Consider the following 115343-nt stretch of genomic DNA (forward strand, 5'->3'; position numbering starts at 1 on the left):
AGTGCGCGAGAGCTTCATCGAAGCCTTCAAGAAGATCTGGTCCGGTGAAGCCGAATCCGACGCCTTCAACCGCCTGATCATCGGCTCCGGCCTTGATTGGCGTGAAGTGGCGATGCTGCGTGCCTACGCGCGTTACCTGAAGCAGATCCGCTTCGGCCTCTCCCAGGCCTACATCGCCAATGCCCTGGGCAGCCATCCGGATATCACCCGCGAGCTGGTGCAGCTGTTCAACCTGCGCTTCGACCCGCAGGGTCAGGGCGATGAGGATGACGTCAGCGCCTGCCGCGAGCGCATCAATGGTCTGCTCGATCAGGTCTCCAGCCTCAACGACGACCGTCTGCTGCGTCGCTACGTGGATCTGATGATGGCCACCCTGCGCACCAACTTCTTCCAGCCGGCGGAAGATGGTCAGGCCAAGGACTACATCAGCTTCAAGCTCGATACCCGTCAGATTCCGGACGTGCCCAAGCCGCGTCCGATGTTCGAGATCTTCGTCTACTCGCCGCGCGTCGAGGGCGTGCACCTGCGCGGTGGCAAGGTCGCGCGCGGTGGTCTGCGCTGGTCCGACCGTCACGAGGACTTCCGCACCGAAGTGCTGGGGCTGGTCAAGGCGCAGCAGGTCAAGAACGCGGTCATCGTGCCGGTGGGTGCCAAGGGCGGCTTCGTCTGCAAGCGCATGCCGGAAAGCAACGACCGTGACGTGATCCAGAAGGAAGGTATCGCCTGCTACCAGATCTTCATCCGCGCACTGCTCGACATCACCGACAACCTGTCCGGTGGTGACGTGGTACCGCCGAACGCCGTCGTGCGCTATGACGAAGACGACCCCTACATGGTGGTCGCGGCGGACAAGGGCACCGCGACCTTCTCCGACATCGCCAATGCCATCTCCAACGAGTACGGCTTCTGGCTGGGCGATGCCTTCGCCTCTGGTGGCGCCAACGGCTATGACCACAAGGGCATGGGCATCACCGCCAAGGGCGCCTGGGTCAGTGTGCAGCGTCACTTCCGCGAGATGGGCATCAACATCCAGGAAGACGAGTTCAGCGTGGTCGGTATCGGTGACATGGCCGGTGACGTCTTCGGCAACGGCATGCTGCTGTCCGAGAAGATCCGTCTGGTCGGTGCCTTCAACCACCGCAACATCTTCGTCGACCCGAACCCGGACACCGCGAAGAGCTTCGCCGAGCGCGAGCGTCTGTTCCGTCTGCCGCGTTCCAGCTGGGACGACTACGACAAGAGTCTGATCAGCGAAGGTGGCGGTCTGTTCTCGCGTGATGCCAAGACCATCACCATCACGCCGCAGATGAAGGAAGTCTTCGACATCCGCGAAGACCGCCTGGCGCCCAACGAGCTGATCAACGCGATGCTCAAGGCGCAGGTCGATCTGATCTGGAACGGCGGTATCGGCACCTACGTCAAGGCCTCCACCGAGACTCACGCCGATGTCGGTGACAAGGCCAACGACGGTCTGCGCATCAATGGCAACGAGCTGCGCTGCAAGGTGGTCGGAGAGGGCGGCAACCTGGGGCTGACCCAGCGTGGCCGCATGGAAGCCGCAGCCAAGCGTGGCGTGCGCGTCAACACCGATTTCATCGACAACGCCGGTGGCGTGAACTGCTCGGATCACGAGGTCAACATCAAGATCCTGCTGGACGACATCGTCGCCCGCGGTGACCTGACCGACAAGCAGCGCAACCAGCAGCTGGCCGAGATGACCGACGAGGTCGGCGAGCTGGTGATCAAGGACAACTATCGCCAGACCCAGGCACTGTCGCTCTCCGAGCTGCAGTCCAAGGAAGGCATGGGCGTCTTCCGTCGCTTCATCAATGAACTCGAAGCGGCCGGTACCCTGGATCGCGAGCTCGAGTTCCTGCCCTCCGATGAGGCGCTGATCGAGCGTTCCAATGCCGGTGAAGCCCTGACCCTGCCGGAACTGTCCGTGCTGGTGTCCTACGCCAAGAGCGATCTCAAGACCAGTCTGATCGCCTCTGACGTGCCGGATGACAGCTACGTGCAGCAGCATCTGGAGCGTGCCTTCCCGCGCGTGCTGATGGAGCGCTTCCCGGAGGAAATGTATCAGCACCGTCTGAAGCGTGAGATCGCCGCCACCCAGATCGCCAATGACCTGGTGGATCACATGGGCATCGCCTTCGTGCGTCGCCTGGAAGACACCACCGGTGCCGGCAAGGCCGAGATTGCGCGTGCCTACATCGTGGCGCGTGACAGCTTCAACCTGGAAGCGCTGTGGACCCAGATCGAGGCGCTGGATCACCAGGTGCCGGCCGACATGCAGTACCGCATGATGAGCGATCTGATGCGCCTGATGCGTCGCGCCACCCGCTGGTTCCTGCGCCAGCGCAGCAGCATGGGCGTCAAGGAGAGCATCTCGCACTTCGCGCCGCGTCTGGCTCAGCTGTCCGAGAGCATCGGCGAGCGCCTCAAGGGCGAAGCCCGCGAGCACTGGGAGGCTCGTCGCGACCACTACGTCGAGGCAGGCGTTCCGGAAGCGCTGGCCAGCACCATCGCGGCGACCTCAAGCCTGTATGCCGGTCTCGGCATCATCGAGGCCGCCAAGGTGACCGGCGAGAAGATCAACCGTGTGGCGGAAGCCTTCTACGGCATCGGCCATCGTCTCGAGCTGCCGTGGGTCGGCGACAAGATCAACGGCCTCGAGGTGCAGGACAGCTGGCAGGCCCAAGCGCGCGAGAGCTTCCGTGATGACCTGGATCGTCAGCAGCTGGCCCTGACCGTCAGCGTGCTCAAGCAGGACAATGCCCCGCGCGAGATCGATGAGCGTGTCGACAACTGGATGGCAAGCCATGAAGGACTGGTCAGCCGCTGGTGCTCACTGCTCGGCGAGATGAAGAGTGGTGCCCAGTTGAGCTTCCCGCTGTTCGCCGTCGCACTGCGTGAACTGGTCGATCTGGCCGAGTCCCGTCGCGAGGCGTGAAGAACTTCAGTACAACAAGGCAGAGACACCATGTCACAACGTGCGTTACCCCTTGCCTGCGCCATTGCGCTCGGCCTCTCCAGTCTCGCATCCCAGGCCGTGCTGGCAGATGGCAGCCCTGCACAGCAGCGTGCCGAAGCCGCTGCGGGCAAGCTGGATATCTCCAAGTTTCTCAAGCCGCGCAGCGATGCCCACAGCCAGAACTTCCAGTTCGGTGGTACCAGTGTCCATCAGTTCACCATCAAGGAAGCCGGACGTTATGAGATCGACGGCAACGCCAACTTCGATGTGAGTGATCCCTACACCCTGGATGCCAGCCTGGAAGACGAGCAGGGTGCGATCATCGCCACGGGCACGGGTGACAGGGCATCGGATGGCCTGAACATGAATGTCGAGCTGGAGCCCGGGGTCTACAAGCTGCGCGTACGCGCCGACAAGCTGGGTGCCGGCAAGTCGGGTGGCAATACCTATGAAGTGAACGTGGCGGGCCTCAGCGAGAGCGGTGAGAAGCTCTCCGCCGAGGAAAGCGGCATCGAGACCGGTGACGGTCTGGTGTTCCTGGACACCGATGGTGATGGCCGCCGCACTGCCTTCGTCGATGCAGACGATGAAGTGGCGACCATCAAGCCGGCCACCGTGGCCGCGGCTGAGCAGGCGGCGCGCGAGCAGAAGGCCGCCGAGACCGGCAACGCGGGTAGCTGGGGCCCCACGACGCGCGCTCCCGCCTCCCGCCTCCCGGCGACCGGCAGCGCTGCTGTCACCGAGAGTGAAGCGGAGCCGGACCGTCGTTTCGATGAGATCGTCACCGATGTGCGCATTCGCGAGAAGGGCGAGGTCATGACCTTCGATGTCTCAGATCGCGGCACCGTGACCATCGACAGCGAGACCTTCCCGGGCAGTGAAGGTACCTACAAGCTGCAGATGCGTTTGCTGGATGAGAACGGCAATACCGTTGCCAGCGACAAGGGCGAAGGTTTCGAGGGCGACTTCCACCTCGAGACCGTGCTGGAACCGGGGCGCTACACCGTGTGGGTCAGCGGTCAGAAGTTCGGCACTGCCATGGAAGGGGTCAACAACTACACCGTGCGGGTGCGTCAGCTGGACGTCAAATAAGTCCAGCGATCAGACCCTGACACGGAGTGTCTGTCGCGACGGGCTTCGGGTATACTTCGCGCCCAGTTCCGCTGTCGTCATGCCCCCTGTCGCTGCTGCCTGGAGATCACCATGTACTCGTTTGCTCGCTCGCTTCTGTTCAAGCTCGATCCGGAAACGGCTCATGGTGTGACGCTCAACGCCCTGGACATGGCCCATCGGCTTGGCATGGCGCGTGGATTGGGCGGTGAGGCACCACGTGACCCGGTGACGCTGATGGGCCTAGAATTCCCCAACCGTGTCGGGCTGGCTGCCGGTCTCGACAAGAATGCCGATCACCTCGATGCGCTCGCCGCCCTGGGATTCGGTTTCGTGGAGGTCGGCACGGTGACGCCGAAAGGGCAGGCTGGCAATCCGAAGCCGCGCCTGTTCCGCCTGCCGGAGCACCAGGCGATCATCAACCGCATGGGCTTCAACAATGCCGGGGTTGAGCATCTGGTCGCGAAGGTCAAGGCCAGTCAGGCGCGTGGTGCCTCCGGTGTCGTGTTGGGGATCAACATCGGCAAGAACCTGACCACGGCGGTGGATGATGCGCTGAACGACTATCTGGTCTGCCTCGCGGCCGTGCATGCTCACGCCGACTACATCACCGCCAACATCTCGTCGCCCAACACGCCGGGATTGCGCAATCTGCAGTTCGGGGACCACCTCAATCAGTTGCTGGCGGGGCTGCGCGAGCGCTGTGATCAACTCGATGCCGAGCGTGGCAAGAAGGTCCCGCTGGTGATCAAGATCGCCCCTGATATGGACAGTGAAGAGATTCTGTTCGTGGCGCGGGCGTTGGCGGACAACGGCATCGATGGCGTCATCGCCACCAACACCACCATCGAGCGTACGGCGGTAGCGGGTAGTCCGCATGCGCAGGAGGCGGGCGGACTTTCCGGCGCACCGGTGCGTGAATCCTCCACCCGTGTGATTCGTGGCCTGCGTGAAGCGCTGCCGAACATGCCGATCATCGGTGTGGGCGGTATCACCGATGGCGAGAGTGCACGTGAGAAGATTGCCGCGGGGGCGGATCTGGTTCAGCTGTATTCCGGGCTGATCTATCGCGGCCCGGCGCTGATCGGAGAGTGCGCGCGTGCATTGGAGAAGGCGGATAACGAAAGAGCCGCCTCCTGACATCAGAAGGCGGCCTCGGTACCGGCGTGAATGATGATGTGGCAGTGTCAGCGATGTGTCTCGTGAACTGACATTGCCGTGTTGGCTGCCATGTCCAGCCAGCGTGCACGATGCGAAGCGCTTTTGCCGTCAGGAACGGCGGTCGGGTATTGGCCCATCGAGCTCATCGGGTCCGTGGATGGTGATAGCAGGCCTGCAAGAAGCCTGCTGATGCAGTCAAGGTGAACGTTTGCCCGTGTCGTGCTCCGCGCTGAACCGTCGTTCATGCAGGCCGTCGCCTGCCGCGCATTCTCTGGAGCCATGTCGCGAGGGAATCGACACGAGCGCCAACATCTCGGCCTTTCAAGCGGAGAAGCGAGTCGGCCCCATTGCCTACTGCTTCACGCGCCTGACAGTGCCGTGCGTCTTCAAGATAGAAATAAGGCGTTACCTCCCTGGTGGCTTGTCATGTCGCTAAGCGACGTCCTTGGGATTTTCCGGGTGACATCAGCATCGACTGAGTCACCGTGAACACCTCGAGTCCTCTCTGTACGTGCCTTCCGGCGCCATTGATCAGGCGATCCGGTAGACTGATGCCGGAGAATCCGCTTGCGCAGCGCATCAGGCTGCGTGGGCGGGGTGAAAGGCGCCAGGCGCCATCTTGCTCAGGACAGCACCATGGGGTTCTTGTGGATGCCGGACACGCCGGTCATGCCAGACCATTGGTCGCCACGTCCTTCGCGCCAGCCACTCATCCAGAATTCACGTAGATTGACATCGATACTGGGACAATCATCACGGGAACGACCGGTAACGCCGGCCTTGTAGCCGTGAACATAGGCACGCTGAAAGCGATCACGTTTCTGTCTCTTCATGGATGACCTCTATGTGAGAACCCATCGGCATTGGCCACTGACCAGCCGTGTCGGGAAAGGCCGTGGATGTGAGATGATGGAGGGTCTTGCCAGTACATGCTCGAGCGTGATGGTGGATAGGTCACTGCCGGGCATGCTGCCTGAATGAGGGTTTCGCTCCGTGAACCTCCTTTTCGCTTGGCGTGTCACCTTTCCGAATTGTAGCTACACCTATAGTTTTTAGAACACTGCCTCTGGCTTGTCGACAGCCGTATAGGAATATCGCTAGTGCCAGAAGCCAACTCACAGGAATAAGTCCGGCCTTTGCCGGTGAGAGATTCATGACTGACACGACTTCTGCGACTTCGCCGCGCGCCCCCAGCAACCCGCTCTCCACCTGGTTTGCGACCTGTCCGCGTGGCCTCGAGACCTTGCTGGCTGACGAGCTGACGTCGCTGGGTGCCGAGGTGACCGGCACCACCGTGGCCGGCGTCCACTTCAATGGAAGTCAGGAGACGGCTTACCGCACCATTCTGTGGTCACGCCTGGCCAATCGCATCATTCGCCTGCTGACCCGCGTGGGCGGCGTCGACACCGGCGAGCAGCTGCGCAAGGCGAGCGCCGGCGTCGACTGGGCAATGGAATTGCCGGATCGTGCCTCCATCGCCGTCGATTTTCACGGAACATGGAAAGATATTCGACACACCTTCTTCGGCGCTCAGACCGTCAAGGATGGCATCGTCGAGGCGATGTTCGAGGAAGGTCGCCACAAGCCGACCGTCGATGGCAAGAATGCCGATCTGCGCATCTATGCGCATCTGCACAATGGCTTCATCACCCTGGGCATCGACCTGGTGGGTCGCAGCCTGCATCAGCGTGGCTACCGCCCCGACCTCGCCCATGCGCCACTCAAGGAGAATCTGGCCGCGGCACTGCTGATGCGTGCCGATTGGCCGGCACGTGCGGCGCGGGGTGAGAGCCTGGTCGACCCGATGTGCGGTTCCGGCACGCTGCTGATCGAGGCGGCCTTGATGGCGGCGGATATCGCCCCGCAGTCGCTGAATGAAGACTTCGCCTGCCGCCACTGGGGGCGTCATGACGAGCGTATCTGGAAAGGCCTGCGCGAGGAGATGGAGCAGCGTGCCATCGCCGGGCGCCGCAAGGTCACCGCGCGTCTGTTCGGGCGTGATCATAGCCCGCAGGCGATCTCTGCCGCGCGCTCCAATGCCATGCGTGCCGGCATTCCGGCGCTGATCGAGCTGGAAGGGGCCTCCGTCGCCGAGCTGACCTGTCCAGAGGGTGCCGCCACCGGCCTTGTGATGACCAACCCGCCCTACGGCGAGCGTCTGGGTGAGCTGCCGGCATTGGTGCCGCTCTATGCAAGCCTCGGTGAGCGCATGAAGCGTCACTTCGGCGGCTGGACGCTGGGCATGTTCACCGGCAACCCGGACCTCGGTCACCGTCTGGGCCTGCGTGCGCATCGTCAGTACGCCTTCCGCAACGGTCAGCTGGATTGCAAGCTGCTGATGATCGACGTGGCAGCGCGTGAGCGAGCGGTCGACGAGGACAGCGTGGCGGAAGATGCCCGCAGTCAGCCGGCACTCAGCGAGGGCGGCCAGATGTTCGCCAATCGCCTGAAGAAGAACCAGAAGTCGCTGTCCCGCTGGCTCAAGCAGAGCGGCACCACCTGTTATCGCCTCTATGATGCCGACATGCCGGAATACGCGCTGGCCATCGATATCTACGGGCGTCATGTGCACGTGCAGGAATACACGCCGCCCAAGTCCGTGGATGCCAGTCAGGCGCAGCGTCGTCTGATGGATGCCCTGGCGGCGATTCCGCAGGTACTGGGCTGCTCGCCCAACGATATCCATATCAAGCAGCGCACGCGTCAGGCGGGCAAGGCGCAGTACACCCGTCAGGATAGCTCCGGTCAGCGTATCGAGGTGCAGGAAGGCGACGCCAGACTGTGGGTGAACCTCAAGGACTACCTGGATACCGGCCTGTTCCTGGATCACCGTCCGGTGCGCAAGCTGCTGGGCAAGGAAGCGGACGGCAAGCGGGTGCTCAACCTGTTCTGCTATACTGCGACGGCCACCGTGCACGCGGTTTTGGGCGGTGCCAGCGAGAGTGTCAGCGTCGACATGTCCAATACCTACCTGGACTGGGGGCGCGAGAACTTCAAGCTCAATGGCATCAGCGAGAAGCGTCACCAGCTGGTGCGTGCCGACTGCCTGAAGTGGCTGGAGCGTTCCCGCGAGGAGTTCGACCTGATCTTCCTGGATCCGCCGACCTTCTCCAATTCCAAGAAGATGGAAGGCACCCTGGATATCCAGCGTGATCACGCGCGCCTGATCGACCTGGCGATGGCCAGCCTGGCTCCGGGCGGCACGCTGATCTTCTCCAACAACCATCGTCGCTTCGTGATGGATGACAGCGTCAGCCAGCATCATGTGGTGGAAGACCTGTCGCGCAAGCTGCTGGACCCGGACTTCAAGCGCCGTCCGGATATCCACCACGTCTTCCGCATCCGTCGCGCCAGCGACGTGAAGGGCTGAGCGATGGCCAGCGTCCCACTGTGGCTCTACACCACGGCGGGCTGTCATCTGTGTGCTCGGCTGGAAGCCACGCTGCAGGCGCTGGGGGCCGATGTCACGCTCACGCGGGTCGAGATCGCCTTCGACGCGCAACTGAGCGAGCGTTACGCGACACGCATTCCCGTGCTGGCAAGCGCATCGGGTGCAGAGTACTCGCTGGTAGATGGCGAAGAGGCCTTGCCGGGCTGGTTGCGCGCGCAGGGCGTCGGCAGGGCGTCGACGGGCGTCGATCGGACGCCCCCTGCCAGGCGTGACTCAGGCGTCGAGCCGCAGGGGCATGTCATGCGCCATGGGCGTCGCTTTCTGCGCTGATTCGCATCATGTCCGGGCCTGAACGAAAGACCGCCGCTACCTCAAGGTAGCGGCGGTCTTCTTGTCTGCGGGTCCCTGCGGCGGCCTAGCCTTCCAGCAGTGACATCTGGCGCATGGCATCTTCGGCCTCGGGGCTGTCAGCCGTGGCCTCCAGCACCTTGGTGAAGCCACGTGAGGCCTGGATGTGAGCGAGGTCACTGACCCAGGTCATGGCCTGCTCGTAGCTTTCGGCCAGATCGTGCTTCAGTCCGCCGAACTGGGTGCCGATCTGGCCCCAGGAGCGACTGACGATCCAGTCGCCGAACATGTCCTGATGTACATGGACCAGGACGTAATCATGATGGCTTTCCCAGCGGATGATCACGCGTGACTCCCGAGGTGAAACAGAGGTGGCATGTGGATAGCTCGCAAGGCGCTGCAGGCTTGTGGCGCATGCTGCGTACGCCTAAGATGGCACGGCGGCGAACGCTGAATCATACCATTGTAATCTTCGCATGCCTTGCGGCAAGAAGGCAACAGATGCACATCATCGTGGATGATAACGTCCTTCTGGCAGAAGAGTTCTTCTCTGAATTCGGGGAAGTGATCTGTCTGCCGACCAGCGAGATCACCAATGCCGTCCTCAAGGAAGCCGACATGCTGATCTGCCGCTCCACGCTGAGGGTGGATGAGGCATTGCTGAAGGGCACTCGGGTGCGCTTCGTCGGCTCGCCGATCATCGGCACGGATCATGTCGATCTCGACTGGCTCGAGTCGGCAGGGATTCACTTCACCAATGCGCCGGGCTGCAATGCCGATTCGGTGGTGGATTACGTGCTGTCCTCGCTGTGGCATCTGGCGGAGCAGGAAGGCTTCGATCTGCAGCTCAATCGTCGTTTCGGCGTGGTCGGTGCAGGTCAGGTCGGCTCGAGGCTGATCAAGCGTCTCGAGTCGCTGGGCGCCGAGGTGCTGGTCTGTGATCCTCCGCGCGCTTTCGTCGATATCGATCATCTCGTGGCCGAGTGTGATGTCATCTGCGTGCATACCCCGATGGTGACAGGCGGTGAGTACCCGACCCATCACCTGATCAATGCCGAGCGCATCCGTGCCATGAAGCCCGGCAGCGTATTGCTGAGCGCAGGACGCGGTGGTTGCGTGGATACTGCCGCGCTCAAGCAGCGTCTGCTGGAACAGGCTGATCTGCTGACCGTGCTGGATGTCTGGGAGAACGAGCCGGACATCGATGCGGAGCTGGCCTCGCTGGTGGATATCGCCACGCCGCATATCGCCGGACACAGTCTGGATGGCAAGATGCAGGGAACCGAGATCATCTATCAGCAGGCCTGCCGGCATTTCGGCCTGCCGGCACGGCGCAAGCTGGGCCAGTTGAAGCCGGACCCGTGGCTTCGCAAGCTGGTGCTGACGGGGTGGGCGCCTCCGGAAGAGGCCCTCGGTCTCTGCGTTCGGGCCTGTTACGACGTGCGCCGCGATGCCTTGGGTCTGCGTCGCTATCAGCGCCGCTTCGGCAACGCCGAGGGCTTCCTGCGTTATCGGCGTGAATATCCGTTGCGTCGCGAGTTCTCCACGCTGCGCGTCGAACTCAAGAAGAACGCCCGTGAGCTGCGTGAAGTGCTGGAAGGCTTCGGCTTCTCGCGTGTGAAGCTGGCCAGCAAATGATTACTCCCCGTTTCTCGTGCCTTCTGCCATGCCCGTCACGACGGCGCGTGTCGGCGTCCTCATTTCCTGAAGATGGTGTCCTGAATGCAACAATCTCCTGATAGACCAGCCGAGGGCGGTGGCTTTCGCCCCCCCTCCCTGCTGGATGCCCTGATCCCCATCGTGCTGGTCATCGCCATGCTGGTGCTGGCGGTCGTGCTGTTCGGCGCCGATGCTTCCTGGGGGCCGAATCAGGTGGCATTGCTGTCTGGCGCGATGATCGCGGGAGTCATCGGCCTCAAGAACGGTTATCGCTGGAGCGATATCGAAGAGGGGATCAACAAGGGGATCCAGATCTCGTTGGGCGCGATCCTGATCCTGCTGGCGGTAGGCGCGATGATCGGTACCTGGATTCTCGGTGGCACCGTGCCGGCGATGATCTACTACGGGCTGGATGTGATCGCGCCTCAGTATTTCTATGCCTCGGCATGTCTGCTGTGCGCGCTGGTGGCGCTGTCGGTGGGGAGCTCCTGGACGGTGGCCGGCACCATCGGCATAGGCCTGATCGGCATTGCCGATGGACTGGGACTTTCCGAGGCGATCACGGCAGGTGCGGTGATTTCCGGGGCCTACTTCGGTGACAAGCTCTCGCCACTGTCGGATACCACCAATCTGGCGCCGGCGGCGGCGGGGACCACGCTGTTCGCGCACATTCGTCACATGCTGTGGACGACGGTTCCCAGCATCCTGCTCGCGCTGGCAGGCTTTCTGTGGCTGGGCCACGACTCCGTCTCCAGCCTGCAGACGCCGGAGCAGGTCGCCAACCTGCGTGCCCAGCTGGGTGAGCAGTTCAACATCGGCCTGCACCTGCTGATTCCGCTGCTGGTGCTGCTGGTGATGGCCGTGCGTCAGATGCCCGCCTTCCCGGCGATCTTCATCGGTGCGGTGCTCGGGGGTGTCTTCGCGGTCATCTTCCAGCCACAGGCCGTGGCGGGACTGGCGAATGTCCCTGACATGTCCACCGCCATGGCGCTGCTCAAGGGCGTATGGATGTCGATGTTCGATGGCTATGTCTCCCACAGCGGCGATGAGGTGATCGACTCGCTGCTCTCCAAGGGCGGCATGAGCAGCATGCTCAACACCGTGTGGTTGATCCTCTCGGCGATGACCTTCGGCGGCGTGATCGAACGACTCGGCCTGCTGGAGCGTCTGGTGCAGAGCCTGCTGGGCGCGACGCGCAATGCCGGTTCGCTGGTCATCACCACGCTGGGCACCTGCCTGGCCTCCAATGTGGTGACCGGGGATCAATACATCTCGGTCATCCTGCCGGGGCGCATGTATCGCGCTGAATTCCGCCGCCGTCGCCTGGCGCCGGTCAATCTGTCGCGGGCACTGGAAGATTCCGGCACCATCACCTCGCCACTGATTCCCTGGAACAGCTGCGGCGCCTACATGGCGGCAACGCTGGGGGTCGCGACTCTCAGTTATCTGCCGTTTGCGCTGTTCAATCTGGTCAATCTGGTGCTGGCGGTGGCCTATGCCATGGTCGGTTTCAAGCTGGAGCGTCTGGCCGAAGGTGACGAGGCGGATGGCGGAGAGCCGACTCCGCTGGCCGAATCTCTGGTGCTGGATACCCCTCATGAGACGGCAGAGTCTCGCTGATTGTTCAGTCAGTGCACTGATGACGTGTGAGGCGTATCAGGAACTCGCGATAGCGCTCCAGTTCGGCGATGTCGATGTACTCATCCGCCTTGTGGGCCTGCGCGATGGAGCCTGGCCCGCAGACGACAGTCGAGAAACCGCGATCCTGGAACCAGCCCGCTTCCGAGCAGAAGCCGACACCGCAGCGTTCACGCTGACCCGTCAGCGCAAAGGCCAGCGTCTCTGCCTTGCCGTCGGGCTCCGGCGTGAGCGCCGGTACCGAGGCGTAGTCCTCCAGTGTCTGGATGGCGCACTCCGGTGAGTGCTCCTGCATCTCGAGGGCCAGTCGGGCGGTGAAGTCATCGACTCGCGCGCGTACCGCGTCAGGGGTATCACCGGGCAGGTTGCGCAGCTCCCAATGCAGGCGAGCATCCTTGGCAATGATGTTGGTCGCATTGCCGCCCTGGATGGTGCTGACGTGCAGCGTGGAGTACGGGGGCTCGAACAGTTCGCCCCGTGAGGCCTGGGTGCGCAGGTCGTTTGCCGTGCGTTCCAGCTCCGAGATGATGCGCGCGGCGTAGAACGTGGCCGAGACACCCAGGTCCGGTCGGCTCGAATGCGCCGGCACGCCGGTCACTTCCGTGCGCCAGGCATGCACCCCCTTGTGCGCCGAGACCACGCGTCCCTCCGTCGGTTCTCCGATGATGACGGCGGCGACGTCGGGCAGCGTGTCGCGCATGTGGTCGATCAGTGGCAGACAACCCAGACAGGTGCTTTCCTCATCGTAGGAGAAGGCAAGGTGGAGTGGCCGCTTGAGGGGAGCATCAAGAAAATCCGGCACCATCGCCAGGCACAGGCCGATGAAGCCTTTCATGTCCACCGAGCCACGACCGTAAAGACGACCCTCCTTCAGCGTGGCCTGATAAGGGTCATGGGACCAGTTCTGGCCGCTTACGGGCACGGTATCGGTATGGCCGGAGAGCACGACACCACCGGCCACCGCGGGCCCTATCGTGGCGAGCAGCGAGGCCTTGTCGCCTTCGGCATTCGAAAGCACGCTCGCCTGGATGCCATGTTCGGCCAGCAGATCGCGAACGAAGTGGATCAATGCCAGATTGGAGCGATCCGAGGTGGTATCGAAGGCGATCAGGCGAGTGATGATGTCGAGGGTGCGTTGCATGTCGAGCCTCATGAGGCATGGCGCCGTTCGGGCGAGGCTTACTTGTAGGCAGCGGCCTTGAGCGCGGCGATACGGTCATCCAGCGGCGGGTGGCTGGCGAACAGCTGCTCCATCAGCTTGCGGCTCTTGCCGGTGGTGATGGCGAAGGCGGTCATGGTGTCGGGCATCTGGTCCGGCAGCTCATGTTCCTGCTTGAGGCGTGCCAGCGCGTTGATCATCGAACCGCTGCCCGCGAGACTCGCGCCTGCGGCATCCGCACGGTATTCGCGCCAGCGCGAGAACCAGGCGACGATCATCGAGGCCACCAGGCCCAGCACCAGTTCAAGGACGAAGACCACGGCCATGTAGCCGAAGAAGCCCAGGCCGCCGCTGTTGTCATCTCGCTTCAGGAAGGCGTCGATGGCATGTGCGGCAATGCGCGCGAAGAACATCACGAAGGTGTTCACCACGCCCTGGATCAGCGTCAGCGTCACCATGTCGCCGTTGGCCACGTGACCGATCTCGTGCGCCAGTACCGCACGCACTTCCTCGGGACGCATGCGATTGAGCAGGCCGGCCGAGACGGCGACCAGCGCATCGTTGCGATTCCAGCCGGTGGCGAAGGCATTGGATTGCTGCGCCGGGAAGATGCCGACTTCCGGCATCTTGATGCCGGCGTCGCGAGACAGTTCCTCGACGGTCGTCAGCAGCCAGCGTTCGGTATCGTTCTGTGGCTGTTCGATGATCACGGTGCCCGTCGAGGACTTGGCCATCATCTTGGACAGGAACAGGGAAATCACCGAGCCGGCCATGCCGATGATGAAGCAGAAGATCAACAGGGCGGTGTAATTGATGCCGTTGGCTTCCATGTAGCCATCGAAGCCCAGCAGGCGCAGCGTGACACTGGCCAGCAGCACCACCGCCAGGTTGGTGATCAGAAAGAGGGCTATCCGCATCATGGGGTCAGGTCTCCAATGCCAATCTATCGGTAAGGCGCAATTATCTGCCCGCCATGCTGACAGTGAGATGAATCACTGTCAGCTCTTGCGGCGGCGCGCCAGGAAACGACCGAGACGCTCGATGGCCTCTTCCAGCTGGTCGGCGTAGGGCAGGGTGACGATGCGCAGGTGATCCGGATTCGGCCAGTTGAAGGCGGTGCCCTGCACCAGCAGCATCTTCTCTTCCAGCAACAGCTCCAGCACCATCTGCTGGTCGTCCTCGAAGGGATACATCTCCGGGTCGAGACGCGGGAACATGTAGAGCGCGCCCTTGGGCTTCACGCAGCTGACGCCGGGGATCTCGTTGAGCTTCTTCCAGGCCGCATCACGCTGGGCCAGCAGACGGCCACCCGGCAGCACCAGGTCATTGATGGACTGATAGCCGCCGAGTGCCGTCTGGATGGCGTGCTGGGCCGGGACATTGGCGCACAGGCGCATGCTGGCCAGCATGTCGAGACCGGAGATGAAGTCGGCCGCCGGGCGCTTGTCACCGGAGAGAATCATCCAGCCCGAGCGGAAGCCCGCGCAGCGATAGCTCTTGGACAGGCCATTCATGGTCACGACCAGCAGATCGTCGGCCAACGCACCGGTGGAGACGTGCTCGGTATCGTCATAGAGGATCTTGTCGTAGATCTCATCCGAGAACACCACCAGACCGTATTCCCGTGCGACCTGCAGGATGTCCTTCACGACGGCTGGCGGATAGACCGCGCCGGTCGGGTTGTTCGGGTTGATCAGCACGATGCCCTTGGTGTGGCTGGTCACCTTGGCGCGGATGTCCTCGATGGAGGGAGCCCAGTCCTGCGCCTCGTCACACAGATAGTGCACGGCACGACCGCCGGCCAGATTGGCGGCAGCGGTCCATAGGGGATAATCCGGTGCTGGTACCAGCAGCTCGTCACCATCGTCGAGCAGGGCCTGCATGGCCAGCACGATCAGCTCCGAGACACCGTTGCCGATGTAGATGTCCTCGATGCCGACACCCTGGATGTCCTTGCGCTGACACTCCTGCATGATCGCCTTGCGCGCCGAGTAAAGCCCCTTGGAGTCACAGTAGCCCTGCGCGGTCGGCAGATTGCGCATCACGTCCTGCAGGATCTCTTCCGGTGCCTCGAAGCCGAAGGGCGCCGGGTTGCCGATATTGAGCTTGAGAATGCGATGACCTTCGTCCTCGAGACGCTTGGCGTGTTCGAGAACCGGCCCGCGAATGTCGTAGCAGACGTTGTCCAGCTTGTGTGACTTGCGAATTTCGCGGGGCTTTCTTTGCTCGGTATCCATGGTGCTTTCCGTAGATCTCCGTCACGTAAGGTGTAGGGGCGAGTGTCCAGCATATCGCGCCGCCTGCCTGCCGCGCCACGGCCAAGGGCCAATAGCGTGGTTAAATTTGCGGTTTGAAATGTTCAGGCAGAAAAAAATCCCGCCAGAGGTTATCTGGCAGGATTTTCAACTGGCTTGCAGGCATGGTCCGCGAATGAGATCTGAATTCGACCGTCGTTATCTCACTGTTCTGGTAGCGTTATTCGCTCGCAGACTCAGGTGGTTCGCTCATCCGTGCGCCATCTTGCGTCTCGCCACTGGCTTCCGGCACCGGCTCGGCGGGAATGTCCGCCGGCGTTTCCAGCGTCAGGCGCCCGAGCTTGCCATCGCGCAATTCGTGCAGCAGCACCTCTGCACCGCGATGTAGATCGATGATGCCACCGGCGCGCAGGCCGCCACGCTTGCTGGCGATCTCTTCCAGAATCGCGACCCCGTTGAAGCCCGAGAGCGCCATCAGATCGACCTTGCGCGGGCCATCACTCTCGACTCGCTCGGCGTCAGGGTTGGCACTGTAGGCCGGCAGTGACTTGAGCTTGTAGCGAGCGATAAGCTCATCGGGATAGCGCCTGGCCAGCTCCGCCGCCACGACCACCGCCACATCGGTGTAGTCGATGGCGGTATCCCGAATCGCGCCGCTGCCGGCCAGACGGTAGGCGCTGGCCTGATCCTCGATCTTTGGCCACATCACCCCGGGGGTGTCGATCAGGGCGATGCCGCCATCGATGCGAATCTTCTGCTGACGCTTGGTGACGGCGGGCTCGTTGCCGGTCTTGGCGATCTTGCGACCCGCCAGACCATTGATCAGCGTCGACTTTCCGACGTTGGGGATGCCCATCACCATCACGCGTGCATCACGATCGACACGGATATGACCGGCCATCTCGCGACACAGCCGCGGAATCTGCTTGAGATCACGCGCCTCAAGCGTGGTGATCGCCAGTGCACGGGTGTTGGGCAGGGCATCGAAATACTCGACCCATTCGCGCGTGCGTGCCGGGTCCGCCAGGTCTGCACGTGACAGCAGCTTGAGGACTGGCTTGTGGCGGGTCAGCTCGGACAGCACCGGATTGGTGCTGGAGTAGGGGAGGCGGGCATCGAGGACTTCGATGACCACGTCGATCTCGGGCAGCGCGTCCTTTATCTGACGACGCGCCTTGTGCATGTGTCCCGGGTACCAGCCCAGCATGTTGCTTCTCTCCTGCCGTCAGGGGTATGACGGTTGTCCTGTCACCTCTGGAGAGGGGACGCGTATGGCGGCGCATTCTACCAGAGGCGGCTCGGCCATGGAGAAACGCTTCAGCTGCGCACCGGCTTGAAGCGCAGCGACACCGAGTTGATGCAATAGCGCTGTCCTGTCTCGGTGGGGCCGTCGGGAAAGACGTGTCCCAGATGGGATTCGCAACGACGACAGCGTACTTCGACACGTCGCATGCCATGGCTGGTGTCGAAATGCTCTTCGACGGCGGCATCCGCATAGGGCCGATCAAAGCTCGGCCAGCCACAGCCGGCGTCGAACTTGGTGTCGTTGTCGAACAGCTTCGCGTCGCAGGCGATGCAGTGATAGGTGCCCGGTATCGGGCTGACCTCGTGATCGCCACTGAAGGGGCGTTCGGTACCGGCTTCACGTGCGACGCGATACTGCTCAGGCGTCAGACGCTTGCGCCATTCCTCTTCACTGCGGATCAACTTGTCCTGGGTCGGCTTGTCTTGCTCGCTCATGGTCTCTTCTCTCTATGCTCCGAAACAATGGCTACCGGTCTTCACTCGACACCCGGTACATACCCCAAGAATGCGGGCGTCAGGGCGTGACCACAAGCACGTGGTGGATGCACTTGGCCAACGCCGGAAAAATCCTGTTGAAGCAGGGGGTTGACGAAGGGGAGGGGGCTTTGTAATATACGCGCCACCTCGACGAGGCAAGAACGTTACGTCCCATTCGTCTAGTGGTCCAGGACACCGCCCTTTCACGGCGGTAACAGGGGTTCGAACCCCCTATGGGACGCCATTCTTCGGTCTTGTCAGCGTAGCATTTTGATTTCTGCTTGCAGTTGCGGGAATAGCTCAGTGGTAGAGCACAACCTTGCCAAGGTTGGGGTCGCGAGTTCGAATCTCGTTTCCCGCTCCAAACGGAACAAGTGCAATGCGACAAGGTCGCGAGCTGGTTCGCCAGTCCGATCGAATCTCGTTTCCCGCTCCAGTGTGTCCCATTCGTCTAGTGGTCCAGGACACCGCCCTTTCACGGCGGTAACAGGGGTTCGAACCCCCTATGGGACGCCATCTTCGGTCTTGTGTGGTCGCATGATCTGCTTGTGTTAGGCGGGAATAGCTCAGTGGTAGAGCACAACCTTGCCAAGGTTGGGGTCGCGAGTTCGAATCTCGTTTCCCGCTCCACGCCAGTCCGATCGAATCTCGTTTCCCGCTCCAGTACGTCCCATTCGTCTAGTGGTCCAGGACACCGCCCTTTCACGGCGGTAACAGGGGTTCGAACCCCCTATGGGACGCCATGCAGAGCATGATGGTGTGGCAAGCCAGCAGTAAGACAGATGTCGTGAGCACAGCTTCATGACACCCGGTGCGGGAATAGCTCAGTGGTAGAGCACAACCTTGCCAAGGTTGGGGTCGCGAGTTCGAATCTCGTTTCCCGCTCCAAAGGAAAAGGCAATTCGAGAAGGTCGCAAGCTGGTTCGCCAGTCCGATCGAATCTCGTTTCCCGCTCCAGTACGTCCCATTCGTCTAGTGGTCCAGGACACCGCCCTTTCACGGCGGTAACAGGGGTTCGAACCCCCTATGGGACGCCACTCTTCTGTCTTGACTGGTCGCAGTTTTTGGTTTCGACAGTGCGGGAATAGCTCAGTGGTAGAGCACAACCTTGCCAAGGTTGGGGTCGCGAGTTCGAATCTCGTTTCCCGCTCCAGTCGAAAACGCTATGCGACAAGGTTGCGAGCTGGTTCGCGAGTCCGATCGAATCTCGTTTCCCGCTCCAGTCGAAATGAAATAGCAGTGCCCCATCGCCTGACAGACACGATCATCGTGCCACGTCACCGGCGATTTTTTTGTGCCTGAAATTCCTCCTCAGGCCGTTCTGCACCGGTCCTTGGTGTTGTCCTCCTTTCCTGCAGCGTGCCTGATGTGGCAGCGCTGAATGCGTTACCATGCGCATCCAATGTCTTGTGTCTGATTTTCATGTTCGAGCTGCTGCTCAGCGGTGTCGCTACTGTTGCGCAATTGTTCTCAGATGCGTCTTTTCTGCTGTGCTGGCTGACAGCGCCAATTTGATTACAGGTGTCCGATGTCACGACTCGCCTTGTCCATTCGTGGCCTGACCAAGGTCTACGGTAACGGTTTCGAGGCGCTCAAGGGGATTGATCTCGATGTCCCTGAGGGCGATTTCTTTGCACTGCTGGGGCCCAACGGGGCCGGCAAGTCCACGACCCTGGGGGTGGTGAGTTCGCTGGTGCAGAAAACCGCCGGCAAGGTCGAGATCTCGGGCATCGATATCGACAAGGATTTCTCGAAGGCCAAATACCATCTCGGTGTGGTCCCTCAGGAGTTCAACTTCAATCAGTTCGAGAAGGTGCAGGATATCGTGATGACCCAGGCAGGGTATTACGGTATGCCCATGAAGGAAGCGCGCCCGCGTGCCGAGCGCCTGCTCAAGGATCTCGGGCTGTGGGACAAGCGCGATACCCCGTCACGCATGCTGTCCGGTGGCATGAAGCGCCGTCTGATGATTGCCCGCGCGCTGATTCACAAGCCGCGTCTGCTGATTCTCGATGAGCCGACTGCCGGGGTGGATATCGAGCTGCGTCGCTCGATGTGGGAGTTCATGCGGCGCATCAACCGTGAGGAGGGCACTACCATCATCCTCACCACGCATTATCTGGAAGAGGCCGAGAGCCTGTGCCGCAATATCGCCATCATCAATCACGGCGAGATCGTGCATAACACCAGCATGCGCGAGCTGCTCAAGGAGCTGGACGCCGAAACCTTCCTGCTCGATCTACGTGAGCCGCTTGCCAGCGCGCCGGTCATCGAGGGATTCGAGGTCTCTCTGAGCGATCCCCAGCAGCTGTCGCTGTCCGTACGCAAGGGCCAGTCGATCAACACCGCCTTCGCGGCGCTGGATCGCGCCGGGATCACCGTGGTGTCGATGCGCAATCGCGCCAATCGTCTCGAGGAGCTGTTCGTCGACCTGGTCGAGCGCTCCAATGCCGAAAGCGGTATCGCCTCCAATGTCGCCAAGGAGATCACGCAGTGAACCCCCGTCAGCTATGGGTGGCTCTGGTCACCATCGTCGTCAAGGAAGTTCGTCGTTTCACGCGTATCTGGCCGCAGACGCTGCTGCCGCCGTCCATCACCATGACGCTGTACTTCGTCATCTTCGGCAATCTCATCGGCTCGCGCATCGGTACCATGGATGGCATCAGCTACATGGATTACATCGTGCCGGGGCTGATCATGATGTCGGTGATCACCAACTCCTATTCCAACGTGGCCTCGTCGTTCTTCTCCAACAAGTTCCAGCGCAGCATCGAGGAGCTGATGGTCTCGCCGCTGCCGTCCTGGATCATCCTGCTCGGCTATATCATCGGTGGCGCCGTGCGCGGGCTCGGTGTCGGCATCATCGTCACCGCCGTGGCCTTCCTGTTCACGGATCTCGATATCCATCACCCGATCCTGACCATCATGGTCGTGGTGCTGACGGCGCTGCTGTTCTCCATCGGTGGCTTCGTCAATGCGCTGTTCGCACGCAAGTTCGACGATATCTCGATCATTCCGACCTTCGTGCTGACCCCGCTGACCTATCTCGGTGGCGTCTTCTATTCCATCCACATGCTGCCGGACTTCTGGCAGACGGTGTCACTGGCCAACCCGATTCTCTACATGGTCAACACCTTCCGCTACGGCATTCTGGGGGTCTCGGACATCAGTGTCGGTCCGGCGATGGCGGCCATCGTGGCCTTCATCATCGGCCTGTTCGCCTTCGCGCTGTGGCTGCTGGAGCGTGGCAAGGGCATCCGCAGCTGAAGATGTCGCCCAGAGGATGATGGTAAGATGCGCGCTATCGCGCCAGTGCACGAAACGCCGGCTTCTGCCGGCGTTCTGCTGTCTGCGCCCCTGATATCGATACGTTATTGGCCTATTTCACAGGAGTGCTGTCATGGCTCACCCCACTGCCGTCAACGTGCCCGACGAGGCTCGCCCCGAGACTCTCAAGGATGCCCCGCTCGGGCGAGAGTCCGCTTACCCCGAGCACTACGATGCTAGCCTGCTGTTCCCCATCGCGCGGGCGGCCAATCGTGGTCCCATCGGTATCGATGATGCGGCGTTGCCGTTCGTCGGTGAGGATGAATGGCACGCCTTTGAGGTCTCCTGGCTGGATGAATCCGGCAAGCCGTGGGTGCGTGTGGCCCGTTTCCGCCTGCCGGCGGCTTCCCCGAATCTGATCGAGTCCAAATCCTGGAAGCTCTATCTCAACAGCCTCAATCAGAGCCGCTTCGCCGATCAGGCGGCCGTGCAGACGACGTTGGAGCGGGATCTTGCCGCCGCGGCGGGTGCGCCGGTCGAGGTGCGTCTGCTGGGACTGGATGATGACGAGCTGGACGTCGGGCGCCTGCCGGGAGAATGCCTCGATGACTTGCCGATCACCGTCGAGCACTACACGCCATCGCCGGAGCTGCTCAGCGCCGATGACGCCGATATCGTCAGCGAAGACCTGCACAGCCATCTGCTCAAGTCCAACTGCCCGGTCACCGGTCAGCCGGACTGGGGCAGCGTCTGGATCCGCTATCGCGGCCCACGTATCGATCGCGAGCGCCTGCTGGCCTATCTGATCAGCTATCGCCAGCACCAGGATTTCCATGAGCACTGCGTCGAGCATCTGTTCGTCGACCTGATGGCGCGCGTGAAGCCTGAGTCCCTGCTGGTGATGGCGCGCTATGTGCGGCGTGGCGGCCTGGATATCAGCCCGTGGCGTGCCACGCCAGATCTCGAGGCCGAGGCCCGTGCCAGCCTGCCGCTGCGTCTCTCGCGTCAGTAGTCCTCTCTATGGTCATGTCGTCTGATCGGCTTGCCAATCAGGCAGATAGCATCGAGTGATGAGACGGCGTGCTGGCGAGATGCTAGTGTGAGAATCATTCTTATCTTAAGTCTGTGACAGGAGAGACGATGGACGCGCTGACGTTACTGCATGAACGCAATTCCATGGGCAAGCTGATGGCGCCAGCCCCGAGCGATGCGCAGATGGAGGCCATCTACCAGGCCGCCCTGCGCGCGCCGGACCACGCCGAGCTGACGCCCTGGCGCTTCATCGAATTCACGGGCAGCGGGCTGGAGCGCCTCGGCGAGCTGTTTGCCGAGGCGGAGCGCAACACGTCGCCGGCAGGTGACGAGGCAGCCCAGGCCGCGGCCAGCAAGAAGCCGCTTCGTGCGCCGATGGTCGTCGCGGTGATCGCCAAGGTCACGCCGGACCACCCCAAGGTGCCGCGTGTCGAGCAGGTGGTGAGTGCCGGTTGTGCCGCTCACGCCATGCTGTTTGCCGCTCAGGCACAGGGACTCGGTGGCATGTGGCGCACGGGCGGCTACGCGTTCGACCCAACCGTCCACGCCGGACTGGGCATGAGTGAGCAGGATGAGCTGGTCGGCTTCCTCTACCTCGGCACCCCGGGCGGACGTCTCAAGCCCTTGCCGAGCCGCGAGAGTGCCGACTTCGTCGAACGCTGGCAGTGAGGCGCTGAATGAACGAGCAGTTGCGCTCGAGTGGTGAAGCCTGGCCACCGCTGCCTTTGCCGCGTGACGGGCAGGGGCGGTCGGGCACTTTCGCGGCGCCGGTCAGTGAAGACCTGTCACGGTTCCGAGATTGGCTGAGTCAGGCGATTCCGCTGGCTGCCCACATGGGGCTTGTCGAGATGCAGTGGTCAGAGCCCGAGCGCTCGACGGGGCAGCTGAGCTGGCATCTGCATCTGCCGCCCAATCTCAACGACAAGGGCACGGCCTTCGGCGGGGCCATGAGTCTCGAGGCCACCTTGTGTGGCTGGAGCTGGGTGACGCTGTGGCTGCGTGCTCGCGGTATCCAGCGCGATCTCGTGGTGTCGCGTGCCAGTCAGCAGTTTCTGGCCCCGGTCAGTGGCGATTACCACATCCGCTGTGCGCCGGATGACATGGCCGCGCTGATCGACGTCGGCGAGCGTCTGGCGGCAGGGCGGCGAGCGCGATTGTCGCTGACTCAGCAGTTGTGGTGTCAGGTTGATGGGCAGTCTTCCCCGAGGCTGTGTTTCGAGGCCCGTGGCGATTACGTGGTGCTCGGGCCGTGATGCCGAGCACGGTCTCGGCCCGACCTCGGCCCGAGTGCGGTGGGTGAGGGCGCTGACGCTATCTATCTGAAAGATTTTGGAAAAAAGGCTTGCGTCCCTCAAGGGTTATCGATAATATACGCCGCGTTCTCAAGGGAAACACGACGCAGTCGGGTGACCAATGAGAGCACTGATCTGGAGGGGTGTCCGAGTGGTCGAAGGAGCACGCCTGGAAAGTGTGTAAGTCGAAAGGCTTCGAGGGTTCGAATCCCTCCTCCTCCACCAGATTCAGAAAAGCCCGCATCTCACGATGCGGGCTTTTCGCGTTTCTGAGGGGGGGCCTGATTCCTCCCTCATCGCGCGCGCCAGCATATCCACGACAGGCTTGCCGACATAACTGGCGAAGCTGCGCTCACCGGTACGGATCATCACTTCGGCAGGCATGCCGGAAAGCAATCGCATGCTCTCGGTCATGTTGCTCTGGCCGGTCCGGGTGACGCGAATCCGCGCCTTGTAATAGCGGGCACGCGTCGCTTCATCCTCGAAGCTGTTGGCGCTCACGTGCGTGACCTCCCCATCGATGATGTTGGATAAGCGCTGATTGAATGCGCTGAAGCGAATCTCTGCGGGCTGGCCGAGGTAGAGGTGGTCAATATCATGGTCCGGGACCCTGGCCTCGACGATGAAGCCGTCGCCGGCGGGCACGATATCGAGCAGGGGGTCGCCACTGCGAATCACCGCGCCCAGTGTATGGACCTTCAGGCCGACCACGGTGCCGGCCACCGGTGCGATGACCTTGGTACGCCTGAGGTTGTCATTGAGCGCGACCAGTCGTTCTTCCGCATCGGTGACCTCTGCCTGAACCTGGCGCAGAGACTCGCCGATCTGTTGCTGGAATTCCTGCAGGCGAATCTGTTTCTGCAGCTCGTTTTCGCTGATCTGGGAACGCAGCCGTGCGACCTCGGCAAATTGGCCGGCATTGTCGCTCTGGTATTCGAGACTCTCACGCTCCATCTCACGCAATCGCTGGTTATTGATCAGACCATTTCGGAACAGCTTGCGATGGTTGGCAACGTCACCATTGAGAGAGTTGATGCGTCGTCTTGTGATGGCCTGGGTATTCTCGAGACCTGCAATCTGCTCGTTCATCTGCACGACCTGCTCATCCAGGGCTGCCATGGCACCGTTCAGCGATTGACGACGTACGTCAAAGAGCCGCTGCTGTACTTCAAGGACCTCCCGCACACGAGGATTGGTCGACTGCCTCAAGGCTTCCGGGAAGGTCAGGGTCTCGGCGTTGCTGTACTCGGCAAGCAGGCGTATCTCACTGGCTCTGGCAATCAGGTATTCAGCCTCGACGATCTTCTGCTGAGAGCGTGCCTGGGTGTCATCGAAGACGATGAGCACGTCGCCGGCCTCGACATGATCGCCATCCTCCACGCGAATCGACTCCACGATGCCTCCCTCGAGGTGCTGGATGGTCTTCGTGAAGCTCTCTACCGATACCGAGCCCGGTGCCACCACGGAAATTGCCAGGTTCGCCATGACTGACCAGCTGCCGAATCCGCCGACCGCGATGAGCAGTACGGCCAGGCCGAGGCGTCGATAATTGTGGTCGCGTAGCGGAAGCTCACTGTCAAAGCCGCCATTCATGGAGTGGGAGGTGGTCATCTCGGGCTCTCCTCACCGCCTTCATGGCGGCCTCTGGCACTGGGTTTCAGCTCGGTGACACGCTGTGCGTTCCTGGACGGAGTCGAGTGCCCTTTCCCTGCCACGGCCCGTGCAACGGGTCGTCCTCGCGTCGGCGGGGACAGTGAAGCCACCTGGCCATCCTTGAGGACGAGGATGCGGTCGACCTGCTGCAGAAGACGTTGACGATGGGTGATGATGATGGCGGTGGTGCCTGCCTGGCGCAGTTGCATCAGACACTTGGCCAACGCCTGCTCGCCACTTTCATCCAGGTTGGCGTCCGGTTCGTCGAGCACTACCAGCACCGGTTTTCCATAGAGTGCCCGCGCCAGGCCGATACGCTGTCGCTGACCCGCGGAGAGGGCGGCTCCCCCGTGGGACAGCCAGGTGTCATAGCCTTGCGGCAGGCGAAGGATCATGTCGTGGACACCGGCGCTCTGGGCGGCTTGCACCACGAGTGACGCATCGACCTCCTGAAAGCGCGCGATATTCTCGGCGATGGAGCCATCGAACAGCTCGATATCCTGCGGCAGGTAGCCAAGATGAGGCCCGAGCGCGGTCCGCTTCCACTGACTGACGTCCACGCCATCGAGGCGTACGCACCCCAGCTGCACTGGCCATAGGCCGAGTATCACCCGTGCCAGGGTGGATTTGCCGGCGGCGCTGGGGCCTACCACGGCGATGTGCTCACCCCTGGCAAGTGTCAGAGTGATGTCCTTGAGGGTCGGTAGACGCTCGCCTGGCGGCGCGGCGTTGACTGCCTCCAGTGTCAGTCGGCCCTTGGGGGCCGGCAGAGGCATCGAGGGCGCCTCGGCCGGCACGGCCTCGAGCAGCTCCTCGAGGCGGGCTCGTGAGGTGCGTGCACCGCTGAAGCCTTTCCAGCCGGTGATTATCTGATCGATCGGCGCCAGCGCCCGCCCCATCAGGATCGAGCCGGCAATCATCATGCCGGGCGTCAGGTCGCCGGTCAGCACCAGATAGGCGCCAAGACCGAGGATCAATGACTGGAACATCAAGCGCAGTACCTTGGAGGTGTTGGTCAAGAGACCTGCGCGGTCGCTTGCCTTGGACTGCAGCACCAGATACTCACGGTGGCGCGCCTCCCATCGATTCTGTATGCCCGGCAGCATGCCCATGGCGTGGAGCACTTCGGCGTTGCGCAGATTGCTGTTGGCAAGGTCCTGGGACAGGACATGTTGGCCGTTGGCATCGCTCAGCAGCTTCCTGGTGGTCTTCTCGTTGATCAGCGCAATGACGGTCAGAACAAGGCCCGCGCCCAGGGCGAACAGACCAAACCATGGGTGAAACAGTGCCAGCACGCCGATGTATATCGGCACCCAGGGCGCGTCAAAGAAGGCGAACAGGCCGTTGCCGGAAAGGAATTGGCGAAGGGTGGTGAGGTCGTTCAGCGGCTGTGCGGAGGGCTTGCCCGGCGTCATCAGGGAGTGCTTGAACATGGCAGTGTAAAGTCTCGGGCTGATCAGTACGTCCAGTCGATTCCCGACTCGGACCAGAATTCTCGAGCGAATCAGTTCAAGGGCCCCCATCACCATGAAGAGGAACACGACCACCAGAGTCAGCATCAGCAGCGTTTCCTGGCTACGTGTCGTGATGACTCGATCATAGACCTGCAGCATGTAGAGCGGCGGCACCAGCATCAGCAGATTGATGAACAAGCTGAAGAGGCCGACATAGACAAAGCTGTGCCGACAGTGGTCCAGGATCTTTTGCAGGTCATTACCTTCCCGGGAGATGGCCATGGTGTCGTTCCCTAGCGTCGTTGTTGTTCTTTTTATCCACGTCACCGTCGTTGACGGCTACCAGGGGTGGTGTTTTATTATTTCAAAGCATTCAATGTATTGTTTTCATTGAGTTTATTTTGATGTGGGAATCTGATGCATATTGCCATTTCGAGGGTGAGTGGAAATACCTCTTGTCTTGCGATAGGCCGCGTCTAGACTCGTTTTTGACGGGTTTACGAGCCTTTGAAAATTATTCGAGGGGTAGGGAAAATGTATTCCATGTCATTCGTATCGAGTCGTCTTGAGTCCATGGCATCACGTATCAGGAGTGGTGATCGTCTTGAGGGAAAGACGTTCCAGGATCACGAGATAATGGTTACGCCATTTCCCTCAGCGTGGGGGGATTCCATCAAGTCAATGCGAATGACATTCGAGGATGCGCAGGATCGACTGTCGGTATTTGAGCGCTTTGAGCGTCCCTTTGTCTTTGATCATCTGCCTACCCCTCTATCAGGCAAGCTCAAGATGATGATCGAAGCGTTGGACGAAAGGGGCGAGGTACTGCCCGGGTCTGGTGAGCAGTTCGGCTTCGAGGTCGAGTCACCGGATGTTGTCGCCGAGGAGGTGAGTGACCAGGCCAGTAGTGATGAACCTGCTGCGGGCACAGGACCTGCCTTGCTGGCCGAACCTGCCCCTCTGGCCACGGCGGCGCTCATCGCACCGGAAAGCTTCACTACCCTTCGTATCGAGGCCGAAGACCTCAGCGATGACGACGGAGATGGCAATGCATCCTCCATCGGTGGAGCCGGTATCGAGGTGGTGACCGGGGGGGATAATCCGTCCAATACCGCCAATGCATCAGGCACTGCCTACGTGGACTTCGGCGGCGCGACCGGCGAGACGCTGACCTTCACCTTCAGCGTCACCGAGGCCGGTGAATATGAACTCGCGCTGGGGTATGCGCTCAGCCAGAATGGCGATGGGTCTGATCGAAACCGCCCATTGCGCCTGGACGTCAATGGCGAACTTCAGGATCGAATGTTTGATCTGCCGAGCACGTCCCTGACCGGCGACGCCACTGATTTCAGTGAGTTCGGCGAGCGTACCATTCGCGTTCAGCTGCAGGCGGGCGAGAACACGGTGTCCTTCACCTCCAACGGGGCCAGTGGCCCCAACGTCGACTATCTGGAAGTGCGTGCACCGGACCCGGACGTCTTCGTCATTCAGGGTGAGGACCTCGATATCGGCCCGACGTCTGATGTCGCCGACGCTGGCACCAATCGTGTGGTGACTCTCGACAATATCGCCAGCTTCACCAATGGCAGGGAAACCTTCCGGGTCGGCGCCGAAGGCGCCAGCTATCTCGACTGGGCATCGGGCAATGCCGAGGCCTACGGTGACTTCACTCTCGAGGTGGCTACCGCCGGCACGTACAGCGTCACCGCGACCTATGCCAGCAGCTCGGCGCGTCCCATTGATCTCTTTTTGGTCGATGACGACACGCAAAGTCAGGTCGGCACCTTCCAGTTCGCAGCGGTAGAGGCGCCGGGCTACTACCCCGATGATGTCGATGATGTGCCCGCGGACAACCAGCCAGGCAATGGCGGGCCTTCCGCGTGGGAGGGCTGGTCGACCGAGACGCTGGAGATCACGCTGGCCGCGGGCAGCAATACCCTGCGTCTGGGCGGCGCGACCAACGGGCCGAACATCGACAAGATCGAGGTGGCGCTTCTGGAGGCCGATGCGGTGGAGCCTGTCGATCCGGTGATTGCGCCAGTCGTGATGCAAGCCGAGGATGCCGTGCTGGGCGCTGACAACGGGGCCGCCACCGTGGTGCGTGACGCCGCGAATCCCGAGGCCGGTGGCTTTGTCGGACTGCGCCCGGACTTTTCCGGCACCGGTTACGTGGATTTCGGCAGTGCGCCGGGTGACAGCCTGACCTTCACCGTCAATGTGGCCGAGGCGGGCGACTACGACCTCAACTTCCGCTATGCCAGCAATGGCGCGCGTCCGTTGGCTCTCTCGATCAATGACGGCGAGTCCTCCGAGCTCGCCTTTGTCGGGACTGACCCCAACGCCGGCAACGTCGACCCTGAGGGTTTCGATGTCTGGAGCTACCACACCCTGACGACGAGTCTGGAGGTCGGTGACAACACCGTCACGCTGACGATCCCTGATGGACGCAGCAATGGGCCCAATGTCGATCGCCTGGAGGTCACCACGGCGGGCACGGGCCCGGTAGGGGATGTCGTGGCGGATGCCGATGCCTCTGTGCTGACCTTTACCGCCGTAGACCCCCTCCTCAATGGCGCGACCGTCGGTGAAGCGGGCTTCAGCGTCAGCGGACTGGATGCCGACATCACCTTCGTCGGCGTGACCTTCGATGAGGGAATCACGGTCCAGGAGGTGGTGCCGAACCCGGATGGCAGCTTCACGCTGGACCTGTCGGGATTCGCTGATGGCGATCTGTCGGTCACGCTGATCGCCATGGATGCCTTCGGCAACCGTGCCGAACAGAGCCTGGCACTGACGCTGGATACCACCGCCGATGAGGGGGGCGACCTGGCACTCGAAGGCCCGCAAGATGCCATCGAGGCGGATGACAGCGCCAGCGTGGTATTCGGTGTCGCGGGGATCGATGACGGCTCGACTCTCGAGATCAGCTTCGACGGCGGCGTGACCCGTCAGTCCGTTGTCAGCGATGGCGACACCTTGACGGTCGATCTCTCCACACAGGCCCCGGGCGATGTGATCGTGACCCTTATCGTGACCGATGCCGCCGGTAATGAGGCGAGTGTCGCGGAGGCAGTCACGCTGGCCGTCGTCGGCAGCGTGACGCTGGATGTCACCTTCGATGACGCCACGATCAGCGCCTACAACGCGACCCAGGACAATCCCACCGTTGGCACGGGGGCGGTGGTGGAAGACGACGGTGGCACTCTGACGTTGAACGACAATGTCTGGAAGCGGGCAGCCCTGCCGGAGGACTACACGATCACCAGTGGCAGCATCCTGACCCTGGATGTGGCCATATCCGATTCGCCGGTCCCCGAGATCGTTGCCATCGGCTTCGATGCCGATTCCAATCCGTTCAATGGCGGAAACAGTGTCTATCAGCTGGGCGGCAGCCAGACGCAGGGTGGCTTTGTCGATCTGCGTGGGCAGGGCATCGACAATGGCGATGGCACCTTGCGCTTCACCATCGATCTCTCGGCGCATGCGGGCATCACCCTCGATTCGCTGGTCTTCGTCAACGACGATGATGTGGGCGCCAAGGGCAGTGCGAGCTTCAGTGGCGTAAGCCTGTCAGAAGCCGATGTCGATGACACCAACAGCGCACCGCGCGTGGTGGGGGGTGGCATCGCTGATCTGAGTCTCGACGAAGGCGCGAATCTCGAGGTTGACCTGCCCTTCGTCGATGACGATGGCGATGACCTCGCCTTCAGCTTCCGGGTCACCGATGGCGATGGCGATGGCCTGCCGGTCACCGTGGACGGGCTGAGTATCAGCGACACTGTGCTGTCCGGGAGCCTCGCTGGTCTGGTGCCGGGCGATTACACCATCACGGTGACCGCCGATGATGGCACCGCCAGTACCGATACCGACTTCGCCTTGAGCATCGAGAACGTCAACGACGCCCCGGTGGCGGAGCCTGCCGCTCTCGAGCCCTACTTTGGAGAGGTGGGCGAGAGCTTCCTCCAGATTCCGCTGGCGGACTTCGCCTCGCTGTTCTCCGATGCCGATGGCGACAGCCTGACATTGACGGCCGAGGATCTGCCTGCCGGACTCGAGGTGATCGATGGCGTCATTCAAGGCACGCCAAGTGAAGGAGGCACCTTCGATGTTGTCGTGCGCGCCACCGACCCGAGTGGTCTGTCAGCGACCCAGTCGCTGAGCTTCATCATCGAAGGCACCCAGGTTGGCGATAGCATCACGATCGAGGCGGAAGATTTCACGGATCTCGACGCCGGTAACCTGATCGTCACCGGCAGTGCGTCGGCGTCCAACGAGCAGCTGATTCGTCTGACCAGCAATGCGCCGGCGACGATCGGCACTGATCTCTCGGCGGGCGGCGTGGAGCCGGGCTGGTACATCGTGCGCCTCTATGTGTTCGATGAAACCGACGGTGAAGGCACCTTGACCCTGACCATCGGTGACACCGTGCTTGAAGCGCGCAACACGACAACCGATAGCCTGAGCGCCGACGTGGTATTGAACGACGACTTCGGCACCTTCGTCGGCAGTGGCGCGCGCGGAAATGCAGGCCAGAGCGGCAACCGCAAGGAAATCGTCTTCGAGACGCCCGTCGAGGTCACCGCCGGTGATCTGGCAAGCCTCGAACTGCGTGGTGCCGGTGGCGAGCTGATGCGTATCGACTCGCTTGAATTCGAGCGTATCGATGAGCCGGTCAATACTGCCCCGACCCTGGCGGGACTCGGTGCCGCGATCAGTGTCGACGAGAACAGTGCTGGCGTGGCAAGTCTGGTGCTTGAGGATGCCGATGGCGACAGCCTGACGGTGACGCTGTCCGGTGCCGATGCCGCGCTCTTCACCTACGACGTGGCGAGTGGAGGAATCGCCTTCCTCAATCCACCGGACGCGGAGCTGGCCGCCGACAGCGATGAAGATGGTGTCTACGAGCTGACCGTGACGGTGACCGATGGCGAGGACAGCGTGTCACAGGACACCCTGATCACCGTGGCAGATCTCAATGAGAGCATCGCCATCGACCAGACCGCGTTTGCAGTGGATGAGAACCTGACCGAGATTGGCGCGATCCCGCTCGTCGATGAAGACGGGGGGACTCTCGGCCTCAACGCGCCGGTATTCGCCATCACTGGCGGGGCTGACTCTCCGCTGTTCACCATTGACGCCACCACCGGCGTGCTGAGCTTCACCAGTGCCCGCGATTTCGAGCTGGCGGTCGATGATGACGAAGATGGCGTCTATGACGTCGAGGTCAGCGTCAGTGACGGCGACCTCTCCACCACCGCGCAGCTCTCGGTCACCGTGAATGATGTCGATGAAGCGCCGTTCTCGCCCCTGCGTCTGCAGGCCGAAGACGGCACGGTGACGAGCTTCGATGACGGCGCCAACGCGACGGATACCGTAGTGCGCGATGCCGACAATCCCGAAGACAATGCGAATCTGGAGAACGGTCTGCGGCCGGGCTTCTCCGGTACCGGCTATCTGGACTTCGGCGACACGGCTGGCGATAACGTCGCCTGGCAGATCGAGGTGGCCCAGGCCGGTCAGTACGACATCAGTGTGCGTTACGCCACCAATACCGATCGTCCGCTGGATCTGGTGATCAATGGCGGCGATCCGCTGATGCTGGCCATGGCCAGCACGGACCCGGACGGCAGCGGCGGGGAAGAAGGCTTCGACCACTGGGTCTTCGAGACCTTCACTGTCAGCCTGGAGGCGGGCAGCAACGCCATCGTGCTGGCGATTCCCGCTGGCGCCACCACCGGCCCCAACATCGATCGCATCGAAGTGACCGACGCCGGCAGCGGCCCGATCCCGGAGGATGTGAGTGCCGATGAGGACGGCGATCTCGCCATCGTCGCGGCTGACGACACTCTCGATGCCAGTCAGCTGGCGGCGGCAGTCTTCAACGTCTCCGGCATCGATGATGACGTGACCAGCGTTGCCGTGTCCTTCGACGGCGGCGCGACCCGTGAGGCAGTGACGCCGGACGCCGATGGCAACATCACGCTGGATCTGAGCGGCCAGCTCGATGATCAGAGCGGCGATCTCGCCGTCTCGCTGTTCGTCACCGATGCCACCGGCAATGAGGCCAGCGCCAGCGAGGTGGTCAGCTTCGCGGAAGGCGACGGCACGCCTGCATTCAACTTCGCCATCGAGGGCGAGGCGCTGACCATCATCGATACCGACGGTGATACCCAGGTGCGCGATGCCGACAATCCGGAAACCAATGTCGCCTCCGGGCCAGATGGGCTGTGGGATGACTTTACCGGCACCGGTTATCTGGACATGGGAGCCGACGCCGGTGACGCCGCCGAGTTCCAGGTGGCGGTCGATGAGGCCGGTACCTACACCCTGGAGGTTCGCTATACCAATGCCGGTTCCAACGGCGCGAATCGCCCCATGGACATCCTGGTGGACGGGCTGAGTCAGGGGAATCTGGCCTTTGCCTCCACGGGGACCGACGCCGCCGGCTGGGAGAACTGGACCACCACGACGCTCGAGGTGGAGCTCGAAGCCGGCGACAACACCATTCGCCTTGCCAACCTGGGCAACGCCGGCCCCAACATCGACAGCCTGACGGTGAGCCGTGATGGCGTGGTGCCGGAGCGTCCGGTGGAGCCGGGCGAGCGCTTCTCGGTCAAGATCAACTTCCAGCCCGAAGGCACCGCGGTGCCGGATGGCTACATCGCCGACAACGGCAAGGCCTTCGGCACCCAATCGGTGACCGTGGACGGCCAGACCCATCAGTACGGCTGGATCACCGAGGCGTCGATCTACGACGGCGAGCCCGGCACCGAGCCGCTGGACATCAGCGCGCTGACCAGCGTGGCGGTGAATGATCGCACCGATGACATCGCCGGGCTCGACCCGCGCCAGGGCACCTACGCCCACTTCGACCAGCCGGGAAGCGCCTATGTGCGCGCCGGCTGGGAGATCGAGCTGGACGATGGCTACTACGAGGTCACCGTCTCCATCGGGGATACCTCCGGGCCCTACGACAGTCGCAACGTGCTCAATGCCGAGGGCGAGCTGTTCAATGATCCCTTCACCCCGTTCCGGCCCGATGATTTCCCGGCGGACGGCAATCCGTCAGATGATACCGATGGCTTCCGCTCGGATCTGGTCACCCGCATCGTGCAGGTCAGTGATGGGCGATTGACACTGGATTCCCTGGGGCTCGACAACGAGAACACCGAGATCCAGTACCTCGAGATCCAGGCATTGCCGGACCTGACGCCGGAAGATGATCGCATCGCCGCCGAGGATTACGCCTTCTTCACTGACGCGCGCGCCATCGCTGGGGTCGGTGACAACGAGGTGGAAGTCGATCTGGACCCCGACGACGGCGGCCTGCCGAGCGGGGTCGACCCGACGTCCGACATCTTCGTCGGCATCTCGGTGGTGGACGGTCGCGGCGGGGCACTGCTCGAGAGCCTGGCTGACGGTTCGATCCGGCTGATCGAGACGCTGACCGGAGAGGAGGTCAGCTTCAACGCCAACACCACCGGTGGCTTCGATTCCCTGACCATCTCGCCGAGCCAGACGCTCAAGGAGTTCACCAGCTATACGCTGATCATCGACGGCTTCCAGGATCGTGGCGCCAACGACGACCTGGACGCGCCGACCCGTGAGTTCCAGAAGTACACCAACACCTTCATCACCGGCGAAGCCCCGGAGATCGTCGCTCGCGATGTGGCCTTCAATGATGTGGTGGAACTCGACGGTGCCTCTGACAACGCCTTCGGTTTCACCTCGCTGGAGATCACCGCCGATGGCTCGACGATGTACATCGCGACCATTGGGGGGCAGATCCTGCGCTACGACATCGACCCCGTCGATGGCTCCCTCGGCAACCGTCAGGAGCTTTCGCTGCCGAGCGATTACTTCCATCAGGACGGGGCCGATGCCAGCAATGATCGCCGCGGGATCATCGGGCTGGTGATCGACCCCACCGATCCCGACGTGCTGTGGATCACCGACAACTATCCGATCCCGCTGTCTGGCCGTGACAACGGCGTGCCCGACTTCAGTGGCCGGATCACCAAGATCACCCTGGAGGGCGGTAGCGAGTTCTCGGGCACCGCCGAGCCCTACATCACTGGCCTGCCACGCTCCAATGGCGATCATGTGACCAACAGCCTGGAGTTCCGCGCGAATCCGGATTACGACGCCGAGACCAATCCCGATGTCCCGAGTCATCTGCTGTATCTGATCCAGGGCTCCAACTCTGCCATGGGCGAGCCGGACAGCGCCTGGGGCAATCGTCCGGAGCGTCTGTTGAATGCCGCGGTGATGGAGATCGACCCGACCCGCGATGCGCCTCCCGGTGGCTTCGATGTCACTACCGAGCCGCTTCCCGACAACGGCCAGAATACTCGCTTCGATGACCCGGATGGCCATCCCAAGGACGACCCGATCCCGATGGGCAATGGCGAGTTCCTGGTGTTCGATGATCGTGGTGTCGCCACGGTGCAGGACGAGTCCGGCAACGTGCTCGAGTCCTACTACGACCCCTACGCCAGCGACGCGGTGCTGACGATCTTTGCCACCGGGGCGCGCAACGCCTACGACCTGGTGTGGCATTCCAATGGCTTCCTGTACGTGCCGACCAACGGTTCGGCGGCAGGCGGCAACGTGCCGGATGACCCGTCGACGCCGGAGGACGAGCGCTACACCAGTGTCGAGAAGCAGGATGACTATCTGTTCAAGATCGTCGAGGGAGGCTATTACGGGCATCCCAACCCGCTGCGCGACGAGTACATCCTGAACGGCGGCAATCCGACCAGTGCCACCGACCCCAATCAGGTCGACAAGTATCCGACAGGCACCAACCCCGAGGGCACCTACGATATCTCGGGTGTCTATTCGCTCGGCGAGAATCGCTCGCCCAACGGCGCAGTGGAATACACCAGTGATGTCTTCGGCGGCAATCTGCAGGGCAACGTGCTGTTCACCGAGTACTCCGGCGGCGATGACGTGCGCTCGATCACGCTGGATGCCAACGGCAACGTGATTGGCGATGACGTACTGCGTGATCCTGAGGGCAACGTCATCAGTTACGTCGACCCACTGGACATCATCGAGAATCCGGTCACCGGCCAGCTTTATCTGCTGACCCTGAATCGCGGCAATGGCCAGAGCCAGATCATTCGCCTCGACCCGGCACCGGGCGGGGTGGTGGACCCGGTCGACCCCGTGGACCCTGTCGACCCGACGGATACGGACGCCGAGATCCAGATTCGCGACATCGACAACCCCGAGACCAACCAGCCGGACCTGCCCAATGGCCTGCGCCCCGGTGCCTTCGGGCTCGATGGCAATACCGACGACACCGACGGCACGCCAGGTGGCTATGCGGACTTCGGGTCTACCAATGCCGACTTCCTCACCTTCACGTTCGAGCTGGATGCCGAGCAGGCTGGCGACTCGGTGCTGCATCTGCGCTATGCCAACGGCGGCAATGCCGATCGCCCGCTGGAAGTGTTCGTCAACAATGTCAGTGTCGGGGTGTTTGACTTCAGTCCGCCCGACGGCCTGACGGGGGATGCAGCCTGGGCCGAGTGGTTGACCGAGGCCGTGGCAGCGACGCTGGTCAGTGGTCAGAACACGGTGCGCCTGCAGGCCACCGCCGACACCGGCCCCAATATCGACCAGCTGGAGATCCTGCAGGAAGCGCCGGATACCACGCCTGGCGTCGATGAGTACGAGGCCGAGGGGGCAGTGCTCGATGGCGCCGTGGTGGTATTGACAAGCGATGATGATCGCAACGCGTCCGGTGATGGGTACGTCGACTTCGCGGGAACGGGTGATCAGACCATTACCTGGACACTCGATGTCGCCGAGACGGGAAGCTATGACATCGCCTTCCGCTACGCGCTTGCCGCGACCAAGGATGACCGTCCCCTGGGGCTTGCGATCAATGGTGTCGACCTCGGGGTGTTGAACTTCGAAGGCCAGAGCAACGCTGACGAGAGCGACTGGTTCTTCCAGAACACGCTGGTCGCTCTGCAGCAGGGCAGCAACACCATCACCCTGACCGCGCCGGGTGCCGTGGGGCCGAACATCGATCTGCTGCAGGTGCCGAATGCACCGTCCGACAGCTTCATCCCGGTCTATGCCGATGTCTCGAACGGGTCGCGCATCGAGCTCGAGAGCGGTGACAGCGCACGCACCCTCAACGAGCTGACCGCCGACTTCTACTTCAGCGTGGACAGCAGCGGACTCTATCGTCTGGATCTGGCCGCGAACGCGGGCGCCGATGATGGTCAGGGCCTGGCCCTGACGCTCAACGGGCAGTCGGTGAAACTGCTGGCCTATCCGGGAGTGGGTGACGCTGGTGAAGAGGGTACCTATGTCGAGCTCGAGGCCGGGGTGGAGTACAACCTGCGTGCGGTGTCCACCGCCGATGGTGCCGATGATCTCGACTATCTCGATGTGATGCCGGTGGTCGGCAGCGACAACGCCGATATCGTGGTAGAGAGCGGTGATGCCGCCTACTACTCCGATCGCCTGCACTTCAGTTATCTGGACGACAACAGCGGCTCGAATCCCGATCGTGACTTCAAGGAAAGTGCCACGGTCACCATTTCCAACACCGGCAGCGATGTGCTGGAAGTGCTCGATGCCGACATCGACGGCCCCTTCACGCTGGCGGACCCCGAGGTGTTTGATGGCCTGACGCTGGCCGCGGGGCAATCCCTCGAGGTCACGGTGCTGTTCGACCGGGACAGCTACACCGCGCCGTCCAACAATGCCGGTGATGGGGTCTTCGAGGGCCGTATCCGTCTCACCACCAACGATGCCGACTCTCCGATCGCCGAGATCCACATGGCAGGCTTCTGGCAGGCGCGTGACGAGGGTGGCTGGGAGCCCAACGTCAACGAGGTGTGGGAGGTGTTCGGCTTCGGTAACCGTATCGAAGGCTTGTCGACCGTCGGTGGCGGAGAGAATTCGGTACTCAACGACTTCGATCTGTATCGCCCGGTCAATGATGACGAGGTGCTATCGCGCTACTGGTCTCTGGCCGAGGGGGCTGGCGAGGCCAGGATCACCCAGCTGGCGGCCTATCACGGCGGTGGCGGGGCGACGCTGGGTATCCACAACCCCGGCGACAAGGGGCAGGACGTGATCTTCTCCAATCACGCGGGCGACAATAACCAGTCGATCCTGCCGGTATTGGGCAACGGCAACTTCGCCACCGCGACCTTCGGGCTCGATGATATCCCGGCCGGGTGGGCCGGAAGTGGCGTGTTCGGTATCGAAGTGGCCAATCTGTCCACGGACCCGTCACTCAACCCGACCGGAGGCGGCACCCCGCCGGCCGATGCCGAGGGTATCGAGCGCGGCTATACCGTGCGCATGTTCCGGGCACTCGATGCCGAGGGCAACGTGATTCCCGACACCTACCTGGGGATCATGGATTACACCGGGATCAACTATGACTACAACGACAACATGTTCCTCATCGAGGGCGTGACACCGGTATCTGGTGGTGAGCTGACGGTCATCAACAATGACGGCGTGCCTTCCAACGATCGCCTGGTGATGTCGCGCATCGAGAATCCGGCCAATGCCGCGCAGGAGGTGCATGACGAGGTGACCGTCACGCTGAGAAATGATGGCTTCGAGAGTCTCGACATCAGTCGCGTCGAGGTCAGTGATGCGACGCTGTTCGAGCTGACGGAGGCCTTCACTGCGGTGACGCTGGAGCCGGGTGAGTCAGTCGATGTGATCGTGCGCTTCATCGCCGATGACCCCAACGATGGCAGCCTCTACGAGTCCAGCCTGATCATCACTTCAAGTGATGCGGATGAGGGAGAGAAGGTCATCGAGCTTGCCGGCCTGGCCCAGAATCGCTCAGAAAGCGGCCAGGAACCGGGAGTGCAGGAGATCATCGATGCCTTCGGCTACTCGACCAATGTTGCCGAAGGGCAGATGAACCAGGGAGGGCTGGTGGAGGCCAACGGCGATGAGATCCTGTCTCCGTACTTCCAGCGCGCCGATGGAGGCTCGCCGATCAAGATCACTCAGCTGGCGGCTTACCATACCCAGGGCGACGTGGCACGACTGTTCATCCACGACGTCGACAGCCGTGATATCGACGAGGTGCTGGCCCACGACGAGGCCGATGGTCAGACGTTGCTGCCACGCACGCTCAATGAGGGAGATCTGCTGACCACCACCACCCTGGATCGCGATGCGCCCTTTGGTTTCTTCGCTGAGATATCGGGCCGCCAGGGCTATATTTCCTGGTCCGATCCCGACGCCAACCTCCATGAGGACACCGTCGATGCCATCGGCACTCCCGGCAACAATCTCAACTGGGACGAGAATGATGGTCATCTGATCCGTGTGTATGTGGCCAGGGACGCCGCCGGCAACGAAATCCCGGATACCTATATCGTGATCCAGGATTACGCGGGGGTGAACTACGACTACAACGACAACATCTTCCTGGTGGAGAACGTCACTACCTACGATCCCGCAGGGGCGGAAGATGCTGACGGCAATGGACGAGTGGATCTGTACGACGACGATGACAACGACGGTGTGCCGAACTTCCTCGACAATCCCGAGCCGGTGGGACAGAGCGCCTTCAATGCCGGCGAGACTGCCTGGGCGGTGGGAAGCGATGGCCTGACACTGGAAGCGCGCCTGTTCGACAACGGTGGCCAGGGCGTCGCCTACAACGACACCACGCAGGCCCACCAGGGCGATGGCTTCCGATCAGACGAAGCGGTGGATATCTCCAATGGCAGCCTGGCCATCGGCTATGTGGCCGACGGTGAGTGGCTCGAGTACACCCTGAATGTCGAGACGGCGGGCACCTATGAGCTGAACTTCTCCGCCTCGGCGACTTCCGACGGCAAGTCGATCACCGCCGCCTTCGAGCAGGACGGCAGCTTCTATACCGAGGGCCAGGCGGTGGCGGTACCGGACACCGACGGTTTCACCAACTTCACCGATGTGGGTCCCTTGACCTTCACGCTGGAGGAAGGTGAGCAGGTGCTCAGGTTGACCTTCAACGGCGGACAGCTGGATCTGGCCTCGCTGAATCTGACGCTGGTGGCGCCGGTGGACGATGGCCAGCAGGCGCACACCGACGATGGTCAGCCCTGGCAGGTAGGCAGTGACTTCAGCCTTGAGGCGGTGAATTACGATGAAGGCGGACAGGATGTCGCCTACAACGATTCCAGCGAGGTGCAGGAGGGGACCGATGTTCGCGGTGAGGGCGTGGACATGGCCAGCGGCGGCAGCGCCATCGGCTGGATCGAGGATGGCGAATGGGTGGAGTACACCTTGAACGTCGAACAGGCCGGTACCTACGACATGGCCTTCCTGGCTTCCCTGGGAGTCACGGGGGGAGGGCAGCGCAGCATTACCGCAACCTTTGCCAAGGAGGCCGACGCCCCGTACGCCAGCGCCACACCGGTAGGGGTCTCACCGACCGGTAGCTGGACCAGTTTCGTGGGTACCGAGACCGCCCAGGTGACCCTGGAGGCTGGAGAGCAGGTGCTGCGACTGACCTTCAATGGCGGTTCCATGGACCTGCAGGGATTCTCGCTCTCCCTTGATGGTCAGCAGGCCTTCAATGCGGGAGGCATCCCCTGGCAGGTGCAGGCGGATGAGGGACTCAGCCTCGATGCCGTCAACTTTGATGAAGGCGGGCAAGGGGAGGCCTACAACGAGCTCTCCAGCGCTCAGTTCGGCTCGAACTATCGCGATACACCGGTGGATATCGTCGGTGAGGGGGAAGCGATAGGCTGGGTAGAGGATGGTGAATGGCTTGAGTACACCATCGATGTCGAGCAGGCCGGCGCTCACACGCTGTCATTCGTCACCTCCGCTCCTGACAATGGGCGCAGCATCACGGCCTCGGTGGAGAAGAATGGCTCGTTCTATGACGAGGCCAGTGGCACGCTACCCAATTCCGGTGCCTGGGGAGTCTATGTCGATGGCCCCTCGCTGACGCTGGACCTGGAGGAGGGGGTGCAGGTGTTGCGTATCACCTTCAATGGCGGTTCACAGGATCTGGCGTCCTTCCAGATCACGCGTGATCCGGATGTGACTCCGGCTGGCTCACCGAATGCACTCGCGATGATGAGCATGCTCGAGGACGGCGACGCGATTCCGGTCTCCAATGATGAGCAGGCGCCGATGAGCGACGATGTCGGCCTTCAGGGCATACAGGATGATGTCCAGGCCGGCCTGCTCTAGAAAGACGGCGCAAGATGACGGGGTGCAGCGTCTGTCTTCCTGAGCTGTTATCATGCCCGCCTTCAGATTCACCTTGTTGGCTGTTGCAGGACGGCACCTCGGAGGGACAGAACGCGAACCGGGAGAAGACAGGCACGCATTCGCTTGCAAGAGGACATGAGATGGCTCGTATTGCCATGGCACGCCACATTCTGGTGAAGACCGAGGCCGAGGCGCAGCGTCTCAAGCAGTCACTGGAGCGCGGCCAGCCGTTCGAGAAGCTGGCGAAGAAGCACTCCACCTGTCCTTCCGGCAAGCGGGGCGGTGACCTGGGCGAAGTGCGCCCCGGCCAGATGGTCGGCGGCATTGATCGCGCCATCTTCAAGGGCCCGCTCAATACCCTGCAGGGGCCGCTGAAGAGCAAGTTCGGCTATCACCTGCTGGAAGTCTTCTTCCGTGGCTGATGCCTGACGGACCCCTTTTCATTCCAAACGGATATTCCCTCGTGATCTCTACCGCCAATCTCACCATGCAGTTCGGTGCCAAGCCGCTGTTTGAAGACGTCTCCGCCAAATTCGGTCGTGGCAATCGCTATGGCCTGATCGGCGCCAACGGCTGCGGCAAGTCGACCATGATGAAGATTCTCGGCGGCGATCTTGAGCCGTCCGGTGGCCACGTCATGCTCGAGCCCAACACCCGTCTGGGCAAGCTGCGTCAGGACCAGTTCGCCTATGAGGAATACACGGTGCTCGACACCGTCATCATGGGCCACGAGCGCCTGGCCGTGGTCAAGGCCGAGCGTGATCGCATCTACTCGCTGCCGGAGATGAGCGAGGAAGACGGCATGAAGGTCGCCGACCTCGAGGTCGAATTCGCCGAGCTTGACGGCTACACCGCCGAAGCGCGTGCCGGTGAGCTGCTGATGGGCCTCGATATCCCCATTGAGCAGCACCTGGGGCCGATGAGTGAAGTCGCGCCGGGCTGGAAACTGCGCGTGCTGCTGGCGCAGGCGCTGTTCTCCGATCCTGACGTCCTGCTACTCGATGAGCCGACCAACCACCTGGACATCAACACCATCCGCTGGCTGGAAGGCGTGCTGACCGCGCGCTCCAGCACCATGATCATCATCTCGCACGACCGTCACTTCCTGAACAGTGTCTGCACCCACATGGCGGACCTGGATTACGGTGAGCTGCGTCTGTTCCCGGGCAACTATGACGAGTACATGACCGCCGCCACCCAGGCGCGTGAACAGCTGCAGGCCGACAACGCCAAGAAGAAGGCGCAGATCGCCGAGCTGCAGTCCTTCGTCAGCCGCTTCTCCGCCAACGCCTCCAAGGCCAAGCAGGCGACCTCGCGTGCCAAGCAGATCGACAAGATCCAGCTCAACGAGATCAAGCCGTCCTCACGCGTCAGCCCGTTCATCCGCTTCGAGCAGACCAAAAAGGTCCACAACAACGCGGTGATGATCGACAAGCTTGCCAAGGGCTTCGATGGCAACACCCTGTTCGAGAACTTCAGCTTCACGGTCGCCGCCGGTGAGCGTGTCGCCATCATCGGCCCGAACGGTATCGGCAAGACCACGCTGCTGCGCACCCTGGTCGGCGAGATGCACCCGGATGCCGGTGAAGTGAAGTGGACCGACGCCGCGGAAGTCGGCTACTACGCGCAGGACCACGCGCATGACTTCGCCAACGACATGAGCCTCTACGACTGGATGTCGCAGTGGACCGGTGGGGGCGAACAGGTCGTGCGTGGCACCCTGGGCCGCATGCTGTTCTCCAATGACGACATCCAGAAGTCGGTCAAGGTGCTTTCCGGTGGTGAGCAGGGTCGCATGTTGTTCGGCAAGTTGATCCTCAAGCAGCCCAACGTGCTGGTGATGGATGAGCCGACCAACCACCTGGACATGGAGTCCATCGAGGCACTCAACCTCGCGCTGGAAAACTATCCGGGCACGCTGATCTTCGTCAGCCACGACCGTGAATTCGTCGGCTCGCTGGCCACGCGCATCATCGAGCTGAATGCCGAGGGTGTGGTCGACTTCTCCGGCACCTACGATGACTACCTGCGCAGCCAGGGCGTCATCGTCTGAGTTTCTCTTCTTGTTGCACGAGGTTTCCAGCATGGCCACATACGACGTCATCATCATCGGCGCAGGCGCGGCAGGCCTGATGTGTGCCGCCACGGCGGGCTATCAGGGCAAGCGCGTGCTGGTGCTGGACCACGCCAACAAGGCCGGCAAGAAGATCCTGATGTCAGGTGGCGGGCGCTGCAATTTCACCAACCTGGATGCCGGGCCGTCCAACTTCTTCTCGCGCAATCCGCACTTCTGCATCTCGGCACTCAAGCGCTACACGCCGCATCACTTTCTCGAGCTGGTGGAGCGTCACGGGCTGGAGCATGTCGAGAAGAAGCCGGGGCAGCTGTTCTGCGCGGATTCCGCCAAGGATCTGCTGGCGATCCTGATGACGGAGTGCGAGTGGGCCGGGGCGGAGATTCGTCTCAACACGCGCATCACTTCGCTGGAACGTGCGGGTGAGGGCATGCGGGTCGAGACCAGCAACGGCACGCATACGGCAGGGCGGGTGGTAGTGGCGACCGGTGGCATGTCGATCCCGACGCTGGGCGCGACAGGCTTTGGCTATGATATCGCGCGCCAGTTCGGGCTCGAGGTCACCGAGACCTACGCGGCGCTGGTGCCGTTCACGCTGACCTCGCAGTGGAAGGAGCGCCTGTCGCCGCTGTCCGGGCTTGCCTGTGACGTCAGCGTCACTGCCGGCAAGGGCCAGTATCGCGAACCGATGCTGATCACCCACCGTGGGCTTTCCGGCCCGGCGATGCTGCAGGCCTCCAGCTGGTGGACGCCCGGTCAGCCACTGGACATCGATCTGCTGCCGGGGGTGGACGCCTACGCCGAGCTGCTGGCCCTGCGTGAGCAGCATCCCAAGCGCCAGATCGGTCCCTGGCTTGGCGAGCGCCTGCCCAAGCGTCTCGCCCAGTCGCTGGTCGAGTGGCAGGACGCCGATGCCGGCCGCATCAGCGAGCGCAGCCTCGCCGAGCTCTCCAACGCGCGTCTCGAGCAGCTGGCCAAGGCGCTCAACCACTGGCAGCTCAAGCCGGCGGGCACCGAAGGCTGGCGCACCGCCGAGGTCACCATGGGCGGCGTGGTCACCGATGCCATCTCGCAGAAGGACTTCAGCGTGCGCGATCTCCCGCAGCTGGCCTTCATCGGTGAGGTGCTGGATGTCACCGGCGAACTGGGCGGCTACAACTTCCAGTGGGCGTGGTCCTCGGCGGTGGCCTGCGGGCTGAACTGCTGACCAGCACGTTCTCACCACTGGCCGCGTCTCATGCCATCTGCTGGCGGATGGCGGGCAGGCGCTGCTCGACCAGCGCGACGAAGGCCTCGGTCACCGGTCGGCCCGGTGTGGTCGGATAGTGAAGCTCCAATGGCACCGCCCCGAGCGCCGGACGCAGGGGAATGAACTGACAGCCATCGCACTGCAGACGGCGGATGCAGCCGGGCGCGATGGCGACCCCCAGTCCGGCCGCGACCTCACTGAGCAGCGTCTGCATCATGGCCGGCTGGCGCTGGAGGCGCGGCGAGAAGCCGGCATCGCCGCAGGCGCTGATGATCTGGTCAAATAGCCCCGTCGCCTGCGTGCGCTGAAACAGCACGAAGTCCTGCTGCGCAAGCTCGCTGAGGGCCAGTCGTTTGCGGTGCGCCAAGCGATGCCCCTGGGGTATCACCGCCATCAGCCTATCCTCGTAGACCGGCAGAGCCGTCAGGGTATCGCGCTGCTCGATGGGCAGCGGACGCGACAGGCCGAGGTCGATCTCGTCACGCGCGAAGGCATCCAGCTGCTGCTGGGCGCTCATCTCATGCAAGGTGAGGCTGACCTCGGGGTGGCTGGCGGCGAAGTCGCGCATCAGGCCGGGCACGAAGCTTGCGCAGGCCGAGCTCATGTAGCCGATGCGCAATGTGCCGGTCTGGCCGCTGGCGGCCATCGCCACGCGCTTGCGTGCCTGTGCCTCCAGCGCCAGCATGCGCTGCGCTTCTTCCAGCAACGCCTCGCCGGGTGCCGTCACTCGCACTTCCCGCGTATTGCGCCACAACAGACTCACGCCCAGTTCGGCTTCAAGATCGGCGATCTGGCGACTGATGGCAGGCTGAACGGTGTGCAGCTCGCGGGCGGCGGCCGAGAAGCTCCGGTGCGTCGCCACGGAAACGAAGGTTCTCAGTGTGCGCAGTTCCATGGCAGCTCGATACGCGCGATACCTCTCGATCACTTTCTGGCGGCGGGCGTTTCACGCTGCTGGCGGTCGCCTGCCTGACCATCATGGTGGGTACCGTGGTGGCGCCGGGGCTTCTGAGCATCGCCTCGGCGCTTGAGGTGGAGAGCCATGCCAGCTGGCTGATCACCCTGCCGTCGTTGGGTGCGGTGCTGTTTGCGTCTATCGCCGGACGCATGATCGACCGCCTCGGGGCCTATCGCGCGCTGACTGGCGGGCTGTTCCTGTATGGTCTGCTGGGGGCGGGCGGGGCACTGCTGGAAGGCACCGTCGCCGTGTTCGCCGATCGTATCCTGCTGGGGGGCGTCACCGCGGTCGTGATGGCGGGCGGCACCACGCTGATCTCCGAGTGGTATCACGGCCATGCGCGACTCAAGATGATTGCCCAGCAGGGCATGTCCATCGAACTTGGCGGCGTGATCTTCCTGTTCGTCAGTGGCGTGCTGGCAGGCATCGCCTGGCAGCTGCCTTTCCTGCTCTACCTGCTGGCCTGGTTGCTGCTGGCCATGCTGTGGATGATGGTGCCCAGGCAGTCACCTGCAGCCCCTGATGAAACGGTTGGCAAGTCTGGCCAGCAGGCGCTGTCCGCTTCGCTCACCAGTGTCTATCTGGCGGCGGCCATGGCCATGACGCTGTTCTTCACCGCCATCGTCATGCTGCCCAAGCGCCTGAACCTGCTGGGGCTGAACGAGGCCTCGACCGGCATCTTCCTGGCGGCGATCTCGATGGTCGCGGTGGTGGCGGCGATGTGGATGCCGAAGGTCTCACGTGCCTTGCGCGAGATGCCGACGCTGGCACTGGCCTTCGTGCTGTATGCCGCCAGCCTGTTCGTCTTCCAGCAGGCCGAGAACATGGGGGTGATGAGCGCGGGTGCCGTGCTGGCCGGGATGGGCTTCGGCTTCTCGATTCCGCTGCTCAACCACATGACGGTGGAGCGCAGCCACGCACTGGTGCGTGGACGCAATCTCTCCTACCTGACGATGGCGATCTTCCTGGGCCAGTTCCTGACCTCCTTCCTGGAGTTCCTGCCCGGCGATGGCCGCCATGTCTTCGGTTTTGGCGCCGTGCTGGGCCTGATCTTCGCGGCTCTCTATCTGGGCATCCATCTGCTCAAGCGCGACAGTCGCGGCGCCTGATATCGTGATCACTTGTCGAACAGTATTCTCAGGCGGCGAATCATCACCCAGCCCATCAGGCCACGCTTGATCAGGCTCAGGCCCTTCTTTGGCCGGAAACCTCCCCGCGCGGCAATCAGGCCGCCCACCAGAACCAACGGGCCACGGTATTGCTGCACCTTGGCCCAGCCACGGTCGATGGGGGCGGTTGCCTCCTTGAGGTCACGCATCGCATGACTGACGTCGAGGCGCTGCTGGCTGATGCGTGCTTCGAGTTCCGCACGCCTGGCATCGCGCGAATGCGCTTGCCGGCGACCGTTCCCCCCTGAGGGGGGAAGTGCCGGCTCACGCTGCGCGAGGGACTGTCTGGAAGAACTCATCTCGCCTCCTTGGCAGGGGCTGGCAGGCGGGGGGCATCAGAGGTTTTCGCGTTGGCGCTGGCGTTCCAGTGCGTCGGCGCGGACGTCCTTGAGGCTGTCGCTGTCGCGGCTCAGATTGCTGAGCGTCGAGCGCAGCAGGCTGCGTTGGGAAGCGATCACCTTGACCCGCCAGGCGATCAATCCGCCCAGTGCCAGCAGGATACCGCCGCTCAAGGCGATGGCCAGCAGGCGATGGGTATCCCAGAAGGCCACGACCACCAGCAGGATCGCCAGGCCGATACCGAAGCAGATCAGCATCAGGGCGATACCTGACAGCAGCAGCATCACGAACAAGCGTTCGCGTTCCTCCTCGAGCTCCAGCACGGCGAGACGCAGACGCGTCTCGCCACTCTCCACCAGGCTCGCGGTCAGACGACGGATGGCGCCAAGTACGCGTTCAACCGGCCCTTGCTCCTGCATCAGCGACGGCCAAGCAGCATGCCGATGACGACACCGGCGGCAGCGCCGATACCGACACTGGTCCACGGGTTGTCGTGCACGTAGCGGTCAGCGCAGTCCGCGGATTCACGCGCGCTGGCGGCCAGACGGTCACCCTGGGCACTCAGTCGGGCACGAGTGGCTTCCAGACGGGTCTGGGCGCGGGCACGCGCTTCCTTCATGCTCTCGCGGGAATCCTCGGCCGAGGCGTGCAGCAGTTCCTCGACGGTCTGGGAGAGATGACGCAGGTCTTCCTTCAGCTGCTCGGTGTTGGCACCGGTGGCTGAATTGGGATCAGGTCTCTGGCAGGCCGGCGAAGAAGGTGTTGATCGAGAAGCCCAGCCCCAGGCGGTTCACGCTGTGGTCGTAGTCGATGAGGCTCTCGCCATAGCCGTGGTAGTACTGCACGTAGCCGCGCACCTTGCCGAACAGCGGGAAGGAGTAATCCAGCTGGTTGCCGAAATTGCCCTTGGAGGGGTTGCCGCGCACCATCCAGGTGAACTCGTGCTGATCCGCGGTATAGCCCACGGTGATGTCGCCGTAGCCGATGTAGTTGTAGAGGTCCGGATTGTCGTCCTCATCGGACTCCTCCGGCACGCGCCAATGCGGCGTGATCGCCACGGCCCAGTCGCCATTCTGGAACATCATGTCGGCATAGACCCGGTTCCAGCTGCGAGACAGCGGGTCGGAACGCCCGTTGGACTGATGGGCGAAACCGATGCGATTGCGCGTGTTGGTCCAGCCCAGCAGTTCATAGCGATTGTCGAACTGAAGGAAGGCTTCCGGCTCGTAGTTGGTCTCGCGGAACGGCGCCGAGGCATCGGAGTTGTAGGCCTGCCACCAGCTGCGCTGGGTATAGGCGAAGTACAGGTCGCCATTGTCATCGAAGATGTCATTCACCAACCCGACCTTGAGACTGAGCTGGTACTTCACCTCGGTGTTGTCCACCTCGCCTTCGCGGGTCACCTGGGCGAAGCTGCTCTCATTCGGGGTCGAGTTGTAGGCCCAGGGCAGCAGATAGTTGCGCTTGTAGGCGGTGATGGCCAGGGGATTGCTCTCGGCATCGTCCTCGAGCACCACCCGCTCCTCGGCACGTTTCTGAGCCAGGCTGTCGAGGAATCGGTGGAGGCATTGGATGCGCGCATGACGCGTATCCTGGACGAGCTCCAGAGCCTGCAGGACAAGCTCGCGAGTACCAATCGGCGCCTCATCAATGCCCAGAGTCTGCCGGAGCGCTCTCGTTCGACCCTGGCAGATGCCCAGCAGCAGGTGCAGCGCCTGCAGACCCAGCTCTCCGGCAGCGACAGCCAGGCACTGACCGGCACGGGCCGAGACCTGCTGGAGGCGCGTCTGGCCCTGGCCGAGGCACGTGGCGAGCTCAGTCACACCGAGCTCAACTCCAGTTCGCAGCTGCGAGAGCTGGCGCAGGTACGCAAGACGCTCTACAGCCGGCGTATCGAGACTCTCGAGCAGGACCTCAAGGTGGTGCAGAGCCTGGTCAACGCCAAGCGGCGAGACCAGTCCGAGCAGACCATCGCGGAGGCCACCAGCGGCGAGAATGCCGAGCTGACCAGCAACCCCATCTTCCAGCAGGTCTTGAGTCGCAACCGTGAACTCAGCAGCCAGCTGCTGGCGATCACGGATCGCGTCAACGCCGTGATCCGCGATGGTCTCGAGGTGCGCACCCAGCTGGACCGCGTCACCCAGGTCGAGCGCACCATGAGCGAGCAGATCGAGGCCATCAAGGGCAGCGTGCTGCTGGCGCGTATCCTGCGTGAGCAACAGAGCCATCTGCCCAAGGTCGACGTGCGTCAGGACCTGAAGGAAGAGATCGCCGATCTGCGCCTCAAGCAGTTCGAGCTCAACAAGGTGCGCGAACAGCTCGCGGACATTCCGCACTATCTGCAAAGCGAAGTGCTGAGCGAAAGCGCCGCGCTGGAGCGCCCCGGCGGCAACGCCGATGCCCAGACGGTCAGCTCCGAGCTGCGTCAGGCGCTGACTCGCCAGCTGGAGGCCCGCAAGGAGCTGGTCGACAAGCTCGACAAGGAATATGACAGCCTGCTGGCGCGCGCCATTGATCTGCAGCTCAACCAGCAGCAGTTGCTCGAAGTCTCCGGACGCCTGCGCCAGACCATCGAGGAGCAGCTCTTCTGGGTCGCCAATGGCAAGCCACTGGACCTGGACTGGCTGTCGCGTACTCCACAAATGCTGGCGGACGAGCTCAAGCCCACCGTATGGCGCGGCGTGGTGGCGGGGCTGTCCAAGGGCTTCCAGCTCAATGATCTGTGGGTGGCGCTGCCGGGGCTGCTGTTGCTGATCTTCATCACCTGGAAGCGCTCGCACATCCGATCGCGCCTGGCGGACCTGCATGCCCAGATAGGCCGCCTCAAGCAGGACACCCAGCTGCACACTCCGCGGGCGATCCTGCTCAACGTGATGCTGGCGATCCCCGGTGCACTCGCGCTGGCACTGATCGGCAGCGTGCTGTCGCTGGGGGAGGGCGTCATGCTGTGGGCGCTGGGCCAGGCGCTGCTCAAGCTGGCGCTGGCATGGGGGATCTTCGCCATCTTCCGGCGCCTGCTGGTCAAGGACGGCGTGGCCGAGCGTCACTTCCAGTGGCCTGCCAACTACGTGGCCGAGCTGCGCCGCCATCTGTGGTGGCTGGGCTGCGCGCTGCTGCCGGTCATCCTGACCACCAACATCATCAGCGAGGCGGATCTCAATCTGCTGGAGCGCCCGTTGGGTCTGCTGATCCTGTTCTCGGGGCTATGCGCGATGAGCTTCTGTCTCTCGCGGTTGATTCTGGCGCATGTGCCGTTCTTCGGTCTCAAGCTGTTCCGCCTGATTCTGGGGCTGGCCATGGCCATGGTGCCGGTGGCGCTGGGCGTGCTGATCTGCCTGGGGTATGAGTACACGGCACTGCGCCTCAGTGGACGCTTCATCACCACGCTGTTCCTGTTCGGTGCCTGGATTCTGGTCGAGGCCACCGTGGTGCGCGGGCTGGCAGTCGCGGCGCGCCGTCTGGCGTATCGACGTGCCGTGGCGCGTCGGCGAGCCCAGGTGCAGGAAGGCGCGGAGGGCGGCGTCGAGGTGGTCGAGGAGCCGCCGCTGGACATGGAGCAGGTCAACTCCCAGTCGTTGCGTCTGTCGAAGCTGATTCTGGTCATCAGCTTCATGTTCATCTTCTATCTGGTCTGGGCGGATCTGCTCAATGTGCTCAGCTACCTGGACAGCGTCGTGGTCTGGGAGATCGCCGCCTCGGCCGAGGGAGATTCCGCGACCCCCATCTCGCTGGCGGACCTGATCGCGGCGCTGGTCACTCTCGGGGTCGCGGTGATGATGGCGCGCAACCTGCCGGGCCTGCTGGAGGTCTCGATCCTGTCGCGGCTCGAACTCAAGCAGGGGTCGAGCTATGCGATCACCTCGCTGCTGTCCTACGTGATCATGGCGACGGGCTTCGTGATGACACTGGGCAGCATGGGCGTCAGCTGGGACAAGCTGCAGTGGCTGGTGGCGGCGTTGAGTGTCGGCCTGGGCTTCGGTCTGCAGGAGATCTTCGCCAACTTCATCTCGGGTCTGATCATCCTGTTCGAGCGCCCGGTACGCATCGGCGACACCATCACCATCGGCAATCTGCACGGGACGGTCAGTCGTATCCGTATCCGTGCCACCACGGTGACGGATTTCGACCGCAAGGAGATCATCATTCCCAACAAGGTGTTCGTGACCGACCAGCTGATCAACTGGTCACTCTCGGACAACGTGACGCGGGTGGTGCTCAACTTCGGCGTCGCCCATGGCAGTGATCTGGATCTGGCGCACCGCCTGCTGATGCAGGCCGCCCAGGAGAACAGGCGGGTGCTCAAGGACCCGGAGCCTCTGGTGTTCTGTCTGAGCTACAACAAGGACAACTTCGGCTTCGAGCTGCGCATCTACGTCAACGACCTTACCGACCGTCTGTATGCGACAGACGAGATCAATCGCTGGGTCGATGCACGCTTCCGCGAGAACGGTCTCAAGGTGGCCTTCCAGCAGATGGATGTCTGGCTGCATCGTCAGGATGGCACCGAGCGTCTCATCGAGCAGCGAGCGGCCACGGGCGAGCCGCTCAGAGCGGCCAGCGGCTCGCCGGAAAGCGTTGGAGCCGAGACGGGCGCCGGGGCCCGAAACTCCAGCGCCCAGCGGCTCAGGAAGCTGGCCTGCTTGAGCCTGTCGAGGGTGGCGAGCAGGCCGGGGCCTATCTCGATGGGGCGCAGCGCGTTGCCGAGACGTTCACGCAGATCACGCGCGCTGCCGTCACCGCTCACCTCGGGATGCAATGCGCCCAGATCGCTGTCACTGGCCACCGCCTGTTGGCCCTCAAGACTCAACCACCAGTCCAGAAATGCCTCGCCGGCATCACCATGCGGCGCCTGGCGCGGCACGAACGCCAGTCGGCGCTGAATCAGCACGTAGTCTTCCGGCACGATCACCAGCAGCTCAGGGTGCGCGCGGGCAAAGGAGATGGCATAGGGCCCGACCAGGTTGTAGGCGATATCCACCTCGCCGTTGGCCAGTGCCTCGAGCATGGCGCCGGTGGTGGTCACCAGCCGTGCATCGGCCTGACCCATGGCGCGCACCAGTGTCCAGTAGCGAGGCGACTGACGGGCATCGGAGACGGCATAGGTGAAGCCGGAGCCGCTGCGACGCGGGTCGTAGGTGATCACGCGACCGCGCAGCAGCTCCCGGCGTGTCTCCAGCAGATGCCAGAGATCCCGATGACTGCGCAGGGCATCGCGAGGGTCGCGCAGTCCTTCGCTGTCGGCCAGACGCTTCAGCGCATCGCGGCGCGCCACCATCACGATGGGCTCGAAGCTCATGGCGAACAGCTCATTGCGCCAGCGTGAGCTCTCGGGCCAGCCTGTCAGGTTCGCGGCTTGCAGCGGGCGTGCATGGCCGCCATTGGCCAGACGGTACTGCAGGCCCATGGCCGAGGAAATCATCAGGTCGGCCCGAGGTGTCAGGGGGGCGGCCAGATAGCGGGCTTCCAGCGCCAGCGCGGAGCGATTGACGTAATGCAGCAGCATCCCGGGGTGTTCGCGGCTGTAGCGTTGCAGCAGCGGACGAATCTCGGGCAGATCCAGCGCCGCATGGATCACCAGATCCGCCCGGCTCAGCGTCACGGTCACCACCCGCGCGCCATGCTTGCAGGCGTTGTCGATCAGGTTGGCCAGCGCCTCCTGCAGTTGCCAGTCCACACCCGGCGTCCAGGCGGCATGGTCGATGTCCGGCGCGATCTCGAGGCCGAGATCCACACCGGCGCGATCACAGCGCAGGAAATGACGGCTGACCGTGTCGCGCACCAGGCTCGAGAGCTCCAGCGGCACCCGAGGAGGTTGCACTTCCGGATTGTTGAGACGTGTCAGTGACAGCAGCTGATTGGCCAGGTGGGCGGTGTGGCTGGCGGTGGCCTGCATCTGTGCCAGTGCCGCGTGCCAGGCGCTCGGGTCCTGCTGGCGCAGGGCCAGCTCGGCATGCGCGGAGAGACCGGCCAGGGGCGTGCGCAACTGATGGGAGGCATCGCCGATGAAGCGCTCCTGATTGGCACGGACCCGGCGCATGCGGGACAGCAGCTCATTGAGGGCATGCTTGAGTTCCTCAAGCTCGCGCGGCAGCGTCAGCTGCAAGGCCGCCAGGCTGCGCGGGTCGCGTTCGCGGATGGCTCGCCGCAGCCGCGTGAGGGGCGCAAGCGCCATGCGCACGCCCACCAGCACCACCATCAGGGCCAGAATGGCCATGCCTGCCAGGCGCACCAGCGAGCCACGGTACAGCTCCTGGGTCAGCGCATCGCGCCCTTCGCGGGTATGGGCGACACGAATGCTGAAGCGTTGGCCATGACGCGGGTCATCACCCCAGCCACCGAGGCGGGTATCTAGCGTGCCCAGGCGCAGTGCCTGCCCCTGCCAGGCGATGTCGCGAAAGGCCAGTTCGCCACTGCGTCCGCATCGGGCAGCCGCGTGTTGCCCGTGACCTGCTCGCCATCGGCGTCCACCAGGCTGTAGAAGACCCGCTCCTGGGCATCGGTGGCCAGCATTTCCAGGGCTGCCGGCGGCAGGTCGAGCCATAGCTGACCATCCTGCCATTTGACCTGCTCGGCGATGGTCACCAGCGAGGCTTCCAGCAGACGATCATAGGCGCGGTCCGCGGCTTCACGCGCGGACAGGAAGGCCTGCACCAGCAACAGGGTGCCCAGGGCCAGCAGCGGGATCAGCAGCCAGCTCAGCAGACGACGATAGAGACTGACGCCGGGGCCTGTTCCAGCAGATAGCCGAGGCCGCGAATGGTGCGCAGACTGACGTCGCTGCCGTCCAGGCGCTTGCGCAGGCGGTGGACATAGACCTCGATGGCGTTGTCGCCGACCGCCTCCTGCTCGCCGAAGGCCTCGCGGGTCAGGCGGGCCTTGTCCACCGGCTCACCGGCGTGCTGGATCAGGCAGCCAAGCAGACGCTGCTCGCGCGGGGGCAGTGACAGCGGTGCCTCGGCCAGCAGGAAGCGACCATTCAGCGGCTCGAAGGCCAGACTGCCCACCACCAGTCGCTGTTTGAGCGCCCGGCCCTGATGCGTGGCCTGGCTGGCCTGATGATTGGCATGACGACGCAGCAGAGCACGCACGCGGGCTTCCAGTTCATCGAGCACGAAGGGTTTGGCGAGGTAGTCGTCGGCACCGAGATCCAGTCCGCGTACGCGATCCTCGATGGCGCCGCGGGCGGTGAGAATCAGGACCGGGGTATGGCGATCGTGCTCACGCAGGGCGGCCAGTATCTCGAGCCCCGAGGCGCCGGGCAGGTTGAGATCCAGCACGACCAGCGCGAAGCCGTGCGGCTGTCCTGGCGAGAGTCGCGCCAGCGCCGCGCTGCCATCGGCCAGGTGCGTGACGTCGAGTCCCTCGCTGATGAAGACACTGTGCAGGGTACTGGAGAGCAGTGCGTCGTCCTCCACCAGCAGCAGTGACGGCGTCTGTACTCCATCCGTGGATAACGATCAGTGGAAATCGCTGGCGGTCTCGCTGGCGCTGGGCGTGGCGGGAGGCAGCCTCTTCCAGCTGACCGGCATGCCGCTGGCGTGGATGCTGGGGCCGCTGGTCGCCAATCTGCTCGGTGCCATGGCAGGGCTGACACTCGCCGTGCCGGAGCGATTGCGCAGCCTGTTTCTCGGGGTGCTGGGTCTGACGTTGGGAGCGCGAGTGTCGCCGGAGCTGGTCTCGCACCTTGCCAGCTGGTGGCTGTCGGGGACATTGCTGTTGCTCGGCGTGCTGGCCTCGACACTGGCCTGTGCCGCCTGGTATCGACGCTGCGGCTTCGATGCCACCAGTGCCTGGTTCGCCTCGGTGCCCGGGGTGCTGACGGCGATGGTGATCATCGGGGAGCGCAGTGGCGGCGATGCCCAGCGTATCGCGGTGGCCCAGTCGCTGCGCGTGCTGCTGGTGATACTCATCCTGCCGCCGCTCTACTGGCTGCTGGAGGGAGGCGGTGGAGCGGACAGGGTAGGCGACCCGCCAGTGAGCGGGCTGTGGCTGGTACTGACGTTGCCGTTGCTGTTGCCTCTGGGCAGGCGCCTGCGCTTGCCGAATGCCGCGTTGCTGGGGCCATTGCTGGTGGCGATGGCGTTGTCATTGGCCGAGGTGGTGCGCTTTGCGCCCCCGATATGGGGGACGGATGTGATGCAGCTGGTGCTGGGCTGCGCCATCGGGGCACGTTTCAAGGGGCTCTCACCCGCCAGACTGGCGGGGTTAATGGGGCAATCGGGCATCGCGACACTGATCGCGCTTGCGGTACTGGGTGGCTTCGCCGAAGTGATCCATCAGGCAATGGGCGTGCCGCGCGATGTGGCCTTTCTGGCACTGGCACCGGGCGGGATCGGCGAGATGGCACTGCTGGCGGTGGCGCTGGATCTCGATCCCGTCTTCGTCGCCTTTCATCACCTTCTGCGCATGATCGTACTGATGCTGGCGCTACCGCTGATGGTGCGCCATTTCCGCGCTGCGACATCCCCTCTTGTGAGGGCGGCAACACGCTGTTATAGTGTGCGCCTTGATCACGCCAAGTGCTTGAAGTTCAAGCGATTGGCTCGGTAGTTCACCGATTGATCATGTCTGTGGTGGCCCTGTTGGTCCTCCCGCAATGCTAGGCTGCAAACCCCGCCAGGCCCGGAAGGGAGCAACGGTAGTGGCTGACGCGTGTGCCGGGATGTGGCTGATGGGGCCGCCTCCATTTCAGGGCAGCAAAGATCCGCATGCCTGAAATGCCGGCCTGGAGACAGCAATCCCGTTGCACAAGTGGTTACGTGCTTTGAAGCCACTCGGCAAGTCGCTAGAATGAGCGCATTCTCAGCGAGGCCGCGTCATCGGTCTCCGTCTGTCGACTGTCGGTGGTGACGCTTATCCGGGTCGTGCAGGCTTTCCGCTCATGTTTCAGATCACCCAAGGAATGCCTCGCTCAATGAGCTATCAGGTATTGGCGCGCAAGTGGCGCCCGCGCAATTTTCACGAACTGATCGGTCAGGAGCATGTCAGCCGTGCGCTGGTCAATGCCCTCGATCAGGGGCGCCTGCACCATGCCTATCTGTTCACCGGGACTCGCGGTGTCGGCAAGACGACGCTGGCGCGCATTCTCGCCAAGTGTCTGAACTGCGAGGAGGGTGTCAGCTCCAGACCCTGCGGCGTGTGTGGCACCTGTCGCGAGATCGACGAGGGGCGCTTCGTCGACCTGATCGAAGTCGACGCCGCCTCGCGGACCAAGGTCGAGGACACGCGTGAGCTTTTGGACAACGTCCAGTACGCCCCGACCCAGGGACGCTACAAGGTGTACCTCATCGATGAGGTGCACATGCTGTCGACCCACAGTTTCAATGCGCTGCTCAAGACGCTGGAAGAGCCGCCGCCCCATGTGAAATTCCTGCTCGCGACCACTGATCCGCAGAAGCTGCCGGTCACCATCCTGTCGCGCTGCCTGCAGTTCACGCTCAAGAACATGCCGCCGGTCCGCGTGGTCGAGCACCTCACCGACATTCTCGGGCGTGAGGAAGTCAGCTTCGAGGAAGACGCGCTGTGGTTGCTCGGCAAGGCCGCCGATGGCTCGATGCGTGACGCCATGAGTCTGACGGACCAGGCGATCGCCTTCGGGCATGGTCAGGTGCGGCGCGAAGATGTCGCCGCCATGCTGGGCACCCTGGATCACCGTCATGTGCTGGCGCTGCTGGAATGTCTGGCGGAATTGAACGCCGCGAGTCTGCTGGCGGAGGTCGCGACGCTGGCCGAGCAGGGCCCGGATTACGGTGGGGTGCTGGATGACATGGCCTCCGTCTTCCATCGCCTGGCGATCGCTCAGATGGTGCCGAGCGCGCTGGACAACGGCCATGGTGACCGTGATGCACTGCTGGCGCTGGCCAGCCGCTTCACAGGCGAAGACGTGCAGCTCTATTACCAGATCGCCCTGCAGGGGCGCGCCGACATGGCCAATGCGCCGGATGCCCGCACCGCGCTGGAGATGACGTTGCTGCGCATGCTGGCCTTCCGCCCGCAGGGCGTGCCGCGTCCGGCGCAGACGCCGCTGCCGATGACCGGCCAGCCGGAGGGCGCCAGCTCAGGCCCCGGCTGCCTCGGTGGCTCCCGCAGCTCCGCAGTCTGCCGCACCGGTGACTGAAGCACCGCCGCCGATGGCGGACGAGCCGCCCCCCTGGGCGACGGAGGACGTTCCCCATGACGCCCGGGATGCCGGCTTTCGCGACCTGACACAAGATGAGCCCCAGACATCGGCCGCGACAGGGTCAGCGCCGGCCCGGAGCCCGCTGAAGCATCAGCACCGGAGCCTGCTGAAACAGCAGCGCCGACGTCTGCTGAAGCGCCGAGTGGTGATGGCCGCTTGAATCACGCGGCGTGGCTGGAGCTATTCCCGGCGCTGGGGCTTGGCGGCATCACACGCAACATCGGTGCGCACTGTCTGGTCGAGCACGATGATGGCACGCACCTCAAGCTGAGGCTGGACCCTGCCCAGTCCGCGATGATGGCGGATGTCCACCGGGAGCGCATTCACAAGGCGCTGGCAGGGCAGGGCGTGGTGCGGGAACTCGAGATCAATGTCGGCCCGCTGCCGGAGGGTCTCGAGACACCTCACAGCCGACGCATTCGTCTGCTGGGCGAGCGTCAGCTGCGGGCGGTTGAAGCCTTGCGTGCTGACCCGCATATCCAGTCATTGGAGCAGCAATTGGGCGCGCGCTTGATCGAGGAAAGCGTCAACTCCTTCGAGCCGGACAATTTCTGAATGGCGCGGCTGGCAGACAGCATTTATCGTTAGTTCATGTACAACACGTCATTGATGAGGTGAGCCATGTTTGGTGGAAAAGGCGGTATGGGCAACATCATGAAGCAGGCGCAGGAAATGCAGGAGCGCATGCAGAAGGTCCAGGAAGAAGCGGCCAAGGCCGAAGTCCAGGGCGAAGCCGGTGCCGGCATGGTCAAGATCACCATGAACGGGCGCCATGACGTCTCGCGCGTCGAGGTCGACCCGAGTCTGATGGAAGAGGACAAGGAACTGCTGGAAGACCTGCTGGCCGCTGCCGTCAACGACGCGGTGCGCAAGGTCGAGGTCAATTCCAAGAAGCAGATGGAAGAGGCGACTGCGGGTCTCAACCTTCCGGCCGGCTTCAAGATGCCGTTCTGATGGGATTCTCGCCGCTGGTCGATCAGCTGCTGGATGCCCTGCGCGTGCTGCCGGGCGTCGGTCCGCGTACCGCACAGCGCATGGCGCTGCATCTGCTGGAGCGTGATCGCATGGGGGCCGACCGGCTGGTCGGTGTACTCGGCGAGGCGCTGGAGCGTGTCGGCTATTGCGCGCGCTGCCGGACGCTGACGGAAGAAGAGATCTGTCAGCTGTGCCTGAGTCCTCGGCGTGATGAGCGAGTGCTGTGCGTGGTGGAGTCCCCCGCGGACCAGCTTGCCATCGAAGGGGCGGGTGGCTACGTGGGACGTTACTTCGTGCTGCATGGCCACCTGTCACCGCTGGACGGCATCGGGCCTGAGGACATCGGCCTGGATGCGCTGGAAACCCGCGTGCGCGAGAGTCAGATCGAAGAGCTGGTGCTGGCCACCAACCCGACGGTCGAGGGTGAAGCCACCGCGCACTACATCGCCGAGCAGCTTCGCGATGTGGCGCATGGCGGGCAGCCCCTCAAGCTGACACGGCTGGCCTATGGCGTGCCGATGGGTGGCGAGCTGGAATATGTCGATGGTGGTACGCTGAGTCGTGCCTTCAGCGGCCGATTGCCCTTTACCCTCGGCGAGATCTGAAAGGCAACAACAGCAGCACGTCTGCGGGCGTGGTGGTCAGGAACCACCACGCCCGCCGTCGTTTCCGCCACCGCACTGCTGTCAGAGCTAGACTTCGACGCCATCTGGGTCGAGACCCCCGAAGCGCTGGCCGCTGCCTGTGCCGAACTTGAGGGCGCCGACTGGTTGGCGCTGGACACCGAGTTCATCCGTGAGTCCACCTTCTTCCCGATTCCGGCACTGGTGCAGCTGATGGCGGCCCGCGATGGTGAGCTGCCTGGTGCGGATGGCAAGACGCCGCGCATCTTTCTGATCGACCCCACGGTGGTGCCGGCCAGTGACGCGCTCAAGCGTCTGCTGGGTCCTGAGGGGCCGCTCAAGCTGCTGCATGCCTGCGGCGAGGACATGGAAGTCTTCCTGCGCTGGGCGGGCGTGGCGCCGGCACCGCTGATCGATACCCAGATCGCCGAAGGGCTCACGGGTGGCGAGGCCTCCATGGGCTATCAGCGTCTGGTCGAACGTGTGGCCGGCATCACGGTGCCCAAGGAAGAGACGCGCTCCAACTGGCTCAAGCGTCCGCTGAGTCAGGCGCAGTGTGACTATGCCGCTCTGGACGTGCTGTTCCTGCCGCAGGTCTGGGCACAGCAGCGTGAGGCCCTGAATCAGCTGGGTCGCATGGCCTGGCTGGAAGAGGACTGCAGTGCCCCGGGCAGCAGCGGGGGTGCCACGCCGGACCCGGAGTACTGGAAGCGCCATCGCAGCCTGTGGAAGCTCACGCCGCGTGGGCTGGCCGCCTGGCAGTCCCTGTGCGAGTGGCGTGAGGCCCAGATTCGTCTGCGTGACGTGCCGCGCTCGCGCCTGCTGGCGGATGCCCAGCTGTTCGCCATCTGCGAGCGTCTGCCGGTCAATCGTTTCGAACTGGCCAAGGTCGAGGGGCTCCACCCGCCGCAGATCAAGCGCATCGGCGACAGCGTGCTGGAAATTCTCAAGGACGTGGCGATGATCGATGACAGCCAGTTGCCGCGCGTGCCGCCGTCGCCGTTGGCGCCGGAATGGAAGGCGCGCATGAAGCGCCTCAAGCGTGAGGTCAACGCGGTCGCCGAGGCCCAGGACCTCAAGCCGGAGATTCTCGGCAAGCGTCGCGACATGGAAGCGCTGGTGATCGCCGACTACGAAGGTGAGCCGCTGCCGTTGCCGGGTGGCTGGCGCGGCGCGCTGCTGGCCGAGCGCCTCGCCAAGGCGTTCCAGCCCGAATGACTGATGACAAGATGATCTGCGAGATCTACAAGAGCGCCCGCAAGGACGAGATGTATCTGTACGTCGAGAAGACGCGAGGTCTCAAGGATGTGCCGGAGTCCCTGCTGGAGATCTTCGGCAGGCCTGCGCCGTTGATGACGCTGTTGATCCGTGCCGACAAGCCGCTGGCACGTGTGGCCAGTACCACGGTGCTGGAGAAGATTCGGGAGCAGGGCTTCTACCTGCAGATGCCGCCGGTCAAGGAAAATCTCCTCAAGGAGATTGGCGTGACGCCGCCGGAAACGCACTACTGACGACTGCCCGTCGTCAGACGAGACCGACTGGACCGACCCTGCTGCCCGGCAGGGCGAGGAGAGCAAGATGAGTGATGTTCCGCAACCTGACGGCGAAAAACGTGAGCGTTTCTGGGAGCGGCATGCGCTTTCGGAGCTGAACACGGCCGAGTGGGAGGCACTGTGTGATGGCTGTGGCCAATGCTGCCTGCTGAAATTCGAGGATGAAGACAGTGGCGACATCGCGGTACTGGATGTCGCCTGTCGCCTGCTGGATGTGCGCAAGGTCAGCTGCCGTGATTACCCCAATCGCGCCACACGCGTGCCGGGCTGCATCCCGCTGGATGTCGAGACGGTGGGCAAGCTGCGCTGGCTGCCGGAAACCTGTGGTTATCGCCGCCTGAATGAAGGCCGTGAGCTGCCAGAATGGCATCCGCTGCTGACCGGGGATGCCAGAAGCGTCAAGCGTGCCGGTGTCGCGGTGTCACGCTTCGCCGTCTCCGAGGCCTCGGTGCGCCAGCAGGATCTGGAAGACCATATCATCGCGATCATCGACCCGGAGAGCTGAGGCGCGCGCAATGGCTGGTTGTAAATAAATGAACGTTCATTTATTTTGTGTGGATTCTCATCCTGAGCAGATCCAGAGGCAGACAGGCCATGCGCCATCGTGATGAACACAAGCAGCAGGCGCTGCTGGAAGCCACTCTGCATGAGGTGGCCGAGCATGGTTTTGCCGTGACCTCCGTGGCACGCATCGCGCGTGCTGCCGGCATGTCCCCCGGAACGCTCTATCTTTACTATCGCGACAAGGACGACTTGCTGGAGGCCACCTTCAGCGAGGTCAGCCGCCGCATCATCGAGGTGGCGCTTGATGCCTTCGAGGCCGAGCCGGACGCGCAGGTATCACGGGTCACATCGCCCGCGATGTCCCCCGCGGCCTGGCAGCTCAAGTCCGCGCTGTGTCGGGTGTGGCACGCCCTGGTGATGCTGGGGCGCCGCCAGCCCGCCTTGTTCCGCTTTCATGATCAGTTTCTTCACTCCTCGCATATGCGGGACGCCTTGAAGGTGGCCAACCAGGAGCGGGCCGCACCCTTGCTGGAAGCCTTCGCGCAGGGCCAGCGGACCGGCATTCTGAAACAGATCGACATCGCTCTCATCGAGGTGTTCATGTTTCGTTCGATCTACAGCCTGCTGCAGGGCTCGGGCTGTCAGGTGCCGGCCATCAGTGATGCATGCTTCGACCAGGCCTTCGAGATGGCCTGGGACGCGATAGCGCTTCGTCATCCAGCACCGTGAGCCACGTTGTGCTTTTCCATTCCAATGACTCAAGGGCCTGCTGATGAAACTTCGACCTGGTGCCAAGCCACACCTGCGTACTCCCGCCGCCTGGCGCGGAGGCCTTGCCCTGCAGCTGTTTGCCGGTCTGCTGCTGGCCCTCGGGCTTTCGGCCTGCAGCGAGGCCGAGGCGCCGCTGAAGAAGCAGAAGGTGCATCCGGTCAAATTGCTGTCATTGTCGGATGAGGGGGGCGGTGTCATTCAGCGCTATCCCGGCGTGGTCGAGGCCTCCGAGCGTTCCAATCTCTCGTTCCGGATCGGCGGTGAGCTGCGTGAGCTCAACGTGCAGGCCGGCCAGGAGGTCACGCAGGGTGAGCTGATCGCGCAGCTGGATGATCGTGATGCCCGCAGTCAGCTCAACAACGCCCGTTCCAGCTTCAATCTCGCCCAGGCGACCTACAAGCGCATGAAGTACTCGGTGGAGAAGGGCGCCATCAGCCGTGCACGCTTCGATGAGGCGCAGGCGGAATTCCAGTCGGCACAGGCTCAGTACTCCCAGGCGCGGGACCAGCTCAGCTATACCGAGCTGAAAGCCCCCTATGACGGGGTGATCGCCCGAGTGCCGGTGGACAACTATCAGGTGGTCACGGCGCAGGAAACCATCGCGGTGCTCCAGCAGCCCGGTCAGATCGACGTGACCTTCAATCTGCCGGAACGCCAGGTGCGCGCCATCGACCGTGAGCGTGCCATGGCCGGGCGTCAGGAGGATGCAGCGCTGGCCTGGGTACGCTTCGGGCGCGGTGAACAGCGCTATCCGGCGCGCTACAAGGAGCATGACACCAGCGCCAGTGAGGGCTCGCTGAGCTATCAGGTCACCCTGACCCTGCCGGAGCCTCAGGACATCACCGTGCTGTCCGGCATGAGCGCGACGGTCGAGCTGGACATGCAGCAGCTGACGGGGGCCACCGGGGGGCAATGGCGTGTCCCGGTGGAAGCGGTGGTGATGCGCGATGCCGACCCGCAGCAGGCCGTGGTGTGGCGTTATATGCAGGGGACGGTGGAAGCCGTGCCCGTCGAGGTGCTTCAGGCCACGGGCGAGGGGCTGGTGATCACGGGGGAGTTGAATGCCGGTGATCGTCTGGTGACCGCGGGTGCCAGCCGCATGCAAGCCGGGGAGCCTGTGCGCCCCTGGGTCAAGGAAGCGGGGCTCTGATCCATGGTCGATTACTTCCTGAGACACAAGGTCATCAGCTGGATGGTCACGCTGTTGCTGTCGGTGGGCGGCGTGGTGTCATTCTTCAATCTTGGCCAGCTGGAGTTTCCCGAGTTCACCATCCGCAATGCGGTGGTGATCACCCAATATCCGGGCGCCACCCCCAAGCAGGTGGAGGAGGAGGTCACGCTGCCGCTGGAGAAGGCCATCCAGCAGATTCCCAATCTCAAGCGTGTCAGTTCGGTCAACAGCTCAGGCCTTTCGCAGATCACGCTGGAACTCGAGAGCAGCGTGCGCGCAGGCGAGATGCAGCAGTACTGGGATCTGTTGCGGCGCAAGATCAATGATGCCCAGTCGAGTCTGCCACCCGGCAGCTCCTCCTCGGTGGTCAATGATGACTTCGGGGACGTGTTCGGCCTGCTCTACAACCTGAGTGGCGAGGGCTACTCGGCGCATGATCTCGAGGATCAGGCCGATTTCCTGCAACGCGAACTGACGCTGGTGGAGGGCGTGAAGAAGGTCTCCATCGTCGGCGCGCGCAGCGAGCAGGTGATCGTGGCGCTGGACCGTGATCGCATGCAGGCGCTGAACATCTCGCCGGACCAGCTCTCCAATCTGCTCAACGCCCAGAACGTGGTCGGCAATGCCGGTCGTATCCGTCAGAACGGCCTGTCGCTGGAATTGCAGCCGGGCGGGGAGTTCCAGAGCGTGCAGGACCTGGAGCGTCTCGTGGTCGGTCGCCCCGGCAATGGCGGCCTGATCCGTCTCGGGGATATCGCCTCGGTCAGCCGCGAGTACACCGAATCGCCGTCACGTCTCTATCACACCGATGGCGAGACCGCTCTGTCGCTGGGGATCTCGTTTGCCTCCGGCGTCAATGTGGTGGAGGTCGGCGAGCGAGTCGACCAGCGTCTTGGGGAGCTTGAATCGCGGATGCCGTTGGGCATGGAGCTGACCACCGTCTATCACCAGCCGCAGGTGGTGGATGAGGCGGTCTCCGGCTTCCTGCTCAATCTGGCCGAGGCCGTCGGTATCGTGATCCTGGTGCTGCTGCTGTTCATGGGCGTCAAGAGCGGGGTGCTGATGGGGCTGGTGCTGCTGATCACCATTCTCGGCACCTTCGTGATGATGTCGATCCATGGCATCGAGCTGCAGAAGATCTCGCTGGGCGCGCTGATCATCGCGCTGGGCATGCTGGTGGACAACGCCATCGTGGTCACGGAAGGCATGCTGATCGGCCTCAAGCGTGGCAAGACCAAGCGTCAGGCTGCCTTCGAGGTGGTCAACCAGAATCGCCTGCCGCTGCTGGGGGCCACGGTGATCGCGATTACCGCCTTCGCGCCCATCGGTCTGTCGCCGGATGCGACCGGGGAATTCGTCGGCTCGCTGTTCTGGGTGCTGTGTTACTCGTTGCTGTTGAGCTGGATCACCGCCCTGACGCTGACCCCGTTCTTCTTCGACATGTTCTTCCGCGAAGCGCGTGAGACATCGGGCAACGACAAGGACGGCGCCGAGCATGAAGACCCTTACCGGGGCGTGATCTTCCGTGGCTTCCGAACCCTGCTGGGCTGGGCGATCCGTCTGCGCTGGCTGACCCTGGGCGGGGCGCTGGCACTGCTGGTCGTGGCCGTGATGAGCTTTGGCCAGATCAAGAATGCCTTCTTCCCGGATGCCTCGACACCGCTGTTCTTCGTCGATGTCTGGATGCCGGAAGGCACCGATGTGCTGGAGACCGAACGGCATGTCTCGCGTCTGGAGCAGCAGGTGCTGAAGATGGAGCGCGTCAATCATGTCACCAGCGTGACCGGGGGCGGTGCCCAGCGCTTCACCCTGACCTACTCGCCGGAAGACAGCTACGCGAGCTTCGGTCAGCTGATCGTCGAGACCGAGGACCGCGACAGCCGCGAAGCGCGCATGGAGGAGGTGATACGCCTGTTGCGCGCCGAATATCCGCAGGTGGAATACAAGGTGCAGGCCTTGCAGGTCGGCCCGTCCGCCAAGGCCAGTCTCGAGGCGCGCCTCTACGGCGAGGACCCGGCGGTACTGCGCCAGCTGGCCGCCGAAGTGCGTGACGTCTTCGAGCAGGAGCCGCTGGCAGACAGCATTCGCCTGTCGTGGCGCAATCGCGTCAATCGCATCGAGCCCGAGTTCCTGGATGATCAGGCGCGGCGTGTCGGCGTGACGCGGGATGCATTGCATGAGGCATTGCTGATCAACAGTGATGGCGAGAGCGTCGGCGTCTATCGCGAGGGCTCCGAACTGATCCCGATCCTGCTGCGCGGTGAGGAGCGCCAGCGCTTTGATCTCGACACCCTGGCCAGTCTCAACGTCTGGAGCGACGAACAGGAAACCTATGTGCCGGCGGGAGCGGTGATGGGCCCGCTCAAGGCCGAGCTGCGCGATCCCCTGATCAAGCGGCGCAATCGCGAGCGCATGCTGGCGGTCTATGCGGAGCCGATGCCACTGTCCGGCGAGACGGCCGCCAGTGTATTGAGTCGCATACGACCCAAGGTCGAGGCCATCGAGCTGCCGGAGGGATATCATCTGGAGTGGGGCGGTGAATACGAGACGTCCACCGATGCGCAGAAGGCGCTGTTCTCCTCGCTGCCGATGGGGCTGTTGGGGATGTTCGTGATCACGGTGCTGCTGTTCTCCAACCTGCGCCAGGCGCTGGCCATCTGGTCCATCGTGCCGCTGACGCTGATCGGTATCGTCAGCGGGTTGATCGTGTTCGGGGCGCCGTTCACCTTCATGGCACTGCTGGGCACCCTGAGCCTGGTCGGCATGGTGCTCAAGAACGCCATCGTGCTGGTGGAGGAGATCAACGTGCAGCTGACCGAACAGGAGGACCGCTTCCAGGCGGTGATGCTGGCGGCGGTCAGCCGCGTGCGGCCGGTCTCGATGGCGGCGATCACGACCATGCTGGGCATGATTCCGCTGTTCTCGGATGCCTTCTTCTCGAGCATGGCGGTGGCGATCGTCTTCGGTCTGGGCGTCGCGACGCTGCTGACGCTGGTCGTGCTGCCGGTGGCCTACTGTGCACTGTTCCGTATTCCGGCAGGCAAGGGGCATCGCCAACAGCGCCTTTCCGTTACACTATGCGCCGCCAGTGGTGTGTTTCAAAACCTGTCGAGTCGTGAGGTGTGCCTTGGTCGAACCCCTGAGTGCCTGGTGGGGGCAGCAGCTGGTGTTGTGCGGTTGGCGTTTCAGTGCGACACCCGAAGCGGTGTGGACATCCGAGGAGGCGCGTGCGCGCCTCAAGGCGCTGGAAGTGCCGGATGCCGGCGAGCTGGGCTGGCGCTTGCTGGAAGCGTTCCCCAGTGACATGCCCGACTCGCTGCGTCAGCTGGAAGCGCTGGAGCTGCTGGCGTTGGCGCGGACGGCTGGCTGGCTGTCCGAGGCGCGCACGCGTGCCTGGCTGGTGCGACTGCTCATGGCCATCGCATCACGTTTCACCTCGCTGGATGACTGGCTCAAGGCGCTGGCGCATTCGCGCAGCGATGCTGGCTGGACACGCGGCGATGACGGCTTCTTCGAGGCCAGTCTCGCGCTGTCCCGGCTGGAGCAGGAAGAGGCGGGCGTCACCTGGCCGCGTCTGCTGGAGGCGCTGGAAGGCCGTCAGCCGGTACCCGCCACCGAGCTGTGGCCGCAGGGTGAGCGTGACCGGGTGTGGATGGCGCGCGCCATCTTTGCGCCCTGGGTCGGCGGGACGACACTGACGTCGACGGATGACGGCCTCTGCGAGGCGAGTGACAGCGGTTTCGATGCGCAGGGTCACTGGCCCGACGTGCAACGCTGGCTGCGTGATACCTGGGCGATCCGCACTCGTGACGAATTGATCCGTCTGCTGTTGTGGCTGGCCTCGCAAGGGCATCGCTATGGCTGGGACATCGACAGCGCGCGCATGCTGTCGGCCAGTCAGGATGAGCGTGACAAGTGGCTCGACGAGCTGGAGTCTGACGCCGCCTCCGAGGAGGCCGAGCGCAAGGCTCAGGGGCTCGCCGGCACCCCGGCACATGCGGCGGCCAGTGCGGAGCTGGCGGCCGCTGCGGGTCTCGAGCAGGGCCCGTCGCCCGTGGCCTACGGGGAGCTGCTGCTCCAGTATCTGGATCGTGGTGAGCCACTGGAATTTGCCGCCTGGGACTGGCTGCGGCTGGTGGATCTGGCCTTTGCCGGTCTGTGTGCCGGCTGGTTGAGTCGTGAGGAGGGCGAGGACTTCGCCGCTCATGGTATCGACCTGCTGGTGCGTCGCTACGCGGATTGGCAGGGTGTGGCGCGCGCCTATCAACGCGGACGCAGCCTGTTCGAGGGGGCGGATCTCACCGGCTCCACCGACAGTGACTGGCGGCCATTGATGGCCTCACCGGTGACGCCGCTGCGCTGCGAGCTGCACGCGTTGCTGCCGGAGGCCATCCGGGATCGCTCACGCACCGCCATGCGTCAATGGCGCAGTGACAGCCGCCACTGGGTGCTGGCCATTGCCAGCATTCGAGAGCCGGACCTGCTCTATCGTCAGGGGCTGCCTGCGGATGTGGCGGACGCGCGGCGTGAAGAGGCGCGTCAGTACCTCAACGAGACGCTGGCCCTGGATACCCGCGATGGCGTGGCCGGCATGGCGCGTTTCTGGCTGCCGGCGCAGGCCCATCACCTCAATCAGCTGGCGGCCGATGCCGCACGGGGTGGGCTGCCTGATCCTCAGACGCCTTTCGGTCGCGCCGATAGCGCCGAGCTGGAACGGCGACAGCGGCTGGCAGTCTGTTATCGTCATCCTGCCAGCATCGTGATGGCGGAGAAGTACGCGTTCTATCTGCTGATGGTGCAGGACAGCCGCGATTTCGATGCCGGTGAGCTGGCGCAGTGTGCCGAGCGCCTGCGCAGCGCACTGTGCCGCTTCTATCCGGACGCCGTCCGGCTGCTGGAGGCCTGGGCGGTATGGGAATCCGCGGTCCCGGAACTTGAGGACCACCCGCTGGTCAACGAGATCCGCTGGCATCTCGAGGACCCCGGCAGCCTGTTCCACTGGCTCGATTGGCGCGCCAGTGACTGGCAGGAGCCCGGCGAGCGCCCCAGTCTGGATCGTTTCACGGCGCTGGCACTCAGTGGCCCGCTCAATTCGCCGTGCTGGGGCGAGCCGATGGTCGAGCATGGCCGGGGAGTCGAGGAACTGACCGGCTGGCTGGAAGGTCATTATGGTCTGGCCAACGCCGAGATGCTGATCGGCTTCCTCGATTTCCTGCGTGATGCCGGGGATCGGGACGAATATCAGATCAATTACGGCCCCTATACCCTCAATCGTGCGCGTCTGGACAACGAGATCGATGTGCTCGAGAGCGGTGAACGCGGCGAGGATGAGCAGGTGCACCTCGATCGCCTGCGCCGTGTGCGTGACAACGAGGCCCGCTGCAATGAGCTGGACATGGCAGCCTGGGACATCGCGCAGCTGGTGGATCTGGCGATTGCCGGCCGTCAGCTGGGGTGGCTGGATGCGGCCACCTTCACGGCCTATCTGGACAGCGCCCATGCGATGGCGCGAGCACACTACGGCAGCTGGAAGGAATATGCGCGCGGGCTGTTCGCCGGCTATGCCTTCTTCATGGGCGATACCGATCAGCGTGACAGCTTCCTGCGCGGCTTCCGTGATGTATTGATCCAGTGGCTGACGGCGGCGCCGCCATTGGCCGGACCCTGGGCCAGTCTGGATTTCCCGGGCGCGCGTCCGGGGCATTGGCCGGCGCTGCATCTGGATACCCTGAGCGGTGATGCTCGTCTGCTGCATTGAGTTGTCATGCATCACCTGTTATCGCCGTCCGCAAGTGCTGATCACGTTTTGTCTCATGGCACCGGGCCCACGACGAGGAATGTTGGATGCGTCACACGTTATTGTGTTGTCTTTTACTGTTGCCGCTAGGTGTGGCGGGGTGTGCCAGCCATTCACAGCCTCCGAGTGACATGGCCTATTACGATGTCGATCTGCCGGAATTGCCCAAGCTCAAGCGTTACCGTCAGCAGGCCGGCCAACCGCAGGGTCCGGCAGAGCCGCAGCTGGCATCGGGTCCCAGTATCCGGGAAGTGTTGCTGGAAGAGCATGATCGCTGGGCGGGAACGCCCTATCGCCTGGGCGGCACCAACTCACGGGGCATCGATTGTTCTGCGCTGATGCAGCATGTGTTCAGTGACGGTTTCGGGATCGAACTGCCACGTACCACCCGTGATCAGGTCAAGCGGGGCAAGCGTATCGACAAGTCGCAGTTGAAGCCGGGTGACCTGGTGTTCTTCCGCCCCTCACGTCGTTACAACCATGTGGGCGTGTATGTGGGCAACGGCTATTTCCTGCATGCCTCCACGTCACGTGGCGTGAAGCTGTCGCGGCTGGACAATGTCTACTGGTCGCAGCACTACTGGCAGTCGCGGCGGCCCATGCCCCACGAGGCCATGCAGATGAAACTGGCCATGCGCAGTCAATGACATGGGTATCACTTTTGCTGATGGCTGGCATCATGTCGAGCTATTTTACTGATGGTGTTCGAGGGCGCAGACTCACGCCATCCCCATGATTGACTGCTGCCGGGCAGCCAGTGCTGCCGTCCCCTCTCAAGGTGCATGGCCGTGATTGGCGACGCATGACCCAGGCGTTGTGTCTGGGCTCCTTCGTCGTCTTCATCAATCTCTATGTGGTGCAGCCGATGTTACCGCTGCTGGCGACCGACCTTGGCCTGAGCTCGCTGCAGGCGAGTCTGTCGTTGTCGGTGACCACCCTCACGCTGGCACTGGCGTTGCTGGTCTTCGGCCCGCTATCGGATGCGCTGGGGCGGCGACGTCTGCTGCTCTGGACATTGGCCGGGGGGGTGGCCTGCTCGGGACTTGCCTTGCTGGCTGAAGGTTTCTGGTCGCTGTTGGCAGTACGTGCGTTGCAGGGCTTTCTGCTCGGGGGCTTGCCGGCGGTCGCGGTCGCCTACATGAGCGATGAGATGGAACAGCCGGCGTTGATGGCTGCGGTGGGGCTCTATATCAGTGCCAATTCGCTCGGCGGCATCAGTGGGCGGGTCGCTGGAGGTGTCGTGGCCGAGCACTGGGGCTGGCAGATGAGTTTCGCGGTGATTGGCGGTATCAGCCTGTTGCTGCTGGCGGCGCTGTGGCAGTTGCTGCCGCGTCAGCGACGCTTCGTGGCACAGCCCTTCCATCCGGCCAGCATGCTGGCAGGGCTGGGGCGCCATCTGCGCAATCCACGGCTGTGGCCGGTGTTTCTGCTCGGTGGACTCAACTTCTTCATCTTCGTGAATCTCTACAGCTACATGACCTTTCGCCTGAGCGCGGCCCCCTGGTCACTGGGGAGTCAGTGGTTGGGATTGCTGTTTCTGACCTATCTGGCAGGCACCTTCGGTGCCTCGCAGTCCGGCCGGCTGGCACAGCGTCTGGTGCGCAACGCCGCGCCCAGGCACTGACCATGATGCTGGGCACCGCGCTCTTGATTCTCGGCACTCTGGTCACGCTGAGCCATTCGTTGATCGGCATGCTGGCCGGCCTGAGCCTGAATGCCTTCGGCTTCTTCCTGGCACATGCCACCGCGTCGGCCTGGGTCGGGCGCAATGCCGAAGGGGCGCGGGCCAGCGCCAGCGCGCTCTACCTGACGGCTTACTATCTCGGGGCGAGCCTGGGCGGCTTCTGGCTGGAGCCCTTCTGGCAGCAGGCAGGGTGGCCAGGGGTGGTGGTGGGTGGCGTCAGCGTTCTGCTTGTCACCCTGGGGTTGGCGATGCTGTGCTGGCGACGGGCCACGCCGCAGCATTGATCAGTGCGCCGGGGCGTCATCTCCCCAGATTTCCTCGAGACGGTCATCACGGCCACAGCCCGCGCGATAGAAGCGATAGCGCACCGGGTTCTTCTGGTAGAAGTCCTGGTGATATTGCTCGGCGGCATACCAGGGGCCCGCTGCCTCGATCTCGGTGGCGATGCCTTCGGGGAATCTCTCCTTCAAGTCGTCGAGGCTCGCCTGGGCGGCGTCTTGCTGCGCTTCATCCACCGGATAGATGCCACTGCGGTATTGGGTGCCGGCATCGCAGAACTGACGATCCACCGCGACCGGGTCGATGTTGTGCCAGAAGACCTCCAGCAGGGTGTCATAGCTGACCTTTTCAGGGTCATAGACCACCTTGACCGCCTCCGTATGGCCCGTCCTGCCGGCCGAGACCTGCTTATAGGTGGGATTGTCCGTCTCGCCTGCCGTGTAGCCGGACGTCGTCGAGATCACGCCGTCAAGCTTGTCGAAGGGGCCTTCCATGCACCAGAAGCAGCCACCGGCGAAGATGGCGACCTCCTGGCCTTGAGTGACACCCTCGGCGACGCCTCTGGGCGCCTGTTCCGGGTCAAAGGCATTGGCGTGGCCGGCAATCAGCAGACCGCCAAGTAGGCTGGCAAGCGGTGTGAGACGTTTGAGCGCAGAGGAGGGGAATCGCGTGTATCGGGTCATGGTGTCTCCGGGAAAGGCGTCGTTCCTTCGAAGTGAGAACACGGAAATCTCCATGTCTCGATGGGCCGCGAGGTGGCTTGCCTTGCCATTCCCTCACTGCCTGTATCAGGGTTCTACGCGAATCAACGTGGGATGGATGCGAAGATGTCGTATGAAACGGTACTGTTACCGTGATCATGATGAGGTCGTTCGCGTCATCATGACCTGATGAGTGCATCCAGTCAGCAACGCGTCTCGTAAGGACACGGTACATCCCAATGACATGCCCATGACGGCAGGAATCGAAAAGGAAATCGCCAGTGAATAAACGCAAGTTACTGCTTCTGGGCGCCATCGTCGCTGCCATCGTGGTCTTCTTTGCCAGTGGGGCACAGGACTACTTCACTCTGCAGAGCCTCAAGGCCAGTCAGTCGGAATTTCAGGCACTCTTCGAGGAATCGCCGTTCAAGGTCGCGGGTACCTTCTTCGTCGTCTACGTGGCAATGGCGGCACTCTCGCTGCCGGGTGCGGCATTGCTCACCCTGCTGGGCGGCGCCCTGTTCGGGTTTGGCTGGGGTCTGTTGTTGATCTCCTTCGCCAGTACCATCGGTGCCACCCTGGCCTTCCTCATCTCCCGCACGCTGTTGCGCGAAAGCATCGAGAAGCGCTTCCGTCGTCAGCTGGAATCCCTGAATCGCGGGGTCGAGCGTGAAGGCGGCTTCTATCTGTTCACGCTGCGTCTGGTGCCGGTCTTCCCGTTCTTCATCGTCAATCTGGTGATGGGCCTGACCCGCATGCGTGTGGTCACCTTCTATGTGGCAAGCCAGCTGGGCATGCTCGCCGGTACCGCCATCTACGTGAATGCCGGTCGCGAGCTGGGTCAGCTGGAGTCGCTGTCCGGCATCCTCTCGCCGGGGCTGATCGCCTCCTTCATCGCGCTGGGCCTCTTCCCGTTGATCGCCAAGAAGATCGTCGGCGTGCTGCGCAAGCGCAAGCAGCAGGCGGCCTTCGACAAGCCGAAGACCTTTGACTACGACATGGTCGTCATCGGTGCCGGTTCCGCCGGGCTGGTCACCAGCTATATCGCCTCCGCCGTCAATGCGCGTGTCGCGCTGATCGAGCGTCACAAGATGGGCGGTGACTGCCTCAACACCGGCTGCGTCCCCTCCAAGGCGCTGATTCGTGCCGGGCGTGCGGCTCATGAGATTCGTCAGTCCCAGCGCTTCGGGATCACCGCCAATGAGCCGGAAATCGACTTCGCCAAGGTGATGGGGCATGTGCAGGACGTGGTCGAGAGTGTCGAACCGCATGACAGCATCGAGCGTTACGAGAGTCTGGGCGTGGAAGTCCACACCGGCAATGCCAGACTCAGGACGCCCTGGGAAGTGGAAGTCGATGGTCGCGTGCTGACCACGCGCAACGTGGTGATCGCCACCGGTGCCCGCCCGCGTGTTCCTGCGATCCCCGGTATCGAGCTGATCACGCCGCTGACCTCTGACAATCTGTGGGATCTCAGGGTGCAGCCCAAGCGTCTGGTGGTGCTGGGCTCCGGCCCGATCGGCATGGAACTGGGGCAAAGCTTCGCGCGCCTGGGCAGTCACGTCACCATCATCGAGGGTGCCCCGCGGGTGATGCCGCGTGAAGACGAGGAAGTCAGCGCGCTGATGCACGAGCAGCTGGCCGGTGAGGGCGTCGACCTGCGCATCAATTCCACCGCCACGCGCATCGAGGTGCTCAAGGACAAGGACAGTCAGCCGATGCGCCATCTGGTCGTGAGTTCTCCCGACGGCGAGGAGAGCTGGATCGAGTTCGACGAGCTGCTGGTGGCCATCGGACGCGAAGCCAACGTCGAAGGCTTCGGTCTGGAAGAGCTGGGCATCGCGGTCTCCGAGCGCGGCACCATCGATGTCTCCGAGTCGCTGCAGACGCTGCAGCCGAACATCTGGGCGTGTGGCGATGTCGCTGGCCCCTATCAGTTCACCCATGCGGCAGGTCATCAGGCATGGCACGCCGCGGTCAATGCACTGTTCGGCGGCCTGAAGACCTTCAAGGTCGATTACCGCATCATGCCGATGGTCACCTACACCGAGCCGGAAGTGGCGCGGGTCGGCCTCAACGAGACCGAAGCCAAGGCGCAGGGCTATGACTATGAAGTGACCCATTACGAGATGGGCGAGAGTGACCGTGCCCTGGCCGAGCGTGCGACGGAAGGCTTCGTCAAGGTGCTCACCGAGAAGGGACGCGATCGTATCCTGGGCGTGACACTGGTCGGTGCCTATGCGGGGGAATGGCTGGCGGAGTTCACCATGGCGATGAAGCATGGCATCGGTCTCAACAAGATCCTGTCCACCATCCATCCGTATCCGACACTGTCCGAGGCCAACAAGGCGGCAGCAGGCATGTGGAAGAACGCCCACAAGCCGGAAGGCGTGCTCAAGGTGCTGGATCGTTACTTCACCTGGCGCCGCAATGGACGCTTCGAGCCGACCAAGACACGCCAGGCGGATGACGCCACCCCTCCCGTGACGGTCGACAAGCACTGATCTCCATGGCTACGACATGTCTGCCGGGGCGACGTCGCGCACTGGCATTGATGGGTGGGTCACTGGTGTTGATGGCCGGCATGAGTGCCATGCCCTGGGCCACGTCACTGGCGTACGCCGCCGATGCCGCCAAGGGGCGGGCAGTGCCGATGCTGGCTGCACTGGAGTGGAACGTGATCGCCGACAAGGCACGCGGTCAGCGCATCGACTTCCACGCCTGGGGCGGGAGTGAAGCCACCAACGCCTATCTGCGCGCCCAGGCAGAGATCGCGGCACGTGAGCACGGTATCGAGGTGCGTCACGTCAAGATTGCCGATACCGCCGAGAGCGTCTCGACCTTGCTGGCCGAGAAGGCGGCGGGGCGCAGTGATGGCAGTATCGATGTCATCTGGATCAACGGCGAGAACTTCCGCGCGCTCAAGCAGGCCGAGCTGGTGTGGGGACCCTTCGTCGAACGCCTGCCCAACAGCGAGTATCTGCTCGAGGAGATCGGTGCGCGTGACTTCGGGCTCGCCACCGAGGGAATGGAGGCACCATGGGGGCGTGCCCAGCTGATCTTCATGTACGACAGTGCCTTGCTGGAATCGCCGCCACGCTCGATGCGGGCGCTGCTGGACGTGGCGAAGGCCAACCCCGGGCGCGTGACCTATCCGCAGCCACCGAGCTTTCATGGCACCACCTTTCTCAAGCAGGCGTTGCTTGAGTTGATGCCGGGCGAGCAGCGTGAGCTGCTGGCTGCGCCGGTGGCGAGTGATGCTCTGTTCGCTGAGGTGACCGCACCGCTGTGGGACTATCTCGATGCACTGCATCCGCTGATGTGGGCGCAGGGCGAGCGACAGCCAGCCGGCGCCGAGGAGCAGATGAAACTGCTGGCTCAGCGCAGTGTCTGGATCGCGCTGAGCTTCGTGCCCCAGGAAGTGGCCAATGCCCGTCAGGAAGGGCGGCTGCCACCGACCATTGAGCCGTATATCCATGACGGCGGCACTCTCGGCAATGTGCACTATCTGGCGATTCCGGCCAGTGCGCCTCACAAGGCGGCCGCATTGGTGTGGGTCAATCAGTTGATGTCCGCCGAGGCACAGGCCGCCAAGGCGGACCCCTCACGCTGGGGTGACGAGACGGTGCTGGACGTGACGCGCCTGCCGGCGGCACAGCGCGCTGCCTTCGACGCCTTGCCGGAGCTTGCGGGTGGCATGTCGCCCGAAGCGCTGGGCACGCCGCTGAGCGAGCCGCATCCCAGTTGGACCGATGCACTGGAGGCCGAGTGGGCGCGACGCTATCGCAACTGACGCAATGGCTTGCCGAGCGCTGGCGCGCTGAGCGCCCGGCGGGGCGCCTGGCATTGACACCGGCTCGCCTGCTGCGCTGGGCAGTACTGCTGTTGTTGCTCGGCCCTACGGCGCTGGGACTGGCAGGACTGGTCGCACCGGCCCTCGGGCTGTGGCCGGCGCTTGGCTTCGAGGAGGTCTCGGCGATCGCCTGGCAGCGCTGGTGGGCCTTGCCGGGACTGGCCGACGGACTGCGTCTGACCCTGGTCAGCGGCATCGGCGGCACGCTGCTGGCGGTACTGCTGACCATGGGCTGGCTGGCCGCGGCCGCCGGTACCCGTTTCGGCGAGCGCCTCGAACGTCTGCTGGCACCGGTGCTGGCGATGCCGCATCTGGCGCTGGCTCTGGGGCTCTTGTGGCTGGCCGCTCCCAGCGGCGTGCTGATGCGACTGCTGCTGGCACCCTTCGAGGTGCTGGCCCCCCCGCAATACCCTCTGCCGGACGCGCATGGCATCACGCTGGCGCTGGGACTGGCACTCAAGGAAGCGCCGTTTCTGATGCTGATGGCCCAGACGGCGCTCTCGCGTCTGCCGGTCACCGCGCAACTGCAGGCGGGCCAGGCGCTCGGCTACAGCATCCCCCAGCTGCGCTGGCGAATTCTGATGCCGCAGGTGATGCGGGCCATCGCCCTGCCCATCGGTGCCGTGCTGGCCTATTCGCTGGCGGTGGTGGATGTCGCTCAGGTACTGGGGCCGACACGTACGCCGACCCTGGCGGTGCGTCTGGTCGAACTGTGGCGTGACAGTGACCCGAGCTCACGTCTACCGGCCAGTGTCGGGGCACTCCTGCTGGCACTGCTGGTCATCGTGGTGATGGCGCTGGGTGCCGCTGTGGGACGTTATCTGTTGAATCGCCATCGTGACTGGGTGCTCGACAATCCGGGCGCGTGATCCGCGTTCTGCTCGGCACGGTGACGGCAGTCTCGCTGCTGGCCTTTGCCGTGATCGCCGTTCAATCGCTGGCCAGAAGCTGGTTCTTCCCGTCACTGCTGCCGGCTCGCTGGGGGCTGGAAAGCTGGCAACAGGCGCTTTCAGGACTGGGTGGGGCCTTCAGCAACAGTCTGTGGCTCGCCGTGCTGGTCGCCACCCTGGCGGTGATGCTCAGTGTGGCGGTCTTCGAGCGTGAGCGTGAGGTGGGTCGCCTGCGAGGCTTCGTGGTGTGCCTCTACCTTCCGTTGCTGCTGCCTCAGGCAAGCTTCCTGTTCGGTTTCCAGGTCGGCTGGCTGAGCCTCGGCGCGGATCCGGGCTGGGTGGGGGTGGTGATCGGCCATCTGCTGTTCGCCTTGCCCTATGCCTGGCTGACGCTGGCCGGCCCCTGGGCCCGTTTCGACGTGCGCCTCGAGCAGGCAGCACGACTGCTGGGGCGCTCGCGGCTTGAGGTGCTGATCGGCATCCGGCTGCGCTTGATGCTCAGGCCTCTGGCCATCAGCTGGGCAGTGGCCTTCGCGGTCAGCATCGCGCAGTACGTGCCGACGGTGGTGCTGGGCGGTGGACGCGTCCCCACCCTGACCACCGAGACACTGGCGCTGGCCACGGGGGCGGATCCTCGCCTGACGGCGGTCGCGGCCTGCCTGCAGGCCTGTCTGCCGTTGCTGATCTTCCTGCTGGCGAGAGCCGTGCCTGCCGGGCGCGCGCTGGCACCGATACGTGGCTGAGGAGTCGATGAAGCATGCTGGACAAGTGGACCTCACGCTGGGTACAGCCACCCCTGAAACGCCTGGCACGTAGCGCAGCGGAAGGCGGTCTGCATCCTGACCAACTGACGCTGGCTGGCTTCGTCATCGGCATGCTGGCATTGCCGCTGCTGGCCTATGGGCAATTCGGGCTGGCACTGATCGCGATCCTGATCAATCGGGTGGTGGATGGGCTGGATGGTGCCCTGGCGCGTCATGCGGGCTTGAGCTCGGACGCCGGCGGCTTTCTGGATATCTGTCTTGATTTCCTGTTCTACGCCGCCGTCGTGGTGGGCTTTGCACTGGCAGACCCGGCCACCAATGCCATGCCGGCCGTGGCGTTGCTGTTCGCCTTCGTGGGCACGGGATCCAGCTTTCTGGCCTTTGCCATCATGGCGGCCAAGCACCAGCTGGAGCGCCCCAACTTCACCCGCAAGGCCTTCTATTATCTGGATGGCCTGACAGAAGGCACCGAGACGATCGGCTTCTTCGTGCTGGCCTGTCTGATGCCGCACCATTTCGCATGGCTGGCGTGGATCTTCGCGGCGGCATGCATCCTGACCACGCTGACGCGCGTATGGGGAGGGTATGTCACCTTACGGGCCCAGGACCGAAGCGAGCAGCACGGCACCGACCCGGACTGATGCGTGCCAAGCGCGGTACCTGGCCCTGCAGGTGACTCGTCCCGTCATCTTTTTTCATCGCGTTGTTCAAGCGCTCCGGAGTCTTGCCAATGAAAACCACTTCCCGTCAGTTGTCTTGCTTCCTCCCCATGCTCGCGGCAGTCGCCTCCAGTGGCCTGCTGGCGGCGGCGATGCCCTCCGCGGCGCTGGCGGCTGACCAGACCTTCATGCCGGCCGAGATTCTCGCCTGGGGCGAGAAGACCTTCGAAGGCCAGACCGCGTATCGCGTGGTGGAGCGCGAAGGCCGTCCCGCTCTCGAGGCGCGTGCTCAGGGGCAGGCCTCCGCACGCTATCTTGAGGAAGATATCTCGCTCGAGGAGACGCCCTATCTGAAGTGGTGCTGGCAGGTGGACAGCATCTATCCGGGCGTAAACGAGAAGACCAAGGGAGGGGATGACTACCCGGCGCGCCTCTATGTGGTCAACAAGACCGGCATCCTGCCGTGGCAGGTAGAGGCCATCAATTACGTCTGGTCCAGCAGTGAAGCGAAGGACAGTCATTGGGACAATGCCTTCACTGACCGCGCCGTGCTGCTGGCGGTGGAGTCCGGTGATCAGAAGGTGGGGCAGTGGGTCGCCGAGGTACGCGACCTGCGTGCCGACTACTCGGCGCTGTTCGGTAGCACGCCAGACGAGATAGCCGGGCTTGCGTTGATGGCCGACGGTGACAATGCCGGAGGCGACGCCACGGCGCTGTTCCGTGGGCTGAGCCTTTCCAGTGATGCCACGCCGCCCAGCTGCGGCGCCTGATCTGGATGAGGGAAGGGGCGGAGCTTAGTGCTCCACGCCACCTTCACCGTGAACGTGGCCGTGTTCCAGCTCTTCGGCGGACGCTTCGCGCACGTTGGTGATCTCGACGTCGAAGTTCAGGGTCTCACCGGCCAGCGGGTGATTGCCATCGACAGTGACGGTGTCGCCTTCGACCTTGGTGACGGTGACCATCAGCGGGCCACCCTGGGTCTGTGCTTGGAACTGCATGCCGGCTTCGATCTCTTCGACGCCCTGGAAGGCTTCACGCGGCACTTCCTGCACCAGCGCTTCCTGGACATCACCGTAACCTTCTTCCGGAGAGACAGCGACTTTCAGCTTGTCACCGGAAGTCTTGCCATCGAGTTCCTTCTCGAGGCCCGGAACGATGTTGCCGGCACCGTGGATGTAGGCCAGCGGCTCACGGCCTTCGGAGCTATCCAGCACTTCACCTTCGTTGTTGGTGAGGGTGTAGTGGAAGGATACGACGGCATTCTGGGCGATTTGCATGTTGAGGGCCTTTCGATAGGTATATGAACGCCATGCGACCCTATCTTTCAGGAGAGAATTTCGATGACCGTGACACTGATCTGGCTGGTGAGCTTCGCCGCGCTCTTCATGCTGTGCTTGAACCGTTGGGAGGGCTCGCTGGGTGCCACCGTCAAGCGCATCCTGCCGGATGCCCTGAGCATCGACAGCGGTGATCGCTATGTCTGGGGCGCAGCGCTTGCCGTGCTGGGCGCTACTTTCATCGTCAACCCCATTTCCATGCTGATGGCGCTGATCATGCTGGCACTGATCGCCTTCATCGGCGGCAAGCTGATCTGCTGGGGCATGAGCAAGGTCAAGATGCACTGATTCACAGCCAGGTGGAGAGCGTGATGGAGCCGAACTGATCGCTTTCCTGTTGGGTCTCGAATTCGTGCGTGCGCCAGACGTTGACGAAGGCGAGCTGCCAGCGCTGCCAGCTCAGGGCAAAGCCGAGCTGGACATCTCCTACCAGCGGGCGACGGTCCACCGAGTCACTGTCCTCAAAGCTGTTGCCGTCCAGCAGCATGTTGCGCGCTACGGCACGGCCTTCCAGATTGGCGAACAGATACCAGGCGAATTCACCATCCGGCTCGAAATACTGACGCCCGCTTTGGGAGGGAGCGACGGTCGGGATGCCGTAGCTGCGTGACAGTCCTTGGCCGATGCGCACACCGCCCCCCACGCCGGCGTAGGTATACAGGTTGCCCAGTGCCATCGAGGCAGAGGGGCCGTACTCCATTTCCAGGCCCCCCAGGCTTGCCGGCAGCCACAGCTGGCTCTGCCAGCCGGCATTGACCACGGCTTCATTGTGAAGCTGATGGTCCCAGCCCTGTGGGTCATCACTGCCGGTGATCTCGTGGACTCCCTTCTGCGCCTTCTCGGCACCTGAGGCGGGACCGACGATGCCGAGGTCCAGATTGAAGGTATCGACCCGTCGCCAATCCTCTCCCTCTTCACCGGCGAACAGCGAAAGGCCACCGAACAGATAGCCCGCATAGGGGCGATCATCCTCGTTTGGTTGCTCGCGAGTGATGTCGTTGGGGGTATAGATCTGCTGTCCGAAACGATAGGCCGTGGCATCCAGACGTGCAGCGCTGAAACCGGGCACCCAGTCGGCGAAGGCGCGAGACCAATGCTGATCCGGTGTCGCGAAGGTATAGCTCAGCGCAAACCCATTGGTGTAGTGGCCGTCATCGCCGGAGGCGAGAAGATCATTCTCGACCTTGAGAGACAGCACGCCACCCTCGTCCTCGTCAGCCTCCACGATGGGGGCCAGCGCCACCGCGCCGAGCATGATCAGCGCCAGCCCCAGCCGTCGCGTGGAGAAGGCGGGAGCTATCTGCGGGACATGGCGGGTGACGATAGTCGCGCACGGACTCTCATTACCATAACGGCGGTGTCCGTGGGAGGAACTGGTCAAGGATGACGCGCTGCAAGGCGTCTGGCGGGCGCTCTGAGGAGAATCTGTAGGACGGGCAGTGACGGGACGCATCGCAACTCCTGGGACGAAAAGTTGTACACAGAGTCTAGTTAAGCTGCATGTGTATAACTTTGCACAAAAAATCACGATTTCATAGCCTGTTAATCAATAGATGACCAATGGATCACTCCGTACGGCGCGCCGCTCATGCGTGAGGAAGAGAAAGAGAGAGCAAGGGAAGGGCACCAGCCATCAAGAGGATCAATACGGGGCGACGCTCAGGTTGGCACCGTAGCCGACCAGGCGGACACGCTGGCCAACCGAGAAGGCGGTATCGGCCTTCTGGACGACGATGAGGCTGTCGCCAGCATCGCGACGCACCTCGATCTCGTAGGCGTCGATCTGGTCGACGTTGTCAGCGATCGACTTGCCCGCGACGCTACCGCCGATGGCACCGGCGGCGGTGGCGATCGCGCGGCCGGAACCGCCACCGATCTGGCTGCCGAGCAGGCCGCCGACGACCGCGCCACCCAGGCCGCCAAGCACGCCGCTGCCTTCATCCTGTGCCTGGATCTGCACCGGGCGCAGCGAGGTGATGGTGCCGTAGCTGACGGACTGTGCGCGCTTGGCCTGATCGCCGGTGTAGACGTTGCCGGAATAGATATCGCTGTTCGCGCAGCCACCCAGTGTCAGCAGGCCAATGGCGATCACTGGCAACCAGCGGGATCAGAACTGGTCTTCCTCGGTAGAGCCGGTGAGGGCGGTGACGGAGGAGTTGCCACCCTGGATGACATTGGTCATGTCATCGAAGTAGCCGGTGCCGACTTCCTGCTGGTGTGCCACGAAGGTGTAGCCCTTCTCGGCGGCGGCAAATTCGGCTTCCTGTACCTTCTCGACGTAGTGCTTCATGCCTTCGCCCTGGGCGTAGTCGTAGGCGAGATCGAACATGTTGAACCACATGTTGTGGATGCCGGCCAGGGTGATGAACTGGTACTTGTAGCCCATGTCCGAGAGTTCCTGCTGGAACTTGGCGATGGTGGCGTCGTCGAGGTTCTTCTTCCAGTTGAAGGAAGGCGAGCAGTTGTAGGCCAGCAGCTGATCCGGGTATTCCTTCTTGATCGCTTCCGCGAAGCGGCGTGCTTCCTCGAGGTCCGGCTTGGCCGTCTCGCACCAGATCAGGTCGGCGTAGGGCGCGTAGGCCAGACCGCGTGCGATGGCCTGATCCAGGCCGGCATTGACGCGATAGAAGCCTTCGTCGGAGCGCTCGCCGGTCAGGAACGGCTTGTCGTAGTCGTCGACGTCAGAGGTGATCAGGTCAGCGGCGTTGGCATCGGTACGCGCGATGACCAGCGTCGGCACGCCGGCCACGTCAGCGGCCAGACGCGCGGCGACCAGCTTCTGCACCGCTTCCTGGGTCGGCACCAGCACCTTGCCCCCCATGTGACCACATTTCTTGACCGACGCCAGCTGGTCCTCGAAGTGCACGCCGGAGGCGCCCGCGCGGATCATGGCGGTCATCAGCTCATAGCCGTTGAGTACGCCACCGAAGCCTGCCTCGGCATCCGCCACGATGGGCGCGAAGTAGTCGACGAAGCCGGCATCGCCCGGATTGGCCCCTTTCTGCCATTGGATCTGGTCGGCGCGACGGAAGGTGTTGTTGATGCGCTTGACCACGGTCGGCACGGAATCCACCGGGTAAAGGGATTGATCCGGGTACATGGCCTCGCTGGTATTGTTGTCAGCGGCGACCTGCCAGCCGGACAGGTAGATGGCTTCGATACCGGCCTTCACCTGTTGCATGGCCTGGCCACCGGTCAGGGCGCCAAGACAGTTGACGTAGCCCTTCTTGGCATCACCATTGACCAGTTTCCAGAGCTTTTCGGCACCACGCGTCGCCAGGGTGTTGGCTTCCTGGACGGAGCCGCGCAGGCGCACCACATCCTCGGCGGAATACGGGCGTGTCACGCCTTCCCAACGTGCATTTTCGGCCCAGTCCTTTTCCAGCGCTGCAATCTGTTCGGCACGTGATTGAGTCATGGTGCAGAGTCAGACGCTCGAGCCAGGGCTGCAGGAAGTAGAGGCTGGCCTCCAGGACTGGCACCGTGCAGTTCGCAAGTCTTGCCGTGACGCGGGGAGGGCGGCCATCCGGCGCTCTGAGGCGCGCGATGAGCTCCCCCCAGCAGAGCGCCTCTCGCACACTGCCGATGTGAGCGATATCGAGCCCGGCATGGCGTTCGCCGCGATGCCGCGCGGCGGCCAGCGTCCAGAAGGCCAGCGGGAGGGGGCGTCCGGCGATCATGAGCCCCTTCACGGCTTGCTCGAGCCCGGGTAGCGCGAGTTTTCAATATCATCATCATGTCAGGTTTAATGGGCCCTGGGGAATGATGACTTGGTCACGTTTCACGTTGTAGCCAGACTACAAGATATTTCAAGGCATAAAAAAACCGGCCCCCACAGGGAGCCGGTTTCTGGTGACAAAACGTCGCTTTTCAGTTGAGAATCAAGCGCATGCTGCGGTGCGGTATCCCGGCATCGATGAATTCCTCACCGAAGGCCGTGAAGCCCAGGCGTTGATAGAATTCCAGAGCGTGGATCTGGGCATCGAGCAGTACCTCTGCGTGACCCGCCTGGCGAGCGGCATGAATGGCCGCCTCCATCAGGCGCAGACCAAGCCCCAGCCCCCGTGCCTGGGAGAGCACGGCGACGCGACCGACATGGCCATCCGGCAACAGGCGAGCGGTCCCGACGGCACGCCCTTCAAGGCGTGCCAGGAAATGGACGCACTGCTCGTCGCGGCCGTCCCATTCCTCGTCCTGCGGGACCTGCTGCTCTTCGATGAAGACCACGCGACGGATCTCGCTGGCCTCATCGGCGAGGGTCTGCCAGTCACCGCGTTCCAGACTGATCATGGCGTCACTCATGCGTCATCTTCCTCCTCGTCCTCTTCGTCCTGCAGGTCGCATTCCAGAATCAGACTGCCGCGATTGACCAGCGCCGTGAGCAGGCTGACCACGGCCTTGCGATCAAGGTCGGCCGTCGTGTAGTCAAGCAACACCGCCGTCAGGCGTTCGCTGGAGGCCAGCGCTTCCGCGAGCGCCGGGGTCGCGGGGACGCCATCGCCATCGACGAACAGGGTGCTGGTGTCATTCTCACCGTGACGGAAGGCGAAGCGCGAGCCCAGCGAGCGCACCAGTACGCCTTCATCTTCTAGATACTCGACCAGCTCATGCGTCTTGAGCGCCGGCTCACGGGCGGCGAGCTGCTCCAGATACTTGGGCTGGGTCATGTAGCGACCGAACCACTGGGCCAGCTGGGTCGGGTTGTCCAACGTGCTGAGCAACAGTTCGCGTACGCGCTCGAGCGAGGCGTCGTCCAGCTCGCCGGCATTGGCGACCGGTGCCATGCCCTGGTCACGGTAGCGCAGCGATTCCGGCAGGCTGGCGCCCAGGTAATCGGCATAGGAGGTGACGACTTCATCGGCGGAAGGGGCACGGAAGCCGACCGAGATGGTCATGCAGTCATCGGACTGGCTGACGCCGTGGTGGGCCAGACGCGGCGGCACGTAGAGCATGTCGCCCGGCTCCAGCACCCAATCCTCGCCCGGTGTGACCTCGAAGTGCTTGAGGATGCGCAGGTCGATGCCATCGATGATCTCGGCGTCATCACCGTGCATGCCGCCCAGCTGCCAGTGACGCTGGCCTTGCGCCTGGAGCAGGAAGACATCGTAGTTGTCCAGGTGCGGGCCGACGCTGCCGCCGGTGGGCGCGTAGCTGATCATGATGTCATCGAGGCGCCAGCGCGGCAGGAAGGTGAAGGGCTCGAAGAGGGCAGCGACGTCCGGGACGTAATGGTCCACTGCCTGCACCAGCAGGCTCCACTGGCTGTCGTCCTTGGCATCGAGGCGCGCAAAGGTGGCGTCATCGAAAGGCCCGTGGCTGACCTGCCAGGCCTTGTCGGGACCATGCTCTTCCACCAGGCGTGCCTCGATGCCGTCCTCGCAGGCCAGTCCCGCCAGTTCATCGGCTTCCAGCGGCGTCTCGAAATCCGCGAAGGCGCCGCGAATCAGCAGCGGCTTCTGCTGCCAGTAGTCGCGCAGGAATTCGCGGATGCTCAGGCCGCCCAACAGTGCCAGTGGCGTGTCGGTGTCGTGGGGGGCGGGGGATGTGCTCATGCAGAACCTCTCGAACGTGAGCCGCGGCCCTTGGTGGGCCTGCGCGTGATGCGTAATGCATGACGCCGGAGCAGAGGCCCCGGCGTCATCTGACATGCAGTGCGCAATGTCGCTTAGAGCGCCTTGGCCTGTGCAATGGCGTTGCCGATGTAGCTGGCCGGGCTCAGAGCCTTCAGCTCGGTCTTGACGTCTTCCGGCAGTTCCAGCGTCTCGATGAAGGCGGCGAAACCGGCCTGGTCGATGCGCTTGCCACGGGTCAGCTCCTTGAGCTTTTCGTAGGGCTTCTCGATGCCGTAACGACGCATGACGGTCTGGATCGGCTCGGCCAGCACTTCCCAGCTGTTGTCCAGATCCGCGTTCAGGCGTTCCGGGTTGGCTTCCAGCTTGCTGATGCCCTTCAGGGTCGCCTGGTAGGCGATCAGGCCCTGTGCCAGACCGGTACCGAGATTGCGCAGCACGGTGGAGTCGGTCAGGTCACGCTGCCAGCGGGAGATCGGCAGCTTCTGCGCCAGATGGCCCAGCACGGCGTTGGCGATGCCCAGATTGCCTTCGGAGTTCTCGAAGTCGATCGGGTTGACCTTGTGCGGCATGGTGGAAGAGCCGATCTCGCCGGCCACGGTGCGCTGCTTGAAGTAGCCCAGCGAGATGTAGCCCCAGACATCACGATCGAAGTCGATCAGGATGGTGTTGAAGCGGCAGACGGCATCGAACAGCTCGGCGATGTAGTCGTGCGGCTCGATCTGGGTGGTGTACGGATTGAAGGTCAGGCCGAGGCTCTCGACGAAGGTTTCGGCATTGGCCGCCCAGTCGATGGCCGGGTAGGTGGTCAGGTGGGCGTTGTAGTTGCCCACGGCACCGTTGATCTTGCCGAGCATCTCGATGCGTTCGATCTGCGCCAGCTGACGACGCAGACGCGCGGCGACGTTGGCCATTTCCTTGCCCAGGGTGGTCGGGCTGGCAGTCTGGCCGTGGGTACGCGACAGCATCGGCTGTTCGGCGTGCTGGTGAGCCAGTGCGACGATGGCCTCGGTCACTTCACGCATCTGCGGCAGCAGCACGTTGTCCAGACCGCCACGCAGCATCAGGGCGTGAGACAGGTTGTTGATGTCTTCACTGGTGCAGGCGAAGTGGATGAATTCGGTGACGGCGTTGAGCTCAGCGTTGCCCTCGACCTTCTCCTTCAGGAAGTATTCGACCGCCTTCACGTCGTGATTGGTGGTGCGCTCGATGTCCTTGATGCGCTGGGCATCCTCGACACTGAAGTCGCTGACGATGGCGTCCAGTACGGCGTTGGCTTCCTTCGAGAAAGCCGGCACTTCAGCGATCTCGGCGTGGGCGGCCAGGCGCTGCAGCCAGCGCACCTCGACGGTGACACGGGCACGGATCAGGCCGAATTCACTGAAGTGCTCGCGCAGGGCCTCGGTCTTGGCGCCATAACGGCCATCGACAGGAGACAGAGCGGTGAGGGCGGACAGCTGCATGATGAGAATCTTCCGATGGTGGCAGGACAGGACGTGCTGCCAGTTCAAGTGTCTCGGAACCCGCTTGACGGGTTCCAGCGTTGTTGAAGCGAATTCGGGGTTCAGTCCAGCTGGCGCAGGGATTTCTTGAGCGCGGAGCGCTGGAAGATCAGCTTCCAGCGACGGCCGCCCTGCTGGTCCCACAGCAGCGCGAAGCGTACGCCGGCCAGCAGGGCGCAACGGATGCGCTCTGGCATCATGCGTTGCTGCAGCAGACCGGGATCGCCCTGCACCACGATCCGGTAACGGAAAGTGGAGAGGGTCTGCTGGTAGAGCTCGCCGAGGCTTGCGATCACGTTCTCGTGGGTCGGCCCGAAGTGCTCGGCCTGGCCCTGAATACGCGTCAGGCCTGCCCCCAGCTTGTCCAGCATGTCCGGGTCCTGCTTGAGCTTGCTCATCAGCATCACCAGCGAGAAGCCATAGCGCATCACCACGGGGGAGACCTGACGCCGATCCATCACCGCACTCACGGTGTCGATGCCCAGGCGCAGGCGGTTGTGATGCCCGCCGTAGATGGCCTCGAAGCTTTCCGGGTTGGTGTCCAGAGTGGCGTTGACCAGGGTTTCCCAGGCGCGCTCGTCGCACTGGCCGTGACGGGCGAGCTCATCGACCAGCGCGGCCGCCTGGAAGACGCCCGCCAGCGAAAGCGCCTGGCGGGTGGTGGTATCAGTGACGGGACGGATCGGCACGCTGGTCATTGCGCGGCAGACTCCTCGGGGCCAGAGAGCGGGGCGGCGGCCATGCTGCTGGCCGCTGCCGGAAGTTTCCAGGCGGCATCGATCACGCCGCCACCCAGACAGATGTCGCCGAGATAGAAGACGGCTGACTGACCGGGCGTGACGGCACGTTGTGGCTCATCGAAGCGTACCTCGACACGCTGGCCGTCATTGACGATCAAGGTCGCGGCCTGATCTTCCTGACGGTAGCGATTCTTGCAGCGGATACGCAGTTCGCCGTTGGCATCGGCCGCGGGCGGCTCGCCCGCCACCCAGTCGACGGACTCGGTGCTCAGGACCTGGGTGTAGAGCAGCTCGTGGTGCTTGCCCTGCACGGCGATCAGCACATTGCGCTCCAGATCCTTGGCACAGACGAACCAGGGAGCGTCCGGATGGTTGCGCAGTCCGCCGATGCCCAGGCCCTGGCGCTGGCCGAGGGTGTAGTACATCAGGCCCATGTGCTCGCCGATGACCTCGCCGTCAGGTGTCTCGATCTTGCCCGGCTGGGCCGGCAGGTACTGCTTGAGGAAGTCGGCGAAGCGTCGCTCACCGATGAAGCAGATACCGGTGGAATCCTTCTTGCGCGCGGTGACAAGCTCATGCCTTTCGGCGATGGCCCGCACTTCGTGCTTCTCCAGTTCTCCCACCGGGAACAGGGTACGCGCGATGGCGGACTCCGGCACGGCGTGCAGGAAGTAGCTCTGGTCCTTGTTGGTGTCCAGGCCCTTGAGCAGGCGCGCACGACCGTCACGCACGCCGCCACGCACGTAGTGGCCGGTGGCGATCAGCTCGGCACCCAGCATCTCGGCATACTCGAGGAAGACCTTGAACTTGATCTCCCGATTGCAAAGGATGTCGGGATTCGGCGTGCGACCGGCCTTGTACTCGGCCAGGAAGTGCTCGAAGACATTGTCCCAGTACTCCGCGGCGAAGTTGGCGGTATGCAGCTTGATGCCGAGCTTGTCGCACACGGCCTGGGCATCGGCCAGGTCTTCGATGGCGGTGCAGTATTCGCTGCCGTCATCTTCGTCCCAGTTCTTCATGAACAGGCCTTCGACCTGGTAGCCCTGCTCCATCAACAACAGGGCAGAGACAGAGGAGTCGACACCGCCGGACATGCCGACGATGACCTTGGTTCCGGTACCGGTTTCAGCGGTCATCAGTTCTCTCGTCACCCGCGTGGCCGCGAGTCGTCACAAACAGGGGAGGCGGCGGATACGTCATTCTGGCACCGCTTGATTGACCGCGATTATACCTGAAGGCGTGGGTGGGATTCACCCCGCCTGCAGCCTCTGACGCACTCAATCGTGGATGACGTCGAGCGGGAAGCGCTTGCCACGCAGGCTGTCGCGGATGCGGCGGGTCACCAGCGGGCTGCGCAGACGCCCCATGGCCTCCAGCTGCTCGATTTCCTCGAGAGTCAGCCAGTGGGTCCTGACGATGTCAGGGTCGAGTGGCGTGTTCAGGTGCTCCAGCGCCGCTGCCTCGAAGCCATGCGAGTGGAAATGGGTGCCATCCCCGGCAACGTGCACGTACAGGCCAAGATAGCCTGTCAGCAGGATACGCCAGGCCGTTTCCTCACGTACCTCGCGCTGCACGCCATCAATGATGCGCTCGTGGGGCTCGAGGTGGCCGGCCGGCTGGTTGAACAGCGTCGCGGGGCCGCCCTTGTCCTCTTCGACGATCAGGTAGCGCCCGGCGCGTTCCACGACACAGGCAACGGTGGCATTCGGGGTCCAGCGTGCAGCCATCAGGATTTTCTTCCTTTCTTGTGGGAGGGGGGGCGCGAGGAGGAGGGACGGCCGTTCTTGCGCTCCCCGGAGCCGCCGCCAGCGTTCCTGCCACGAGCGGGCGGGCGCGCCTGGCGTGGCGGCACGGGCATCTCGCCCTCCTCGCTGCGCCACTCGCCGGGTGCCAGGCCATCGAGCTTCCAGGGGCCGATGGCGGCTCGGACAAGGCGCAGTGTCGGCAGACCGACATGTGCGGTCATCCGGCGTACCTGTCGGTTGCGACCCTCGCTGATGATGATCTCGAGCCAGTGGGTGGGAATGCTGGCACGAAAGCGCACGGGAGGTTGCCTTTCTGGCAACGCCGGTGGGTCGATGAGCCTGACCTGGGCCGGTCGGGTCATGCCATCCTTGAGCTCCACGCCGGCTCTCAGCGCGGCGATGGCCTGCTCATCAGGGGCACCTTCCACCTGCACCCAGTAAGTCTTGGGTTGCTTCTTCTTCGGATGTGCGATCTGGTGGGAGAGCGCGCCATCACTGGTGAGCAGCAGCAATCCTTCCGAATCGTAATCGAGGCGTCCGGCGGCATAGACATCCGGCACGTCGATGAAGTCCGCGAGGGTCTGACGGCCCTGATCGCGGTCGGTGAACTGCGTCAGAACGCGGTAGGGCTTGTGTAGCAGATATATGAGAGACATGGTTTAGACTTTTGTCGCGGCTGCCGTATAAGCCTACTGTGAGAAGCGGCACGGGTGCTATACTCGCGCCTCCACTGAATCCATGACAGGGGAGTTATCAATGGGGTTCCAGAAGATTGTCGTCCCGGAAGGCGGTGCCAAGATCACCGCAAATTCCGACAATACCCTCAACGTTCCGAATAATCCGATCATCCCGTTCATCGAAGGCGATGGTATCGGTGTGGACGTGACTCCGGCCATGAAGATTGCCATCGACGCTGCTGTCGAAAAGGCCTATGGCGGTGAGCGCAAGATTCACTGGATGGAAGTCTACGCCGGTGAAAAAGCCACTCACGTCTATGACGCTGACACCTGGCTGCCGGAAGAGACTCTCGAGGCTGTCAAGGATTACGTCGTTTCCATCAAGGGTCCGCTGACCACTCCGGTGGGCGGTGGTATTCGCTCCCTGAACGTCGCGCTGCGTCAGAAGCTTGACCTGTACACCTGCCTGCGCCCGGTGCGCTGGTTCACGGGTGTGCCGAGTCCGGTCAAGAAGCCGGCCGACGTCGACATGGTCATCTTCCGCGAAAACTCCGAAGACATCTACGCAGGTGTCGAATGGAAAGCGGGAACGCCGGAAGCCGACAAGGTCATCAAGTTCCTGCGCGAAGAGATGGGTGTCACCAACATCCGCTTCCCGCAGAACTGCGGTATCGGCGTCAAGCCGGTGTCCGAAGAAGGTACCAAGCGTCTGGTCCGTCAGGCTGTCCAGTACACCATCGACAACGACCGTGAGTCGCTGACCCTGGTGCACAAGGGCAACATCATGAAGTTCACCGAAGGTGCCTTCAAGGACTGGGGCTACGAAATCGTCAAGGACGAGTTCGGCGGCGAGCTGCTGGATGGCGGCCCGTGGATGACCTTCAAGAACCCGAACAACGGCAAGGACATCGTGGTCAAGGACGTCATCGCTGACGCCATGCTCCAGCAGATCCTGCTGCGTCCGGCGGAATACGATGTCATCGCTACCCTGAACCTGAACGGTGACTACCTGTCCGACGCTCTGGCGGCGGAAGTGGGTGGTATCGGTATCGCGCCGGGTGCCAACCTGTCCGACACCGTCGCCATGTTCGAAGCGACTCACGGTACTGCACCGAAGTACGCCGGTCAGGACAAGGTCAACCCGGGCTCCGTCATCCTCTCCGCCGAGATGATGCTGCGTCACATGGGTTGGGTCGAAGCCGCGGATCTCGTGCTGAAAGGCGTCGAGAAGGCCATCGCCAAGGGCGAAGTCACCTATGACTTCCATCGCCTGATGGACGATGCCAAGCTGCTCAAGTGCTCCGAGTTCGGTCAGGCTGTCGCTGACAACATGGATGCCTGAGATCCGACACTTGTCTGATTTCAGAAGAAGGCCCCCGGACGTGTCCGGGGGCCTTCTTGCGTCTGCTTGCATCATGCGCGACATGCCCTCATCTTTTCCTTATCCCATCAACGTCAATGCCCGGCGATGGAAGTGGCCTTCCGTCGTGGCGCGTTGAGGCAATCAGCTTCGCCACTGCTTGTGTTCACCGGATCAGCCCCTTATGTTCAAGACAGACACATCGTGCAGCAGCTTCTCTTTCTCGCAGCTGTTGCGGATCAGGAATCAGGCTCCCTCGGCACAGGAGCCGTCGCACCAGGAGGATCAGGATGGCGATCTGGCGTTCGCTACCGCTGAGCCCGAACTGGCGCCACCGCCCATGTACAAGGTCGTTCTGCACAATGATGACTTCACGCCGATGGATTTCGTCGTGGAGGTGCTGACCACCTTCTTCAACAAGGATCAGGAGCAGGCAGTACAGATCATGCTCGCTGTCCATCATCAGGGAAAAGGAACCTGTGGCATCTTCAGCCGCGACATCGCGGAAACGAAATGCCACCAAGTGAATCAATATGCTCGAGAGTGCCAGCATCCGCTGCTGTGCGACATCGACCGGGCGGAGTGATCCGTCCAAGACGCGGCCTAGAGGGGACTTGCCATGTTGAGCAAAGAACTTGAACTGACCCTGAACACGGCCTTCACCGTGGCACGTTCCAAGCGCCACGAATTCATGACCGTGGAACACCTCCTGCTGGCACTGCTCGACAATGCCTCCGCTTCGGACGTCTTGCGCGCCTGTGGCGCCAATCTGGACAAGTTGCGAGTCGACCTTCAGGACTTCATCAACTCCACCACCCCGCTGATCCCGGAAGAGCAGGAAGACCGCGAGACGCAGCCGACGCTGGGCTTCCAGCGCGTGCTTCAGCGTGCTGTCTTCCATGTCCAATCCTCCGGCAAGAGTGAAGTGACCGGCGCCAACGTGCTGGTGGCCATCTTCTCCGAGCAGGAAAGCCAGGCGGTCTACTTCCTCAAGCAGCAGAATGTCGCGCGGGTCGATGCGGTCAACTACATCGCCCACGGCATTTCCAAGGTGGCGGGTCACACCCAGGCGCCTCAGGCGTCGGTCGAGAGCGAGGAAGGCGAGGAGAGCAGCGGCGAGAGCGGCAACAGCCCGCTGACCAACTACGCCACCAACCTCAACGACCAGGCACGTCTGGGCAAGATCGATCCGCTGATCGGCCGTGATGAAGAACTCGAGCGCGTGGTGCAGATTCTGGTGCGCCGTCGCAAGAACAACCCGCTGCTGGTCGGCGAGGCCGGTGTCGGCAAGACCGCCATCGCGGAAGGTCTCGCCAAGCGAATCGTCGAGGAAGACGTCCCGGAAGTCATCAAGGAAGCCGTCGTCTACTCGCTGGATCTCGGCGCGCTGCTGGCGGGTACCAAGTACCGCGGTGATTTCGAGAAGCGCCTCAAGGCTCTGCTGGCGGAGCTGCGCAAGGAACCGAACTCGATCCTGTTCATCGACGAGATCCACACCGTCATCGGGGCGGGGGCGGCGTCCGGTGGCGTGATGGATGCCTCCAATCTGCTCAAGCCACTGCTGTCTTCCGGTGAGCTGCGCTGTATCGGTTCCACCACCTTCCAGGAATTCCGCGGCATCTTCGAGAAGGACCGTGCGCTGGCACGTCGCTTCCAGAAGGTCGATGTCATGGAGCCGTCGGTGGACGACACCATTCGCATCCTCAAGGGGCTGCGAGGTCGCTTCGAGGAACACCATGCCCTCAAGTACACCGATGCGGCGCTCGAGACGGCGGTGCGACTGGCGGATCGCTACATCAACGATCGTCAGCTGCCCGACAAGGCCATCGATGTGATCGATGAAGCCGGTGCTCACCAGCGTCTGCTGCCCGAGAGCATCCGTGTCGATACCATCGATACCGAGCAGGTCGAGGCGATCGTGGCGTCCATCGCCCGCATTCCGCCGAAGACGGTCTCCAGCTCCGACAAGAAGCTGCTGTCCAATCTCGAGCGTGATCTCAAGATGCTGGTGTTCGGTCAGGACGATGCCATCACCGGCCTTTCGGCAGCCATCAAGCTGTCGCGTGCCGGACTCAAGGCGCCGGACAAGCCGGTGGGCAGCTTCTTGTTCGCTGGGCCGACAGGTGTCGGCAAGACCGAGGTCGCGCGTCAGCTGGCAGCGTTGATGGGGATCGAGCTGGTGCGCTTCGACATGTCCGAGTACATGGAGCGTCACACTGTCTCGCGCCTGATCGGGGCACCGCCGGGCTATGTCGGTTATGACCAGGGCGGGCTTCTGACCGAAGCCATCACCAAGCAGCCGCATTGTGTGCTGTTGCTGGATGAGATCGAGAAGGCACACCCGGAAGTCTTCAACCTGCTGCTGCAGGTGATGGACCACGGCCGCCTGACCGACAACAACGGTCGCGAAGCGGACTTCCGCAACGTCATCCTGGTGATGACCTCCAATGCAGGGGCCGAGCAGGTGGCGCGTCGCTCCATCGGCTTCAAGCATCAGGATCACTCCACCGATGCGATGGAAGTCATTCGCAAGACCTTCTCGCCGGAATTCCGCAACCGTCTGGATGGCATCATCCAGTTCGGCGCGCTGGATCTCGCCGTGGTGCGCAATGTGGTCGACAAGTTCCTGGTCGAACTGCAGGCACAGCTTGACGAGAAACGCGTGCAGCTGGACGTGGCGGATGAAGCGCGAGACCTGCTGGCGACTCTGGGCTATGACCCGGCGATGGGGGCTCGTCCGATGGCGCGCGTCATTCAGGAGAAGCTCAAGAAGCCGTTGGCCGAGATGATCCTGTTCGGTGATCTGTCGGAGTCCGGTGGTATCGTGCATGTCACGGTCGATAACGGCGAACTGCACCTGGAGACCGAGGCTGAAATGGCCTGAGCATGGATGAGCCGCTTGTCCTCATGGGATGGGAGCGAAGGCCAGACGGGCGTTCGGGCTCAGTACGCATCCACGGGGCAAAGCGGCATCATCGGAATACTCTGGCGCGCACCATCGAGACGGTGACCGGCAAGGCAGTCAGACCGTGCTCAGCGCGAACGGTAGACGATACGGCCCTTGGACAGGTCGTAGGGAGTCAGCTCAACCTTGACCTTGTCACCGGTCAGGATGCGGATGTAGTTCTTGCGCATCTTGCCGGAGATGTGTGCGGTCACGATGTGGCCGTTTTCCAGTTCTACACGGAAAGTGGTGTTCGGAAGGGTGTCGACGATGACGCCTTCCATTTCAATATGATCTTCACGCGCCATATAGGCTGATCCTCATCTGATACAGGGAGTAATGCGGTGGGTTCCGAGCCATCCGCGCACAGAAAAGTGCCGGATTCGGGACTTCGATAGGCGATATTGTGCCGCAAGGGCGGCAGCAAGGCAAAGTCGAAGCGAGATTGTACGCTCCTTGAGCGCTCGTGGGCAGGCCGCAGGAGCGATAAAACTTGATGAGGCTCAGGGGGAGGTGAGTATCATGGAAGCTGAAGGGGATCCGACGACGCCAATGGCTGCCATCCAGGTATTCCAACGGTTGGAAATGCTGCTTGTAGTTCATCTTGCGGCAATCCCGTATCCAGTAGCCCAGATAAAGATGCGCCAGAGCCTCCCGGCGCGCCTGCTCTATCTGCCACAGTACGGCGTAGGTGCCGAGGGAGCGCGACTGGAAGGCTTCATCGGGGTCGTAGAAGGTGTAGATGGCGGACAGCCCATGGCTCATGCGATCCATGGCCGCGACCGCCACCAGTCTGCCATCGAGCCGGAAGCTGATCAGGCGTGCATATTCATCGCGTGACGTCAGAAAGGTACGGTATTGCTCGTGGCTTGGCGGGAACATGTCGCCATCGGCGTGACGGCTACGGATATAGTGCGCATACAGACGATAGTGTTCGGGATCGAACAGTGCCGGGCCTTCCTCGATGGTGAGATCGGCATTGCGCTTGAGCAATTTCTTCTGGGTACGGTTGGGCGTGAAGTCGGCGATGGGGACTCGTACCGAGATGCAGGCGCGGCAATCGCCGCAGTGCGGTCGATAGAGGTGTGAGCCGCTGCGACGAAAGCCGAGCAGAGCCAGAGCATCATAGACGCCTGAGTTGGGCGCTTCCTGTGGGTCGAGGAACAGCGTGGTCGCCTGGCGTCCTTCCAGGTAGCTGCAGGCATGGGGCACGGTCAGGAAGAAGCGCAGATCGCGTTGCGGTTGTTTGGGGGTATTGCTGCTCACCTTCGCTTCATCTCCCTCACTGCATCAGTGTGGACGCCCGTGTTTCAAGGGCTCGGTTGTCAGTGACCACTTGCCCTCATGCCCTTCGCCAGTGGCATACTGGTCAAGATAGCTGATGAATTCGCTGCGAGCGATGCTGCAAGCCCCAAGGCTCTCCAGGTGCGGGGTGTGCATCTGGCAATCGATCAGCGGAAAGCCGCGTGCTTCAAGTTCACGGCACAACACGACCAGTGCCATCTTCGAGGCATCCGTGGTGCGAGAGAACATGGACTCACCGAAGAAGACCCGGCCACAGGCCACGCCATACAGGCCGCCTACCAGGCTGTCACCCTGCCAGACCTCGACGCTGTGGGCGTGACCCATGGCATGCAGAGCGATGTAGGCCTGCTGCATTTCTGGCAATATCCATGTGCCGGCCTGCCCCTCACGGGAAATGCTGGCACAGGCATCGATGACGCCGGTAAAGTCGCGGTCGATGCTGAAGTGGAACCCGCCATTGCGCAGGCGTTTGGCCAGACTGCGACGTACGCGCACCTCCTCGGGTCTCAGCACCATGCGCGGGTCTGGCGACCACCACAGTATCGGGTCACCCGGGCTGAACCAGGGAAAGATCCCGCGAGGGTAGGCCGCCAGCAACCACTCGGGGCTGAGGTCGCCGCCCGCGCACAGCAGGCCATCGGGGTCGCTCAGCGCTTCGCTGGCATGCGGGAAGCGTACGGGGGCAGGAGGAAGCCAGGGCAGCATGGGCAGTCTCTTGTTGGATCGTGAACAGCTCAGTGCAATGCGCTCGTGACACCTGGATGTCATGGGCAGACGTGAATCGGCAATTGTGACGTCACTGCCATCGGATGGTTATGATAACCGGCTGAAGGTACATGGAAAATCGCCCACAAGGTGCAAGGGGGATGGCGACTTGACTGCCAAGAGTGCCAGAAAGACAAGTCGGGATCAGGCGAAGCCGGAGACCCGCAGCCGCCGCGCGGCAGCAACACCGAGAAAGCGTGCCCGCCAGAAGGCGGATGCGCCAGGCTTCTTCGCTCGTCTGCGGGGCGCTTCAGCGGCCAGCAAGCCCGCGCCCCGCAAGACGCCCAGAGTCTCGGGCAAGCCCGCGAAGAAGGACACGAGCGCAAGCCCGCGAAGAAGGACACGAGCAGGAATGAACCGCGCGAGATGAGCGCGGCGGCCCTGCGCCGTGAAGAGCGCCAGGCTGAACGCGAGGAGCGCAAGGCCATCCGTGCCGAACGACGCGCGGAAGCCCAGGCTCGCCCGCCTTCACGACTGACGACCACCTTGCAGGGTGTCAGCCGTGAAGGCGTGGTCATCCTCATGCTCAGCCTGTGCGTCTTCATGCTGCTGGCGTTGTTCAGCTACGCGCCGACGGACCCCGGCTGGTCCTACAGCGGTCCTGAGTCGACGACGAGCAACTGGATGGGCAGCATCGGTGCCTGGTTGTCCGACGTCCTGTATTCCCTGTTCGGTGGCAGCGCCCTGTGGTGGCCTGCCATGCTCGGTTTCGGTGCCTGGCGTCTGATGCGTCAACCCAGCACCGAGCTGGTGTGGGACCCGACCACCATCGCGGTGCGTGCCGGCGGGCTCTTCCTGTTGATCATGGCGACTTGCGTGATCGGCGATATCCAGTTCTACAGCCCTGACAGCCAGCTGACCAATGGTGCCGGCGGTATTCTCGGCAAGGGCATCGCAGGAGCGCTCACGCCCTTGATCGGCATGGGCGGCACCGTGCTGGCGTCGCTTGCCAGCTTCCTGTGTGGTTTCACGCTGTTTACCGGCATGTCGTGGCTGACGGTCATGGACGAGCTGGGCAATGGCTGCATGCGCCTTGGCGTCTGGCTGAAGGAGCGACTCAATAGTCGTCGTGATGATGAATACGATGACGATTGGCGGTGACGACGATTTCGCCAATGATCGCAGCACGGATATCCCCTGGCAGACAGCCGAGACCACGCCTTCCGCCAAGGTACCGGGGGCTGCCTACACCGAACGCATGACGGTGCAGAGTGCCACGGTCAACATCGAGGGCGTCGAGCTTGCCAGCGCCGTGCAGGCGGCCGTGGCGTCCCAGGCTGCCGCGGCCCCCGCGACGCCTGAGCGTCCGAGCTGGGCCTATGACGGCGATGAGTCCGGCATGGTGCCGGGCGCCGGGCGACTGGCCACGGCGGAAGATGCGCAGGAAGCGGTACGGGATCCCTCCGGGCCGACTCTCTGGACCGTGGAGCACCTGCAGAGTCAGCGTCACGAAGGCTCGGATCACGAAGAGGCACCGGAGGGCGATCTGCCACAGCTGAGCCTGCTGACGCCCCCGGATGAGCAGAAGCCCAACTACAGCGAAGAAGAACTCGACCAGATGGCCGAGCTGCTGGTGGTGCGTCTGCGCGAGTACGGGGTGAAGGCCGAGGTGGCGGATGTGTGGCCGGGGCCGGTCATCACGCGCTTCGAGATCCAGCCGGCGCCGGGGGTCAAGGCCTCCAAGATCTCCAACCTGTCGACTGACCTGGCGCGCTCACTGCTGGTCAAGAGCGTGCGGGTGGTGGAGGTGATTCCGGGCCGTCCCACGGTCGGCATCGAGATCCCCAACCCCAACCGCGCCATGATCCGTCTGCGCGAAGTGTTCGATTCCGATGCCTACCAGCTGGCGGAATCTCCGGTGACATTGGCACTGGGTCAGGACATCGGTGGCGCACCTGTCGTGGCCAACCTCGGCAAGATGCCGCACCTGCTGGTCGCCGGTACCACCGGCTCGGGCAAGTCGGTCGGCATCAACTCGATGCTGATCTCGATGCTGCTCAAGGCCACGCCAGATGAAGTGCGCATGATCATGGTCGACCCCAAGATGCTGGAGCTGTCGGTCTATGACGGCATCCCGCACCTGCTGGCACCGGTGGTGACGGACATGAAGGAGGCCGCCAATGCCCTGCGCTGGTGTGTCGCCGAGATGGAGCGTCGCTACAAGCTGATGGCCGCCATGGGGGTGCGTAACCTGGCCGGCTTCAATGCCAAGATCGATGAAGCCGAGGCGCATGGCGCCCAGATCGCTGACCCGCTGTGGGAGCCGCAGCCCTGGGAGATGCACCAGCATCCGCCGGTGCTCGCCAAGCTGCCCTACATCGTGGTGGTGATCGACGAGTTTGCCGACATGTTCATGATCGTCGGCAAGAAGGTCGAGGAGCTGATCGCACGTCTGGCCCAGAAGGCGCGTGCCGCGGGGATTCACCTGATTCTGGCCACTCAGCGCCCATCAGTGGACGTGGTGACCGGCTTGATCAAGGCCAACATCCCGACGCGCATGGCCTTCCAGGTCTCTTCCAAGATCGACTCGCGCACCATTCTCGACCAGGGCGGTGCGGAAGATCTGCTGGGCCATGGTGACATGCTCTATCTGCCGGCCGGTGCCGGCATGCCGACGCGTGTCCACGGCGCCTTCGTCGATGATGACGAGGTGCACCGGGTGGTGGATGACTGGAAGCGTCGCGGCACGCCGGAGTATATCGAGGAGATCCTCACCGGCGGCGTGCAGGCGGATGCGCTGGCCGGGCTTGAGGCCGAAGGCGAGGACGGCGATGCCGAGCAGGATGCACTCTACGATGAAGCGGTCGCCTATGTGGTCGAGTCGCGCCGTGCTTCCATCTCCGCCGTGCAGCGGCGCTTCAAGATCGGCTACAACCGTGCCGCGCGGCTGGTCGAGGCCATGGAAATGGCCGGTGTCGTCTCCGCGATGGGCACCAACGGCTCGCGGGAAGTGCTCGCCCCCAACCATAGCGGCTAGTGAAAGACACGAAGGGGAGCTTTTGGCTCCCCTTCGTGTCAAAGACGTCAGATCACCTGTCAGTCCGTCTCATTGCAAGGAGTGTCATGAATACACCGTCACGTTCTTTCGTTTCCTCATTGACCACCCGTCTGGCCAAGGGGCTGGGCGCCGCCTTGATGCTGGGCATGGCCAGCCTGCCGGCCCACGCCGATGACTCCGCCGGAGAGCGTCTTTCTCGCCTGCTGGAGCCCCTCAAGACCTATACCGCCGACTTCGATCAGCAGATTCTCGATGCCTCGGGCCAGCGTCTGCAGGAAGCCCACGGCAAGATGTGGCTGTCACGCCCAGGCAAGTTCCGCTGGAGCGTCGACGCGCCATACCGCCAGGAGGTGGTCTCCGACGGCAAGGAAGTCTATCTGCATGACCCGGATCTGGAGCAGGTCACCGTGCAGCCACTGGATGAGCGCGTGACCCACACGCCGGCACTGCTGCTGTCCGGGCGTTCCAGCGAATTGACCGCCAACTACGATGTCGAGCGCCAGCAGCAGGGGGCCCGCGAGACCTTCACGCTGACGCCCAAGCAGGCCGACACCCTGTTTGAAAGCCTCAAGCTGACCTTCGACGGCGAGCAGCTCGACATGCTGCAGATGGCCGATTCCACCGGCCAGCGTACGGCCATCGATTTCCATGATGTCCAGTACAACCCGAGTCTGGAGGCCAGTCGCTTCGTGTTCCAGATTCCTGAAGGTGCGGATGTCATTCGCGAGCAGTGATCCGGTCGGCGTGGTCATCCAGCTCGCGGCGCCAGCGCTCTATCTCGGCAAAGCGCTTCTCGCCGCCATACTGGGTCGGGCGGTAGAACTGCTGTACCGGCAGTTCCTCGGGCCAGGCGTTGTGCGCCGTGCCGGCGGGATAGCCGTTGGGCTCGTTGTGGGCATAGCGATAGCCTTCGCCCATGCCCAGCTCCTTCATCAGGGTCGTCGGCGCATTGCGCAGATAGACCGGCACCCCGAAATGCGGCTGCTGGCGCACGAAGGCTCTGGCCTCCTTCCACGCCGTGTCGATGGCGTTGCTCTTGGGGGCGATGGCCAGGTGGATCGCCGCATGCGCGATGGCACGTTGGCCCTCGTAGTCGCCCAGACGCAGATAGGCGTCCCAGGCCGCGATGGTCAGCGGCAGGGCACGCGGGTCGGCGTTGCCCACATCCTCGGAGGCAATCGCCGCCAGCCGACGCACCACATCCAGCGGATCCCCACCGCCATCCATGAAGCGCGCCATGTACAGAAGCGCCGCGTCGGGGCGTGAGGAGCGTACCGACTTGTGGATCGCCGACAGCAGGTCGTAATAGTCATCGCCCTGCTTGTCGAAGCTTGAGGCCTGATGGCCCAGCACGGCCTCCAGCGAGCTGTCCTCGAGTATCTCGCGCGTTCCCCCCTGGGCATCTGGCTCACGGCGCACGAAGTCGCAGGCGGTTTCCAGAAGGCCCAGGGCACGACGCGCGTCTCCCGAGGCTGCTCGCGCAATCCGGGTCAGCGTCTCGCGGCTGGCATCGATCTGACGCGTACCGAGGCCATTGACCTCATCGCGCAAGGCACGGGTCAGCACCTCGATCAGATCCTCCTCGTCCAGTGCCTTGAGCACATAGACCCGCGCCCGCGACAGCAGTGCCGAGTTGACCTCGAAGGACGGGTTCTCGGTGGTCGCGCCGATCAGCGTCAGCAGACCCGACTCCACATGCGGCAGCAGGGCGTCCTGCTGACTCTTGTTGAGGCGGTGGATCTCATCGAGAAACATCACCGTCTGGCGCTCGCTGGCCTGATGGTGGCGCGCTCGCTCCACCACCTCGCGGATGTCCTTCACGCCCGCCATCACCGCCGACAGCTGTTCAAGGTGTGCATCACAGCCGTGGGCCAGTATCTCGGCCAGCGTCGTCTTGCCGACGCCCGGCGGCCCCCACAGGATCATCGAGCGCACCACGCCGGATTCCACCATCTGGCGCAGCGGCATGTCAGGCCCGACCAGCGCCGCCTGGCCGATGTAATCTTCCAGCGAGCGCGGTCGCATGCGGTAGGCCAATGGCGCATGGGAATTCGAGGCGGTATCGGCAAAGAGATCCATCGGCGAGTCAGGCTCCGGCAGGCGTGGGCGGGGAATGCGCTCATCATGGCCGATCCCGCAAGCCTGTACAAATCAGCAGGGCTGGCGCGGCCTGCCAACGGCATCAGGCCATCCGTGACTTCTTCACGGACTGTCATGTTTTCCTGACAGCATGCCTCGCGCATTCAGGCAATCCCGCCCAACGTCTAACGGGCGCTCATGGGATGTGTCCTACACTTCAGGATGACGACATTGCTACATTCGGTAGCAATGCCCGAGGCGGCAGCGCTGTCTGCCAGCATCGGCCACCTGTTCCGTCAGGAGGAGGAAGTCATGCCCAATGTGACTCAGCTGCGCCAGGACCACGCCAACATGGCGCGTCTATTGCACGTGCTCTCGCATCGCCACAGGACACTGGTCAGTGGCGAACGCCCGGACTTTCGCATGATGCGGGAAGTGGTGGATTACATTCTCGATTACATGCAGGGCTTCATCATTCCGCTGGAGCGTCAATGCACGCAGATGTTGTGCGAGCGCTCCGAGGATGCCTCACCCCTGTGTCAGCGGCTCATCCAGCAGTATCACACTCTGCACGGCCGTCTCTCCAAGCTGTCCGACAATCTCGACAGCATCCTGATGGATCAGATCATACCGATGGATCAGTTCATCCATGATCTGCGCGACTATGTCGAAGCGCATCGTGACTACCTGCGTGCCGAGCGTACCGAGCTGTTTCCGCTGATGCGGGACAATCTCAGTGATGAGGAATGGCAGCAGCTGACCGACGCCATCCCGCATGCCCGTGCAGAGCTTGAGCGTCTGCAGGAAGCCTATCCGGAACTCTACGCCGAGCTGACCGAAAGTGAGGTCGTGACCGCCTGATCCCGCCAGCGATGGCATGGCACTGGAAGACCCGCGACTGTTTCGTCAGCTTGCCTACGTGAACGGCTGCTGGGTGCATGGTGAGGCAGGCCGTGAGGAAGCGGTCTTCGACCCCGCCACCGGCGAGCGCCTCGGTCAGGTGCCGTGGCTCGAGTCCACGCAGATCGATGCTGCCATTGCCGCGGCCGATGAGGCCCAGCGGGAATGGCGCAAGCTGCGGGCGGACCAGCGCGGCGAGCTGCTGGATGCCTGGTATGACCTCATCCGCGCCCACAAGCAGGATCTCGCCATGCTGATGACCCGTGAGCAGGGCAAGTCACTGGACGATGCCCGTGGCGAGGTGGAATACGGCGCAAGCTTCGTTCACTGGTTCGCCGAGGAGGGCAGCCGTGCCTTCGGCGAGACCATCCCCAGTCATATCCCGAATGCCGCGCTGGGCACCGTGCGTGAACCCATCGGCGTGGCCGCGCTGATCACGCCGTGGAACTTCCCGCTGGCGATGATCACCCGCAAGGCCGCCGCCGCGCTGGCGGCCGGCTGCACGGTGCTGGTCAAGCCCGCCGGCGAGACCCCGTTCTCGGCGCTGGCGCTGGCGGAGCTTGCCGAGCGTGCCGGGATTCCCGCCGGTGTCTTCAGTGTCATTACCGGCGAGGCCGCGGAAGTCTCGAAGCAGCTGTGTGATGACCCGCGTGTCGCCGGGCTCTCGTTCACCGGCTCCACCCGAGTGGGGCGTCTGCTGCTTTCCCAGTGCGCCGACAGCGTCAAGCGCGTCTCGCTGGAGCTGGGCGGCAATGCGCCCTTCATCGTCGGGCCGGACATGGACCCCGAGGAGGCGGCGCGTGCCGCCGTCGATGCCAAGTTCCAGACCTCCGGTCAGGACTGTCTCGCCGCCAATCGCATCCTGGTGCACGACAGCCTGTATGAGGATTTCCTGAGCCACTTCGTGCGCCTCATGAAGCAGCTCAAGGTCGGCAATGGGCTGGTCTCGGGTATCGACATGGGGCCGCTGATCCACCGTGACGCCGTGGCCAAGGCGCAGACCATCGTCGATGACGCCGTCGAGCAGGGCGCGCGGCTGATCCACGGCGATCAGAGCATGGCTCCCGGCCCCAACTTCTTCATGCCGGTGCTGCTGGCGGATGTCACGCCGAGCATGCGCGCCTGGCGCGAGGAGACCTTCTCGCCGGTGGCCGGCGTGACGGCCTGGCACGATGAGGAAGAGGTGATCGCGATGGCCAACGACACCGAATACGGCCTGGCCGCCTACGTCTACACCCACGACATTCGCCGCGTCTGGCAGCTGATGCGCGGCCTGCGCTTCGGCATGGTCTCGGTCAACTCGGTGAAGATGACCGGTGCGCCGATTCCCTTCGGCGGCGTCAAGCAATCCGGTCTCGGGCGCGAAGGGGGTCGCCAGGGGCTGGAGGAATATCTGGATATCAAGTACTACTGCCTGGGTGGGATGGAAAGCGCCTCCGGGAGTTGAGACGGGCATCATTCATTGTCACGGGCGGTCAGGGCCACGGCGCGATCGCCCCTTGTGGACCATTCGGAGAGTCACATGAGCACCGATAACACCCAACGCCAGTCTGTCGGCTTCGATGACAGCATCAGCACCGACGAGCTGATTCGCCGTGACCGCAAGGTCACCTTCCATGCCTCCACCCACCTGCGTGATTTCGCCCAGGGCGATCTGCCGGGCCGCGTGATCACCGGCGGCGAAGGCATCCGCATCCGTGAGCGCGACGGGCGTGAGCTGATCGACGGCTTCGCCGGCCTCTACTGCGTCAACATCGGTTACGGGCGCACGGAAGTCGCCGATGCCATTCACGAGCAGGCCCTCAAGCTCAGCTATTACCACACCTATGTCGGCCACTCGAACGAGCCGCAGATCGCGCTGTCCGAGAAGATTCTCGAACTGGCCGGGCCTGACATGTCCAAGGTCTACTACGGCATGTCCGGCAGCGATGCCAACGAGACCCAGCTCAAGCTGGTGCGTTACTACCACAACGTGATCGGCAAGCCGGAGAAGAAGAAGGTCATCTCGCGCTGGCGCGGCTATCACGGCTCCGGCATCGCCTCAGGCTCTCTGACCGGCCTGGCGGCCTTCCATGATCACTTCGATCTGCCGATCGCCGGCATCCTGCATACCGAAGCGCCGGACTACTACCGTCGTCCCGCGGAATGCGCCGAGATGAGCGAGCGTGAATTCTCCGCCTGGTGTGCCGACAAGCTCGAGGCGATGATCCAGGCCGAAGGGCCGGAGACCGTCGGCGCCTTCATCGGCGAGCCGGTGCTGGGCACCGGCGGCATCGTGCCACCGCCGGAGGGCTACTGGGACGCCATCCAGGCCGTGCTCAAGCGCCACGACATCCTGTTGATCTGTGACGAGGTGGTGTGCGGCTTCGGGCGCATCGGCAGCCAGTTCGGCTACCAGCACTTCGGCATCAAGCCGGACCTGGTCACCATCGCCAAGGGCCTGACCAGCGCCTATCAGCCGCTGTCCGGGGTCATCGTCGGCGACCGCGTGTGGAAGGTGCTGGAGCAGGGCACCGGGGAATTCGGCCCCATCGGCCACGGCTGGACCTACTCCGGCCACGCGCTGGGCGCAGCGGCAGGTGTCGCCAACCTGGAGATCATCCGTCGTGAGGGGCTGGTGGACAACGCCCGCGATACCGGCGCCTATCTGCAGAAGGCCATGAAGGCAGCCTTCGCCGATCACCCCATCGTCGGCGACGTGCGTGGCATCGGCCTGCTGGCGGCGCTGGAGTTCTCACCGCAGCCGTCAGAGCGCAAGGCGTTCGATTCCGCACTCAAGGTCGGCCCGCGCATCTCGGCGGCGGCACTCGAGGAAGGGCTGATCGCCCGCGGCATGCCCCAGGGCGACATCCTCGGCTTCGCACCGCCGCTGGTGATCACCCCCGAGGAGATCGATGACATCATCGCCCGCGCGCGCCGCGCCGTGGACAAGGTGCATCAGGAGCTTCTCGACAACGGTGATCTGGCCTCTGGTGACAAGTAGGCATGGTATTGACCCTACCCCCGCTCAAGCATCCACGGGAAACGCCGCTGGCGCTGGCTGATATCCATGCCGCGCGCCAGCGGCTGTTTCATTCATCGACGGCCACCGGTGTCGAGCGTACGGCGCTGGTGCCATCCCCGGCACTGTCACGACGCTTCGATGCCGAGATCCTGCTCAAGCTGGAAACCCGTCAGCCCACCGGCGCCTTCAAGCTGCGTGGTGCCAGCAACCTGCTGGCGGCCGTGGCCGAGCAGTCGTCGGGGGATGCCGTGACGCGCCTGGCGCGCGGCGTGACCACTGCCTCCACCGGCAATCACGGTCGGGCGCTGGCCTATGCCGCGATGCGCCGTGGCCTGAAGGCCATCATCTGTCTCTCCGAGCAGGTACCCGCCAACAAGGTACGGGCCATCGAGGCGCTGGGCGAACTGGGCGGTGCCTCCGGCGGCAGCGTCGAGGTACGCCGTGTCGGCCGCAGTCAGGACGAGGCCTTTCGGGAAGTCCATCGGCTGGTCGAGGAGGAGGGCATGCTGGCGGTGCCGCCCTTCGATGACCCGCTCATCGCGGCCGGTCAGGGCACCATCGGGCTGGAGCTGCTGGAGGATTGCCCGTCGCTTGATCATGTGCTGATCGGGCTCTCCGGCGGTGGACTGCTCGGCGGTATCGGGGCGGCGCTCAAGGCGATTCGCCCCGAGACCCAGGTGCATGGCATCAGCCTCACCGAGGGCGCCGCCATGTGGCACAGCCTGCAGGCGGGCGCCCCGGTGGAGGTGGAGGAGGTCGCAAGCCTCGCCGATTCACTGGGCGGCGGCATTGGCCTGGACAACCACACCACGCTGCCGCTGGTGCATCGCGTGATGGATCACCACCATCAGGTCAGCGAGCGCGCCATCGCCCGCGCCATGCTGATGCTGCTGGAGGAAGAGAAGCTTCTGGTGGAGGGCGCTGCGGTGGTCGGGCTTGCCGCACTCGAGGCCTCGCGGCGAGGCGAGACCGACCCCGCGCTCGCCGAGTCGATCCGTGGCCAGCGCGTCGCGCTGATCATCAGCGGCAACGGCGTCAGCCTGGAAACGCTCGATCAGGCCAGAGCGCTGCTGGCAGACGCTCAGACCCCCGGAGGAGGACGCATGACGGAACCGACTCAGGACAGCATGCAGAGTTATTCACGCGAACAGATCGCCGAGGTCGTGGGGCTGGATACCACTGCACTCAAGGCCATTCGTGATGCCTTCATCGCGTTGGGGCAGGGCAAGGTGGTGCAGCCGCCGATCCTGTCGATGGCCATCGAGGAGGCCAACGGCGAAGTGGACGTCAAGACGGCCCACATCCAGGGGCTCAAGCACTTCGCGATCAAGATCAGCCCCGGCTTCTTCAACAATCCCGCCCGCGGCCTGCCGAGTCTCAATGGCCTGATGGTGGTGTTCTCCGCCGAGACGGGCCTTGCCGAGGCGCTGCTCAATGATGGCGGCTACCTGACGGCGGTGAGAACCGCGCTGGCCGGCGCCGTGGCCGCCGACGCCCTGTCTTGCCCGGACAGCAAGCGGGTCGCGCTGATCGGGGCCGGTGAGCAGGCCGGCCTGCAGCTGGAGGCCTTGCGGCTGGTGCGCGACATCGAGAGTGTCGATGTCTGGGCGCGGGACAAGCAGCGTGCCGAGACCTTCGCGCGGGAGACGGAGGAGCGCCTGGGGCTGACGGTGCGCAGTCATGACAGCCTGCATGCGGTCTGCCAGAACGCCGATATCATCGTCACCGCCACCCCCTCGCGAACGCCGCTGCTGGACTACTCGATGCTGCCGGAGGGCGTGCATGTCACCGCGATGGGCTCCGACAGCCCCGAGAAGCGTGAGCTGGAAGCCGATGTGCTCCTCGAGTGCGATCATTTCGTGTGTGATACCCGCGCCCAGTCCGAGACCAACGGCGAGCTGAAAGGGCTGGAGGCCGAGCAGGCCAGATCACGTGACGTGCATGAGCTGGGCCGTCTGCTGGCTGAGGGGCGTGATCTGCGTTCAGGCGGGTCGGCTCCTGATACCTGCATCACGGTGGCGGATCTCACCGGTACCGGCGTGCAGGATACGGCCATCGCCAGCCTGGCGCTCTCGCGGCTCGTCCGGCGTTAGGTGACGGCAGGAAGCCGTTGACGCCCCTTGCCACTCGGAGCCTGTCGTGACTCGTACCTCGTCCTCATCTGCCGCCCGGCCGCGTGCCCTGAGCGCTGCGCCCGATGTCGAGATCTGCCGCACACCGCTGGCGGATCTCTGCGCCGACTGTGACGCCGTGACCCTGCTGCCGCCGCTCTCGCCGCCGGAGGAGGGCCATGTGCGCCACCACTGTGCGCTGGATGCCCCGCTGGCGGTGTTCGATCTCGACGATACGCTGCTCGATGGCGACTGCACTGGCATGTGGATGCGCTGGATGGTCGCCTGTGGCTGGATCAAGGCTGTCGATGCCTTCATGGCCATCGGCGAGCGTCATCAGGTGCAATACCATGCCGGCACCCTGGACATCCACGAGCACACCGGCCATCTGCTCAGCCCGCTCGTCGGGCGGCATCGTGATGAGGTGCGTCGCGAAGTCGATGATTTCGTGGAAGAAATGGTCATGCCGCGACTGCTGGAAGGTGGCATCGCGCGGCTGGCCGAGCACGGTGAGGCCGGCCATCGCACCCTGATCATCTCCGCCTCCATGCATCATCTGGTCGGGCCCATCGCCAGTCGTCTGACCGCCGATGGGGCGCTGGCCACCCATCCGGCCTTTGATGGGCAGGGCTGCTTCACCGGAGCCACCAGCGGTATCGTCACCTTCCGCGAAGGCAAGCTGGCGGCGCTGGATGACTGGCTTGCGGGTGCCGAGCGCATCCATCGCACGCCGCAATCCCTGTGGGGCTATTCCGACTCCCACAATGACCTGCCCCTGCTGGAGCGGGTCGATTTCCCCCACGCCACCCAACCGGACGCACCGCTGCGCCAGCTGGCCGAGGCGCGCGGCTGGCCAGTGGTTGACTGGCGCCTGTCGCGCCTGTCGCAGGCGCGGGGCGTGGCGATGACGGCCTGCGGGGTGCTGTTGATCTCGCCGGACGCGCTGCTGCTGCGACTCGCCGATGTCGCCGATGGCCCGCTGGTGTTCTGGCGCGGTCTGCTGACGGCCATCGGCTTTGCACTGTTCCTGCTGGCCCTCCAGCGCGGCACTCCCGCACAGCGCATCGCCAGCGCCCTGGCGCGCATGCGTGGCTGCGGGCGTACCGGCGTATGGGTCGCGCTGCTGTTCACCGGCTCCACCCTGGGTTTCGTGCTCGCCAACCAATACACCCGCGCCGGCAACGTGCTGATCATCCTCGCCGCCAGTCCGCTGTTCGCGGCGCTGATGTCGCGCCTGTGGCTGGGCGAGCGTCAGCCACGCCATGTGTGGGGCGCGATTCTGGCCTCGCTGGCGGGCATCACGCTGCTGGTGCTCGATGAGGCCGGCAGCGGCACGCTCACCGGCAACCTGCTGGCGCTGGGCTGCAGCCTGTCGCTGGCCGGCAACTTCACGCTGTGTCGTACGCGCCCGGGGCATGACATGAGTCCGATGCTGACACTGTCCGGGCTGGTCACCGCGCTGTGCGGCCTGCTGGCGTGCCTGTGGAGCATGACGCAGGGCGGCGGTGACGTGCTGACGCAGCTGTGGCCTTCGCACGGTGCCGATTTCGCCCAGCGCGCCGGCTGGCTGGTGCTGCTGTGCCTGGTGCTTTCGCCGCTGGGCTTCACGCTGATCCAGCGTGGCCCGATCTATCTGCCCTCTGCGGAAGTGGCGCTGCTGATGTTGCTGGAAAGCGTGTTCGGCATCCTGTGGGTGTGGTGGGTGCTGGAAGAATCGCTTACCCCGCGTGGCTGGGCGGGCGGTGCACTGGTGCTGGGCGCGATGCTCATCAAGAGTCTGATCGACCGTCGTCACCGTCAATCGGTGACGGCGAGCGCGCGTTCTGCGGATGCGTCCACCGGTCGCAGCTGATACAATCCCGCCCATCCCCGAGTTTATTCACTGTCAAATGACAGCCCTCTGGACGCCTCACGGCGACCGGAGCGAATAGCTCATGGCGCGAAGAAAGCCACAGGGCGACCGGAAACGACAGCGGCATCACGACGCAAGCCAGGCGCGAGCGGCACTGCCCCTGACGGCAGCGATGAAGATTGCCACGACCGGACGCCAGACTGACTCGACAGCGCCAGGATTCAGCACGCACACCACCTTCCCCAACCTGTTGCGGACGACTCGATGACAAGCAGCCTCAAACAGCAGTGGCTTTCCAACCTCCGGCCCGACATCCTGTCCGGCCTGGTGGTGGCATTGGCCCTGATCCCCGAAGCCATCGCCTTCTCCATCATTGCCGGTGTCGACCCCAAGGTCGGCCTGTATGCCTCCTTCTCCATCGCCGTGGTGACCGCCATCGCCGGTGGCCGTCCGGGCATGATTTCCGCCGCCACCGGTGCCATGGCACTGCTGATGGTCGACCTGGTCAAGGACCACGGCCTGGAGTACCTGCTGGCCGCCACCGTGATGACCGGCGTGATCCAGGTCATCTTCGGCTACTTCAAGCTCGGCTCCCTGATGCGCTTCGTCTCGCGCTCGGTGGTCACCGGCTTCGTCAATGCACTGGCGATCCTGATCTTCATGGCCCAGCTGCCGGAGCTGACCAACGTCACCTGGCACGTCTATGCCATGACGGCCGCGGGCCTGGGCATCATCTATCTGCTGCCGCTGGTGCCGAAGATCGGCAAGCTGCTGCCGTCGCCGCTGGTCTGCATCATCGTGCTGACCCTCTTCGCGATGGTCGTCGGTCTGGATATCCGCACCGTCGGTGACATGGGTGAGCTGCCGGACAGCCTGCCGGTGTTCCTGATTCCGGACATCCCCTTCAATCTGGACACCCTGTGGATCATCCTGCCGTACTCGCTGCCGCTGGCGGTCGTGGGCCTGCTGGAATCCCTGATGACGGCCACGCTGGTCGATGATCTGACCGACACGCCGTCCGACAAGAACCGTGAGTGCAAGGGCCAGGGCGCGGCCAACGTCGTCACCGGCTTCCTCGGCGGCATGGCGGGTTGCGCGATGATCGGTCAGACGATGATCAACGTGAAATCCGGCGGTCGTACGCGTCTCTCCACCATGGTGGCGGGTGTCGTGCTGCTGATCCTGGTCGTGTTCCTCGGCCCGTGGGTCTCGCAGATTCCCATGGCCGCACTGGTCGCGGTGATGATCATGGTCTCCATCGGCACCTTCTCCTGGCAGTCGATCCGTGACCTCAAGAGCCACCCGATGTCCACCAACATCGTCATGCTGGGCACCGTTGCCGTGGTGGTCGCGACCCACAACCTGGCGATCGGCGTGCTGGTCGGCGTGCTGCTCTCGGCGCTGTTCTTCGCCAACAAGATCGGCCAGGTGCTGCATATCGGCAGCGACATGAATGCCGATGGTCGTACCCGCGAATACCGCGTGGTCGGTCAGGTGTTCTTCGCCTCCAGCGAGCAGTTCCAGGCCGGTTTCGACCTCAAGGAAACCGTCGAGCGTGTCGTGATCGACGTCAGTCGTGCGCACTTCTGGGACATCACCGCCATCGGCGCGCTGGATACCGTGGTGGTCAAGTTCCGTCGTGAGGGGACCGAGGTCGAGGTACGTGGCCTCAACGAAGCCAGCGCCACGCTGGTGGATCGCTTCGCGGTGCATGACAAGCCGGACGCGGTCGAGAAACTGATGGGTCACTGATCACGAGACGGCGGGCAGTCCTTCACGGGCTGCCCGCCGTTTGCGTTCATGGGGTCGGAAAGTGGTAATCTCGAAACAGGCTTTGTTGTCAGCACAAGGAAGCCCGCCATGAGCCAATCCTCTGCCAGTGCCGCGACAGGCCATGACAAGGTCACCGCCTGCATTGACGGCTCCGCCTTCGCCGCCCCCGTGTGTGACGCCGCCGTCTGGGCCAGCCAGCGCCTGTCGGCACCTCTCAGCATCCTGCATGTGATCGACCGCAATGAAAGCGCCGAACCCGCCAATGGCGATCTCTCCGGCAGCATCGGTCTCGGTGCCCGGGAGCACCTGCTGGAAGAACTCGCCACCCTCGATGAGCAGCGCGGGCGCATCGCCCAGGAGCAGGGCCGCCTGATGCTGGAAGCCGCCTGTGAGCGCGCCACCCAGGCCGGTATCACCGAACCACGCCCTCGCCAACGCAATGGTGAGCTGGTCGAGACACTGGCCGAGCTTGAGGACGAGATTCGCCTGCTGGTGATCGGCAAGCGCGGGGAAGGGGCGGAGCAGGCCAGTGAGCATCTCGGCAGCAATCTGGAGCGGGTGATTCGCAGCCTGCATCGTCCCGTGCTGGTAGTGCCGGGCGAGTTTCAGACGCCGACACGCGTGTTGATCGCCTTCGATGGCAGCGCCACCATCAAGCGTGCCATCGAGGTGCTGGCGGCCAGCCCCTTGCTGCAGGGCGCCGAGCTCCATCTGGTGATGGTCGGCGCGGACTCGGTGGAGCATCAGGCTCCGCTTGAGACCGCGCGTGACACCCTCCAGTCAGCGGGCTTCAACGTGCAGGCCAGCCTCAAGGCCGGTGAAGTGGAAGCCTGTCTGCGCGAATACGCCAAGGAGCACGCCATCGACATGCTGGTGATGGGCGCCTACGGCCACTCGCGCATCCGTCAGTTGCTGGTCGGCAGTACCACCACCGAGATGATCCGCAATGCCACGGTGCCGCTGCTGATCCATGCGCTATATCCAACGTCACGATACCAAGGCACGCATGAGCCGCGCCGTCATCCACAACAACACCATCTACCTGTGTGGTCAGGTCGCCGGGCCGGAACAACGCTTCAGTGATATCACGGACCAGGCCAACAGCATGCTCGCGCGTGTCGATGCGCTGCTGGAAGAAGTCGGCACCGACCGCGAGCATCTGCTCTCCGCCACCGTCTATCTCAAGACAATGGACGACTTCAAGACCTTCAACGACATCTGGGACGCCTGGGTACCGGAAGGTCACGCCCCCGCCCGTGCCTGCGTCCAAGCCGCCATGGCCAGCCCGGAACTGCTGTGTGAAATTACCGTGGTCGCCGCCGTTAAATAACACGCAGTATGGTTTTTCTAACCCTGTCCTCATACCTCACCCATTCCCGATAAAACCCGTCCAGTCGTTCTGTCTCGTTGAGGTGTGATGCCTCGGCGAGGCGTTTGCGTGCGTCTGTAGGCAGCATGGCGATGCGGGCGTCGAGGTCGTGGGCGTGGCGGGGGTTGTGGTATTCGAGGTCCAGCCCGAGCGGGAGGGTGGCGAGGCCGACGAGGACATGCCCGTGACGGTGGGCGATGGAGACGTAGAAGCCTGCCGGTAGCGCAGGGTGATGGGGTGCCTGGCCACGCGGTGACCAGTCGGCCAGTGGCAGCGCAATGCCTTGGGCCGCGGCGAGTTCGCCGAGCAGAAGGCGGGCGAGGTGGGATTCGGCTTCACATTGCTGGCGACGGCGGGCCTTGGCAGATGACACGGGAGTGTCCGCGTTATCCACATCCGTCTGGCGAGGGCGCATCAAGTTACCGCTGGAAGCCTCACCCGAGGAGTTGATAGAGGGAGCAGCCGAATCAGCACAGGATGCTGGCAGCACACACGCTTCGGCCAGCCACAGGCGGGCTGGCCGAGGGGAAGATTCAGAGCAGGTATTTGGCAAGGCGCAGGCTGCTCAGCGGCTCGCCGTTGGACAAGTCGGCGCTCGGCGAACCAGTGCTCGGCGAACCAGTGCTCAGTGAACCAGTGCTTAGTGAAGCGGAGCCATGCGATACCGCATGCCCCAGCACCACGCAGCGGTAGGCGGGGTGATCGGTCGGGCGCGCCGCAGGAGTATCCGCCGCGCGCGCCGAGCTGCCCTCGACCGGCTCGCCTGTCTCACTCACATCCTTGCCTTCCCTGGCCGTCATGATGGCGAATCAGTTCTTCGGATGCAGGATCACCAGATCCCCGCGCAACGCGACGCCCGCGACGACATTGCCCGCGTGGCACTCGTACTTCTCGCTGCTGGAGTAGGGCACGTTGTCATAGTCGCTGCGAATGTTGATGACGGCATTGGCCCCGTATTCCCGCGCCTTCTCCTGCAGCTCGCGCAGCGCCGACAGGAACACCCAGCGGCAGGCCGCGGCATCGCTCTTGTTGGTCGCGTTGGTCTTCGGGTTCACCCGTGCCCAGCCACGCTTCTCGATGCGCTCGTAGGGCTGCTTGTCACCGAAGAAGAAGGCCACATCCTTGCCCAGTCGCTGACTGGCCGCAGTGCTGGCCATCACCGGCATGATGGGCAGGAAGTGCTGCGTATCCCGCGCCTGTGCCGGCGCGGAGGCCAGCAGCCCGGCCGCGCCGAGCACCAGGGCGGACACCAGCACGCGTCCCCGCGACAGGCGGCCGGCCGGCGCCGTGCTGGCGTGGGCCATGGGGTGTGACGAGGAAACGAACGACTGAGCAACGGATGACGCCATCTGACACCTCTCCTGACAGGGTTTGACTGGCTCGACGCCAGGGAATATCGCCTTCATCCAGCCAACGGCGTGAGCCAATCACACCATAGACCATGCAGCGGGCGCGTATCTTGCGCCAGTTGTGACCCGCTGCAAAGTCGTCTGGTGGCGACACCCTGCCAGCGCCGCAGGATCAGCGAGGTATTGATGCCGCCGAAGGCGAAGTTGTTGCTCATCACCGTATCCGTCTCGATCTCGCGGCCGCCGTCACGCAGGTAGTCCAACGTCGCGCAGCGCGGGTCGATGTCCTTGAGGTTGGCGGTGCCGTGGAACCAGCCTTCGCTCATCATCTCGATGGCGATCCAGGCTTCCAGCGCGCCGCAGGCCCCCAGGGTATGGCCGGTGTAGCTCTTGAAGGCACTGATGGGCGTGCGTTCCCCGAACACGGCATGAGTGGCGTGACTCTCGGCGATGTCGCCGCGCTCGGTGGCGGTGCCATGCGCGCTGACATAGCCGATCTCGCTGGCCGAGAGGCCGGCATCGTCAAGGGCCATGCGCATCGCGGCCTCCATCATGTCGGCGTCCGGCTGGGTGACGTGGCGGCCATCGGAGTTGGTGCCGAAGCCGAGAATCTCGGCGTGGATGGTCGCGCCACGCGCCAGGGCGTGGTCCAGCTCCTCGAGGATCAGCGTGCCGGCACCTTCGCCGATCACCAGCCCGTCACGCTCGGCATCGAAGGGCCGCGGCGAGCGGTCCGGGCGGTCATTGCAGGTGCTGGTGGCGAACAGGGTGTCGAACACCGCGGCATCGGCGGCGGACAGCTCCTCGCAGCCCCCGGCGACCATCGCTATCTGGCGGCCGAAGCGAATCGCCTCATAGGCATAGCCGATGCCCTGGCTGCCGGAGGTGCAGGCGCTGGAGGTGGTATGAATCCGCCCCTTGATGCCGAGAAAGACCCCGATGTTCACCGGGGCGGTATGCGCCATCATGCGGATGTAGGAGTTGGCGTTGAGGCCATCGGTGGAGTGGTTGATCAGCATGTTGCCGAAGTCCGCCACCGCGTCCGGCTCACCGGCGGACGCGCCGTAGGCGATGCCCATCTGGCCGCTCTCCTTGAGCGGGCTGTCACTCAGTCCTGCGGCTTCCAGCGCCAGCTCGCTGGAGCGGGTCGCCAGCTGGGCCACGCGCCCCATGCTGCGCAGCGCCCGGCGGTTGTAGTGCTTGGGCAGTTCGAAATCGCTGACCGGCGCGCCGAGACGCGTGTTGAGACCCTCGTACTTGTCCCAATCCTCGATATAGCGGATGCCGGTGCGGCCCGCGGCCAGATTGGCGCGCAGGGTCGGCCAGTCATTGCCGATGGGCGAGAAGCCATGCATGCCGGTGACGACGACGCGATGGCCGCGCAGCGGGGAAGAGGGAGCTGTCATCAGAACATCCCTCCGTTCACCGCGATGGTCTGGCGGGTGATGTAGCCGGCATCCTTCGAGCACAGGAAGGCCACGGTGGCGGCGACTTCCTCGGCCTCGCCCGCGCGGCGCATGGGAATCATCTTCAGCGCCTCGTCCATCTCGACCCCTTCGGTCATCTCGGTGGCGATGACCCCCGGCGCGACGGCATTCACGGTGATGCGGCGCTTGGCCAGTTCCACCGCCAGCGCCTTGACCGCGCCGATCAGCCCCGCCTTGGCGGCGGAATAGTTGACCTGACCGCGATTGCCCATCATGCCGGACACCGAGGACATCACGATGATGCGCCCCGGCTTGCGGCGACGCACCATCGGCATCGCCAGCGGCTTGACCACGTTGTAGAAGCCATCGAGGTTGGTGCGGATCACGCTGTCCCAGTCCTCATCGGTGAGCGCCGGGAAGGCGTTGTCGGCGTGGATGCCGGCATTGCAGATGACGCCGTAGTAGCAGCCGTGGGCCTCGACATCGGCCTCCAGCGCGCTGCGTGCGGCCTCGCGGTCGGCGACATCGAAGTTCAGGATGCGCGATTCACCGCCCAGGGCGCTGATCTCACGCGCGACCTCCTCGGCGGCATCACGGCGCGAGCGGCAATGCAGCACCAGATTGTAGCCTTCGCGGGCCAGACGCAGCGCGATGGCGCGGCCGATGCCACGGCTGGAGCCGGTGACCAGAATCCACTCGCGCGTCTCATTGGCAGCGGCGGCCCCCTGGTTGTCAGCAGGGGTAGTTCGAGTAGCGGGAGGTGTGACAGACATCAGACATTACCTTGCGGTGCGGCACCGGCAGCATCCTGCTGACCGTGGTCTTGAGTCTCCGACACGGCAGACGCCACGGCCTGGGCGGGCGGCTCGAAGACATTCACGCCGGCACGGGCGACCTGCGTGCCGTGCTCGTCGCTGAGGGTGGCCTTGAAGGCGCCCAGGCCGTTGTCGGCGCGATAGTCGAGCTGCACGTCTATCTGCCAGCGTTGCCCGCAGGCGAAGGCGTGCAGTTCACTCTCATAGCGGCGGCTGCCGAGCAGAAACCCGACGCGGGGTGACTGGCCTGCGCGCGCGGCCTGCAGGCCCGACCAGGCGGCGATGGCCTGGGCCATCCACTCGAGCCCGACCCAGGCGGGAATCACGGCCTGGCCAGCGCCGTCCAGCTCCGCGAACAGATCCTCGGGCGAGGGGCGCACGCTCGCGCTCAGCGAGTGCTCGTCACAGGCCAGCACCTCATCCAGCAGGCACATGCCCGCCTCGTGTGGCACATAGGGGCCGATGGCGCAGGGCATGACGGGATAGCCCTCGTCATGGCGGTCGGGGTCAGCATGCAGAGGACTCCGGGTCGGTGGCGTGACGCTCCAGTATCAGCGAGATGTTGTTGCCGCCGAAGGCGAAGGCATTGCTCATCACTCTGAGCGGCGGGGTCTCGGGGCGGTCACGATAGACGATGTTGAGCGCGGGCAGTGTCGGGTCCAGTGCTTCACGCGGGGTGGCGTGCGGCGGCAGGCGACCATGTTCCAGCGTCAGCCAGCAGAAGGCGGCTTCCAGCGCCCCGCAGGCCCCCAGCGTATGGCCGGTGAGGGCCTTGGTGGAACTGACGGCGGGCGGACGGCTTGCGGCCTCGTCGCCATCGGGACCGAAGTCGCCATCGGGACCGAACAGGCGGCTGATGGCGAGGCTTTCCATGGCGTCATTGAGCGGCGTGGCCGTGCCGTGCAGGTTGATGTAGTCGATCTCGCCGGGGGCGCGGCCGGCGCTGGCGAGCGCGCCACGCATCGCGGCCTCGGCACCGCTGCCATCCGGGCAGGGCGCGGAGATGTGATGGGCATCGCTGGATTCGCCGACGCCGGTCAGCTGCACGCCACCGTGCTCCGGCGTGACCACGAACAGCACCGCGGCCTCGCCCAGATTGATGCCGTCGCGCGCGGCGCCCAGGGGCTGGCTTTGCTGGC

88 protein-coding genes, 9 tRNA genes, 1 other RNA gene and 5 pseudogenes (2 of these 103 only partly in view) are annotated in these 115343 nt (G+C 63.6%); 62 read left to right on the forward strand and 41 right to left on the reverse strand.

The window, feature by feature from the left end:
* The 3 genes from CU110_RS03140 to CU110_RS03150 all read left to right on the forward strand — a co-directional run.
* A protein-coding gene (locus CU110_RS03140) for an NAD-glutamate dehydrogenase (RefSeq protein ID WP_084207941.1) crosses the window boundary here: on the forward strand, positions 1 to 2953 show its 3' portion. Its footprint begins 1886 nt before the window's first position; 2953 of the gene's 4839 nt are visible here — the last part of the coding sequence; the start codon falls outside the window, past its left edge; the stop codon is at positions 2951 to 2953.
* A gap of 30 nt (positions 2954 to 2983) precedes the next feature.
* Positions 2984 to 4066 (forward strand): hypothetical protein, encoded by a 1083-nt coding sequence (locus tag CU110_RS03145; RefSeq protein WP_127734528.1) that lies wholly within the window; start codon positions 2984 to 2986, stop codon positions 4064 to 4066.
* 111 nt (positions 4067 to 4177) lie between these two features.
* Positions 4178 to 5224 carry a quinone-dependent dihydroorotate dehydrogenase gene (locus CU110_RS03150; RefSeq protein WP_127734530.1) on the forward strand — a complete coding sequence of 349 codons (1047 nt, stop codon included), beginning with the start codon at positions 4178 to 4180 and terminating at the stop codon, positions 5222 to 5224.
* A 644-nt stretch (positions 5225 to 5868) separates the two neighbouring features.
* On the opposite strand, the gene rmf is transcribed toward CU110_RS03150, so the two are convergent.
* Positions 5869 to 6078: a ribosome modulation factor gene (gene rmf, locus CU110_RS03155; RefSeq protein WP_043334308.1), complete on the reverse strand. Its 210-nt coding sequence runs from the start codon at positions 6076 to 6078 to the stop codon at positions 5869 to 5871.
* 320 nt (positions 6079 to 6398) lie between these two features.
* Here rmf and rlmKL point away from each other — a divergent pair, with 320 nt between their 5' ends.
* Both rlmKL and CU110_RS03165 read left to right on the forward strand, forming a co-directional pair.
* Positions 6399 to 8615, forward strand: coding sequence for a bifunctional 23S rRNA (guanine(2069)-N(7))-methyltransferase RlmK/23S rRNA (guanine(2445)-N(2))-methyltransferase RlmL (gene rlmKL / locus CU110_RS03160; protein WP_084207944.1), 2217 nt, complete (start codon positions 6399 to 6401; stop codon positions 8613 to 8615).
* A 3-nt stretch (positions 8616 to 8618) separates the two neighbouring features.
* Positions 8619 to 8966: a glutaredoxin family protein gene (locus tag CU110_RS03165; RefSeq protein ID WP_127734532.1), complete on the forward strand. Its 348-nt coding sequence runs from the start codon at positions 8619 to 8621 to the stop codon at positions 8964 to 8966.
* Between the two features lie 85 nt (positions 8967 to 9051).
* Here CU110_RS03165 and CU110_RS03170 read toward each other — a convergent pair whose 3' ends face one another.
* Positions 9052 to 9330 (reverse strand): WGR domain-containing protein, encoded by a 279-nt coding sequence (locus CU110_RS03170; protein WP_077378449.1) that lies wholly within the window; start codon positions 9328 to 9330, stop codon positions 9052 to 9054.
* A 167-nt stretch (positions 9331 to 9497) separates the two neighbouring features.
* Between CU110_RS03170 and pdxB the strand changes: the two genes are divergently transcribed.
* On the forward strand, positions 9498 to 10622 hold the full coding sequence (gene pdxB, locus CU110_RS03175; RefSeq protein WP_346427156.1) for a 4-phosphoerythronate dehydrogenase PdxB: 1125 nt from the start codon (positions 9498 to 9500) through the stop codon (positions 10620 to 10622).
* Between the two features lie 84 nt (positions 10623 to 10706).
* Positions 10707 to 12263 (forward strand): Na+/H+ antiporter NhaC, encoded by a 1557-nt coding sequence (nhaC, locus tag CU110_RS03180; protein WP_077378455.1) that lies wholly within the window; start codon positions 10707 to 10709, stop codon positions 12261 to 12263.
* Between the two features lie 4 nt (positions 12264 to 12267).
* Here nhaC and argE read toward each other — a convergent pair whose 3' ends face one another.
* The 5 genes from argE to msrB all read right to left on the reverse strand — a co-directional run bounded on the left by argE (position 12268) and on the right by msrB (position 17435).
* Complete coding sequence (gene argE / locus CU110_RS03185; RefSeq protein ID WP_205632727.1) at positions 12268 to 13422, reverse strand: acetylornithine deacetylase; 1155 nt, start codon at positions 13420 to 13422, stop codon at positions 12268 to 12270.
* Positions 13423 to 13460: 38 nt separating this feature from the next.
* Positions 13461 to 14360 carry a protease HtpX gene (gene htpX, locus CU110_RS03190; protein ID WP_077378460.1) on the reverse strand — a complete coding sequence of 300 codons (900 nt, stop codon included), beginning with the start codon at positions 14358 to 14360 and terminating at the stop codon, positions 13461 to 13463.
* A 78-nt stretch (positions 14361 to 14438) separates the two neighbouring features.
* Entirely contained in the window at positions 14439 to 15677 is a 1239-nt protein-coding gene (locus CU110_RS03195; RefSeq protein WP_077378462.1) for a pyridoxal phosphate-dependent aminotransferase, read from the reverse strand.
* Between the two features lie 238 nt (positions 15678 to 15915).
* Positions 15916 to 16902, reverse strand: a complete 987-nt coding sequence (gene ylqF / locus CU110_RS03200; protein WP_084207948.1) for a ribosome biogenesis GTPase YlqF — start codon at positions 16900 to 16902, stop codon at positions 15916 to 15918.
* A 110-nt stretch (positions 16903 to 17012) separates the two neighbouring features.
* Positions 17013 to 17435, reverse strand: a complete 423-nt coding sequence (gene msrB, locus CU110_RS03205) for a peptide-methionine (R)-S-oxide reductase MsrB (protein ID WP_084207949.1) — start codon at positions 17433 to 17435, stop codon at positions 17013 to 17015.
* A gap of 210 nt (positions 17436 to 17645) precedes the next feature.
* On the opposite strand from msrB, the gene CU110_RS03210 reads away from it, so the two are divergent.
* The 14 genes from CU110_RS03210 (at position 17646) to CU110_RS03275 (ending at position 23293) form a co-directional block, all read left to right on the forward strand.
* Positions 17646 to 17721, forward strand: a tRNA-Glu gene (locus CU110_RS03210).
* A 45-nt stretch (positions 17722 to 17766) separates the two neighbouring features.
* A tRNA-Gly gene (locus tag CU110_RS03215) sits at positions 17767 to 17841 on the forward strand.
* 76 nt (positions 17842 to 17917) lie between these two features.
* A tRNA-Glu gene (locus tag CU110_RS03220) sits at positions 17918 to 17993 on the forward strand.
* A gap of 39 nt (positions 17994 to 18032) precedes the next feature.
* A tRNA-Gly gene (locus CU110_RS03225) sits at positions 18033 to 18107 on the forward strand.
* 37 nt (positions 18108 to 18144) lie between these two features.
* Positions 18145 to 18220, forward strand: a tRNA-Glu gene (locus CU110_RS03230).
* Positions 18221 to 18290: 70 nt separating this feature from the next.
* A tRNA-Gly gene (locus tag CU110_RS03235) sits at positions 18291 to 18365 on the forward strand.
* A 73-nt stretch (positions 18366 to 18438) separates the two neighbouring features.
* Positions 18439 to 18514: transfer RNA gene (locus CU110_RS03240), tRNA-Glu, on the forward strand.
* A gap of 41 nt (positions 18515 to 18555) precedes the next feature.
* A tRNA-Gly gene (locus CU110_RS03245) sits at positions 18556 to 18630 on the forward strand.
* A gap of 375 nt (positions 18631 to 19005) precedes the next feature.
* Positions 19006 to 19974, forward strand: a complete 969-nt coding sequence (locus CU110_RS03250) for an ABC transporter ATP-binding protein (RefSeq protein WP_077375503.1) — start codon at positions 19006 to 19008, stop codon at positions 19972 to 19974.
* Complete coding sequence (locus CU110_RS03255) at positions 19971 to 20744, forward strand: ABC transporter permease (RefSeq protein ID WP_084207950.1); 774 nt, start codon at positions 19971 to 19973, stop codon at positions 20742 to 20744. Before CU110_RS03250 ends, CU110_RS03255 begins: the two co-directional genes overlap by 4 nt.
* Positions 20745 to 20877: 133 nt before the next feature.
* The gene (gene queF, locus CU110_RS03260; protein ID WP_084207951.1) at positions 20878 to 21756 is read left to right on the forward strand and encodes an NADPH-dependent 7-cyano-7-deazaguanine reductase QueF; all 879 of its coding nucleotides are present in this window, start codon (positions 20878 to 20880) and stop codon (positions 21754 to 21756) included.
* 128 nt (positions 21757 to 21884) lie between these two features.
* Positions 21885 to 22445: an NAD(P)H nitroreductase gene (locus CU110_RS03265; protein WP_077375494.1), complete on the forward strand. Its 561-nt coding sequence runs from the start codon at positions 21885 to 21887 to the stop codon at positions 22443 to 22445.
* An 8-nt stretch (positions 22446 to 22453) separates the two neighbouring features.
* Positions 22454 to 23029, forward strand: coding sequence for a YiiD C-terminal domain-containing protein (locus CU110_RS03270; RefSeq protein ID WP_084207952.1), 576 nt, complete (start codon positions 22454 to 22456; stop codon positions 23027 to 23029).
* Positions 23030 to 23205: 176 nt separating this feature from the next.
* A tRNA-Ser gene (locus tag CU110_RS03275) sits at positions 23206 to 23293 on the forward strand.
* 3 nt (positions 23294 to 23296) lie between these two features.
* Here CU110_RS03275 and CU110_RS03280 read toward each other — a convergent pair.
* Together CU110_RS03280 and CU110_RS03285 are read right to left on the reverse strand one after the other, a co-directional pair.
* Positions 23297 to 24679 (reverse strand): HlyD family type I secretion periplasmic adaptor subunit, encoded by a 1383-nt coding sequence (locus CU110_RS03280; RefSeq protein ID WP_127734536.1) that lies wholly within the window; start codon positions 24677 to 24679, stop codon positions 23297 to 23299.
* Positions 24676 to 26457, reverse strand: a complete 1782-nt coding sequence (locus CU110_RS03285) for a type I secretion system permease/ATPase (protein WP_084207953.1) — start codon at positions 26455 to 26457, stop codon at positions 24676 to 24678. The genes CU110_RS03280 and CU110_RS03285 overlap by 4 nt, the downstream gene beginning before the upstream one ends.
* Positions 26458 to 26862: 405 nt before the next feature.
* On the opposite strand from CU110_RS03285, the gene CU110_RS03290 reads away from it, so the two are divergent.
* The 4 genes from CU110_RS03290 (at position 26863) to CU110_RS03305 (ending at position 43670) form a co-directional block, all read left to right on the forward strand.
* Positions 26863 to 40368, forward strand: a complete 13506-nt coding sequence (locus CU110_RS03290) for a carbohydrate-binding protein (protein WP_240665458.1) — start codon at positions 26863 to 26865, stop codon at positions 40366 to 40368.
* 161 nt (positions 40369 to 40529) lie between these two features.
* Positions 40530 to 40811 (forward strand): peptidylprolyl isomerase, encoded by a 282-nt coding sequence (locus CU110_RS03295; RefSeq protein WP_077375482.1) that lies wholly within the window; start codon positions 40530 to 40532, stop codon positions 40809 to 40811.
* 41 nt (positions 40812 to 40852) lie between these two features.
* Positions 40853 to 42442 carry an ABC-F family ATPase gene (locus CU110_RS03300; protein ID WP_077375479.1) on the forward strand — a complete coding sequence of 530 codons (1590 nt, stop codon included), beginning with the start codon at positions 40853 to 40855 and terminating at the stop codon, positions 42440 to 42442.
* Between the two features lie 31 nt (positions 42443 to 42473).
* On the forward strand, positions 42474 to 43670 hold the full coding sequence (locus CU110_RS03305) for an NAD(P)/FAD-dependent oxidoreductase (protein WP_077375472.1): 1197 nt from the start codon (positions 42474 to 42476) through the stop codon (positions 43668 to 43670).
* A 28-nt stretch (positions 43671 to 43698) separates the two neighbouring features.
* Here CU110_RS03305 and CU110_RS03310 read toward each other — a convergent pair whose 3' ends face one another.
* Positions 43699 to 44607: a LysR family transcriptional regulator gene (locus tag CU110_RS03310; protein ID WP_127734538.1), complete on the reverse strand. Its 909-nt coding sequence runs from the start codon at positions 44605 to 44607 to the stop codon at positions 43699 to 43701.
* On the opposite strand from CU110_RS03310, the gene CU110_RS03315 reads away from it, so the two are divergent.
* Positions 44592 to 45779 (forward strand): MFS transporter, encoded by a 1188-nt coding sequence (locus tag CU110_RS03315; RefSeq protein ID WP_205694058.1) that lies wholly within the window; start codon positions 44592 to 44594, stop codon positions 45777 to 45779. The genes CU110_RS03310 and CU110_RS03315 overlap by 16 nt on opposite strands.
* Before the next feature lie 8 nt (positions 45780 to 45787).
* Here the strand turns inward: CU110_RS03315 and CU110_RS03320 are convergent, their stop codons facing one another.
* From CU110_RS03320 to CU110_RS03335, 4 genes are read right to left on the reverse strand one after another with little or no spacing between them, the layout of a single operon-like run.
* A complete protein-coding gene (locus tag CU110_RS03320) occupies positions 45788 to 46138 on the reverse strand; it encodes a YqjK-like family protein (RefSeq protein ID WP_084207957.1) in 351 nt (116 codons plus the stop codon).
* 36 nt (positions 46139 to 46174) lie between these two features.
* Entirely contained in the window at positions 46175 to 46597 is a 423-nt protein-coding gene (locus tag CU110_RS03325) for a phage holin family protein (RefSeq protein ID WP_043333873.1), read from the reverse strand.
* Positions 46597 to 46875, reverse strand: coding sequence for a DUF883 family protein (locus CU110_RS03330; RefSeq protein ID WP_127734540.1), 279 nt, complete (start codon positions 46873 to 46875; stop codon positions 46597 to 46599). The genes CU110_RS03325 and CU110_RS03330 overlap by 1 nt, the downstream gene beginning before the upstream one ends.
* A 34-nt stretch (positions 46876 to 46909) precedes the next feature.
* Positions 46910 to 47692, reverse strand: coding sequence for a phospholipase A (locus CU110_RS03335; protein WP_240665459.1), 783 nt, complete (start codon positions 47690 to 47692; stop codon positions 46910 to 46912).
* Positions 47693 to 47737: 45 nt separating this feature from the next.
* Here CU110_RS03335 and mscK point away from each other — a divergent pair.
* Positions 47738 to 50644: pseudogene (mscK, locus tag CU110_RS03340) on the forward strand (mechanosensitive channel MscK); the annotation flags it as partial.
* Positions 50645 to 50670: 26 nt separating this feature from the next.
* On the opposite strand, the gene CU110_RS16515 reads toward mscK, so the two are convergent.
* The 4 genes and pseudogenes from CU110_RS16515 to CU110_RS03355 all read right to left on the reverse strand — a co-directional run bounded on the left by CU110_RS16515 (position 50671) and on the right by CU110_RS03355 (position 53593).
* The gene (locus CU110_RS16515; RefSeq protein ID WP_240665460.1) at positions 50671 to 52392 is read right to left on the reverse strand and encodes an extracellular solute-binding protein; all 1722 of its coding nucleotides are present in this window, start codon (positions 52390 to 52392) and stop codon (positions 50671 to 50673) included.
* A 90-nt stretch (positions 52393 to 52482) separates the two neighbouring features.
* Positions 52483 to 52566, reverse strand: a pseudogene (locus CU110_RS17840) (hypothetical protein); the annotation flags it as partial.
* Positions 52527 to 52829: a sensor histidine kinase N-terminal domain-containing protein gene (locus CU110_RS15940; RefSeq protein WP_240665532.1), complete on the reverse strand. Its 303-nt coding sequence runs from the start codon at positions 52827 to 52829 to the stop codon at positions 52527 to 52529. The pseudogene CU110_RS17840 and the gene CU110_RS15940, both read right to left, overlap by 40 nt.
* Before the next feature lie 44 nt (positions 52830 to 52873).
* Positions 52874 to 53593 carry a response regulator transcription factor gene (locus CU110_RS03355; protein ID WP_240665461.1) on the reverse strand — a complete coding sequence of 240 codons (720 nt, stop codon included), beginning with the start codon at positions 53591 to 53593 and terminating at the stop codon, positions 52874 to 52876.
* A 31-nt stretch (positions 53594 to 53624) separates the two neighbouring features.
* On the opposite strand from CU110_RS03355, the gene CU110_RS03360 reads away from it, so the two are divergent.
* The 15 genes and pseudogenes from CU110_RS03360 (at position 53625) to CU110_RS17845 (ending at position 69720) form a co-directional block, all read left to right on the forward strand.
* A complete protein-coding gene (locus CU110_RS03360; RefSeq protein WP_240665462.1) occupies positions 53625 to 54728 on the forward strand; it encodes an AbrB family transcriptional regulator in 1104 nt (367 codons plus the stop codon).
* 30 nt (positions 54729 to 54758) lie between these two features.
* An RNA gene (gene ffs, locus CU110_RS03365) (signal recognition particle sRNA small type) lies at positions 54759 to 54855 on the forward strand.
* A gap of 237 nt (positions 54856 to 55092) precedes the next feature.
* A pseudogene (gene dnaX / locus CU110_RS03370) lies at positions 55093 to 56913 on the forward strand (DNA polymerase III subunit gamma/tau).
* A 66-nt stretch (positions 56914 to 56979) separates the two neighbouring features.
* A complete protein-coding gene (locus CU110_RS03375; RefSeq protein WP_077375440.1) occupies positions 56980 to 57312 on the forward strand; it encodes a YbaB/EbfC family nucleoid-associated protein in 333 nt (110 codons plus the stop codon).
* Positions 57312 to 57938: a recombination mediator RecR gene (gene recR, locus CU110_RS03380; RefSeq protein ID WP_077375437.1), complete on the forward strand. Its 627-nt coding sequence runs from the start codon at positions 57312 to 57314 to the stop codon at positions 57936 to 57938. Before CU110_RS03375 ends, recR begins: the two co-directional genes overlap by 1 nt.
* A 102-nt stretch (positions 57939 to 58040) precedes the next feature.
* Entirely contained in the window at positions 58041 to 59174 is a 1134-nt protein-coding gene (rnd, locus tag CU110_RS03385; RefSeq protein ID WP_346427181.1) for a ribonuclease D, read from the forward strand.
* The gene (locus CU110_RS03390) at positions 59171 to 59467 is read left to right on the forward strand and encodes a YcgL domain-containing protein (RefSeq protein WP_077375431.1); all 297 of its coding nucleotides are present in this window, start codon (positions 59171 to 59173) and stop codon (positions 59465 to 59467) included. Before rnd ends, CU110_RS03390 begins: the two co-directional genes overlap by 4 nt.
* Before the next feature lie 67 nt (positions 59468 to 59534).
* Positions 59535 to 60014 carry a YcgN family cysteine cluster protein gene (locus tag CU110_RS03395; RefSeq protein ID WP_084207964.1) on the forward strand — a complete coding sequence of 160 codons (480 nt, stop codon included), beginning with the start codon at positions 59535 to 59537 and terminating at the stop codon, positions 60012 to 60014.
* 89 nt (positions 60015 to 60103) lie between these two features.
* Positions 60104 to 60742, forward strand: coding sequence for a TetR/AcrR family transcriptional regulator (locus CU110_RS03400; RefSeq protein ID WP_077375426.1), 639 nt, complete (start codon positions 60104 to 60106; stop codon positions 60740 to 60742).
* 43 nt (positions 60743 to 60785) lie between these two features.
* Complete coding sequence (locus tag CU110_RS03405) at positions 60786 to 61934, forward strand: efflux RND transporter periplasmic adaptor subunit (RefSeq protein ID WP_127734553.1); 1149 nt, start codon at positions 60786 to 60788, stop codon at positions 61932 to 61934.
* A gap of 3 nt (positions 61935 to 61937) precedes the next feature.
* Positions 61938 to 65258 carry an efflux RND transporter permease subunit gene (locus CU110_RS03410; RefSeq protein ID WP_240665464.1) on the forward strand — a complete coding sequence of 1107 codons (3321 nt, stop codon included), beginning with the start codon at positions 61938 to 61940 and terminating at the stop codon, positions 65256 to 65258.
* Positions 65259 to 65607: 349 nt separating this feature from the next.
* Positions 65608 to 67713: a YbeU/YbeR family protein gene (locus CU110_RS03415; RefSeq protein ID WP_240665533.1), complete on the forward strand. Its 2106-nt coding sequence runs from the start codon at positions 65608 to 65610 to the stop codon at positions 67711 to 67713.
* Positions 67714 to 67883: 170 nt separating this feature from the next.
* Positions 67884 to 68399 carry an NlpC/P60 family protein gene (locus CU110_RS03420; RefSeq protein ID WP_205632728.1) on the forward strand — a complete coding sequence of 172 codons (516 nt, stop codon included), beginning with the start codon at positions 67884 to 67886 and terminating at the stop codon, positions 68397 to 68399.
* Between the two features lie 110 nt (positions 68400 to 68509).
* The gene (locus CU110_RS03425) at positions 68510 to 69376 is read left to right on the forward strand and encodes an MFS transporter (protein ID WP_346427157.1); all 867 of its coding nucleotides are present in this window, start codon (positions 68510 to 68512) and stop codon (positions 69374 to 69376) included.
* 2 nt (positions 69377 to 69378) lie between these two features.
* Positions 69379 to 69720 (forward strand): hypothetical protein, encoded by a 342-nt coding sequence (locus tag CU110_RS17845; RefSeq protein ID WP_346427158.1) that lies wholly within the window; start codon positions 69379 to 69381, stop codon positions 69718 to 69720.
* Here CU110_RS17845 and msrA read toward each other — a convergent pair whose 3' ends face one another.
* Positions 69721 to 70398: a peptide-methionine (S)-S-oxide reductase MsrA gene (msrA, locus tag CU110_RS03430; RefSeq protein ID WP_084207969.1), complete on the reverse strand. Its 678-nt coding sequence runs from the start codon at positions 70396 to 70398 to the stop codon at positions 69721 to 69723.
* Between the two features lie 299 nt (positions 70399 to 70697).
* Between msrA and CU110_RS03435 the strand changes: the two genes are divergently transcribed.
* The 6 genes from CU110_RS03435 to CU110_RS03460 all read left to right on the forward strand — a co-directional run bounded on the left by CU110_RS03435 (position 70698) and on the right by CU110_RS03460 (position 77352).
* The gene (locus CU110_RS03435; RefSeq protein ID WP_077375383.1) at positions 70698 to 72920 is read left to right on the forward strand and encodes an FAD-dependent oxidoreductase; all 2223 of its coding nucleotides are present in this window, start codon (positions 70698 to 70700) and stop codon (positions 72918 to 72920) included.
* A 5-nt stretch (positions 72921 to 72925) separates the two neighbouring features.
* Positions 72926 to 74209 (forward strand): ABC transporter substrate-binding protein, encoded by a 1284-nt coding sequence (locus CU110_RS03440; protein WP_240499661.1) that lies wholly within the window; start codon positions 72926 to 72928, stop codon positions 74207 to 74209.
* Complete coding sequence (locus tag CU110_RS03445; protein ID WP_127734555.1) at positions 74185 to 75138, forward strand: hypothetical protein; 954 nt, start codon at positions 74185 to 74187, stop codon at positions 75136 to 75138. Before CU110_RS03440 ends, CU110_RS03445 begins: the two co-directional genes overlap by 25 nt.
* Positions 75135 to 75902, forward strand: coding sequence for an ABC transporter permease subunit (locus CU110_RS03450; RefSeq protein WP_127734557.1), 768 nt, complete (start codon positions 75135 to 75137; stop codon positions 75900 to 75902). The genes CU110_RS03445 and CU110_RS03450 overlap by 4 nt, the downstream gene beginning before the upstream one ends.
* 14 nt (positions 75903 to 75916) lie before the next feature.
* Entirely contained in the window at positions 75917 to 76564 is a 648-nt protein-coding gene (locus CU110_RS03455) for a CDP-alcohol phosphatidyltransferase family protein (protein ID WP_084207971.1), read from the forward strand.
* Between the two features lie 89 nt (positions 76565 to 76653).
* Positions 76654 to 77352: a DUF3047 domain-containing protein gene (locus CU110_RS03460; RefSeq protein ID WP_240499662.1), complete on the forward strand. Its 699-nt coding sequence runs from the start codon at positions 76654 to 76656 to the stop codon at positions 77350 to 77352.
* Positions 77353 to 77376: 24 nt separating this feature from the next.
* Here CU110_RS03460 and CU110_RS03465 read toward each other — a convergent pair whose 3' ends face one another.
* The gene (locus CU110_RS03465; RefSeq protein ID WP_065392558.1) at positions 77377 to 77859 is read right to left on the reverse strand and encodes a peptidylprolyl isomerase; all 483 of its coding nucleotides are present in this window, start codon (positions 77857 to 77859) and stop codon (positions 77377 to 77379) included.
* 63 nt (positions 77860 to 77922) lie between these two features.
* Between CU110_RS03465 and CU110_RS03470 the strand changes: the two genes are divergently transcribed.
* Positions 77923 to 78207 carry a hypothetical protein gene (locus tag CU110_RS03470; RefSeq protein ID WP_077375371.1) on the forward strand — a complete coding sequence of 95 codons (285 nt, stop codon included), beginning with the start codon at positions 77923 to 77925 and terminating at the stop codon, positions 78205 to 78207.
* A 1-nt stretch (position 78208) separates the two neighbouring features.
* Here CU110_RS03470 and CU110_RS03475 read toward each other — a convergent pair whose 3' ends face one another.
* The 10 genes from CU110_RS03475 to CU110_RS03520 form a co-directional block, all read right to left on the reverse strand.
* Positions 78209 to 79300 carry a lipid A deacylase LpxR family protein gene (locus tag CU110_RS03475; RefSeq protein WP_205632729.1) on the reverse strand — a complete coding sequence of 364 codons (1092 nt, stop codon included), beginning with the start codon at positions 79298 to 79300 and terminating at the stop codon, positions 78209 to 78211.
* A gap of 261 nt (positions 79301 to 79561) precedes the next feature.
* Positions 79562 to 80017: a glycine zipper 2TM domain-containing protein gene (locus CU110_RS03480; RefSeq protein ID WP_127734559.1), complete on the reverse strand. Its 456-nt coding sequence runs from the start codon at positions 80015 to 80017 to the stop codon at positions 79562 to 79564.
* 9 nt (positions 80018 to 80026) lie between these two features.
* Positions 80027 to 81337, reverse strand: coding sequence for an isocitrate lyase (gene aceA / locus CU110_RS03485; protein ID WP_077375362.1), 1311 nt, complete (start codon positions 81335 to 81337; stop codon positions 80027 to 80029).
* A gap of 452 nt (positions 81338 to 81789) precedes the next feature.
* Positions 81790 to 82221 (reverse strand): GNAT family N-acetyltransferase, encoded by a 432-nt coding sequence (locus CU110_RS03490; protein WP_077375356.1) that lies wholly within the window; start codon positions 82219 to 82221, stop codon positions 81790 to 81792.
* Positions 82218 to 83471 (reverse strand): cupin domain-containing protein, encoded by a 1254-nt coding sequence (locus CU110_RS03495; protein WP_084207975.1) that lies wholly within the window; start codon positions 83469 to 83471, stop codon positions 82218 to 82220. Before CU110_RS03495 ends, CU110_RS03490 begins: the two co-directional genes overlap by 4 nt.
* Positions 83472 to 83584: 113 nt before the next feature.
* The gene (gene purB, locus CU110_RS03500) at positions 83585 to 84952 is read right to left on the reverse strand and encodes an adenylosuccinate lyase (protein ID WP_077375351.1); all 1368 of its coding nucleotides are present in this window, start codon (positions 84950 to 84952) and stop codon (positions 83585 to 83587) included.
* 101 nt (positions 84953 to 85053) lie between these two features.
* Positions 85054 to 85689, reverse strand: coding sequence for a high frequency lysogenization protein HflD (gene hflD, locus CU110_RS03505; RefSeq protein ID WP_077375348.1), 636 nt, complete (start codon positions 85687 to 85689; stop codon positions 85054 to 85056).
* Positions 85686 to 86867 carry a tRNA 2-thiouridine(34) synthase MnmA gene (mnmA, locus tag CU110_RS03510; protein WP_077375345.1) on the reverse strand — a complete coding sequence of 394 codons (1182 nt, stop codon included), beginning with the start codon at positions 86865 to 86867 and terminating at the stop codon, positions 85686 to 85688. The genes hflD and mnmA overlap by 4 nt, the downstream gene beginning before the upstream one ends.
* 141 nt (positions 86868 to 87008) lie before the next feature.
* Complete coding sequence (locus tag CU110_RS03515; protein ID WP_084207976.1) at positions 87009 to 87458, reverse strand: NUDIX hydrolase; 450 nt, start codon at positions 87456 to 87458, stop codon at positions 87009 to 87011.
* A complete protein-coding gene (locus CU110_RS03520; protein WP_127734561.1) occupies positions 87458 to 88132 on the reverse strand; it encodes a pseudouridine synthase in 675 nt (224 codons plus the stop codon). Before CU110_RS03520 ends, CU110_RS03515 begins: the two co-directional genes overlap by 1 nt.
* Before the next feature lie 100 nt (positions 88133 to 88232).
* Between CU110_RS03520 and icd the strand changes: the two genes are divergently transcribed.
* The 3 genes from icd (at position 88233) to clpA (ending at position 92397) form a co-directional block, all read left to right on the forward strand.
* Positions 88233 to 89495 (forward strand): NADP-dependent isocitrate dehydrogenase, encoded by a 1263-nt coding sequence (icd, locus tag CU110_RS03525; protein WP_065392420.1) that lies wholly within the window; start codon positions 88233 to 88235, stop codon positions 89493 to 89495.
* Between the two features lie 202 nt (positions 89496 to 89697).
* Positions 89698 to 90099, forward strand: coding sequence for an ATP-dependent Clp protease adapter ClpS (clpS, locus tag CU110_RS03530; RefSeq protein ID WP_077375336.1), 402 nt, complete (start codon positions 89698 to 89700; stop codon positions 90097 to 90099).
* A gap of 33 nt (positions 90100 to 90132) precedes the next feature.
* Positions 90133 to 92397, forward strand: coding sequence for an ATP-dependent Clp protease ATP-binding subunit ClpA (gene clpA, locus CU110_RS03535; protein WP_084207978.1), 2265 nt, complete (start codon positions 90133 to 90135; stop codon positions 92395 to 92397).
* Between the two features lie 149 nt (positions 92398 to 92546).
* Here clpA and infA read toward each other — a convergent pair whose 3' ends face one another.
* The 3 genes and pseudogenes from infA to aat all read right to left on the reverse strand — a co-directional run bounded on the left by infA (position 92547) and on the right by aat (position 94467).
* The gene (gene infA / locus CU110_RS03540) at positions 92547 to 92765 is read right to left on the reverse strand and encodes a translation initiation factor IF-1 (protein ID WP_024953359.1); all 219 of its coding nucleotides are present in this window, start codon (positions 92763 to 92765) and stop codon (positions 92547 to 92549) included.
* A gap of 226 nt (positions 92766 to 92991) precedes the next feature.
* Positions 92992 to 93723: pseudogene (locus tag CU110_RS03545) on the reverse strand (arginyltransferase); the annotation flags it as partial.
* 24 nt (positions 93724 to 93747) lie between these two features.
* A complete protein-coding gene (aat, locus tag CU110_RS03550) occupies positions 93748 to 94467 on the reverse strand; it encodes a leucyl/phenylalanyl-tRNA--protein transferase (RefSeq protein WP_127734565.1) in 720 nt (239 codons plus the stop codon).
* Between the two features lie 582 nt (positions 94468 to 95049).
* On the opposite strand from aat, the pseudogene CU110_RS03555 reads away from it, so the two are divergent.
* Together CU110_RS03555 and lolA are read left to right on the forward strand one after the other, a co-directional pair.
* Positions 95050 to 97504, forward strand: a pseudogene (locus CU110_RS03555) (DNA translocase FtsK 4TM domain-containing protein).
* Between the two features lie 158 nt (positions 97505 to 97662).
* Positions 97663 to 98259: an outer membrane lipoprotein chaperone LolA gene (gene lolA, locus CU110_RS03560; RefSeq protein ID WP_127736688.1), complete on the forward strand. Its 597-nt coding sequence runs from the start codon at positions 97663 to 97665 to the stop codon at positions 98257 to 98259.
* Here the strand turns inward: lolA and CU110_RS03565 are convergent.
* The gene (locus tag CU110_RS03565; RefSeq protein WP_127734567.1) at positions 98243 to 99604 is read right to left on the reverse strand and encodes a replication-associated recombination protein A; all 1362 of its coding nucleotides are present in this window, start codon (positions 99602 to 99604) and stop codon (positions 98243 to 98245) included. The two genes, lolA and CU110_RS03565, sit on opposite strands and share 17 nt — an antisense overlap.
* A 312-nt stretch (positions 99605 to 99916) precedes the next feature.
* On the opposite strand from CU110_RS03565, the gene CU110_RS03570 reads away from it, so the two are divergent.
* The 8 genes from CU110_RS03570 to CU110_RS03610 all read left to right on the forward strand — a co-directional run bounded on the left by CU110_RS03570 (position 99917) and on the right by CU110_RS03610 (position 110574).
* Positions 99917 to 100465: a hemerythrin domain-containing protein gene (locus CU110_RS03570; RefSeq protein WP_077375707.1), complete on the forward strand. Its 549-nt coding sequence runs from the start codon at positions 99917 to 99919 to the stop codon at positions 100463 to 100465.
* Positions 100466 to 100481: 16 nt separating this feature from the next.
* Positions 100482 to 101951: an NAD-dependent succinate-semialdehyde dehydrogenase gene (locus tag CU110_RS03575; protein ID WP_077375705.1), complete on the forward strand. Its 1470-nt coding sequence runs from the start codon at positions 100482 to 100484 to the stop codon at positions 101949 to 101951.
* A 75-nt stretch (positions 101952 to 102026) separates the two neighbouring features.
* Positions 102027 to 103487, forward strand: coding sequence for an aminotransferase (locus CU110_RS03580; RefSeq protein WP_084207983.1), 1461 nt, complete (start codon positions 102027 to 102029; stop codon positions 103485 to 103487).
* A 2-nt stretch (positions 103488 to 103489) separates the two neighbouring features.
* Positions 103490 to 105601 (forward strand): cyclodeaminase, encoded by a 2112-nt coding sequence (locus tag CU110_RS16520; protein WP_240665465.1) that lies wholly within the window; start codon positions 103490 to 103492, stop codon positions 105599 to 105601.
* A 46-nt stretch (positions 105602 to 105647) separates the two neighbouring features.
* Positions 105648 to 107471 (forward strand): HAD-IB family hydrolase, encoded by a 1824-nt coding sequence (locus tag CU110_RS03595; protein ID WP_127734569.1) that lies wholly within the window; start codon positions 105648 to 105650, stop codon positions 107469 to 107471.
* A gap of 264 nt (positions 107472 to 107735) precedes the next feature.
* The gene (locus tag CU110_RS03600; RefSeq protein WP_084207987.1) at positions 107736 to 109223 is read left to right on the forward strand and encodes a SulP family inorganic anion transporter; all 1488 of its coding nucleotides are present in this window, start codon (positions 107736 to 107738) and stop codon (positions 109221 to 109223) included.
* A 108-nt stretch (positions 109224 to 109331) separates the two neighbouring features.
* Entirely contained in the window at positions 109332 to 110327 is a 996-nt protein-coding gene (locus tag CU110_RS03605) for a universal stress protein (protein ID WP_127734571.1), read from the forward strand.
* Positions 110251 to 110574, forward strand: coding sequence for a RidA family protein (locus CU110_RS03610; protein WP_240665466.1), 324 nt, complete (start codon positions 110251 to 110253; stop codon positions 110572 to 110574). The genes CU110_RS03605 and CU110_RS03610 overlap by 77 nt, the downstream gene beginning before the upstream one ends.
* On the opposite strand, the gene CU110_RS03615 is transcribed toward CU110_RS03610, so the two are convergent.
* The 7 genes from CU110_RS03615 to CU110_RS03645 form a co-directional block, all read right to left on the reverse strand.
* The gene (locus CU110_RS03615; protein ID WP_127734575.1) at positions 110567 to 110986 is read right to left on the reverse strand and encodes a hypothetical protein; all 420 of its coding nucleotides are present in this window, start codon (positions 110984 to 110986) and stop codon (positions 110567 to 110569) included. The two genes, CU110_RS03610 and CU110_RS03615, sit on opposite strands and share 8 nt — an antisense overlap.
* A gap of 160 nt (positions 110987 to 111146) precedes the next feature.
* Positions 111147 to 111413: a hypothetical protein gene (locus tag CU110_RS03620; RefSeq protein ID WP_127734577.1), complete on the reverse strand. Its 267-nt coding sequence runs from the start codon at positions 111411 to 111413 to the stop codon at positions 111147 to 111149.
* A 9-nt stretch (positions 111414 to 111422) separates the two neighbouring features.
* Complete coding sequence (locus CU110_RS03625; RefSeq protein ID WP_240499664.1) at positions 111423 to 111962, reverse strand: heavy metal-binding domain-containing protein; 540 nt, start codon at positions 111960 to 111962, stop codon at positions 111423 to 111425.
* A gap of 53 nt (positions 111963 to 112015) precedes the next feature.
* The gene (locus tag CU110_RS03630) at positions 112016 to 113368 is read right to left on the reverse strand and encodes a beta-ketoacyl-ACP synthase (RefSeq protein WP_127734579.1); all 1353 of its coding nucleotides are present in this window, start codon (positions 113366 to 113368) and stop codon (positions 112016 to 112018) included.
* Positions 113368 to 114162 (reverse strand): 3-oxoacyl-ACP reductase FabG, encoded by a 795-nt coding sequence (gene fabG / locus CU110_RS03635; protein ID WP_084207992.1) that lies wholly within the window; start codon positions 114160 to 114162, stop codon positions 113368 to 113370. The genes CU110_RS03630 and fabG overlap by 1 nt, the downstream gene beginning before the upstream one ends.
* On the reverse strand, positions 114162 to 114680 hold the full coding sequence (locus CU110_RS03640) for a hypothetical protein (RefSeq protein WP_205694060.1): 519 nt from the start codon (positions 114678 to 114680) through the stop codon (positions 114162 to 114164). Before CU110_RS03640 ends, fabG begins: the two co-directional genes overlap by 1 nt.
* A gap of 31 nt (positions 114681 to 114711) precedes the next feature.
* Positions 114712 to 115343, reverse strand: the 3' portion of a protein-coding gene (locus CU110_RS03645) for a beta-ketoacyl-ACP synthase (protein ID WP_127734581.1). It continues 688 nt past the right edge of the window; only the last 632 of its 1320 coding nucleotides appear in the window; the start codon falls outside the window, past its right edge; its stop codon occupies positions 114712 to 114714.

Origin of the sequence: Cobetia sp. ICG0124 (assembly GCF_004006355.1) — a bacterium.
Taxonomy (GTDB): Bacteria; Pseudomonadota; Gammaproteobacteria; order Pseudomonadales; family Halomonadaceae; genus Cobetia; species Cobetia marina.

What these genes read in the sequence shown, in the direction of transcription:
- CU110_RS03580 (WP_084207983.1), top strand. Translation starts at nt 102,027, where the DNA reads ATGAGCACCGATAACACCCAACGCCAGTCTGTCGGCTTCGATGACAGC.
- CU110_RS03495 (WP_084207975.1), bottom strand. Translation starts at nt 83,471, where the DNA reads ATGAGCACATCCCCCGCCCCCCACGACACCGACACGCCACTGGCACTG.
- rmf (WP_043334308.1), bottom strand. Translation starts at nt 6,078, where the DNA reads ATGAAGAGACAGAAACGTGATCGCTTTCAGCGTGCCTATGTTCACGGC.
- CU110_RS03490 (WP_077375356.1), bottom strand. Translation starts at nt 82,221, where the DNA reads ATGAGTGACGCCATGATCAGTCTGGAACGCGGTGACTGGCAGACCCTC.
- htpX (WP_077378460.1), bottom strand. Translation starts at nt 14,360, where the DNA reads ATGATGCGGATAGCCCTCTTTCTGATCACCAACCTGGCGGTGGTGCTG.
- CU110_RS03325 (WP_043333873.1), bottom strand. Translation starts at nt 46,597, where the DNA reads ATGCAGGAGCAAGGGCCGGTTGAACGCGTACTTGGCGCCATCCGTCGT.
- CU110_RS03420 (WP_205632728.1), top strand. Translation starts at nt 67,884, where the DNA reads ATGGCCTATTACGATGTCGATCTGCCGGAATTGCCCAAGCTCAAGCGT.
- rlmKL (WP_084207944.1), top strand. Translation starts at nt 6,399, where the DNA reads ATGACTGACACGACTTCTGCGACTTCGCCGCGCGCCCCCAGCAACCCG.
- purB (WP_077375351.1), bottom strand. Translation starts at nt 84,952, where the DNA reads ATGCAGCTGTCCGCCCTCACCGCTCTGTCTCCTGTCGATGGCCGTTAT.
- aceA (WP_077375362.1), bottom strand. Translation starts at nt 81,337, where the DNA reads ATGACTCAATCACGTGCCGAACAGATTGCAGCGCTGGAAAAGGACTGG.
- CU110_RS03570 (WP_077375707.1), top strand. Translation starts at nt 99,917, where the DNA reads ATGCCCAATGTGACTCAGCTGCGCCAGGACCACGCCAACATGGCGCGT.
- CU110_RS03405 (WP_127734553.1), top strand. Translation starts at nt 60,786, where the DNA reads ATGAAACTTCGACCTGGTGCCAAGCCACACCTGCGTACTCCCGCCGCC.
- CU110_RS03515 (WP_084207976.1), bottom strand. Translation starts at nt 87,458, where the DNA reads ATGGCTGCACGCTGGACCCCGAATGCCACCGTTGCCTGTGTCGTGGAA.
- mnmA (WP_077375345.1), bottom strand. Translation starts at nt 86,867, where the DNA reads ATGACCGCTGAAACCGGTACCGGAACCAAGGTCATCGTCGGCATGTCC.
- CU110_RS03640 (WP_205694060.1), bottom strand. Translation starts at nt 114,680, where the DNA reads ATGCCCTGCGCCATCGGCCCCTATGTGCCACACGAGGCGGGCATGTGC.
- CU110_RS03165 (WP_127734532.1), top strand. Translation starts at nt 8,619, where the DNA reads ATGGCCAGCGTCCCACTGTGGCTCTACACCACGGCGGGCTGTCATCTG.
- CU110_RS03250 (WP_077375503.1), top strand. Translation starts at nt 19,006, where the DNA reads ATGTCACGACTCGCCTTGTCCATTCGTGGCCTGACCAAGGTCTACGGT.
- CU110_RS03150 (WP_127734530.1), top strand. Translation starts at nt 4,178, where the DNA reads ATGTACTCGTTTGCTCGCTCGCTTCTGTTCAAGCTCGATCCGGAAACG.
- lolA (WP_127736688.1), top strand. Translation starts at nt 97,663, where the DNA reads ATGCTGGGCATGGCCAGCCTGCCGGCCCACGCCGATGACTCCGCCGGA.
- CU110_RS03410 (WP_240665464.1), top strand. Translation starts at nt 61,938, where the DNA reads ATGGTCGATTACTTCCTGAGACACAAGGTCATCAGCTGGATGGTCACG.
- CU110_RS17845 (WP_346427158.1), top strand. Translation starts at nt 69,379, where the DNA reads ATGATGCTGGGCACCGCGCTCTTGATTCTCGGCACTCTGGTCACGCTG.
- msrA (WP_084207969.1), bottom strand. Translation starts at nt 70,398, where the DNA reads ATGACCCGATACACGCGATTCCCCTCCTCTGCGCTCAAACGTCTCACA.
- CU110_RS03310 (WP_127734538.1), bottom strand. Translation starts at nt 44,607, where the DNA reads ATGGAACTGCGCACACTGAGAACCTTCGTTTCCGTGGCGACGCACCGG.
- CU110_RS03395 (WP_084207964.1), top strand. Translation starts at nt 59,535, where the DNA reads ATGAGTGATGTTCCGCAACCTGACGGCGAAAAACGTGAGCGTTTCTGG.
- CU110_RS03415 (WP_240665533.1), top strand. Translation starts at nt 65,608, where the DNA reads ATGGCGCGCGCCATCTTTGCGCCCTGGGTCGGCGGGACGACACTGACG.
- CU110_RS03605 (WP_127734571.1), top strand. Translation starts at nt 109,332, where the DNA reads ATGAGCCAATCCTCTGCCAGTGCCGCGACAGGCCATGACAAGGTCACC.
- CU110_RS03320 (WP_084207957.1), bottom strand. Translation starts at nt 46,138, where the DNA reads ATGAGTTCTTCCAGACAGTCCCTCGCGCAGCGTGAGCCGGCACTTCCC.
- CU110_RS03565 (WP_127734567.1), bottom strand. Translation starts at nt 99,604, where the DNA reads ATGGATCTCTTTGCCGATACCGCCTCGAATTCCCATGCGCCATTGGCC.
- fabG (WP_084207992.1), bottom strand. Translation starts at nt 114,162, where the DNA reads ATGTCTGTCACACCTCCCGCTACTCGAACTACCCCTGCTGACAACCAG.
- CU110_RS03375 (WP_077375440.1), top strand. Translation starts at nt 56,980, where the DNA reads ATGTTTGGTGGAAAAGGCGGTATGGGCAACATCATGAAGCAGGCGCAG.
- CU110_RS03600 (WP_084207987.1), top strand. Translation starts at nt 107,736, where the DNA reads ATGACAAGCAGCCTCAAACAGCAGTGGCTTTCCAACCTCCGGCCCGAC.
- CU110_RS03520 (WP_127734561.1), bottom strand. Translation starts at nt 88,132, where the DNA reads ATGTCTCTCATATATCTGCTACACAAGCCCTACCGCGTTCTGACGCAG.
- CU110_RS03470 (WP_077375371.1), top strand. Translation starts at nt 77,923, where the DNA reads ATGACCGTGACACTGATCTGGCTGGTGAGCTTCGCCGCGCTCTTCATG.
- CU110_RS03620 (WP_127734577.1), bottom strand. Translation starts at nt 111,413, where the DNA reads ATGACGGCCAGGGAAGGCAAGGATGTGAGTGAGACAGGCGAGCCGGTC.
- CU110_RS16515 (WP_240665460.1), bottom strand. Translation starts at nt 52,392, where the DNA reads ATGGCCATTCTGGCCCTGATGGTGGTGCTGGTGGGCGTGCGCATGGCG.
- CU110_RS03465 (WP_065392558.1), bottom strand. Translation starts at nt 77,859, where the DNA reads ATGCAAATCGCCCAGAATGCCGTCGTATCCTTCCACTACACCCTCACC.
- CU110_RS16520 (WP_240665465.1), top strand. Translation starts at nt 103,490, where the DNA reads ATGGTATTGACCCTACCCCCGCTCAAGCATCCACGGGAAACGCCGCTG.
- CU110_RS03305 (WP_077375472.1), top strand. Translation starts at nt 42,474, where the DNA reads ATGGCCACATACGACGTCATCATCATCGGCGCAGGCGCGGCAGGCCTG.
- clpA (WP_084207978.1), top strand. Translation starts at nt 90,133, where the DNA reads ATGTTGAGCAAAGAACTTGAACTGACCCTGAACACGGCCTTCACCGTG.
- CU110_RS03285 (WP_084207953.1), bottom strand. Translation starts at nt 26,457, where the DNA reads ATGGCCATCTCCCGGGAAGGTAATGACCTGCAAAAGATCCTGGACCAC.
- CU110_RS03455 (WP_084207971.1), top strand. Translation starts at nt 75,917, where the DNA reads ATGCTGGACAAGTGGACCTCACGCTGGGTACAGCCACCCCTGAAACGC.
- clpS (WP_077375336.1), top strand. Translation starts at nt 89,698, where the DNA reads ATGTTCAAGACAGACACATCGTGCAGCAGCTTCTCTTTCTCGCAGCTG.
- CU110_RS03610 (WP_240665466.1), top strand. Translation starts at nt 110,251, where the DNA reads ATGAGCCGCGCCGTCATCCACAACAACACCATCTACCTGTGTGGTCAG.
- argE (WP_205632727.1), bottom strand. Translation starts at nt 13,422, where the DNA reads ATGCAACGCACCCTCGACATCATCACTCGCCTGATCGCCTTCGATACC.
- CU110_RS03295 (WP_077375482.1), top strand. Translation starts at nt 40,530, where the DNA reads ATGGCTCGTATTGCCATGGCACGCCACATTCTGGTGAAGACCGAGGCC.
- CU110_RS03270 (WP_084207952.1), top strand. Translation starts at nt 22,454, where the DNA reads ATGAACGAGCAGTTGCGCTCGAGTGGTGAAGCCTGGCCACCGCTGCCT.
- CU110_RS03280 (WP_127734536.1), bottom strand. Translation starts at nt 24,679, where the DNA reads ATGACCACCTCCCACTCCATGAATGGCGGCTTTGACAGTGAGCTTCCG.
- CU110_RS03440 (WP_240499661.1), top strand. Translation starts at nt 72,926, where the DNA reads ATGGCTACGACATGTCTGCCGGGGCGACGTCGCGCACTGGCATTGATG.
- msrB (WP_084207949.1), bottom strand. Translation starts at nt 17,435, where the DNA reads ATGAGCGAGCAAGACAAGCCGACCCAGGACAAGTTGATCCGCAGTGAA.
- CU110_RS03390 (WP_077375431.1), top strand. Translation starts at nt 59,171, where the DNA reads ATGACTGATGACAAGATGATCTGCGAGATCTACAAGAGCGCCCGCAAG.
- CU110_RS03290 (WP_240665458.1), top strand. Translation starts at nt 26,863, where the DNA reads ATGACATTCGAGGATGCGCAGGATCGACTGTCGGTATTTGAGCGCTTT.
- CU110_RS03265 (WP_077375494.1), top strand. Translation starts at nt 21,885, where the DNA reads ATGGACGCGCTGACGTTACTGCATGAACGCAATTCCATGGGCAAGCTG.
- CU110_RS03460 (WP_240499662.1), top strand. Translation starts at nt 76,654, where the DNA reads ATGAAAACCACTTCCCGTCAGTTGTCTTGCTTCCTCCCCATGCTCGCG.
- icd (WP_065392420.1), top strand. Translation starts at nt 88,233, where the DNA reads ATGGGGTTCCAGAAGATTGTCGTCCCGGAAGGCGGTGCCAAGATCACC.
- queF (WP_084207951.1), top strand. Translation starts at nt 20,878, where the DNA reads ATGGCTCACCCCACTGCCGTCAACGTGCCCGACGAGGCTCGCCCCGAG.
- aat (WP_127734565.1), bottom strand. Translation starts at nt 94,467, where the DNA reads ATGCTGCCCTGGCTTCCTCCTGCCCCCGTACGCTTCCCGCATGCCAGC.
- CU110_RS03400 (WP_077375426.1), top strand. Translation starts at nt 60,104, where the DNA reads ATGCGCCATCGTGATGAACACAAGCAGCAGGCGCTGCTGGAAGCCACT.
- CU110_RS03195 (WP_077378462.1), bottom strand. Translation starts at nt 15,677, where the DNA reads ATGGATACCGAGCAAAGAAAGCCCCGCGAAATTCGCAAGTCACACAAG.
- hflD (WP_077375348.1), bottom strand. Translation starts at nt 85,689, where the DNA reads ATGACCAGCGTGCCGATCCGTCCCGTCACTGATACCACCACCCGCCAG.
- ylqF (WP_084207948.1), bottom strand. Translation starts at nt 16,902, where the DNA reads ATGCTGGGCTGGTACCCGGGACACATGCACAAGGCGCGTCGTCAGATA.
- nhaC (WP_077378455.1), top strand. Translation starts at nt 10,707, where the DNA reads ATGCAACAATCTCCTGATAGACCAGCCGAGGGCGGTGGCTTTCGCCCC.
- CU110_RS03625 (WP_240499664.1), bottom strand. Translation starts at nt 111,962, where the DNA reads ATGGCGTCATCCGTTGCTCAGTCGTTCGTTTCCTCGTCACACCCCATG.
- recR (WP_077375437.1), top strand. Translation starts at nt 57,312, where the DNA reads ATGGGATTCTCGCCGCTGGTCGATCAGCTGCTGGATGCCCTGCGCGTG.
- CU110_RS03145 (WP_127734528.1), top strand. Translation starts at nt 2,984, where the DNA reads ATGTCACAACGTGCGTTACCCCTTGCCTGCGCCATTGCGCTCGGCCTC.
- CU110_RS03630 (WP_127734579.1), bottom strand. Translation starts at nt 113,368, where the DNA reads ATGACAGCTCCCTCTTCCCCGCTGCGCGGCCATCGCGTCGTCGTCACC.
- CU110_RS03575 (WP_077375705.1), top strand. Translation starts at nt 100,482, where the DNA reads ATGGCACTGGAAGACCCGCGACTGTTTCGTCAGCTTGCCTACGTGAAC.
- infA (WP_024953359.1), bottom strand. Translation starts at nt 92,765, where the DNA reads ATGGCGCGTGAAGATCATATTGAAATGGAAGGCGTCATCGTCGACACC.